Genomic DNA, 112,848 nt, shown 5'->3' with positions numbered 1-112,848 from the left:
GCGGGCAATAGCGCGGCATATGGAATGCCGCGCTTTCATTGCCTGTTGCCCGGTGTCTGAGCTGAGCTGGGCTCCGGCGTGGACCCCAGCTCCGCGCGTTGCCTCGTCGTGGCCTAGAAGCCGGCCGCGAGACCGTCGCGGCGGCTGTCGCTAGCCGCCACGTAGCCGCGCTCCGGCTCGTTGCGATCGAGCTTCCAGATGAACTGGCCGGAGCCGAAGTCCATGTACGGATCGTCGACCGACTTGATCGTGTGGCCGAGCTTCTGCAAGCCCTCGGTGGTCTTCGGATCGAGCGTCGACTCGATATCGACCGTGAAGTCGCGGTTGACCTTCCAGCGCGGCGCATCGCACGCGGCCTGCGGCTGCTGAGCGTAGTCGAGCATGCGCACCACGGTCTGCAGATGGCCTTGCGGCTGCATGTCACCGCCCATCACGCCGAAGCTCATCACCCCTTCCTGCCGGCCGTTCACCTGCTGCGTGAGGAATGCCGGAATGATCGTGTGAAACGGCCGCTTGCCGCCCTCGACGACGTTCGGCGACTTCGGGTCCATCGAGAAGCCGCAGCCGCGGTTCTGCAGCGCGATGCCGCTGTCGGGCACCACGACACCCGAGCCGAAGCCCATGTAGTTCGACTGGATGAAGCTGACCATCATGCCGCTCTCGTCCGCGGCCGACATGTAGATCGTGCCGCCCGCCTTCGGCATGCCGAAGTCGAAGTGGGTGGCGCGCTTCGGGTCGATCAGCTTCGCGCGCGAGCTCAGATACGCGTCGTCGAGCATCTGCTCGGGCGTGACTTCCATCGAGCGCGGATCGGCGACGTAGCGATACAGATCGGCAAACGCGAGCTTCATCGCTTCGATCTGCAGATGCTGCGACTCGACGCTGTCGACCTTCAGCGACTTCACGTCGAACTTTTCGAGGATGCCGAGCGCAACCAGCGCCGCGATGCCCTGGCCGTTCGGCGGAATCTCGTGCACGGTGTAGCCGCGATAGTCCTTGCCGATCGGCTCGACCCAGTCAGCGCGGTAGTTGCGCAGATCGTCGGCGGTCAGCGCGCCGCCACCTGCGCGCGCGAAAGCGGCGATCCGCTCGGCGATCTCGCCTTCGTAGAACGCACGCGGGCCTTGCTCGGCGATGAGGCGCAGCGTCTTCGCGTGACCGGGGAAGCGCACCAGCTCGCTGACCTCGGGCGCACGGCCGCGCGGCATGAAGGTCTGCGCGAAGCCCGGCTGATCCTTCAGCTCCGGCACCGCGGCCGCCCACTTGTACGCGACGATGCTCGCCACTGCGTGACCGCGCTCGGCGATCTGGATGGCCGGCTCCATCAGGTCGGCGAACGGCAGCTTGCCGAACTTCCGGTGCAGCGCTTCCCAGCCGGCGATCACACCCGGCACCGTGACCGCATCCCAGCCGCGCTTCGGCTGCTGCGCGAGGCCGTTTTCCTCACCGTATTTGCGCCTGAAGTAATCGACGTTCCACGCGGCCGGCGCTACGCCCGACGCGTTCAGACCATGCAGCTTCTTGCCGTCCCACACGAGCGCGAACGCGTCGCCACCCAGGCCGCACGACACCGGCTCGACCACCGTGATCGCGGCGGCGGCCGCGATGGCCGCATCGACGGCATTGCCGCCCTTCCACAGCATGCGCAGCCCGGCCTGCGCGGCGAGCGGGTGCGAGGTCGAAACGATATTGCGTGCGAATACGGGCAGACGTTGCGTCGGATACGGGTTTTGCCAGTTGCTGAAGCCAGTCATGTCGAACACTCTCGAAAGCGCGGGCCGGCACGAAAAAGTCGCCGGACATCAGGGGAAAGGTTGTAAAGCAGGTCAATCGCGAAACCCAGGATTGCATCGCGAAGCGCGCCAAAAAACAAATTCATTTATTAAATGAATAAATGCGGAATGCGCCTGAATGAGGGGGATCGAGCAAATCCGGCGTGCTCGCGGCGAATCCAGCGGACTGCGCCAGTTGGCGGACAAGGGGCGCGATGGTCTTACAATAGCCGCAACCGCGTTCGTCGACGGCCGGCCATCGGCCAGCCCGCTTGATGACGGCGACGGACCGCGCCGACACAACAGCCACGACACTCCACACATGACACGAGACCCCCGCCTGACTCTCAACGCCCGGCAACAGGAATTGCTGGAGTGGGTGCAACGCGACGGCTTCGTGACCGTGGACGACCTCGCGAGCCACTTCGACGTCACCCCGCAGACGATCCGCCGGGACGTCAACTGGCTCGCCGATATGAACCTGCTGCGCCGCTATCACGGCGGCGCCAGTCTGCCGACCAGTTCCGAGAACGTTTCCTACACCGCGCGCCAGCGCATGTTCCATGAAGAGAAGCGACGCATCGCAGCGCTGGTGGTCACTCACATTCCGGATCAGGCATCGCTGTTCATCAATCTCGGCACGACCACCGAGGAAGTGGCACGGGCGCTGAACCGTCACCGCGGCTTGCGCGTGATCACGAACAATCTGAACGTCGCGAGCATGATGAGCGGCTACCCGGACTGCGAAGTGCTAGTGACGGGCGGCATCGTGCGGCCGTGGGACAAGGGCATCGTCGGTGAGCTGGCGATCGATTTCATCCGCCAGTTCAAGGTCGATTTCGCGATCATCGGCACGTCGAGCATCGAAACGGACGGTACGCTGCGCGATTTCGACACGCGCGAAGTGCGTGTCGCCGAGGCGATCATCGAGCACGCGCGCACCGTTTTCCTCGCCGCCGATCACTCCAAGTTTGGCCGTCCCGCGCTAGTTCGCCAGGGACATCTGGAGCAGATCGACGCGCTGTTCACCGACGCCGCCCCGCCCGCCGACATGGCCGAAGCGCTGAACGCCGCGAATTGTCAAATCTACATCGCCGGATAATTCCAGGCGTTCTCCGCCATGCTGCGGTGCACGCAAAACCTCGCGTGAAATCAAGAATTTGGCCGCAGGGCCGGACCGCCTATCGCGCCGCCAATTGTCAAATGGAAAATTAACGGGGACCAGGTTGGCGTTTCATCGGTGCTCGCCTACACTCCAGTTCCCCAGCGTACGTTGCGAGTTTCGCACGGCGTCGGTTGTGTGAATCTGTCGTGTAAGCCGTACCTCCCGCCCTGATCTTCAGCGGACCCCCACCCCGGCCCAAGGCCGACTGCAAGGCTGTCCGCCATTTGCTGACATGGAGAGAACGATGCTGAGTCCGCATGAATTCGCCACGTTGTTGCTCGTCAAGGACGCCCCCAACCAGGTCGAAATGGACCGAGAAGAACTCGACGCGTTGCTCGAACGCCAACTGGTGCAACTCGAACGCCTCGCATCGGGCAACGAAGAATGGCGCGTGACGGAAACCGGCGACACCGCATTGCGGGCCATAAAACGTTATTCCTGAATGATCCCTGCAGTTGACAGCGGGCCGCCTTTGCGGCCCTTTATTGTGCGCGTCTCATTTACGCAGTAAATTCACGCGACGGACTTCTCACCCTCGCGCATGCCAAAGACGCTCTCCGCCGACGACATACAGCAGTTTCGCGAAGCGATGCGACGCGTCGCGGAAAACGCGTTCGCTACCCGCGGCGCGCAAGGCGTGACGATGCGCGAGCTGGCGAAGGAGCTCGGCTGCAGCGCGATGACACCGTATCGCTACTTCCGCGACAAGGAAGAGATTCTGGCGATGGTCCGCGCCGCCGCGTTCAACCGCTTCGCCGCGCGCCTCGAAGCGGCCGCGAAAGCGATCCCCGCGACCGCCCCCGCCATCGATCACAGCGCCGTCAGCCGGGCCTATGTCGACTTCGCGCTCGATGAGCCGCACGCCTACCGTTTGATGTTCGATCAGACGCCGCAACAGCAAGGCGCTTACCCTGAACTGGCCGCGGCGTCGCAGCGCGCGTGGCGTCTGCTGGAAGCGCACTTCGAGCGGCTCGTCGAGGCGGGCGTTCTGGAAGGTGATCCGCGTCTGATCGGCTACGCGTACTGGACGAGCCTGCACGGCTTCACGATGCTCGCGCTCGTGAACCAGTTGCCGCCGCCGGCGGCACAACAGGCCGATTCCGCCGGCGACGGCGCACATGAGCCGTCGCGCGAAGCGGTGTTCGCGCAGATCCTGCGCATGTTGTGGCGCGGAGCGTTGTCGCCGCAAAAGTGAACCGGTGCGCCGGGCAGGAGGCGCGAGAGTCGGGCTCGCCAGTCACCCACTGCCGTTTAGCCGCTCCGCAAGGTCGGATCGACAGTCGCCCGCCAGCCGAGCGCTCTTGCGCGCTGCTCGTTGAAGAACTCGACCCACTGGTTGCGCACCTTCGGATCGCTGCTCGTCCCCTCGCTCGCATGGCGCTGCGCGATCGACGCCTGGAACGCGCAGAAGTCGTCGTTCGACAGCCGACCGCGCCGGTTTGCGACATACGCATCGAAGAACGTCTCATAGACGATCTGCGCGTCGTGACCGTAGTCGACGGTTTGCGGCGTGCACATCTTCTGCAACGCCTCGAACGACGTCGCGCCCCTCGTCCCTTCCAGACTCGGCGTGCTCACGCATCCTGCCAGAAGCGCGGCAGCGCCGATCATCAAAAATCCTCGCATTCATCACCTCGAAATGGCTGCTGCCAAGAGTATCGTCCGCGGTCGCGCGTAACGCCACTCCGGCGCCTTTCGGTCCGCGTTCGTTCAAGTCAAGCGAACTTTACTTTTTCGAATATGTTCATTAGAGTTCGAAAACGAACATGATTCGTTCAATTAGCTTTCCAAACCACGTCCCGATTCGATCCAGAGGGCTCAGCAGGTGACGCAACGCACGAAATACGATTTGCTCGTCGTCGGTGGCGGGATCAACGGCGCCGGCATCGCCCGCGACGCGGCCGGCCGTGGTCTGTCAGTGCTGCTGTGCGAGCAGGACGATCTGGCCGCACACACGTCGTCGGCGAGCACCAAGCTGATCCACGGCGGCCTGCGCTACCTCGAGTACCGCGAGTTCGGGCTCGTGCGCAAAGCGCTGCAGGAGCGCGAAACGTTGCTGCGCGCGGCGCCGCACATCATCTGGCCGCTGCGCTTCGTGATGCCGCACCTGCCTGATCTGCGCCCCGCCTGGCTGATCCGCGCGGGTCTGTTCCTGTACGACCATCTGGCTAAACGCGAACTGCTGCCGGGCTCGCGCGGCATCGTGATGAGCCGGCATCCGGCCGGCGCGCCGCTCGTCGAAACGATCGAGCGCGGTTTCGTTTATTCGGACGGCTGGGTCAACGACGCCCGCCTCGTCGTGCTGAACGCGCTCGACGCGCACGAGCGCGGCGCGACGATCCTCACGCGCACGAAGCTGATCGCCGCCGTGCGCGCCGGCGGCGAGTGGCGCGCGCAACTGCAACGCGCGGACGGCGCGACGCTCGACGTGCGCGCCGCCGCGATCGCGAACGCGGCGGGCCCGTGGGTCGGCGAGCTGCTGAAGGGGCCGCTCGGCCGGCCGTCGTCCCATAGCGTGCGGCTCGTCAAGGGCAGCCACATCGTCACGCGGCGCCTGTTCGAACACGACCACGCGTACATCTTCCAGAACCCGGACAAGCGGATCATCTTCGCGATTCCGTATGAGCACGACTACACGCTGATCGGCACGACCGACCTCGAATATCGCGGCGACCCGTCGCAAGTCGCGATCGACGCCAACGAAACGCAGTACCTGTGCGATTCGATCAACCGCTACTTCAGGCAGAAGATCTCGCCCGCCGACGTGCGCTGGAGCTATTCGGGCGTACGCCCGCTGCTGGAGGACGAGAACGCGGACAATCCGTCGGCGGTCACGCGCGACTACTCGCTCGAACTCGACGCGCCCGCGAACGAGGCGCCGCTGCTGTCGGTATTCGGCGGCAAGATCACGACCTTTCGCAAGCTGGCCGAGCAGGCCGTCGATACGCTCACCGATGCGCTGCGCCGCGGCGCACCCGCGTGGACCGCCGACGCGCCGCTGCCGGGCGGCGACATCGCGCAGGCGAACTTCAATCGCTTCCTTGGCGAGTTCTCGCGCGAACATGCGTGGCTGCCGGCATCGCTCGCGCATCGGCTCGCGCGCGCGTATGGCACGCGCGCGAATCGCGTGATCGGCTCGGCGCGCTCGCGCGCCGAACTCGGTCGTGAGTTCGCGCCGGGACTGCACGAAGCCGAGCTGATTTATCTGCGCGATACGGAGTGGGCGCGTACCGCGCAGGACGTGCTGTGGCGGCGCTCGAAGCTCGGCCTGCATGTCGAGCCGGGCACGCTCGAGCAGGTCACGCGCGACATCGACGCGTGGTTCGCGCACGAACCGGCCCCGCAGAGCGCTTAGGCGACGCGGCAGACGCCACCCCGCGAGCAGAGCCGGCCACCCACCGCTGCTTCGGCTGGACGACGCCGGCACGCGCCCTCACACTATGGCGGCCCGCTCACAACAACACGCCGCCCGCATCGCCGGCCAAACGATCCGGCGATCCGTAACATGCATGGAGAAGAGACAATGCAGGATCAGTACGTCCTCGCGCTTGACCAAGGCACAACGAGCTCGCGCGCGATGCTGTTCGACCGGCGCGGCAACGTCGTGTCGACCGCGCAAAAGGAATTCCAGCAGATCTACCCGCAGCCGGGCTGGGTCGAGCACAATCCGCAGGAAATCTGGTCGAGCCAGGCCGGCGTCGCCGCCGAGGCGGTCACGCGAGCCGGCATGAACGGCCCGTCGATCGCGGCGATCGGCATCACGAACCAGCGCGAAACCACGATCGTGTGGGATCGCGAAACCGGCCATCCGATCTACAACGCGATCGTCTGGCAGGACCGCCGCACCGCCGACTTCTGCGACGAACTGAAAGCGCAAGGTCTCGAAGCGAGCGTGCGCGCGAAGACCGGTCTGCCGATCGACTCGTACTTCTCGGCGACCAAAATCCGCTGGATTCTCGACAACGTCGAAGGCGCGCGCGAAAAATCGCGACAGGGCCGGCTCGCGTTCGGCACCGTCGACAGCTGGCTCATGTGGAATTTCACGAAGGGCGCGTTGCACATCACCGACGTAACCAACGCGTCGCGCACGATGCTGTTCAACATCCACACGCTGAAGTGGGACGACGAACTGCTCGCCGCGCTCGATATTCCGCGCAGCATGCTGCCGGAAGTGCGGCCGTCGTCGGAGGTGTACGGACCGACGGTGACCACCGTGTTCGCCTCGAAGATTCCCCTCGCGGGCATCGCCGGCGATCAGCACGCTGCATTGTTCGGCCAGATGTGCACCGAGTCCGGCATGGTCAAGAACACCTACGGCACCGGCTGCTTCCTCGTGATGAACACAGGCACCAAACCGATCGAATCGAAGAACAATCTGGTGACGACGATCGCCTGGCAGATCGGCGATCGTATCGACTACGCGCTCGAAGGCAGCATCTTCATCGCCGGCGCGGTGGTGCAGTGGCTGCGCGACGGCCTCGGCATCATCAAGAACGCGGCCGAAATCGAAACGCTCGCGCGCAGCGTGCGGCATTGCGACGGCGTGTATCTGGTGCCGGCGTTCGCCGGCCTCGGCGCGCCGCACTGGAACGCACGCGCCCGCGGCACGCTGTTCGGCGTCACGCGCGGCACGACCTCCGCGCATATCGCGCGTGCGGCGCTCGATTCGATCGCGTATCAATCGCTCGACGTGCTGAAGGCGATGGAAGCCGACTCGGGCATTCGCATCGGCGAGCTGCGCGTGGATGGCGGCGCCTGCGCGAACAATCTGCTGATGCAGTTCCAGGCCGACATCCTCGGCGTCGACACGGTGCGCCCCCAGGTGTCGGAGACGACCGCGCTCGGCGCGGCCTATCTGGCCGGTCTCGCGGTCGGCTACTGGAAGGACATCGACGAGTTGAAAAGCCAGTGGAAGCTCGAGCATCGCTTCACGCCAGCGCTGCCGCACGCGGAGGTCAGGACCTGCCTCGATGGCTGGCAGCGCGCGATCCGCGCGGCGAAGGCCTGGGCCGATACACCATAAGGCCATAAGTCTGCGGGCGGCAGAACATCGAAAGAACGTGGTCAGAAAGCACGTATGATGACGCTTTTCACCCCGACGAGCGGGCTTGCAACCCGCCGCCCGCGCGCGTTGCGCTTATCGTTTTTCAGGCATGATCGACCACCTCATCTGTGACTGCGACGGCGTGCTCGTCGACAGTGAAGTCATCGCCGATCGCGTGATGTTCGACACGCTGACGGCCACCTTCCCCGGCATCGATTTCGCCCCTGTCATCAAAACCGCGTTCGGCCAGCAAACTTCGCGCTTTCTCGCCGGCCTCGAAAAGCAGTTCGACATCACGCTGCCCGCGAACTTCCTCGATACGATCGAGCACAACGTCGAGCTCGCGCTTGCCGCGTCGCTCGGTCCGATCCACGGTGTGCGCGACGCGCTCCAACGCGTCACACTGCCGGCCGCCGTCGTGTCGAACAGCCGCATGACGCGCGTCAGCGCATCGGTGCGGCGTGCGGGTCTGCAGCAGATTTTCGGCGAGCGCGTGTTCAGCGCCGAGCAGGTCGCGCGGCCGAAACCCTATCCCGATGTCTATCTGTTCGCGGCCACCTCGCTCGGCGTCGAACCGGCGCGCTGCCTCGTCGTCGAGGACAGCGTCTCGGGCCTGAACGCGGCCCGCGCGGCCGGCATGAAGACGATCGCCTTCGTCGGCGCGAGCCATATTCCGGACGGCTATGCGGATGCGCTGCGCGCGATGGGCATCACGCGAATCATCAAGCACATGGATGAACTGCCGGCGCTGATCGACGCGGGCGTGCGCGGTGAGTTCGGCGACGTGCAGTCGTAGCGGCTTCGCGCAACGCCGATAAAAAAGCCGGTTCTTCGTGCGAAGAACCGGCTTTTTGCGTGATGGCACCGCGTACCGCTCGACGGATGATGGCCCGTCAAGCCTCGGCCAACGCACCCTCGCGCACCTGCGCGAGCGTCTCGCGAAACTCGACCAGCTCGGCGATCGTCAGCATCGGCAGATCGTGTTGCGCGGCAAAGCGCTCGACGTCCGCGCCGCGCGTCATCGTGCCATCGGCGTTCATCAGTTCGCACAGCACGCCGGCCGGCTTTAGGCCCGCGAGGATCGCGAGATCGACGGTGCCTTCGGTGTGGCCGCGCCGCGCCAGCACGCCGCCGGGCATCGCGCGCAGCGGGAACACGTGGCCCGGGCGCACGATGTCGGCGGGCTTGGCCGTATCGGCGATCGCCGCGCGGATCGTGGTCACGCGATCCTGCGCGGACACGCCGGTGCTGACGCCTTCACGCGCTTCGATCGACACCGTGAACGCGGTGCCGTGACGGCTTTCGTTGTTGACGGCCATCGGCGGCAGTTCGAGCGCGCGGATCTTGTCGTCGGGCAGGCACAGACACACGATGCCGCTGCATTCACGGATCAGCAGCGCCATCGTTTCGACCGACAGGCGCTCGGCCGCGACGATCAGATCGGCTTCGTTCTCGCGGTCGTGGTCGTCCTGCAGCACCACGGCGCGACCGTCGCGCAGCGCCTGCAAGGCGGCGGCGATACGCGGCGGAACGGCTTCGGTGGCAAGCAGAGGGAGATCGGCGAAGGCATCGTCTGCGATCGTCGACGGAGCGGGAAAAGTAGCAAAGGACATGTTGAAACGCTCATCGCAAAAGTTGGGCGAGAAACGTTTCAGGGCATTGCAAACAGACTGACACGCTGCCGCCTGGCACGCCGCACGAAAGCGGACGATGATCGGCCGCCCAGGCTACGGGCGGCATCGCGGAACGCACATGACTATCTGCACATCTTCTTCCATCCGGACTATGACCGTCGGCTCTGGCTTCTGACCAGATCTGCTGACCCCGCCGCGGTCTGCGCTACTGCGTAGACCACTCGATGCGGGCGCTCGCGGGCTTGCCGGCTCACGCTGTCGCGCTGCCGGCCTACCGCCGGTGGGGAATTGCACCCCGCCCTGAAGACGCACTGATTGCCGGTTTGACCGGCCGGCGAAGCATACAACAGTCGCGCGAGCGCTGCAGCGCGACGAATAAAGACCCTACTGACGGCGTTGGCCCTGCATCGACGCCCTGACCTGCGCCAGAACCTCGAACGCCGTCGATCCTCAACCCGGTACGCCTTCGCGCGCAGCTTCATCGCGTGCGGCGCTCGCGGCCCGCACTTCCCAGCGCGGCGGCGTCTCAGCCCGCAGCGTCACGCGAAACGCGCGTGCCTCGGTGTCGCCGGGATTGCGCAGGCTGTGCGGCTGGTCGGCGTCGAACACGATCGCGTCGCCGGTCGCGAGCAGCTGGCGCTGGTCGTGCACGCTGACTTCGAGCGTGCCGTCGCTGACCACCAGATTCACCGTCGTGCCCGGCGCGCGGCGAATGCCCGCCTCCGTATGCAGCGGCGCGATCCGCAGTTCGTGAAACTCGGCAGCGATCGACTCGTCGTCGGGATACAGCGGGCGCACCGAGTAGCGCCCGTTCGCGCTGACCACGCGGGCCGAACGCTCGGCCGGCAGATGCTCGAAGCCGTTGGTCGCGTGACGCCGCAGGAACGCCGCCACCGACACCTTCAGCGCCGCCGCCACCTTGCACAGCACCTTGATCGACGGCACGCTGCGCGCCGACTCGATCTGCGCGAGCATCGCGCGCGATACGCCGGACGCGCGCGCCAGCGCATCGAGCGAAAGCTGCCGTTCGGCGCGCAGCCGCGCCAGATTCACGCCGACCAGCTGTTCGAGCGCATCGAACGGTTCGGCGGAGCGCGGAGCGGCGTTGGTATCGGCATCGGCCGAAGGATCGCGGACCAGCGCGAGCGGGGAATGCATATTGGCCTCCAGAGCGCCGCCCGGCGGCGCGAGAGCAGTAAGTGGAGGCAAGATAGCATCGGCTTTCGCCGCGCCCAACGAAGTTATCTTCACACTGTTATCAGCATCGCAGAGGCAAGCAACTGACGACTTACGTGCTTTGCGCGAGCGCGCGCGCCGGCGCATCCATCCGCGCCGCGAACCATGTGAGCAGCAGCGCGGCGACGCTGACCGCGGCGGCGACCCAAGGCAAGGTATCGAGCGCGTGACCGTGATTGATCACGAGACCGCCGAGCCACGCACCCGCCGCATTACCGACATTGAACGCACCGATGTTCAGCGTCGACGCGAGATTCGGCGCGGCGGCCGCCTTCTCGACCACGCGCATCTGCAGCGGCGGTACCGTCGCAAACGCCGCGATGCCCCACACGAATACCGTGACCGCGGCGGCCAGCGGCGAATGGCTGGTGCGCGCGAAGAACGCCATCACGACTGCGAGCACGGCGAGGATGCCCATCAGCGACGGCATCAGCGCACGGTCCGCGAGCTTGCCGCCGACCATGTTGCCGACCGTCAGGCCCACGCCGAACAGCACGAGGACCAGCGTCACGCCACGCGGCGAGAAGCCGCTCACCTGCTCGAGGATCGGCGCGATATACGTGAACACGACGAACACGCCGCCGAAGCCGAGCACCGTCATTGCGAGCGCGGTCCACACTTGCGGGTCTTTCAGCACGCGCACTTCGTGGCCGAGGCCGGCCGGCCCGGTGTCGTGGCGGTTCGGCACCAGCGCGCTGATGCCCGCGAGCGACAGCACGCCGAAACCGCTGACGATCCAGAACGCCGCGCGCCAGCCGAACTGCTGGCCGATGAAGGTGCCGAACGGCACGCCGAGCACGTTGGCGAGCGTCAGGCCCGTGAACATCAGCGCGATCGCGCTCGCGCGCTTGTCGGCCGGCACGAGCGAGGCGGCGACCACCGCACCGATGCCGAAGAACGAGCCGTGCGCGAACGAGGTCACGACGCGCGCGATCATCAGCACCGAATAGCTCGGCGCCAGCGCGCACAGCACATTGCCGACGACGAACACACCCATCAGCAGTTGCAGCGCGAATTTGCGCGACATCCTGCTCGTGATCACCGCGAGCAGTGGCGCGCCGACCGCGACGCCAAGCGCATAGCCGCTGACGAGCAGGCCCGCGGACGGAATCGACACGGCCAGATCGCGCGCAACCTCGGGCAACAGGCCCATGATGACGAATTCGGTCGTACCGATCGCGAATGCGCTAATCGCGAGCGCGAGTAATGGAATGGGCATTTTTCTGCTCCGGGAATGAGGTTGGATCAGGACTCGGGCTGGATGGTCTGGCGCGCCGCTGTGACGAATTCGATGACGACGCCCGGCGCGAGCGCGACGAACAACTGCCGCTCCGCCGGTTGCGCGGCGCTCGCCGGCACCTGCGCGGTCTGATAGCCGATGTAGTGCGCGTCGAGCCGCTCGAGCAACGCTTGCCATTCGCCCGCGCTATCGAGCCGAAAGGCGATGTGATCGACGCGCGGCGTGATGCGGCCCACCGCGCCGGAAGCCGGCGCGCCGATCAGATGCACGAGCGGGCGGCCGCTTGCGTACAGCCAGTAGCCGTCGACGGAAAACGACGGGCGCGCGCCGTCGGTAAGCCCGGCGATATCGACGAAGAAACGTCGGGCCGAATCGAGCTCGGCGGTGACGATGGTCGCGTGATCGAGTTGCATGGCTAAGGACAGCAGCGGAGTTTCGACGGGTGCATTGTCGCGGCGCCGCCCCGATTTGATAATTGGCGTAGCATTTGAAGCATTTTCAAATTCCGCTTGAAAGCCAGCGATGGATAACCTCGGCGACATCCGCCTCTTCGTCGAAGCGGCGCAGCAAGGCAGCCTCTCGGCGGCGGGCCGCAAGATGGGTCTGACGCCCGCCGCGGCGAGCGCGCGGCTCGCGAAACTGGAAGCGAGGCTCAAAGCGCGCCTGTTCGAGCGCACCACCCGGCAACTTCGGCTCACCGACGAAGGCCGCCTCTACCTGAACTGCTGCCGCCAGGCGCTGCAATCGCTCGACGACGCCGAAGCCGCGCTGCAAGCGGGCCAGGGCGTCGTGCGCGGCAAGGTGCGGGTGTCGGCGACTTCGGACTTCGGCCGCAATCTGCTGATGCACTGGCTCGACGAATTCAACGCGCTGTACCCGGACGTGACGTTCGCGTTGACGCTGTCCGATGCGCTGGCCAATCTCGTGCAGGAAGACATCGATCTGGCGATCCGCTTCGGCGTGCCGCAGGACAGCTCGCTGGTTGCGCGCCGGCTCGCGCCGAACCGGCGCGTGTTGTGTGCATCGCCGGAATACATCGGGCGTCGCGGCGAGCCGAAAAACCCGCTCGACCTCGCCAATTTCGATTGCATCGTGCTCGGTACCACATCGGGGCCGGCCAGCGAATGGCGCTTCACGCGCGGCGACGAGGTGCAGCACTACAGCGTGCCGTTCGAAGCGGCGCGCGAAACCAATGACGGCGCGGTCGCGCGCGAATGGGCGTTGCGCGGCTACGGCATTGCGATCAAATCGATGTGGGACGTCGAAGCGGACCTGCGCGCCGGCCGCCTGAAGATCCTGCTGCCGGAGTGGCGCTACCCGGACGCGCCGCTGCACGCGCTGTATCACCGCAACCGCTTCATGGCGCCGCGCGTACGCGTGCTGCTCGATTTCCTCGCCGAGCGCTTCGCGCAGGTGTCGGATGAACTGGAACGCCTGTTGGGACTGCCGCCGGACCGGCCAGTGAGCGCCCAGTGAGAGCCCAGTGAGCGCCAAAACCCCCGCAGCGTGAAGGGCTATAATATGCAGTTACGCTGCGAAGACGCGCGCAAGCCGGCCATCACGCGCCGCGCTGCCGCGCGCCGCGGCCTCCTTCACCTTTTTACGACGCCCCCAGGTTAACCACTGCGACCGGCGAAATTCGATGACCAAGAAAGTTTATGTAAAGACCTTTGGCTGCCAGATGAACGAGTACGACTCCGACAAGATGGTCGACGTGCTCGGTGCCGCTGAAGGACTCGTCAAGACCGACACGCCGGAAGATGCCGACGTGATCCTGTTCAATACCTGCTCGGTGCGCGAAAAAGCGCAAGAAAAAGTCTTCTCCGACCTCGGCCGCGTGCGCGAGCTGAAGGACGCGAATCCGAATCTGATCATTGGCGTGGGTGGCTGCGTCGCTAGCCAGGAAGGCGCATCGATCGTGGCGCGCGCGCCGTACGTCGATATCGTGTTCGGTCCGCAAACGCTGCACCGCCTGCCGCAAATGATCGACGAGCGCCGCGCGAGCGGCCGCGCGCAGGTCGATATTTCGTTTCCCGAAATCGAGAAGTTCGATCACCTGCCGCCGGCGCGCGTCGAAGGTCCGAGCGCGTTCGTGTCGATCATGGAAGGCTGCAGCAAGTACTGCAGCTACTGCGTGGTGCCGTACACGCGCGGCGAGGAAGTGTCGCGTCCGCTCGACGACGTGTTGACCGAAATCGCCGGTCTCGCCGACCAGGGCGTGCGCGAAGTCACGCTGCTCGGCCAGAACGTGAACGCTTATCGTGGAAAATTCGGCGGCGCGCTGACCGTGGGCTCGACCGAGATCGCCGACTTTGCGACGCTGATCGAATACGTCGCGGACATCCCCGGCATCGAACGGATTCGCTACACGACGTCGCATCCGAAGGAATTCACGCAGCGCCTGATCGATACCTACGCGAAGGTGCCGAAGCTCGTCAGCCACCTGCATCTGCCGGTACAGCACGGCTCCGACCGCATCCTGATGGCGATGAAGCGCGGCTACACCGTGCTCGAGTACAAGTCCGTGATCCGCAAGCTGCGCGCGATCCGCCCTGATCTGTCGCTATCGACGGACATGATCGTCGGCTTCCCCGGCGAGACCGAGGAAGACTTTGCGAAGATGATGGCGCTCGTCGAAGAGATGAAGTACGACACGAGCTTCTCGTTCATCTACAGCCCGCGCCCCGGTACGCCGGCCGCGAACCTGCACGACGACACGCCGCGCGAGGTGAAGCTCAAACGCCTGCAGCATCTGCAGGCCACGATCGAAGAGAACGTGCAGCGCATCAGCGACGCGATGGTCGGCAAGGTCGAGCGCATTCTGGTCGAGCGCCCGGCGCGCAAGGACCCGAACGAGCTCGCGGGCCGCACCGAGAACAACCGCGTCGTCAATTTCCCGGCGCCGGTCGCGTCGCATGCACGGCTGATCGGCCAGATGGTCGACGTGAAGATCGTGCACGCGTACCCGCACTCGCTGCGCGGCGAACTCGTGATGGTTCACGACGACAGCGCCGCCGTCACGCACTGAGCACACTGAGCGCACTGACCGACATTCTGAGTATCGCAACCGACAGGATCGACTCACCGCCTTGAAGACCACTCAGCAGCATCTGGAATTCACCGCACCGCGCGAAGACAACGCGCGGCTTGCCAACCTCTGCGGACCGCTCGACGAAAATCTGCGGCAGATCGAGCAGGCGCTCGACGTGACCCTGCAGCGCCGTGGCCACCGCATCACGATCCGCGGGCGCGGCGCGAAACTCGCGCTCACCGCGCTCGAAAACTTCTACAACAGCGCACGCGAGCCCTTGTCGGTCGACGACATCCAGCTCGCGCTCGTCGAAGTGCGCCATCCGGCGCGCCATCGTTCGAATGGCAACGGCAATGGCGACGGCGACGGCGACGGCGACGCGCGCTTCGCGGGCAACCCCGATCATCCGTTCGACCAGCCCGCCGATGCGAATGCGAGCGAAGACGATTTCGAGGAATACGGCCCGAAGCTGTACACACGGCGCGCGGATCTGCGCGGCCGCACGCCGGCGCAGCGCGAGTACCTGAAGCAGATCGTGTCGCACGACGTCACCTTCGGCGTCGGCCCGGCCGGCACCGGCAAGACCTACCTCGCGGTGGCCTGCGCGGTCGACGCGCTCGAGCGCGACCAGGTCAAGCGCATCGTGCTGACGCGCCCGGCCGTCGAAGCGGGCGAGCGGCTCGGCTTTTTGCCGGGCGATCTCGCGCAGAAGGTCGATCCGTATCTGCGTCCGCTGTACGACGCGCTGTACGACCTGCTCGGCTTCGACAAAACCGCGAAGATGTTCGAGCGGCAGATGATCGAAATCGCGCCGCTCGCGTACATGCGCGGCCGCACGCTGAATCACGCGTTCATCATTCTCGACGAGGCGCAGAACACCACGCCCGAGCAGATGAAGATGTTCCTCACGCGGATCGGCTTCGGCTCGAAGGCTGTCGTCACCGGCGACACGACCCAGGTCGACCTGCCGCGCGGCCAGAAGAGCGGGCTGATCGAAGCGCAGCAGGTGCTCGGGAACGTGCGCGGCATCGCGCTCACGCGCTTCACGAGTGCGGACGTGGTGCGCCATCCGCTGGTCGCGCGAATTGTGGAGGCGTACGATGCGCATGCGCAGAAGTCGACCGCCGCGGCCGATTCGCGCTAAAGCGATGCGCTTCGCAGCGCGAGGCCCGCGTGGCCTCGCGACCACGCCGCAAAAAACGAATGAGCCACGAACGCCACGCATAGAATCCGCATGAGCCGCACCCCAAAACTAACACTGAGCCTGCAATTCCCCGCGGCCAAAGCCTGGCCGGAACACAAGGCGTTGCTGCCGCGCGCGACGGTGGCAGGCTGGATCAAGGCGGCGCTGTTCGCGGACGGCGAACTGACGGTTCGCTTCGTCGACGCCGAAGAAGGCCGCACGCTGAACCGCACCTATCGCGGCAAGGATTACGCGACCAACGTGCTGACCTTCGCCTATGCCGAATCGGAAGACGACCCGGTGACGGGCGATCTGATTCTGTGCTGCCCGGTGGTCGAGAAGGAAGCCGCCGAGCAGGGCAAACCGCTCGCCGCGCATTACGCGCACCTGCTCGTGCACGGCACGCTGCATGCACAGGGCTACGACCACGAAATCGAAGAAGAAGCCGAGGAAATGGAAGCGATCGAAACCGAAATCCTCGCCCGGCTCGGCTTTCCGGACCCTTATCAATAGACGTCCCCGCCCCTCCTCCAACCGAATCCACCGTGAGCACTCCGTCCCCCGAAGCCGAGATCCCCGTGCGCTGTCCGGACTACCCGCCGGTGCTCGGCGACTCGCGGCTTCTGACGGACGACGAACTGCGCGCGTCGCTCGAATGCACGTTGCGCGGCTGGGACCGCCAGAGCGACCTGTGGCTGTTCGGCTATGGCTCGCTGATCTGGAACCCGGGCCTGCCCACCGTCGAAGCGATGCGCTCGAAGGTGCACGGCTATCACCGCGGCCTCTATCTGTGGTCACGGGTGAATCGCGGCACGCCCGAGCAGCCCGGCCTCGTGCTCGCGCTCGATCGCGGCGGCTCGTGCACCGGCATGGCGTTCCGGCTCGCGGCCGATGGCTCGATGCCGCACCTCGAAGCACTGTGGCGCCGCGAAATGCCGATGGGCTCGTACCGTCCCGCGTGGCTGCCATGCGTACTCGCGGACGGCCGGCGCGTCGACGCGCTCGCCTTCGTGATGCGCCGCGACGTGCCGAGCTACACCGGCAAGCTGCGCGACGACATCATCCAGACCGTGCTGGGCTGCGCGAGCGGCCGCTACGGCACGACTTTCGATTACGTGAGCCGCACCGTGCATGCGCTGCGCGAAAGCGGGATGCCGGACCGCGCGCTCGAAGCGCTGCTCGCGCGCTGCAAGCCGGCCGTGTAATTTCGTCATCTCGGCGAAAACCCCACCCGCGACTTTTTTGCCGGCGAGCGCTTTTGCCCGCGTAATCGGTTAGGATGATTCCACGCTCCGCCTTCGCGGCGCGTCCGTTTCACCTTGGCTTCACTCATCGCCAGGCCCGGCCGGACACGGTTCCGCCATGTGCCTGGTGTATCCTTAACGCTCTGTAACAGCGCGCTCAGTCTCGCCGGGCGCACTACCATGAACGACACGTATCCCAGTCGACGCCATACCGGACGCCATCTCGACAAACCGCAGGAAAAGCGCTCGCTGCTCGAACGCCTGACCGACTTCATCTCGCCCGAACCCGACTCACGGGCCGAACTTCTGGAAATTCTGCAGGACGCGCACGAGCGCAACCTGATCGACGCCGACTCGCTGTCGATGATCGAAGGCGTGTTCCAGGTTTCGGAATTGAGCGCACGCGACATCATGGTGCCGCGCGCGCAAATGGACGCGATCAATATCGCGGACAATCCCGCCGAATTCATCCCCTATGTACTGGAGAAAGCGCATTCGCGCTATCCGGTCTATGAGGGCAATCGCGACAACATCATCGGCGTGCTGCTCGCGAAGGATCTGCTGCGCTACTACGCCGAAGAGGAATTCGACGTGCGCGGCATGCTGCGCCCGGCCGTGTTCATCCCCGAATCGAAGCGGCTGAACGTTCTGCTGCACGACTTTCGCGTGAACCGTAACCACCTCGCGGTGGTCGTCGACGAATACGGCGGCGTCGCGGGCCTGATCACGATCGAAGACGTGCTGGAGCAGATCGTCGGCGACATCGAGGACGAATACGATTTCGACGAGGAAAGCGGCAACATTATCGCGTCGCCGGACGGACGCTTCCGCGTGCGCGCGCTGACCGAAATCGAGCAGTTCAACGACACCTTCGGCACGCATTATTCAGACGAAGAAGTCGACACGATCGGCGGGCTGGTCACGCATCACTTCGGCCGGGTGCCGCATCGCGGCGAGAAGGTCCGCCTCGACGATCTGATCTTCGAGATCCTGCGCGGCGACGCCCGCCAGATCCACATGCTGCTGGTGCGCCGCGACCCGCTTGCGGGCCAGCGTGAACGCGAGTCGCAGCACGTGCAGACCTGAGCCGGCGGCTCGGGCCGATGCACGGCCCGAGCGCCCGCGCGCTGTTATTGCAGGCGCATGTTGTCTACGCGTTTTCCTACTGATTTACCCTTTCAACTTCCGACGCCGACCGCGCAACAATGGCCGACCCGATCACTTCCGACTCGCACCGCGGCGTGAGCGCTGCCGCCCCCGCTCCCACCGACGACGTCACGCGCAGCCGCGCGCTGCCGCGCTGGCACTACCTCGTCGCACTGGCCGCGGGCGCGGCCAATACGCTGTCGTTCGCGCCGACGCCGCATGGCGGCTGGCTGCAACTCGCGATCTTCGTGTTCTTCTTCGCGTGGCTCACGCGCAGCACCGGCTGGAAAAGCGCCGCGCTGACGGGCGGCGCGTTCGGCTTCGGCAACTTCGTGAGCGGGGTCTGGTGGCTGTATGTGAGCATGCACTACTACGGCGGCATGCCGGCGCCACTCGCGGGCACGGCGCTCGTGCTGTTCTCGCTGTATCTCGCCCTCTATCCGGCGCTCGCCGCGGGGATATGGTCGTTCTGCGCGGGCCACGCGCGCAACGGCGCGGCCGACGAGCGCGCGCCATTCTCGCCGACCTGGCACGGTGCACTCGCTTTTGCCAGCGCGTGGGCGATCGGCGAATGGCTGCGCGGCACGGTGTTCACCGGCTTTCCGTGGCTCGCCACCGGTTATGCGCAAGTCGACGGTCCGTTGGCGGGGTTTGCACCGGTGGTCGGCGTGTATGGCGTCGGCTGGATGGTCGCGCTGACGGCCGCATTGATTGTGCAGGCGTTGCTTGCGCTGCTGCCGTCGTGGCGCCCCGGGTCTGCCAATGAATCGCGCGAGCCGGATGCCGCCGCCGCTGGTGACGTCGACAGCCGCGCCGCGCGAGGCCGCGGCACGCGCGTCGCCGCCATCGCGGTGCCAGCCTGCGTCGCCCTCGCGCTGCTCGTGGTCGGCCTGCTGCTGCCGCTCGTGCAGTGGACGACACCCGCCAACGCGCCGCTGACGGTGCGGCTACTGCAAGGCAACGTGAAGCAGGAGATGAAATTCGAGGAAGCTGGCTTGCGCGCGGCGGTCGATGAGTATCTACAGATGATCACGTCGAAGCCGGCAGATCTGATCGTCACGCCGGAAACCGCGATTCCAGTGCTCGCGCAGCAGCTTCCGCCGAACTTCGCAGCCGCGATCCGCCAGTTCTCGGATTCGACCGGCAGCGCGCTGCTGTTCGGCGCGATCGGCGGCACCATCACGCCGGATGGCCGGGTGGTCGACTACACCAACAGTCTGTTCGGCGTGACGCCCGGCTCGCACGAGATTTATCGCTACGACAAGCACCATCTGGTGCCGTTCGGCGAATTCGTGCCGTGGGGCTTCCGCTGGTTCGTGAACCTGATGAACATTCCGCTCGGCGATTTCTTCCGCGGCCCGCCGGTGCAAAAGCCGTTCATGGTGCATAACCAGCCGGTCGCGGTGAACATCTGCTACGAGGACATCTTCGGCGAGGAAATCGCGCGAATGCTGCGCGAGAACGCGACGCCCGCCGGCGTGCTGATCAACTCGACCAACCTGGCCTGGTTCGGCGACACCATCGCGCTCGACCAGCATCTGCAGATCGCGCGCATGCGCTCGCTCGAAACCGGCCGGCCGATGCTGCGCGCAACCAACACCGGCATGACGGCCGCGATCGACGCGAACGGCCGCGTGATCGGGCGCCTGACGCCATACACGGTCGGCTCGCTCGACGTCAACGTGCAAGGCACCGCCGGCAACACGCCTTACGTGATGAGCGGCAACAACACGGTGCTCGCGGTGTCGGTGCTGCTGCTCGCGATCGGTTTCGCGTTCGGACCGGGGATCGCGCGGCGACGCAACGGCAAGCGGTAACGCCGGCCCCGACGTCAAACGAACACCACCCGCATAAAAAAATGCGCCTGACATGCAGGCGCATTTTTTTATGCTCATTCGAGCTTCATCAATCCTTCGGCGCGGTATCGATGAACGACTGCCGCTGCGACAGCTTCTGGAAGTGCTTGTCCAGGTTCGGATGCGATTCGCGCCAGTTCAGTTCCGGCATACGGAAGTCCAGATAGCCGAGCGCACAGCCCATCGCGATGTCGGCCAGCGTGTAGTGATTGCTCGCGCACCACGGCTTGCTGCCGAGTCCCTGCGACATCGCGATCAGCGCTTCGTCGATCTTGCGCTGCTGCCGCGCGACCCACGCGTCCACGCGCTGTTCGGGCGCGCGCTGCGTGCTTTCGAGGCGGATCAGCACGGCCGCGTCGAGCACGCCGTCGGCTAGCGCCTCCCAGCAGCGCACTTCGATGCGCTCGCGCCCCGACGGCGGAATCAGCTTGCCCACCGGCGACAGCGTATCGACGTATTCGCAGATCACCCGCGAATCGAACACGGCCTCGCCGTCTTCCATCACTAGGCACGGCACCTTGCCGAGCGGGTTGAAGGTGTGAATCCGGGTATCCGGCGCCCAGACGTTCTCGGGCACCAGTTCGTAGTCGATCTTCTTGTCGGCGAGCACGATGCGCGCTTTACGCACGTACGGGCTGCCGAGCGAACCGATGAGTTTCATCATGACCTTCTGCCTTTTTCTGAATCCGGCGAAAGTATAAGTGGTCTAAGCCTTTCGCGAACGTGCTGGCGGCATCTTCGCGAACTGCCCGCCGAGCCGCTGTGGACGGATTGCAACATGACGGCGACCGCCGCGCCGTCGGAATCCGCACAAAGCGAGTCGATGTCGCGCGCGGAGAATGGGGCCAGGAGACACGCGGCGCTACAATCGCACGATGAACCAGCCGACCGAACCCACCATCGCCATCGACGTCTACCGCACGCGCCGCGAGCGCGTTCTCGCCGCGCTGCGCGCCGCGGGCGGCGGCGTCGCCATCGTCCCGACCGCGCCGGAAGCGCTGCGCAACCGCGATACTGACTATCCGTACCGCCACGACAGCTACTTCTATTATCTGACCGGCTTCACCGAGCCCGAAGCGCTGCTGGTACTCGACGCCAGCGCCGCGCCCGGCGCGCCCGCGTCGGTGCTGTTCTGCCGCGAGAAAAACGTCGAGCGCGAGACGTGGGAAGGCTTCCGCTTCGGCCCCGACGGTGCGCGCGAAGCATTCGGGCTCGACGCCGCGTTCCCGATCGGCGAACTCGACACGCAGCTGCCGCGCATCATCGCCGACAAGCCGGCGCTGCACTACGCGTTCGGCAGCTCGGCACATCTGGACGAGCAGGTGCGCGGCTGGCTCGACGCGGTGCGCGCGCAAAGCCGCAGCGGCACCGTCGCACCCACGGCCGCGCGCGACCTGCTGCCGTTGCTCGACGAGATGCGGCTCGTCAAGGACGACCACGAGCTCGCGATCATGCGCCGCGCCGGGCAGATTTCGGCGGCCGCGCATCGTCGCGCGATGGCGGTGTGCCGCCCCGGCGTCCGCGAGTACGAACTCGAGGCCGAACTGCTCTATACGTTCCGCAAGTTCGGCGCGCAGGCGCCGGCCTATACGTCGATCGTCGCGGCCGGCGCGAACGCGTGCGTGCTGCACTACCCCGCCGGCAACGCAATCGCGCGCGACGGCGACCTGATCCTGATCGACGCGGCCTGCGAACTCGACGGCTATGCGTCCGACATCACGCGCACGTTCCCGGCGAGCGGCCGTTTCACGCCCGCGCAGCGCGAGCTGTACGACATCGTGCTGGCCGCGCAGCAGGCCGCCGTCGATGCGACGCGCGCCGGCGCGAGCTTCGACGATCCGCACCAGGCCGCGCTGCGCGTGCTGTCGCAGGGGCTGCTGGACACCGGCATCGTGCCGCGCGCGAAGTTCGCGTCGGTCGACGACGTGATCGCCGAGCGTGCCTACGCGCCGTTCTACATGCACCGCACCGGCCACTGGCTCGGCATGGACGTGCACGACTGCGGCGACTACCGCGAGCGCGGCGCGCCGCGCGACGAAGCGGGCGCGCTACCGTGGCGCACGCTGCGCGCGTCGATGACGCTGACGATCGAGCCGGGCTTGTATGTGCGCCCGGCCGAGGGTGTGCCCGAGCGCTACTGGAACATCGGCATCCGCATCGAGGACGACGCGATCGTCACGCCGACCGGCTGTGAGCTGATTACGCGCGACGTGCCGGTCGCCGCCGACGAGATCGAGGCGCTGATGCAGGAAGCGCGAGCGGTTCATCAACAGAGGACCTGATCGGCGATGAACGAAGCATCTCCATCGGCGGTGATCCTGAGGCCCGCCTCCCACCAGCAGGGGTTCGATTTCGATGTGACGATCGTCGGCGCCGGGCCGGTCGGCCTCGCGCTCGCCGGCTGGCTCGCGCGCCGCAGCGTGACGCGCGAGATGAAGATCGCGCTCGTCGACGCGCGCGAGCCGGAAGATTCGATCGCCGATCCGCGCGCGATCGCGGTCTCGCACGGCAGCCGGATGATCCTCGAGCCGCTGCGCTGGCCGGCCGACGCCACCGCGATCGAGCGCATCCACGTGTCGCAGCGCGGTCATTTCGGCCGCACGCTGATCGATCATCACGAGCACGGCCTGCCCGCGCTCGGCTACGTGCTGCGTTACGGCTCGATCGTGCATGGCCTCGCCGACGCCGTGCACGCGACGCCGGTCCACTGGTTCCGCTCGACGTCGGCCGGTGCGCCGGTTCAGGAGCTCGACGGCGTCACGCTGCCGATCGAAACCGCGGGCGTCGCGCGCCAGTTGCGCACGCGGATTCTGGTGAACGCCGAGGGCGGCCTGTTCGGCGACCAGAAGCACGCGAAAAACCCGAGCCGCGCGACGGACGAAGCCGCCGGCGCACGCAGCATCGGTAAAAACGCCGCCGCCTCGCGCGACTACGGCCAGACCGCGCTGGTCGGCACGGTCACCGTGTCCGCACCGCAGCCGCACGTCGCATGGGAGCGCTTCACGTCGCAAGGCCCGATCGCGCTGCTGCCGATGGGCGGCGTGCGCGGCGCCGACTACGCGCTCGTCTGGTGCTGCGCGCCCGACGAAGCCGCGCGCCGCGCGCAGCTCTCCGACGAAGCGTTCCTGCGCGAACTCGATGCCGCGTTCGGCGACCGCATGGGCCGCTTTACGCACATCAAGGGCCGGGCGTCGTTTCCGCTCGGTCTCAACACGATCGACACGCTCGTGAACGGCCACATCGTGGCGATCGGCAATGCGGCGCAGACCTTGCATCCGGTGGCGGGCCAAGGCCTCAACCTGGGTCTGCGAGACGCGCACGCGCTCGCCGATGCGCTGTCGGTCGAGGGCCCGACACCGCTCGCGCTCGCCACTTTCGCGCAGCGCCGCACGCTCGACCGGCGCCTGACGATCGGCTCGACCGACACGCTCGCGCGCCTGTTCACCATCGACTTCGCGCCGCTCGCGGTACTGCGCGGCCTCGCGCTGACCGCGCTCGAATTCGTCCCGCCGGTGAAAACCGCGCTTGCCCGCCAGATGATGTTCGGCCAGCGCCGCTAGGGGCGCAAAACGCCGCGCGGCTCTATGAGCCGCGCGACTTTCATAGAAGATTTAACAAGTTACGAGACCTGGTTCGCGAGTCCCGGCAACCCGTTAACGCTAAAATGGTGGTTTTCCCTCGCATTTCGCGCTGCGCCGGCCGTCACGATTGTCAAATCCTGAGCCGACGTCGGCGCACGCTCACGTCATGCCCACTCTTGGCCCCCACAATCTGCGCAACAACCTGTTCGTCGCCCCGATGGCCGGCGTGACCGACCGGCCGTTCCGCCAGCTCTGCAAACGGCTCGGCGCGGGCTACGCGGTGTCGGAAATGGTCGCGTCGAACGCGCAGTTGTGGAAAAGCGAAAAGACCATGCGCCGCGCCAATCACGAAGGCGAGGTCGAACCGATCGCGGTGCAGATCGCTGGCGCCGACCCGGACATGATGGCCGAGGCCGCCCGCTACAACGTCGCGAACGGCGCACAGATCATCGACGTCAACATGGGCTGCCCGGCCAAGAAGGTTTGCAACGTGGCGGCCGGCTCGGCGCTGCTGCAGAACGAACCGCTCGTGCAGCGCATCGTCGAGGCCGTCGTGAACGCGGTTGGCGTCGGGCCCGACGCGGTACCCGTCACGCTGAAAATCCGCACCGGCTGGAATCGCGAGAACAAAAACGCGCTGAACGTCGCGCGTCTCGCGCAAGCAGCGGGCATTTCGATGCTGACCGTGCACGGCCGCACGCGCGCCGACCTGTACCACGGCGACGCCGAGTACGAAACCATCGCCGCCGTCAAAGCGGCGGTCAACATTCCGGTCGTCGCGAACGGCGACATCACGTCGCCGCAAAAGGCGCGCGAGGTGCTCGCCGCGACCGGCGCGGACGCGATCATGATCGGCCGGGCCGCGCAGGGCCGTCCGTGGCTGTTTCGCGAGATCGAGCATTTCCTGCAGACGGGCGAGCTTCTGCCGCCGCCGCGCATCGACGAAATCCAGCAGGTGATGAACGAGCATCTCGAAGATCACTACGCTTTTTACGGGGAATTTACCGGTGTTCGCACTGCGCGCAAGCACATCGGCTGGTACACTCGCGGCCTTTCCGGCGCCAACCTGTTCCGGCATCGCATGAATACGCTGGACACCACGCGCGAACAACTCCTCGCCGTCAACGAGTACTTTGACGCGCAAAAGGCGATCTCAGACCGCCTCGTCTACGTCGACGAAGCGCCCGGCAACCCCGGGCTCGACAGCCAGGGCGAGGACAACACCGACCGACTAGCAGCATGAGCAAGAACAACATCGAACAATCTGTCCGCGACAGCCTGGATGTGTATTTCCAGGATCTCGACGGCTCCAATCCGCACGACGTCTACGACATGGTCATTTCATGCGTGGAAAAACCCTTGCTCGAAGTGGTGCTCGAGCAGGCCAACGGTAACCAGTCGCTGGCCGCCGAGTATCTCGGCATCAACCGCAATACGCTGCGCAAGAAGCTGCAACAACACGGTTTGCTGTAGCGCGTTGTAGTTTCTCGCGCCCTGCCACGTTTCCCCTTCGGCTTTTCGTCTTCATCATGATCAAGCAAGCGCTCATCTCCGTTTCCGACAAGTCCGGCATCGTCGACTTCGCCAAATCGCTGTCGGACCTCGGCATCAAGATCCTGTCGACCGGCGGCACCGCGAAACTGCTCGCGGACGCGGGCCTGTCCGTCACCGAAGTCGCCGACTACACGGGCTTCCCGGAAATGCTCGACGGGCGCGTGAAAACGCTGCATCCGAAGGTGCACGGCGGCATCCTCGCGCGCCGTGATCTGCCCGAACACATGGCCGCGCTCGAGAAGCACGACATCCCGACCATCGACCTGCTGGTCGTGAACCTGTACCCGTTCGTGCAGACGGTTTCGAAGGAAGAGTGCTCGCTCGAAGACGCGATCGAGAACATCGACATCGGCGGCCCGACGATGCTGCGCTCGGCCGCGAAGAATCATCGTGACGTGACGGTGGTGGTCGACCCGGCCGACTACGCGGTCGTGCTCGACGAAATGCGCGCGAACGGCAACGCGGTGTCGTACAAGACGAACTTCCGTCTCGCGACCAAGGTGTACGCGCATACCGCGCAGTACGACGGCGCGATCACGAACTATCTGACGAGCCTGACCGACGAGTTGCAGCACTCGTCGCGCAACGAGTACCCGGCCACCTTCAACATGGCGTTCAACAAGGTGCAGGACCTGCGCTACGGCGAAAACCCGCACCAGAGCGCGGCGTTCTACCGCGACCTGACCGTGCCGGACGGCGCGCTCGCGAACTACAACCAGTTGCAGGGCAAGGAACTGTCGTACAACAACATCGCCGACTCCGACGCGGCGTGGGAATGCGTGAAGACCTTCGACGTGCCGGCCTGCGTGATCGTCAAGCACGCGAATCCGTGCGGCGTCGCGGTGGGCGCGAACGCGCACGAAGCGTACTCGAAGGCGTTCCAGACCGACCCGACCTCGGCGTTCGGCGGCATCATCGCGTTCAACCGTGAAGTCGACGAAGCGGCCGCGCAAGCCGTCGCGAAGCAGTTCGTCGAAGTGCTGATCGCGCCGTCGTTCAGCGCCGAAGCGCGCCAGGTGTTCGCGGCGAAGCAGAACGTGCGTCTGCTCGAAATCGCGCTGGGCGAAGGCCATAACACGTTCGATCTGAAGCGCGTCGGTGGCGGCCTGCTGGTGCAGTCGCTCGACTCGAGGAACGTGCAGCCGCGCGAGCTGCGCGTCGTCACCAAGCGTCATCCGACGCCGAAGGAAATGGACGATCTGCTGTTCGCATGGCGTGTCGCGAAGTACGTGAAGTCGAACGCGATCGTGTTCTGCGCGAACGGCATGACGCTCGGCGTCGGCGCCGGTCAGATGAGCCGCGTGGACTCGGCGCGTATCGCCAGCATCAAGGCGCAGAACGCCGGCCTGACGCTGGCCGGTTCGGCGGTCGCATCGGACGCGTTCTTCCCGTTCCGCGACGGTCTCGACGTCGTGGTCGCGGCAGGCGCGACCTGCGTGATCCAGCCGGGCGGCTCGGTGCGCGACGACGAAGTGGTCATGGCCGCCGACGAGCACAACATCGCGATGGTGCTGACGGGCGTGCGTCACTTCCGTCATTGATCGGCTGAAGGTCGCTAGCTGAAAAAAGGCCCGGCGGGTTGTCCCACCGGGCCTTTTGTCTTGCAGCGACGCGTTCAATCGTCCGGTTCTTTGCGGGCGTAACCGTCCCGAACCTGCTCATGCTGGCTGATGTACGTGCCCAAACCCTGGCCTCGCCGCGCGAGACGCTTAAGTACCGTGAGATGCTCGGCGCCGACACTTGCCTCTGTGTACCAATACACGGTGCCCGGCCGAAAGCGCACCTTGATGAAATCGTCGCCGATTTCATAGGCGTCGACGCCCGAGTCGCGGCTGAGATTGCGGTAGCGCTCCATTCCAGATCGCCCTCCTCGTGCAAAGCCTTTAGCAGCTTTTATTCCGCTAAGCGTGCTGCCAGCGGTCCGCCGCACGCCGCGTTCGTTGTAGTATCGCAGGCACCTGGTTTTTATCGCTTGTGCGGCACTTCATGAGAATTCTCGGCATCGACCCCGGCCTGCGCGTGACCGGCTTCGGCGTGATCGAACAACACGGCCACACACTGAGCTATATCGCGAGCGGCGTGATCCGCACCGCCGACGCGGATCTGCCGTCGCGCCTCGGCACCATCTTCGCGGGCATCTCGACGCTGATTCGCGAGCACGCGCCGGATCAGGCGGCGATCGAAAAAGTCTTCGTCAACGTCAATCCGCAGTCGACGCTGCTGCTCGGCCAGGCCCGCGGCGCCGCGATCTGCGGGCTCGTCGCGGGCGGCGTGCCGGTCGCCGAATACACCGCGCTGCAGCTTAAGCAGTCGGTGGTCGGCTATGGCCGGGCGACCAAGGAGCAGATGCAGCAGATGGTCGTGCGGCTCTTGAGCCTGTCGGGCGTGCCCGGCACCGACGCCGCCGACGCGCTCGGCATGGCCATCTGCCACGCGCACGGTGGCTCGACGCTGAGCACGCTCGGCGGCATTGCCCCGGCGCTCGCGAAGAAGGGTCTGCGAGTGCGGCGCGGGCGTCTGGTCGGCTAGCGCGACGCGGATACGCGATGACGTTCGCGCCGCCGATCCGCTGCGCTACACTCGCGCATTCCCACCCGACTCTGAAAACTAATCCGCCATGATCGGTCGCATCGCCGGCGTTCTGCTGGAAAAAAACCCGCCGCATCTGCTCGTCGACTGCAACGGCGTCGGCTATGAAGTGGACGTGCCGATGAGCACGTTCTACAACCTGCCGTCGACCGGCGAGCGCATCGTGCTGCTCACGCAGATGATCGTGCGCGAGGACGCGCATCTGCTATACGGCTTCGGCACCGCGCAGGAACGCGCGACCTTCCGCGAGCTGCTGAAGATTTCCGGCATCGGCGCGCGCATGGCGCTCGCGGTGCTGTCCGGCATGAGCGTCGCGGAGCTCGCACAGACCGTCACGATGCAGGACGCCGCGCGCCTCACGCGTGTGCCGGGCATCGGCAAGAAGACCGCCGAGCGGCTGCTGCTCGAACTGAAGGGCAAGCTCGGCGCCGACCTGGGTGCAATGGCGGGCGCCGCGTCGCCATCCGATCACGCGTCGGACATCCTCAATGCGCTGCTCGCGCTCGGCTACTCGGAAAAAGAAGCGCTCGCGGCGATCAAGAACGTGCCGGCCGGCACGGGCGTGTCCGAGGGCATCAAGCTCGCGCTGAAGGCGCTGTCGAAGGGCTGATGCGCGATCCGCGCGCGGTACAATGGACAGATGATCGAAACCGACAAACTCGCCGCCGAGCGCATCATCGCGGCCACGCCCGTGTCGCCGAACGAAGAAGCGTTCGAACGCGCGCTGCGCCCGCGTCAGCTCGACGAATATGTCGGGCAGGAGAAAGTCCGCGGCCAGCTCGAAATCTTCATCGAGGCCGCGAAGCGCCGTTCCGAATCGCTCGACCACGTGTTGCTATTCGGTCCGCCGGGCCTCGGCAAGACCACGCTCGCGCACATCATCGCGCGCGAGATGGGCGTCAATCTGCGGCAAACGTCGGGGCCGGTGCTCGAACGCGCCGGCGACCTCGCCGCGCTGCTCACCAATCTCGAAGCCAACGACGTGTTGTTCATCGACGAAATCCACCGGCTCTCGCCGGTCGTCGAGGAAATCCTCTATCCGGCGCTCGAGGATTATCAGATCGACATCATGATCGGCGAAGGACCGGCCGCGCGCAGCGTGAAGCTCGATCTGCAGCCGTTCACGCTGGTCGGCGCGACCACGCGCGCGGGCATGCTGACCAATCCGCTGCGCGACCGCTTCGGCATCGTCGCGCGACTCGAGTTCTACAACGCCGAGGAGCTTGCGCGCATCGTCACGCGTTCGGCCGCGCTGCTCGGTGCGCAGATCCATCCGGACGGTGCATTTGAAATCGCCCGTCGCGCGCGCGGCACGCCGCGTATCGCGAACCGCCTGCTGCGGCGCGTGCGCGACTTCGCCGAAGTAAAGGCCGACGGCAACATCACCGCGCAGGTGGCCGACGCCGCGCTCAGCATGCTCGACGTCGACGCGGTCGGCTTCGACCTGATGGACCGCAAGCTCCTCGAAGCGATCCTGTACAAGTTCGACGGCGGCCCGGTCGGTGTCGACAATCTCGCGGCGGCAATCGGTGAGGAGCGCGACACGATCGAAGACGTGCTCGAGCCGTATCTGATCCAGCAGGGCTTCCTGCAGCGCACGCCGCGCGGCCGCGTCGCCACGCTGCTCACGTATAGGCACTTCGGGCTGGCCGCGCCGGATTCGTCGAGCGCGCTGCCGGGTCTGTGGAATTCAACGAACTGAGTCACACGACGAGGTCGACCAGGATGTCCGATCAGACCGAGCAACCCGGCCCTTCCAACCGTTCACCCGTCAATCCCGCCGGCGACCCGTCCGGTAATTTCGCGGCGCGCCTCACCCACCGCCTGCGTTCGAAGCTCGCCGCCGGCGTCACGCATCTGACGACCGGTAGCGGACCGGTGCTCGACTACTCATCGCCGCCGGGCGATCCTGGCCTGTTCGGGCCGAACTCCGTGTGCTGGAAAGTCCACGCCGACTTCACGTCGATGATGGCGGGCGGCATCAGCGCGCTGCTGCTGCAAGCGCTGCATCCGCTCGCGCTCGCGGGCGTCTGGGACCACTCGAGTTTTCGCACCGACATCCTGGGCCGGCTGCGTCGCACGGCGACGTTCATCGCCGGAACGACATACGGCAGCAAGAGCGATGCGCTCGCGTTGATCGAGCGCGTGAAGCGCATTCATCTCGACGTGACCGGCGTCGCACCGGACGGCCAGTCGTATCGCGCGAGCGAGCCCGCGCTGCTGACGTGGGTGCACGTCGCGGAAGTGTCGAGCTTCATGACCGCGCATTTGCGCTATGTGAATCCGGTGCTGTCCGTCACCGCGCAGGATCAATACTTCGCGGAAACCGCGCGCATCGCGGAAATGCTCGGCGCCGTCGATATTCCGCGCTCGCGCGCCGAGATCGAGGCCTACCTGCTTGCGATGCGGCCCGCCCTCGTCGCCAGCGAGCGCACGCGCGAAGTCGTCAGGATTCTGATGAACGCGCCCGCACCGAGCTTCGCGATGCGGCCCGCCGGCACGCTGATGCTCAACGCGGGGGTCGATCTGTTGCCCGACTGGGCGCAGACGATGCTCGACCTGAATCGCTACGCGGTGCTGCGTCGAACCTTCGCACGGCCTGGCGTGCGGGTCGTCGCGCCAGTAATCCGCTGGGCGCTGGTCAATGGCGTATCGAAGCGGGCGCGGCGGCGCGCGGCGGCGGCGCGGCGGCAGGATTGATCGCGCCGCGCGAGCCGGGCCATTCTCGGCTTCGGCTTACCGCTTCGACTCCGGTCCCTTCCTGAAACCATCGTCGTCGGCGCTGCCGGCTTCGAGATGCGATACGTCCGCCCACGTCACGATTGTCGCGCGATCGTTCCCGTAATCCACGACGTTCAGGCTGGTGTTCAGCAGCGGGTAATTGCGCGGTGCGTCGAGCGGCATACTGGTTGCAAAGCGGTGCACACAGTCGAGCACGCCGCCATGCGTGACACACACGATGCGCCCACCCGGATGCGCGGCGACGAGCGGTTCGATCGCATGCATGATGCGGTGGTAGAACACGCGTTGCGACTCGCCCTCGGGCGGCGCGAAGCCGGGATCGCGGGTTTGCCACTGCGCGTATTCGTCAGGGAAACGTAGCGCGATCTCGTCGCTGTCATGGCCCTGGAACGCGCCGTACGAGCGCTCGCGCAAGTTCTCACGCGATTGCAGCGGCAAGCCGAGCGCCTCGCCGATCGGCTGCGCGGTCTGCTGCGCGCGCTGCAGGTCGCTCGAGTAGATCGCGTCGAGCCGCGCGCCCTGCTTCGCCTCGGCGGCTAGACGCTGCGCGAGACGTTGCGCCTGCGCGATGCCGGTCGTCGCGAGCGGAATGTCGATGTGGCCTTGAATCCGCTTGATGCGGTTCCAGTCGGTCTCGCCGTGCCGGATGAACAGGATCTGCGTCGTCATGAGAGAGGGGTGCGGTTCGCGGTTGTGTCCAGCGGCTATTGTCGCAAAAAGCGGCGGCGCGGCTCGCATGCCGCGACCGCAGCTCGCACCGTTCGCTCTCTTTTATGCGTTGGTCTGCAACCAGAACGTGACCGGTCCGTCGTTGACGAGCGACACCTGCATGTCCGCGCCGAACTCGCCGGTCTCGACGATCGGATGCTTCGCGCGCGCGGCCGCGACGAAATAGTCGAACAGGCGCTTGCCCTCGTCGGGCGGCGCGGCCGGTGTGAAGCTCGGACGAAGGCCGCTGTTGGTATCGGCTGCGAGCGTGAACTGCGACACCAGCAGCAGGCCGCCCGCGCGTCCTGCGCCGTCGAGATTTTGCACCGACAGGTTCATCTTGCCGGCCGCGTCGCTGAACACGCGGTAGCCGAGCACCTTGGCGAGCAGCTTGTCGGCCACCGCCTCGGTGTCGCCGCGCTCCGCGCAGACGAGCGCGAGCAAGCCGGCGTCGATCGCGCCGGTTACGCGATCGGCGACGCGCACTTCGGCGCGCCGCACACGTTGGATCAGCGCGATCACGCCGTCAGCGTCACGCGTGCGAAGCGGCGCTTGCCGACCTGCACGACGTACTCGCCCGCCTCGACCTTCAGGCCTTTGTCGGACACCGCGGTGCCATCGATCTTCACGCCGCCCTGCTCGATGTTGCGCAGTGCCTCGCTCGTCGACGGCACGAGGTTCGCCTGCTTCAGCAACTGGCCGATCGCAAGCGGTGCGCCCGCGAGCGTGACAGCCGGAATATCGTCGGGCACGCCGCCCTTCGCGCGATGATTGAAGTCCTCGAGCGCGCGCTCGGCATCCGCCTGCGAGTGGAAGCGCGCGACGATTTCCTGGCCGAGCATCACCTTGAAGTCGCGCGGATTACGGCCCGCTTCGGCTTCGCGCTTGAAGCCGGCGATTTCGTCCATCGGACGGAACGACAGCAGCTCGAAGTAACGCCACATCAGCGTGTCGGAGATGCTCATCAGCTTGCCGAACATGTCGGTCGGCTTTTCGCTGATGCCGATGTAGTTGTTCTTCGACTTCGACATCTTCTCGACGCCGTCGAGCCCTTCGAGCAGCGGCATCGTCAGGATGCACTGCTGCTCCTGGCCGTACTGCTTCTGCAGCTCGCGACCGACCAGCAGGTTGAACTTCTGGTCCGTGCCGCCGAGTTCGAGGTCCGCGTTCAGCGCGACCGAGTCGTAGCCCTGCATCAGCGGGTACAGGAACTCGTGGATCGAGATCGGCACGCCGCCCTGGAAGCGCTTCGTGAAGTCCTCGCGCTCGAGAATGCGCGCGACCGTGTAGCGCGACGCGAGCTTGATCATGCCGTCGGCGCCGAGCGGCATCGACCATTCGCTGTTGTAGCGGATCTCGGTCTTGTCGCGATCGAGCACCAGTGCGGCCTGCTCGAAGTAGGTCTTCGCGTTCGACTCGATCTGCTCGCGCGTGAGCGGCGGGCGGGTCGCGTTGCGCCCGGACGGGTCGCCGATCAGCGACGTGAAATCGCCGATCAGAAAAATCACCGTGTGGCCGAGGTCCTGCAGCTGGCGCATCTTGTTCAGCACGACCGTGTGGCCGATGTGGATGTCGGGTGCGGTCGGATCGAGCCCGAGCTTGATGCGCAGCGGCTTGGCCGTCGCCGCGCTGCGCGCGAGCTTTTGCGCGAATTCGTCTTCGATCAGCAGTTCGTCGACGCCGCGCTTGGTCACGGCGAGCGCGTGACGGACTTCGTCGGTGATCGGGAAGGCGGAAGCGGGATTGGGCTGGGTGGACTCGGTGCTCATGCTGGAAACGTGAAGTCGCGAAAAAACAGGATTGTCCCATAGATGCGCGCCGCCGCGCCCACTGACGCGCCCTGCGCGGCCACGCGGCAGGCGATTTCGTTGCCGCTCGCGTCGCTTTCGGCGTTTGCGCCGATAATCTGCTACAACGAATCGCAATGAACATCGACAGGAGCAGCGACGTGGCGCAAGACCCCGCAGACGGCATCTATTTCGGACTGATGTCGGGAACCAGCATGGACGGTGTGGACGGCGTGGCCGTCCGGTTTGCCACGGGGAAACCACCCGAAGTGCTGGCCGAGGCGTTCGTCGGCTTTTCGGCCGGCATCCGCGACGCGCTATTCGCGCTGCAACAGCCGGGGGATAACGAGATCGAGCGCGAGGCGCTCGCCGCCAACGCGCTCGCGACGCGCTATACGGTGTGCTGCCACGATCTGCTGCGCGACAGCCGCGTATCGGCCGACGAGGTCCGCGCGATTGGCGTGCATGGGCAGACCGTGCGGCATCGGCCGGAAAAAGGTTATACGCGGCAGATCAACAACCCGGCGCTGCTCGCGGAGATGTTGCATATCGACGTGGTCGCCGACTTCCGCAGCCGTGACGTCGCGGCGGGCGGCCAGGGCGCGCCGCTCGTGCCCGCTTTTCACGCGACGATTTTCGGCGCGAAGGACGAAACACGCGTCGTCTGCAATCTCGGCGGCATCAGCAACATCACGATCCTGAACGCGACGGGCGGGGTGCGCGGCTTCGACTGCGGCCCGGCGAACGCGCTGCTCGACGCGTGGGCCGAGCGCCATCTCGGCAAGCCATTCGACGAAAACGGTCATTTCGCGGCGAGCGGCCAGGTCGATCGCAAGCTGCTGAACGCGCTACTCGACGAGCCGTTCTTCGCCGAGCAGCCGCCGAAGAGCACCGGCCGCGATCTGTTCAACACCGCATGGCTCGATGCGAAGCTCGAACCGTTCGCCGCGCTCGCACCAGCCGACGTGCAGGCGACGCTCGTCGCGCTGACCGCGGTGACGGTCGCGCGCGAGATCGAGCGGCATGCATCCGACGCGCGGGCTGTGTACGTGTGCGGCGGCGGCGCGCGCAATCCGGAGATCATGAAGGCATTGCAGCAGGCACTCGAAGACAGCGGCGTGAGCGGTGTGCCCGTGCTGACTACCGACGCGCTAGGCGTGCCGCCGAGCCAGGTCGAACCGCTCGCGTTCGCGTGGCTCGCGATGCGCTGCATCGCGCGTCTACCGGGCAGTCTGCCAAGCGTGACGGGGGCGTCCGCGGAGCGGGTGCTGGGCGCGATTTATCCGCGGTGAGGAGAGGTCACAGCGAAGAAGCCCACGCCTTCTCTTGCCGCCGCGCTGCTTTCGCGGCGCGGCGGCAATAAAAAAACGGGGCCGAGGCCCCGTTTTCGCTGTGGCTTGATCAGCCTTTTCGCTCAGACTGAGAACGACGAACCGCAACCGCAGGTCGTGGTCGCGTTCGGGTTCTTGATGACGAACTGCGCGCCGTTGATGTCATCCTTGTAGTCGATCTCTGCGCCGACCAGGTACTGGTAGCTCATCGAGTCGATCAGAAGCTGCACGCCGCTCTTGTTCATCACGGTGTCGTCTTCGTTGATCGCTTCGTCAAACGTGAAGCCGTACTGGAAGCCCGAGCAGCCGCCGCCCTGCACGAACACGCGCAGTTTGAGCTCCGGGTTGCCTTCCTCATCGATCAGTTGCTTGACCTTGTCAGCCGCTGCGTCGGTAAAGACGAAGGGGGCCGGCATCTCGGTCACGGGGGTGTCGGTGACTGCGTTCATTCGAACTCTCCAAAAAGCTTTAGCCGATATTGTAGGGCTGTTCCGGATATCGTGCTGATGCCCACAAAATCAATGGGTTCTTGTTGCAAGGTCGATGCAAGGCGAGCCGTTGCCGCTCGAGCGAACGAGACCTAGTCGCGAACCCCAGTGAACCATAAAAAAAGCCGCCTTCGCACATGGCGTTGGCGGCTTTTTGCTGCAAACCGGCGTGAAGGCCGGTTCGCGCCCGAAACGATTAACGCTTCGAGAACTGCTTGCGGCGACGTGCCTTGTGGAAGCCGACCTTCTTACGTTCGACTTCACGGGCGTCACGGGTAACGAAGCCAGCGTTCGACAGTTGCGGCTTCAGCGTTGCGTCGTAGTCCATCAGAGCGCGGGTGATGCCGTGGCGAACCGCACCGGCTTGACCCGTTTCACCGCCACCGGTCACGTTGACCTTGATGTCGAACGTGGTGCCGTGGTTCGTGAGTTCCAGCGGCTGACGCACGATCATCAGCGACGTTTCGCGGGAGAAGTAGTCGGCGATGGGCTTGCCGTTCACAACGATGTCGCCCTTGCCTGCCTTGATGAACACGCGAGCGACGGCGCTCTTGCGGCGGCCCGTGCCGTAATTCCAGTTACCGATCATGTGGGCTCCCCTTAGATCTCGAGCGCCTTCGGCTGTTGTGCCGAATGCGGATGCGTTGCGTCAGCGTAGACCTTCAGCTTCTTGATCATCGCGTAGCCGAGCGGGCCCTTCGGCAGCATGCCCTTGACCGCCTTCTCGAGCGCGCGGCCCGGGAAGCGTTCCTGCATCTTGCCGAACGTCGTTTCATAGATACCGCCCGGGTAGCCCGAGTGACGGTAGTACTTCTTGTCGGTAACCTTGTTGCCCGTGACCTTCAGCTTGCCTGCGTTGATAACGATGATGAAATCACCGGTGTCGACGTGGGGAGTGAATTCAGGCTTGTGCTTGCCGCGAAGACGGTGTGCCACTTCGCTGGCGACACGCCCGAGAACCTTATCCGTCGCGTCAATCACGTACCATTCGCGCGTCACCTCATGGGCTTTTGCGGAAAACGTCTTCATGATCGATCCAAAAAAATTGCTGCGCCCAGTGTGTTCTTTCCTGCTTGTAGTGTGCGCATCGAGGCGCGTGCAGGCTCTCCCTGGTTCTTCTTCCGCGGGCGCGGATGCGGAAAAGCCCTGAATTATAAAGGAATTTGTAGCCGCAAGTCAAAAGGCGCGATGCGCTCGCCATGGGCGGTCCGAAATCGGGGCAAAACGACGGACAACGGCCGGCGAAAAAAAACCCGAACAAGTGGTTCGGGTTTAATCCACCAAAGGAGGAGGTGGAGGAGACAGCGGAGGTTGCAGAACTGCTGCAACGATGAGTGGATTATAAGAGTCGCCCTTGTGCAACGCAAGAATATTTGCATTGCGAAACGCGCTTTCATAATGCGATAGATTCGGCGCACTGAGAAGGTTTTGCAAAATCCCTTATGGATCAAGCACCAAGGGCAAAACAATTCAAACGGCATCAGACATCCGCTAGAGTAAAACCCCTAAAGCGAGCACGGAATGAGGGAATCGTCCGTCCATTCCGCGCTGCAGCAAGAAAGCAATCAGTGTGCATGGATAGCGGATGCGGTCGGCCTGAGCTAATTGTCAGACACCGGGCTACAATGCCGTCTCGACAAAGCGATGCGCGGTGGGAGTGACAGCATGGAATGCAAAGTAAGCTGGATGGGACAGGACGGGATGGCGTTCGCGGCCGAGACGGGCAGCGGCCATCTGATCGCGATGGACGGCGCACCCGAGGGTGGCGGACGCAACCTCGCACCGCGTCCGATGGAAATGGTGCTGCTCGGCACCGGCGGCTGTACCGCCTACGACGTCGTGATGATCCTGAAGAAGAGCCGCCAGGAGATCGCCGGCTGCTCGGTGACGCTGAAGGCCGAGCGCGCAAGCGAAGATCCGAAAGTGTTCACGAAGATCCACTTCCACTTCACGGTGACGGGCAAGAATCTGAACCCGGCGACCGTCGAGCGCGCGATCAATCTGTCGCACGACAAATACTGCTCGGCGTCGATCATGATCGCGAAGACCGCCGAACTCACGCATTCGTTCGACATCGTGGCGCTCTGAGCGCGATAGGGGCAGCGGCCACGGGCCGCCATCCGCGCCCCAAATGAAAAAGCCGGCGTCCCAACGGACGCCGGCTTTTCTTATTCAGCGGCAAAGCAGGCCGATAAGCCGGATTCTGTGCACGCCCCACGTCCGGAGACGCGACGCGCGTGGCAGCCATTCCTCTAGGCGCGCCATTACTGACGCGCTCAAGCTTCCTACCCGCAGACGAGACGGGGGCCCCGTCCTGCATCGCGAAGATGCGCGCCTGCCTACTTGGAATTGCTCCGGGTGGAGGTTACCGTGCCGGTCTGCCTTGCGACAGCCGCGGTGCGCTCTTACCGCACCGTTTCACCCTTACCTGATCCCGGCTTGCGCCGGGCCATCGGCGGTTTGCTTTCTGTTGCCCTGTTCCGCGTGTCGCCACGGATGGCCGTTAGCCATCACCCTGCCCTGTGGAGTCCGGACTTTCCTCGCCCTCGTTGGCCGAAGCCGCCGAGGCCGCGACTGCCTGGCCTGCTTTGCTGGCGCGGATTTTAACACCGAACGCAAAAGCGCCTAACGCTTGCGCCGCCCCGCTCGGAACACGTTCGTGTCGTCATAGAACGCGGGTGATTCGTTCTCGGGCCACCAGCCCGGAATGCCGAGCACCGGCAGCGGTGCGAACAGGCGGCTGGTCAAAGCGTCGGTGCCGAGCAGCGCGGTGCTGACCGCTTCATCGAGCCATGCGTCGCGCGCCAGGGTGTCCCAGTCGAAATATTCGGCCGGAACGTCGACGATCCACGCATGGCCGGTGCAGCCCTTGAACGGCGCGACCAGCTTTTCGAGCAGCGCATGACCGAAGCAACGTACTTCGCAGTCGCGCCCCCATGCGTCGCGCCGTGCGACGAACAGCGTTTGCCAGTCGAAACCACGTAGCGCGGCGCTCAGCGCAGGATCGGCGCAAGCGAACAGCAGCGCGTTTTCGTCGAACAGGGTCAGCATGTCGCGCACGCCGCCACGCGTCGGGCCGACGCCGAGCACGTCGAGTTCCGCCGACTGGCGCGCGTTCAACGCCGCCTTGATGCGCGGAAACGCGAACCACATGGAGCCGTTGAAGAAGTCGTGCAGATTGTGGCGCGTCGGCACGCAACCGGTCGACGCGATATGCCCCTCGTACGCGGCGCCCGGTGGCAGATCGTCCTGCGCGATAAACGCGAGCCGCTGGCCGCGGCCGGTGGTCTGTTGCATCTGGGCCGCGTCGGCATTCATCGCGGCGAGCAGGTCAGCGTGGCCGGTCAGCGCGGCTTGCTGCCAACGCTCGCCGCGTGCGGCGAATTGCGCGAACCACGGCGTCGACCAGTCGATTGCGGCGAAGCCTGCTGGCACAGGCTCGGGTGCCATGCCGCGTACAGCTTGGGCCGCGGCTTCACGCGCTACCGCGGAGCCGGCGTTCGCCGCCACATCAATATTGGCAGCGCGCTGCCCCGCCTCACGCTCGGGCATTTAACACAGCCTCAAACGAGACGCCAGCCGATCGATTCACCGCCGCGCAGCGGCACGACCGGCGTATCGCCAGCCGGCAGTTCGGCCGGCAGCGTCCATTCCTCGCGACGCAGCGTGACCTTCTCCGTATTGCGCGGCAGACGATAGAAGTCCGGCCCGTGAAAGCTCGCGAAGCCTTCGAGCTTGTCGAGCGCGCCGGCCTTGTCGAATGCCTCGGTGTAGAGCTCGAGCGCGTGCAGCGCGGTGTAGCAGCCCGCGCAGCCGCACGCATGCTCCTTCAGCCCCTTCGGATGCGGCGCGCTGTCGGTGCCGAGGAAGAAACGCGGATCGCCCGAGGTCGCCGCCTCGACCAGCGCGACGCGATGCGTCTCGCGCTTGAGCACCGGCAGGCAGTAGTAATGCGGACGAATGCCACCCTGGAAAATCGCATTGCGGTTGTACAGCAGATGGTGCGCGGTGATGGTAGCGCCCAGCAGCTCCGGCGCGACGCCCGCTTCGCGGACGTAGTCTGCCGCGTCCTTCGTCGTGATGTGCTCGAACACGACCTTCAACGCCGGAAACGCGCGGCGCAGCGGCATCATCACGCGATCGATGAAGACCTTCTCGCGGTCGAACAGATCGATGTCCGAATCCGTCACCTCGCCGTGCACGAGTAGCGGCATGCCTACTTCCTGCATCACTTCCAGTGTCTTCGCGCACTTCATCAGATCGGTGACGCCCGCGTCCGAGTTCGTCGTCGCGCCCGCCGGGTACAGCTTCACGCCGTGCACGAAGCCGCTCTCTCGCGCGCTGCGGATTTCGTCGGGCGGCGTGTTGTCGGTCAGGTACAGCGTCATCAGTGGCTCGAATTTCGCGCCCTCGGGGATCGCGGCGATGATGCGCTCGCGATACGCCTTCGCCATCGCGGTCGTCGTGACCGGCGGCTTCAGGTTCGGCATGATGATCGCGCGGCCGAACTGGCGCGCGGTGTCAGGCAGCACGGCCGCGAGCATCGCGCCGTCGCGCACGTGCAGGTGCCAGTCGTCCGGGCGGACCAGCGTGACGGAATCGGGGGAAACGTTGGAAGCAGTCATGGCAGGAATTCGAGACTTCGCGCGCCTCGCTGATCGACCGGTCAAACCGCGTTATAGCGGCCCAAACACGTGTCAATTTTGCTATTTGGCGTCTACGGCTCGGTGATATGCTTGGAAAATCATCATTGTAACGGCTCGCTCCGTTCACAGGCTCACCCGCAACATGTGCCAACTTCTCGGAATGAACTGCGCCGCGCCGACGGACGTTACCTTTTCCTTCACCGGATTTGCGGCGCGCGGCGGCGTCACCGATCACCACGCCGACGGCTGGGGCATCGCCTTCTTTGAAGACAAAGCCTGCCGCCTGTTCATCGATCATCAATCGTCGGCCACCTCGCCGATCGCCGAGATGGTCAAGCGCTACCCGATCAAATCGAAAAACACGATCGCGCACATCCGCAAGGCGACCCAAGGGCACATCCTGCTCGAAAACTGCCACCCATTCATGCGCGAACTGTGGGGGCGTCACTGGATCTTCGCGCATAACGGCGATCTGCAGGGCTACGCGCCGGAGTTGAACGGCGTGTATCAGCCGGTCGGCACGACCGACAGCGAACTCGCGTTTTGCGCGCTGTTGCAGGGTTTACGCAAGGCTTTCCCGGCCACGCAGCAGCCGCCGCTCGACGAGCTGTTCGGCGCGCTCGAGGCGCTCACGCGTGAAATCACGCAATACGGCGTGTTCAATTTCCTGATGTCGAATGGCCAGGCGCTGTTCGCGCATTGCTCGACGCATCTGCATTACCTCGTGCGTCACTGGCCGTTTTCGACCGCGCATCTGGTCGACGCGGACGTATCGATCGATTTCGCCAAATACACGACGCCCGAAGACCGCGTCGCCGTCATCGCGACCAAGCCGCTGACCGACAACGAAGTGTGGACCGCGTTCAAGCCCGGCGATCTGCTGATGTTCCGGCATGGCGAAGTGATCGGCCAGGCCCATATCCCGGTGCCGAACTCGGTGCTCGAAAAGCTGCGCAATCCGGCGCTCGATGCATCCGCATCGGCGACGACGATCGCGGCGTCGAACGGCGCGCAGCCGGTGGGCACGCACGGAGCCACGCATTCGCCCGACAGCGAACCCGATCTCGAAGCCGCGGATGATGCGGCGGCGTTCGAGTCATAAACCGCTGACGTCGCCCTCAGCCAGGCAACAAAAAGCCGCTCCACCGAGCGGCTTTTTTGATCCCCACGCAAGCCTCGGCAACGAGGCCTGCCCGGCGAATCTCAGTGCAGGATCTTTGCGAGAAAGTCCTTCGCGCGATCCGACTTCGGATTCGCGAAGAAGTCTTCCTTGCGGTCGTCTTCGACGATCAAACCCTTGTCCATAAAGATCACGCGATGCGCGACCTTCTTCGCGAAGCCCATTTCGTGCGTCACGCACATCATCGTCATGCCTTCCTGCGCGAGTTCGACCATCACGTCGAGCACTTCGTTGATCATTTCCGGGTCGAGCGCCGAAGTCGGCTCGTCGAACAGCATTGCGATCGGGTCCATGGACAGCGCTCGCGCAATCGCCACGCGCTGCTGCTGACCACCGGACAGCTGCCCCGGATACTTGTCCGCATGCGCGCGCAGACCGACGCGATCGAGCAGCTTCAGGCCCTTCGCGGTCGCCTCGTCGTTCGAGCGGCCGAGCACCTTGACCTGCGCGAGCGTCAGGTTCTGCACGATCGACAGATGCGGGAACAGCTCGAAGTGCTGGAACACCATGCCGACCTTCGAGCGCAGCTTCGACAGATTGGTTTTCTTGTCGGTCAGCGACTGGCCGTTGATGACGATCTCACCCTTCTGGAACGGCTCGAGGCCGTTCACGGTCTTGATCAGCGTGGACTTGCCCGAGCCGGACGGCCCGCACACCACCACCACTTCGCCCTTTTTGACTTCCGTCGTGCAGTCGGTCAGCACCTGGAAATGGCCGTACCACTTCGAAACATTCTTGATAGAGATCATCTTGCGACCTTTTTCTGAAGACTTTTGACGAGGCTCGACGCGATAACGCAGATCACGAAATAAACCGCACCCGCGAACAGTACCATCTCGACATTCGTGCCGTCACGATCGCCAATATTCGTGGCCGTGCGGAAGAAGTCGGCGAGGCTGATCACGTACACGAGCGATGTATCCTGAAACAGCACGATCCCCTGCGTGAGCAGCAGCGGCACCATCGCGCGAAACGCCTGCGGCAGCACGATCAGACGCATTGCCTGCCCATAGGTCATGCCGAGCGCGAACGCGGCGTTGACCTGACCGCGCGGCACCGCTTGAATGCCGGCGCGAATGATCTCCGAATAGTACGCGGCCTCGAACAGCGAGAACGCGACCATCGCCGAGGCGAGCCGGATGTCGATGTCGGCCGACAGACCGAGCACGCTTTGCAGCACCTGCGGCACGATCAGGAAGAACCACAGCAGCACCATCACGAGCGGGATGGAACGGAACAGCGTCACGTAGCCCTGCGCGAACCATGCGAGCGGTTTGACCGACGACAGTCGAAACATCGCGAGAATGGTGCCCCAGATGATGCCGAACACGATCGCGACGAGCGTGATCTTGAACGTGATGATCGCGCCGGTCCACAGCGTCGGCAGCGCGCCCGGAATACCGCTCCAGTCGAAATGATGCATCACTTGCCTCCGATGTAGCCTGGCAGCCGGGACTTCGCTTCGACCCAGCGCATCAGGAGCATCACGATCACGTTGATCAGCATGTACGCGACCGTGACCGCGATGAACGACTCATAAGTTTGCGACGTATAGTCGACCAGCTGGCGCGCCTGCGCCGACAGATCGAGCAGACCGATCGTCGAGGCAACCGCGGAGTTCTTGAAGATGTTCAGAAACTCGGAGGTGAGCGGCGGCACGATGATCCGGTAGGCGACCGGCAGCAGCACGTAGCGATACGTCTGCCATTGCGTGAAGCCCACCGCGAGACCTGCCGCGCGCTGGCCGCGCGGCAACGCGTTGATGCCCGAGCGCACCTGCTCGCACACGCGCGCGGCGGTGAAGAGGCCCAGACACACGATCGACGCCGAGAAGAACTGCGCGCCCGGCGGCAATTGCTTGAACCAGGTGCCGATCGACACGGGCAGCAACTCCGGTATCACCAGATACCAGATGAAGAACTGCACGATCAGTGGAATGTTACGGAAAATCGCGACGTAGACGGTGCCGACGCCCGACGCCCATTTGTTCGGCACCGTGCGCAGCACACCGAACAGCGAGCCGACGATCAGCGCGATCACCCATGCCGACAGCGACACGGTGACCGTCACCCACAGCCCCGAGAGCAGCCAGCCCAGGTAGGTGGTCGGCTCGCCCGTGGAGACGGGACTCAGCAAAATGCCCCAGTTCCAGTGATATGACATGACCAAGACTCCGGCAAAAAGAAACGGAAGAAGCGCGTGGCCCCTTCCGTTCCGTTCAGCGTTTCGAAAGTGTCGAAAAAGCAGCTAGGGTTTAGTCGATTGCCTTGTCGTTCGGGTTCTTGAACAGCGCACGCATGTCGTCGCTCATCGGGAAGTTCAGGTTCAGGCCCTTCGGCGGGATCGGCGATTCGAACCAGCGCTTGTAGATCGTTTCGCCTTCGCTCGACAATTGGACCTTCGCGATCGCGTCGTCGGCGACCTTCTTGAAGTCGGCGTCGTTCTTGCGCAGCATGCAGCCGTATGCCTCACGCGATTGCGGCGTGCCGACGATCACGAAATCGTTCGGGTTGCTCGACTTGGCGCGCTCGCCGGCGAGCAGCGCGTCGTCCATCATGAACGCGGCGGCACGGCCCGTCGACAGCGTCAGGAACGACTCGCCGTGATCCTTCGCGCTGATGATGTTCATGCCCATGTTCTTGTCCTGGTTCATCTTGCGAAGCAGGCGCTCGGACGTGGTGCCGGCGGTCGTCACGACCGTCTTGCCCTTCAGGTCCGGGAAGTCCTTGATGCCCGAATCTTTCTTGGTCATCAGGCGCGTGCCGATCACGAAGATCGTGTTCGTGAAGGCGGCCTGTTGCTGGCGCTCGAGGTTATTCGTGGTGGAGCCGCACTCGATGTCGACCGTGCCGTTCTGCACGAGCGGAATGCGGTTCTGCGACGTGACCGGCACGAGCTTCACCTTCAGGTTCGGCATGTTCAGCTTCTGCTTGACGGCCTCGACGATCTTCGTCGCGTAATCCTGCGAGTAGCCGATCACGTTCTGCTTGTCGTCGTAATAAGAGAACGGGATCGACGACTCCCGATGGCCCAGCGAAATGACGCCCGTATCCTTGATCTTTTTCAGCGTCCCCGAGTCTTGCGCATGCGCGCCAACCGTAAACAATCCGAGAGTGGCGAGCAACAGCGCAGCTTTTTTAACCTTCATCTTGATCTCCTTGGCAAGAACCGGCGCCAGTGTAACAAAGTAATTTTTCTGAAAGTATTCCTATTAACCATGCTGTTGCGCGCACGCCTCGATGGGCCCGCGGCGCGGTCGCACAGCCGTTTCGCGCATACGAGAAGGCGGGCGGCATCGATAGGATGCCGCCCGCCGGTCAAACACGCCGTCTTGTGGACAGCGCTGATGCACAAAATTTCGGCGGTTTCGCCTCCCGGCCCGGATACCGGGCCGCGTCACCGCCGCTTCCAACAAGATAGGACAGGGTCCATCAGGGATACAAGCCGCGCATCTCGCGCGCTTGCAAAATCCGCTTACACGCGACGATGAACGCCGCCGTCCGCACCGACACGTTCTGCTCGCTCGACACCTGCCACACCGCCGCGAACGCTTCGCGCATCACGCGCTCGAGGCGCTCGTTGATCTCGTCTTCGGTCCAGAAGAAGCTCGAAAAGTCCTGCACCCATTCGAAATATGACACTGTCACACCGCCCGCATTCGCGACCACGTCCGGAATCACGAGGATGCCGCGATCGTGCAGGATGTCGTCCGCCGCCGTGGTGGTCGGGCCGTTCGCGCCCTCGACGATGATCCTGGTCTTGATCTTGCCTGCGTTCTTTTCGGTGATCTGGTTTTCCAGCGCCGCCGGAATCAGGATGTCCGATTCGACGGTCCAGAACTCATCAGCGGTGATCGCGTCGGCTTCAGGGAAACCGCCGACGCCGCCCTTCTTCGCGACGTAATCGAGCAACGCGACCGCATCGATCCCGGTGGACTTGTACACCGAGCCGGTGTGGTCCTGCACCGCGACGACCTTCGCGCCCGCTTCCTGGAACAGACGTGCGGCGATGCCGCCGACGTTGCCGAAGCCCTGCACCGCAATACGCGCGCCTTCGATGTCGAAGCCGATCCGGCGAGCCGCTTCGCAGCCCACCACGAACACGCCGCGGCCCGTCGCCTCGCGGCGGCCGAGCGAGCCGCCGAGCGTGATCGGCTTGCCGGTCACGACGCCGGTGGCCGTCTGCCCCTGATTCATCGAGTACGTGTCCATCATCCACGCCATGATCTGCTCGTTCGTGTTCACGTCCGGCGCGGGGATGTCGGTATTCGGTCCGATGATGATGCCGATCTCGCTCGTGTAGCGGCGCGTCACGCGCTCGAGCTCGCCCCGCGACAGCGTGCGCGGATCGACACGGATACCGCCTTTCGCGCCGCCGTACGGCACGTTCACCGCCGCGTTCTTCACCGACATCCACGCGGACAGCGCCATCACTTCGGAGAGCGTAACGTCCTGGTGATAGCGCACGCCGCCCTTGCCCGGACCGCGCGACACGTTGTGCTGCACGCGATAGCCCTCGAAGTGCGCGACCGTGCCGTTGTCGAGTTCGATGGGCACATCAACGACGAGAATGCGCTTCGGGCGCTTCAGGGTTTCCAGCCAGCGGGACAGCGAACCGAGGTACGGCGCGACGCGGTCGACCTGGCGCAAGTAGTTGCCCCAAGGGCCGAGGTCTTCTTTGTTGAGGTAGGAGGGAACGGACTGCAACGTTGAGGCGGCTTGTGCCGATTCTGCGGCTTGTTGCTGGGATGACATGAACGCTCCGGCGTTTGATCGAGTACGGGCATTGTGGAAAAACGCCGTATTGAAATCCAATGCCGTTTCCTTATCCGGTTATGTCTTTCTTGCATAACGTTCGGAAAGCCGCAAGTTCGTGTCGCCGCGACGCAGGTTCGAGCTCGAGTTTTATGCCGCGTTTCAGGCGGCGCTCCGCCTGAGCTCCTCCGACACCACGTCCCACAACTGACGCACGAGGATCTGGCGCGCGTCGTCGCTTTTCGCGGCGAGCTTGTCGCGGTACAGGCGAATCTCCATGCTGAGCGTCAACTGCCCTTCGGGCGTGCCGCGCATCGCGCGATCGAGGCGGATCAGCCGGCCTTCGGCCACCGCATCTTCGACCGCGCTATGCGGCAGAAACGCGATGCCGTGACCAGCGAGCGCCATCGCCTTGAGCCCCTCGGCCATGTCGGTTTCGTAGAGCCGGTCGAGATACAGGCGCTCCGGCGCGTTTGCAAGAATCACCTCGGTCATGCGCCCGAGGTATGCGTTCGGCGTGTACGACAGATACGGCGCGGGCGCGTCGGCCGAGCCCGGCAGCGTGTGACGCGGACGGCCCGCGCGGGCGGGCGCCGAGAACGGGCTGATCGGCTCGTGGCCGAGCGTCAGCATGTCGTAGCGCGCCGGATCGAGCGCGACCGGGTGGCTCGGATGGTGATAGCCCATCATCAGATCGCAGCCGCCTTCCACCAAGGACAGCGCCGCGTCGTGCACGTTCAGCGCGCGCAGCCGCGTGTGGATCGGGCCCATCTGCGCTTCGATGCGCTGCAGCCAGCGCGGAAAGTAAGTCAGCGACAGCGTGTGCGGGACCGCGAATTCGATCGTCGCCTGCGGCGTCGCCGTATGGCCGCGCAACAGCGCGCGCGCCTCATGGAATTGCGACAGCATCGCGAGCGCCTGCTCGTTGAACACCTGCCCGGCCGCCGTGAGCCGCGTTGGATAAACAGAACGGTCGATCAGTTCCGTGCCGAGCCACGCTTCGAGCGCCTGGATGCGGCGCGAGAAAGCCGGCTGCGTGACGTGGCGCAGTTCGGCCGAGCGGCTGAAACTACGCGTTTCCGCGAGCGAAATGAAGTCTTCGAGCCATTTCAGTTCCATGCGAGTGCGTTTGCCGGCGAGAGGGAAGAAGTCTGCATTCTAGCGGCGCGAGGTGCGGCCGACGCATCCGGACGGGCGCATCGCATCACAGTGGTAAAATCCACGGTTCCCTCCGTTCCCGATCCGCTCGCTGAGCGCTCAGTGCCTTAACCCGCGCCTCAACCTGCGCCTCAACCCGGTCCTCATCATGTCCGACACCCGCCCCGACACCCTGTTCGCGCTGAACGCGCTCTCCCCGCTCGACGGCCGCTATGCCGCCAAAACCGAAGCCCTGCGCGACTGGCTCTCGGAAGCCGCTTTCATGCGCAATCGCGTGACGGTCGAAATCCACTGGCTGATCGCGCTGTCGCGCGCCGGCTTCGCCGAAGTGCCGCGCTTCTCCGACGCATCCGAGCAGTTCCTGCTGCAACTGGCTGAGCGCTTCACCGCGCACGACGCCGCGCGCATCAAGGAAATCGAGCGCGTGACGAACCACGACGTGAAGGCCGTCGAATACTGGCTGAAGGAGTCGGTGAAGGGTCAGGAAGAACTGGAACGCGCGAGCGAGTTCATCCACTTCGCGTGCACGTCCGAAGACATCAACAACACGTCGCACGGTCTGATGCTCGCCGGCGCGCGCGAACACGTGATCCTGCCGGCGCTGCGCTCGGTGCATCAACGCCTCGTCGCGCTCGCGCATGCGCAAGCCGCCCAGCCGATGCTGTCGCGCACGCACGGCCAGCCGGCCAGCCCGACCACGCTCGGCAAAGAAATCGCCAACGTCGCCGCGCGTCTCGCGCGCGCGATCGAGCGCATCGCGAAGGTCGAACTGCTCGGCAAGATGAACGGCGCGGTCGGCAACTTCAACGCGCACCTGTCCGCGTATCCGGAGTTCGACTGGGAAGCGTTCTCGAAAGACGTCGTCGAGAACCGTCTGAAGCTCACGTTCAATCCGTACACGATCCAGATCGAACCGCACGACTACATGGCCGAGCTGTTCGACGCGATCTCGCGCGCGAACACGATCCTGCTGGATCTCGATCGCGACGTGTGGGGCTACATCTCGGTCGGCTACTTCAAACAGCGCACGAAGGCCGGCGAAATCGGCTCATCGACGATGCCGCACAAGGTCAACCCGATCGACTTCGAAAACTCCGAAGGCAACCTCGGCCTCGCGAACGCGACGCTGCGTCACCTCGCCGACAAGCTGCCGGTATCGCGCTGGCAGCGCGACCTGACCGACTCGACGGTGCTGCGCAACATCGGCGTCGCGTTCGGCTACTCGCTGCTCGCGTACGACTCGCTGATCCGCGGCCTCGACAAGCTCGAAGTGAACGCGCAGCGTCTGAACGAAGACCTCGACAACTGCTGGGAAGTGCTGGCCGAGCCAGTGCAAACCGTGATGCGCCGTTACGGCATCGAGAACCCGTACGAGCAGCTGAAGGAGCTCACGCGCGGCAAGGGCATCACGCGCGAGGCGCTGCAGAGCTTCATCGGCGGCCTGGCGATTCCGCAGGACGCGAAGGACCGTCTGCTCGAAATGACGCCCGGCTCGTACATTGGCAAGGCCGTCGAACTGGCGAAGCGGATCGGCTGATCGGCTGGCCCAGCTTCGGCGCATAAAAAAGCCGCTCCGAGGAGCGGCTTTTTTTCGTCCCGCGCTCGAAGCCGGAACGCGGGGGAATCAAAGACTCAGCGCGCTTCGACCTGCCTGAGCGCCTCGTCGACGATCTGTTCCGGCGTCAGATCGATGCTGACCGTGATCGCTTCATCGTCACCCGGCTCCTCGAGCGTATCGAGCTGGCTTTGCAGCAGCGACGGATCGAAGAAGTGCCCGGTGCGATGCCCGAGACGCTCCGCGAGCACCTCGCGCGAACCCTTCAGGTAGACGAAGCACACGTCCTTGTCGCCGGCGCGCAGAATGTCGCGATACGAGCGCTTCAGCGACGAACACGTGAACACCGCCGTCTCGCCCGCCTTCTGCTTTTCCTCGATCGCCGCGCGGATCGTCTTCAGCCACGGCCAGCGGTCTTCGTCGGTGAGCGGAATGCCGTGGTGCATCTTCTCCTTGTTCGCCGCGCTATGGAACGCGTCGCCGTCGGTGAACGTGCAATGCAGACGCGCGGCCAGCATTTCGCCAATCAGAGACTTACCCGCGCCCGACACGCCCATTGCGATCAGAATCATTTGAAACTCCTTACAGGACCGCCGCGAGTGCGAAGGTCAGGGCCAGCCCCATCACCGAAATGATGGTTTCTAGGAGCGACCACGTCTTGAAGGTCTGCACCACCGTCATGCCGAAATATTCCTTGATCAGCCAAAAGCCGCCGTCGTTCACGTGCGAGAAGATCAGCGAGCCCGAGCCGGTTGCGAGCACCATCAGTTCCGGTTTCACCTGCACCGCACCGGCCGCCGCGATCGGCGCGACGATGCCGCAGGCGGTCGTCATCGCAACGGTGGCCGAACCGGTCGCGAGCCGGATCATCGCCGCGACGATCCAGCCGAACAGCAGCGGCGACAGATGCACCGCGGTCGCGACGTTGGTGATTTCCTTCGAAATGCCGCTATCCATCAGCACGCGGCCAAAACCACCGCCTGCGCCGACGATCAGTGTAATACCCGCGATCGGCGCCAGACACTCGCCGCAGAACTTCTGGATCTGCTCGCGGTTAAAGCCGCGGCTCGCGCCGAAGGTCCAGAAGCTGACCAGCACGGCCGTCAGCAGCGCGACGTCGGTGTTGCCGAAGAAGCGCAGCAGATCGTTCGGCAGCGTCTTCGGTTCGAACACCAGGTCGGCCCAGCTGCCGACCAGCATCAGAACCACCGGCAACAGGATCGTGGCCAGCGTGATGCCGAAGCCTGGCAGTTCGCGCTTCGGTGCGTTGGTTGCCACGCCGTTGCCGTTATTCGCGTCGTGACTGAGAAACTGCGCGGCAAGCGGATTTTCCTTCGGCAACTGGATATGGCGGCTCACCAGCAGCGCGAACAGCGGACCGGCGACGATCGCGCAGGGGATGCCGACGATCAGACCATAGGCGATCGTCTTGCCGATATCCGCGTGATAAGCCTGCACGGCGAGCAGCGCGGCCGGGTGCGGCGGGATCAGCCCGTGCACCACGGACAGACCCGCGACCATCGGCAGGCCGACCAGTAGCAGCGATTTGTTGGTGCGCTTGGCGACGTTGAATGCGATCGGAATCAGCAGCACGAAACCGACTTCGAAGAACACCGGCAAGCCGACGATGATCGCGACGACCATCATCGCCCAGTGAATGTGTTTCTCACCGAACCAGTTGATCAGCGTGGTCGCGACGCGCTCGGCGCCGCCCGATTCGGCCATCATCTTGCCGAGCATCGTGCCGAGACCGACGACGATGGCTATGTGCCCGAGCGTGTTGCCGTTACCCGTTTCGAACGATTTGACGATGGTCTGCATCGGCATGCCGGCCACGAGGCCCAGCAGCAACGACACGATGATCAGAACGAGAAACGGATAGACCTTCAGGCGCGTGATCATGAAGATCAGCAACGCGATCGCGATTAACGCGTAGACCAGCAACATGCTTCCGTGGGCAGATTCCATGAAGCCCCTCCTTTGGTTTATTGGTTTCAGAGTGCGGATGCGGCCGGCACTTCGTCTCACGGCAACCTGCGCGATGCCTGAAAACCCGGCTGGCCGCGCGGACGCTGAATTTTACTGTTTGTTTCAAAAACGCGCGCAAATCCAGCACGCATATCAAGCAAAAAAAGAGTCTCGGCGCGACAGCCTGATGCGGCTGTATCGACGAGACTCCTGTGCCCGGTTTAGCTAACCGATGCGCTGTCGTTTTGCGGGCTTAGTGCGCGGGCGCCGCCAACTGGCTCGCGGCGCGCGCGAGGCGCGTCACCTCATCCCAGTTCTGCGCGGCGAGTGCGGCCTTCGGCGTGAGCCACGAACCGCCGACGCAGACCACGTTCGGCAGCGACAGAAAGTGCGGTGCGCTTTCCGGCGTGATGCCGCCAGTCGGGCAGAACTTCAGCGCCGGGAACGGACCGTGGAACGCCTGCAGCATGGGCACGCCGCCGGCCTGCTGCGCGGGGAAGAACTTGACGATCTCGTAGCCGAGCTCGAGCGCGAGGATGATGTCCGACGGCGTCATCACGCCGGGCAGCAACGGCAGACCCACATCCTGCGCGGCCTGGTGCATGTCCTTGGTCAGACCCGGCGACACGCCGAACTGCGCGCCGGCCGTCTTCGCTTGCGCGCAATGCTCGGGCTTCGTGATCGTGCCGACACCGACCACGATGTCGTCGGCGAGCTCGCACGCACGCTCGATCGCGCCGAGGCCCGCCGGCGTGCGCAGCGTGATTTCGAGCACCTTCACGCCGCCCGCGTGCAACGCGCGCGACACGTGTTCGCCCTGTTCGACCGTGTCGAACGCGAGCACCGGAATCACCGGGCCGAGGCGCACGATATCGCTTACTGTTTTCGACGTCATAGTCAGACTCCTTGTTTCTGCAGCGCCGCACCGGCTTGCGCGGTGCTCGTGTGATGGTCGCTGGGTTGATGGGCGTGCTTGTCGCCATGCTTGTGGTGGCTGCCGTGACCGTGCTGGCCGTCAAGCGCGCCGCCCTCGCCGATCAGCTTGCCGAACACCGACGCGCCCTGCTCCGCCGGCGCCGCCGCCGCACGGAACACGCCGAACAGCTCGCGGCCGAAGCCGGCTTCGTTGTCTGCCTGATGAAGCGGCTCGGCGTTCGGACGCGCGGCCCATTCGGCTGCGTCGATCTCGATGTCGAGCACGCCCGCTTCCGCGTCGATGACCAGCGTGTCGCCCGTGCGGACCTTGCCGAGCGGGCCTTGCAGCAACGCTTCCGGCGACACATGAATGACCGCCGGCACTTTGCCCGACGCGCCCGACATACGGCCGTCGGTCACTAGCGCGACATGGAAACCCTGATCCTGCAACACACCGAGCAGCGGCGTCAAACGATGCAATTCGGGCATGCCGTTTGCACGGGCGCCCTGGAAGCGCACCACCGCGATGAAGTCGCGCTTGAGCTCGCCCTTGTCGAACGCTTCCTGCACCGCTTCCTGCGAATCGAACACGATTGCCGGCGCCTTCACCTTGCGATGCTGCGCCGCGACCGCCGAGATCTTGATCACGCCGCGGCCGAGCTTGCCCTGCATAAGACGCAGGCCGCCGTCAGGCTGGAACGGCTCCTGGATGCCGCGCAGCACCGCGGTATCCGCGCTCGCCTCGACGCCCGCGACCCATTGCAGCTTGCCGTCGAGCAGCTTGGGCTCCTCGGTGTAGCGCTTCAGGCCCTTGCCCGCGACCGTGTTCACATCTTCATGCAGCAGCCCCCCTTCGAGCAGATTGCGCATGAGGAACGCAACGCCGCCCGCCGCGTGGAAGTGGTTCACGTCGGCCTTGCCGTTCGGATAGATCTTCGCGAGCAGCGGCACCGCCTGCGACAGCGTGTCGAAGTCGTCCCAGTCGATCACGATGCCGGCCGCACGCGCGATCGCGACGAGGTGCAGCGTGTGATTGGTCGAGCCGCCGGTTGCCAGCAGCGCGACGATGCCGTTGACGATCGCCTTCTCGTCGATCACATGGCCGATCGGCATGTAGTGGCCGCGCTCGACCGTCAGATCGAGCACGCGGCGCGCGGCCTGCGCGGTCAGCGCGTCGCGCAGCGGCGTGTGCGGATGCACGAAGGCCGAGCCCGGCAGATGCAGGCCCATCACTTCCATCAGCATCTGGTTGCTGTTCGCGGTGCCGTAGAACGTGCAGGTGCCGTGGCTGTGATACGCGGCCGCTTCCGCTTCGAGCAGCGCGTCGCGGCCGCACTGGCCGGTCGCGAACTGCTGGCGCGTCTTGGCTTTGTCGTCGTTGGACAGGCCGCTCGTCATCGGACCGGCCGGCACGAAGATGGTCGGCAAATGGCCGAATTGCAGCGCGCCGATCAGCAGGCCCGGCACGATCTTGTCGCAGATGCCGAGGCATAGCGCCGCGTCGAACATGTTGTGGGTGAGCGCGACGGCCGTGCTCATCGCGATCACTTCGCGCGAGAACAGCGACAGCTCCATGCCCGCGTTGCCCTGCGTGATGCCGTCGCACATCGCCGGCACGCCGCCCGCGAATTGCGCGACGCCGCCGTTTTCGCGCGCTGCCTGTTTGATGATGTCCGGGTAGTTTTTGTACGGCGCGTGCGCCGACAACATCTCGTTGTAGGACGACACGATGCCGATGTTCGGCTCGCGGATCTGCTTGATCACGAGCTTGTCGTTGCCTTCGAGACCGGCGAAACCGTGGGCGAGGTTCGCGCACGACAACGCGCCGCGTGCCGGGAAGCGCCCCTGCGCATGCTGGATGCGGGCCAAATACGCTTCACGCGTGGGCTTGCTGCGCTCGATCACGCGTTGCGTGACCTTCAACAATTGCGAATGCGGGGAAACCATCGGAGCTCCTTCGTCGCTGGCGGCAGGCGCACGCATGACACCAGGCGGTATCGCGGGGTTGTGATATCGAACCACGCCATATTAGTAGAAAAACTACACGATCGCAATTAAGAACGCTGTTGCGGTGCCGCATCGAACGACTCGCCAAGTCGCCCTATCGGCGGCGCCTTAGCGCTTTACAGCCGAAACCCAGGGAATACACTTACTCACCAATATGTAGTTTTTGTACCTAGTTTTGTGCGCCAACGACCAATCGGATATAGTCCACACGTTCTTCAGCATAGTGCGAGTTTTCCGATGATGCTGTCCCAAGTGGAACAGATGCGTGATCAGCTGCGCCCGTCCGAGCGCAAGCTGGCCGATTATGTGATCGAGGCGCCGCGCGAGGTGCTCGATCTGTCGATGACCGAGGTCGCCGCGCGCGCGGGCGTGAGTCAGCCGACGATCGCGCGCTTCTGTCACGCGCTCGGTTTTTCCGGCTTTCGCGAATTCAAGATCCGGCTCGCGCAGGGCATCGCGAGCGAAGTGCCTGCCGTCTATCGCGACGTGCGGCCCGACGAGCCGACACCGGGCGTCGCCGCGAAGGTGCTCGACCGGACCATCGGTGCGCTGATTCAGGTGCGCAACAATCTGTCTTCGGATAGCGTCGCGGCGGCGATCGACATGCTCGCGCAGGCGAAGCGCATCGAGTTCTATGGCGCGGGCGGCTCCGGCATCGCCGCGCTCGACGTGCAGCACAAGTTTTTCCGGCTCGGCATGCCGAGCGTCGCGTATTCGGACCCGCATACGTTTCTGATGTCAGCCGCGCTGCTCGGGCCGGGTGACGTGGTCGTCGCGATTTCCAACACGGGCCGCACGCGCGACATCATCGATGCCGCGAGGGCCGCGCTGAACGCGGGCGCGAAGGTGATCGCGATCACGCACGGCAACTCGCCGCTCGCGCGGCTCGCGACCGTGGGACTCTTCGCGAACGTCGACGAAGACACCGACATCTTTTCGCCGATGACCTCGCGCGTGTCGCATCTGGCGATCGGCGACATTCTGGCGGTCGGTGTCGCGCTGAGCCGCGGGCCCGAACTGGTGGAAAAGCTCGCGCAGACGAAGGAAGTGATACACCGGCGGCGGGTGGACTCGCAGGGGTAATCCGCTCCGATAAGAAACGCAAAAGGGCGGTGTGCCATTCGACCGGCACACCGCCCTTTGTCTTTTCCAGCGCCCTGCTTAACGCCGTCAGCCGCTCAGAACGGCTTGATCACCACCAGCGCGACCGCCGCAAGCATACCGAGCACCGGCAGCTCGTTGAACATCCGATACCACTTGTCCGAGCGGCGATTCTGGCCGCGTTCGAACGTGCGGAGCAGCACGCCGCAATACGCGTGATAGATGACGAGCAGCACGACCACGCCGACCTTCGCGTGAATCCAGCCCTGCCCGCTGCCGATGCCGATCACGAGCCACAACCACAAGCCGCACGCGATCGCGGGCACCGCGATAAAGCTCATGAAGCGGAACAGCTTGCGCGCCATCAGCAGAAGACGCGCGGTCGCGGCGGGTTCCGTTTCCATCGCCAGATTGACGAAGATGCGCGGCAGATAGAACAGGCCGGCAAACCAGGAGGCAATCAACACGATGTGAAACGTCTTTACCCAAAGCATCGGCGGGGGTCCTTGTGGTCCTTGTTGTTGTGTTCGTTGTGGCGGTGCTTCGATTCGTGCTTATTGACGACCTTCGCCGTGCCCGAGCACGACGTACTTCAGCGACGTCAGCCCGTCCAGTCCGACCGGGCCGCGCGCGTGCAGCTTGTCGTTCGAGATGCCGATCTCGGCGCCGAGACCGAACTCGAAGCCGTCCGCGAAACGCGTCGACGCGTTGACCATCACGCTCGCCGAATCCACTTCGCGCAGAAAGCGCATCGCGCGGTCGTGGTCTTCGGTAACGATCGCGTCGGTGTGCTGCGAGCTGTAGGTATTGATGTGATCGATCGCCGCGTCGATGCCGTCGACCACCTTGATCGCGAGCACCGGCGCCAGATATTCGGTGCGCCAGTCTTCCTCGGTCGCGTCGACGAGCGGGCCGACGCCCGCATCGGCCAGCACAGCGCGCGCCGCCGCGTCGACGCGCAGCTCGACGTCCTTGCCGCGATACAGCTTGCCCAGCGGCGGCAGCACTTCGGCTGCGATGCCGCGCGCGACCAGCAGCGTTTCCATCGTGTTGCAGGTGCCGTAGCGGTGCGTCTTCGCGTTGTCGCAGACGTTGAGCGCCTTCGCCAGGTCCGCGCGATCGTCGACATAGACGTGGCAGATGCCGTCGAGGTGCTTGATCATCGGCACGCGCGCTTCGTTCATCAGACGCTCGATCAGGCTCTTGCCGCCGCGCGGCACGATCACGTCGACGTATTCGGTCATCGTAATCAGCTTGCCGACCGCCGCGCGGTCCGACGTCGCGACCACCTGCACCGCGTCTTGCGGCAAGCCGGCCGCTTCGAGCCCCTCGCCGATCAGCCTGGCGAGCGCGGTATTGCATTCGAGCGCTTCGGAGCCGCCGCGCAAAATGGTCGCGTTGCCGGACTTCAGGCACAGCGCGGCCGCGTCGATCGTCACGTTCGGGCGCGATTCGTAGATGATGCCGATCACCCCGAGCGGCACACGCATCTGGCCGACCTGGATGCCGCTCGGCCGATACTTCAGATTGCTGATTTCACCGATCGGATCGGCCAGCGCCGCGACCTGGCGCAGGCCTTCGACCATCGTCTTCAGCGCCTTGTCGGACAGCGTCAGACGGTCGATGAACGCAGCGTCGTGGCCCTTGCCGCGGGCGCGCTCGAGGTCGCGGGCGTTGGCGGCCTTCAGCAGATCGGCATCGCGCTCGATCGCCTCGGCAACGGCCGCAAGCGCCGCATTCTTCGCGGCGGTCGACGCCCGCGCCATCGCGCGCGAAGCCTGGCGAGCGCGTTGGCCGAGGTCGGTCATGTACTGGTCGATATCCATGGTCATTCTCGTGATGCCCCGCACGTTGACGTGCGGTGGTCGGGCAAGATTAGCGAAAGATCAAACGATTGTAAGTCGGGTGCCTGGGCTTTGCTCGCGAGGGGCAGCGGGTGCGCTGTGCGGTCGCGGGTTTGCCGTTGCGTTGTGTTGAGCCCGTGGCATGGGAAACACGGTGCTCTGCATGTGACGCGATTGACGGTTGCTGTGCGATTGCAATCGCCGCCGAAGCTCGCCCGCGCCCAGTTGCTCAGCCTGGCCGCCGCGCTGGCGCCGCAGTCGGCGCCCGAGGTCGCGGCGGCGTCACTGGCGGCACCGCCGACGGTTTTGGCGCGGCCACCGTCATCGCGAGTTCGAACAGGCCGTCCCACGGATCGGGCGGCGGATCGTTGCGATGATTGCCCGGCGTGCCGCCCGACAAGCCCTTGACCTGCCGATCGAGCCTCGCCGCCAGCGCGAGCGCCTTCTCGAGCGCCGCTTCGCTGACACGCGACAGCGCCGGCCCGATCAGCCGTTCGCGCGGACCCCACACGCGGTTCTCGCGCGTGAGCACCGCGAGAGGCTTGCCGGCTGCGACGCCGCGCTTGATCCGCAACAGCGTACGCACTTCCTCGACGACGGCCCACAGCACGAGCACCGCCGCCTCTCCTTCACCGCGCAGGCCGTCGAGCATGCGCGCGAGACGGCCGACGTCGCCCGCGAGCATCGCCTCGTTGAGCTTGAAGACGTCGTAGCGCGCGACGTTGAGCACCGCGTCCTGCACCTGATCGAAGCTCAGCGAGCCGCTCGGATACAGCAGCCCGAGCTTCTGGATTTCCTGATGCGCGGCGAGCAGATTGCCCTCGACGCGCTCGGCGATGAAAGCGAGCGCGCGCCGCCCTTCTTCGCCGGCTGCGACGCGCTGGCCTTGAGCCGCGAGCCGCTGCCCGACCCAGTTCGGCAGTTGCGCGCGCTCGACCGGATCGATCTTCAGCGCGACACCCGCATCGGCGAGCGCGGTGAACCATGCTGACTTCTGCGTGGCCGCATCGAGACGGGGCAGCGTGATCATGGTCAGCACGTCGTCGTTGACGGTGGATGCTAGCGCCTTCAGCGCATCCGCGCCTTCCTTGCCCGGCTTGCCCGACGGAATGCGCAACTCGACCAGTTGACGGTCGCCGAACAGCGACATCGACTGGCTCGCGCCGAGCAGCGAGCTCCAGTCGAAATAGCGCTCGGCCGTGAACACCGAGCGGTCAGTGAAGCCTGCCGCGCGCGCGGCCGCCCGGATGCGGTCGCACGCTTCCTGCGCGAGCAGATGCTCGTCGCCGTACACGACGTACAGTCCGGCGAGGCCGCGGGCGAGATGCGCTTCGAGCGCGTCAGGTCGCAGTTGCATGGCTGGCGGTTGACGGGATGGATGAGATTCGACGCATCGCTAACGGCGCGATGCTCACAGCGGCGGCGGCGGCAGCGGCGCGCGCGGCGCGATGGCCGGCACGGCCTCGGCCGGCGTCGGATGCAGCGAGCGCACCACGCCGAGACGGCGGATCAGCTGATCGACCGCGTCGTTCTCCATGTCGGCGAACAGGATGTCGGACTCGGCGGCCTTCGCTTGCGAGAACTGGTCGCTATAGGTCATCGCGCGGTTCAGCGCGATCACGCTGCCCGGAATCAGCACGGTGCCGTCCTTGCCGGTCAGCGTGTAGGTCATCTGCAGATTCAGCTGATACTCGGCGACGACGCCCAGCGAATTCAGCGTCAGCGTGCTGAGGTTGCGGTTCTGCGTGATTTGCAGGATCGCGTCGGCATTGGCGACCGAGTTGACCACCACGGTGTCGCTGCCGCCCTGCACGATGCGGGTGAAGCGCGCCATGGCCGCGGGCGAGCCGCCCGACACATAGAGGCGCTTGAACGCGAAGTCCTGCTGGCCGCGCAGCTTGAAGCCGCAGGCCGACAACATCATTACGCTGCAAGCGAGCGTCAAAAACGATCTGCGAGTCACATTCGCTCCCGGTTCGCAGTGGATTCGCGGTGCCGAGGAACGCCACCGTGCGGGCGGCGCCCCATCTGCCGGATGAGGGCCCGGAACGTCAAACGACCACGTTCACGAGACGGCCCGGCACCACGATGATCTTCTTCGGCGCCTTGCCTTCGCTGAACTTCGCGACCATTTCGTGCGCGGTCGCTTGCTGCTCGATCGCGTCGCGCGATGCATCCTTCGCGACCGTGATCGCGCCGCGCACCTTGCCGTTCACCTGCAGCACGAGTTCGATCTCGGCCTGTTCGAGCGCCTTCTCGTCGACCTTCGGCCACGGTGCGTCGAGCAGCGGGCCGAATTCGTCGGCGTAGCCGAGCTCCTGCCACAGCTGGAACGTCAGGTGCGGCACGACCGGGTACAGCACGCGCAGCATCACGCCGTAGGTCTCACGCAGCACGGCCGTCTGCGCGCCCTTCGCGCCGTCGAGCGCGTTGAGCATCTTCATCGCGGCCGATACCACCGTGTTGTACTGCAGACGCTGATAGTCGAAATCGGCCTGCTTCAGCACGCTGTAGATCTCACGACGCAGCACCTTGTCGGCATCGTTAAGTTGCGTGGTGTCCAACTGGCCACCCGTGCGCAGCGCGGCTTCGTTCGTGTAGCCGAAGTTCCAAACGCGGCGCAGGAAGCGGCTCGCGCCTTCGACGCCCGAACCCGACCACTCGAGTTGCTGCTCGGGCGGAGCCGCGAACATCACGAACAGGCGCGCGGTGTCCGCGCCGTGCTGATCGATCAGCATCTGCGGGTCGACGCCGTTGTTCTTCGACTTCGACATCTTCTCGACACCGCCGAGCACGACCGGCTGGCCGTCCGCGTTCAGCACCGCGCCGACCGGGCGGCCCTTGTCGTCGAACGACACGGTCACGTCCGCCGGGTTGTACCAGGTCTTCTTGCCCGCGTCGTTTTCGCGGTAATAGGTTTCGTTGAGTACCATGCCCTGCGTGAGCAGGTTCTTCGCCGGTTCGCCGAATTTCACAAGACCGAGGTCGCGCATCACCTTCGCCCAGAAACGCGAGTACAGCAGGTGCAGGATCGCGTGCTCGATACCGCCGATGTACTGATCCATCGGCGCCCAGTAGTCGGTGCGCTCATCGACCATCGTCTTCGCATCCGGCGACGCGTAGCGGTAGAAGTACCACGACGAGTCGACGAAGGTGTCCATCGTGTCGGTTTCGCGCTTCGCCGCGCCGCCGCAGCTCGGGCACGTGCAATTCAGGAACGCTTCGGACTTCGCGAGCGGATTGCCCGTGCCGTCCGGCACGAGGTCTTCCGGCAGCACGACCGGCAGGTCTTTTTCCGGCACCGGCACGTCGCCGCACTTTGGGCAGTGGATGATCGGAATCGGCGTGCCCCAGTAACGCTGGCGCGACACGCCCCAGTCACGCAGACGCCACGTGATCTGCTTGTCGCCGAGGCCGAGCTCCTTCAGATCGGCGGCGATGCGGTCCACCGCTTCGTCGTACGCGAGGCCGTCGTACTTGCCGCTGTTCACCAGCGTGCCGGTCTTCTCGCCGTACCATTCCTGCCACGCTTCGGTCGAGAACTCCTTGCCTTCGACCGCCACTACCTGTTTGACCGGCAGACCGTACTTCTTCACGAACGCGAAGTCGCGCTCGTCGTGCGCCGGCACGCCCATCACCGCGCCTTCGCCATAGGTCATCAGCACGTAGTTGCCGATCCACACCTCGACCTGCTCGTGCGTCAGCGGATGCGTGACGTAGAAGCCGGTAGCCATGCCCTTCTTTTCCATCGTCGCGACGTCGGCTTCGGCGACGCCGCCGCGCTTGCATTCGTCGATGAACGCCTGCAGTTCGGGCTTGTCTTGCGCAAGGCGCGTGGCGAGCGGATGCTCGGCGGCGATCGCGCAGAACGTCACGCCCATGATCGTGTCGGCGCGCGTCGTGAACACGCGCAGCAGCTTCTGCTCACCGTCGATTTCGTACGGGAAGCCGAAGTTCACGCCGAAGCTCTTGCCGATCCAGTTCTGCTGCATGATCTTCACGCGCTCGGGCCAGCCGAGGCCGTCGAGATCGTTCAGCAGCTCATCCGCGTACTGCGTGATGCGCATGTAGTACATCGGGATTTCGCGCTTTTCGACGAGCGCGCCCGAGCGCCAGCCGCGCCCGTCGATCACCTGCTCGTTCGCGAGCACGGTCTGGTCGACCGGGTCCCAGTTCACGGTGCCGGTTTTCTTGTACGCGATGCCCTTTTCCAGCATCTTCAGGAACAGCCACTGGTTCCATTTGTAGTAGTCGGGGCTGCAGGTCGCGACTTCGCGCGACCAGTCGATCGCGAGACCCATCGACTGCATCTGCTTCTTCATGTAAGCGATGTTGTCGTAGGTCCACTGCGCGGGGGGCACGTTGTTGGCCATCGCGGCGTTTTCCGCCGGCATGCCGAACGCGTCCCAACCCATCGGCATCAGCACGTTGTAGCCGTTCATCCGCAGATAGCGGTACATCACATCGTTGATCGTGTAATTGCGCACGTGCCCCATGTGCAGCTTGCCCGACGGATACGGCAGCATCGAGACGCAGTAGAACTTGGGCTTGTCGGTGGTTTCCGTCGTCTTGTAGGCGTCGATGGCGCGCCATTGCCCTTGCGCGGCGGCTTCGACGTCGGAGGGAACGTATTTTTCGTGCATGGTGTGATGGGATCGCTAGGTTCGGTGCTTTCGCACCGGCCCGGTGCTCTGCAGAATGTCGTTGCGTCGTTTCCCCTTTGACGGGGAAAGGGCTGATTATACCGTTCGCGGACGGGTGCGCCGCTACGCGCGGCATGGTGCGGGGCGGGGTACGCCGGATTCGTCGACGCGGTGCGCGCCCGGCGGCGCCCGGTGATGCTCAGTGCTGCGCGGCGGGCGGCGGCGGGTCCGTCACGAAGCCGATCCGCTCGAGCCCCGCTTGCTGCGCGGCGCCCATCACCTGCGCGATCACTTCGTAGCGCGTCGAGCGCTCCGCGCGCAGCTGGATGTCCGGCTGGTCCGCCTGCTTGCCGGCCTCGGCGAACTGCATGCGCATCTGCGCGAGCGTGATCGGCTTGCCGTTCCAGTAGAGCTTGCCGGCGCCGTCGATCGACAGCGAGATGGTCTGCGGGGTCTGGCGCGCGGGCGCCGCCGCGACCTTCGGCAGATCGAGCCGGATCGCGTGCGAGAACAGCGGCGCGGTAATGATGAAAATCACCAGCAGCACCAGCATCACGTCGATCAGCGGCGTCATGTTGATCTCGGCCATCGGCGCGGCCGTCTGCTTCTTCTCGAGTCCGCCGAATGCCATGTCGCCTCCTTGCGTCTGAGTTTGGTCCTGCGATGGGCGGTGTGTCGTGTGGGGTAGGTCGCGATTTATCGGGCCCGCCGCACGCCAGGCGTCAGCGGTGTGCCTCGTGCGCCGCCTGCTGCGCGCGCGGCGGCGTCGCCGCGTGCTCGGGCGAGCACACGTACGCGTGCAAATCGTGCGCGAATCCGTCCAGGTCCTCGGTCAATTGCCGCACGAGGCGGCCCAGCACGTTGTAGCCGAGCACCGCCGGAATCGCGACCACGAGACCGAAAGCGGTCATGATCAGCGCCTCGCCGACCGGTCCCGCGACGTTCTCGATCTGCGCCTGCCCGCTCGCCGCGATGCTGCCGAGCGCGTGATAGATGCCCCACACGGTGCCGAGCAGACCGACGAACGGCGCGGTGCTACCGACCGACGCCAGCAGCACCTGACCGAACTCGAGCCGCCGCTGCGACGCGTTGAGCGCCTGGCGCAGCGCGCGCAGCACCCGTTCGCTGCGCTCGACGCGCGCGAGCAGCGCACAGGGAATGTCGACCTCGGCCGCATGGAGCGCCGCTTCGGCGAGCGGCGCGAACACGCGCTCGCGGTCGGTGCGGCGCAGGATGGCGACGCCTTCGGCGAGCGTCGGCGCCTGCCAGAAGCGCGCGATCGCCCGCGAGGACTGGCGTTTCGCGCGCGTCAGAATCCAGCTCTTGACGATCAGAAAACACCAGCTCGCAATCGACATGGCCAGCAGTACGTAGGCGACCGCAAGCGTGATCGCGTCGCTCGTTTGCAGGTAATGAATGATGCCGCTGCTGGCTGCCATCTGACCTCGCCTTCGGAAAGTGACTTCGGGAGGGCGCGCTCGGGATGCGCTGCCCCGCCTATGCGCAACGAACTTCGCTCAACGCAGGCCGAGCACGTCCTGCATATCGAAGAAGCCGTTGTCGTGGCCTTCGAGGAAGCGTACAGCACGAAGCGCGCCTTGTGCATACGACAGGCGGCTCGCCGATTTGTGCGTGATCTCGATGCGCTCGCCGATGCCCGCGAACAGCACCGTATGATCGCCGACGATATCGCCGCCGCGAATCGCCGAGAAGCCGATCGTCGACGGATCGCGCTCGCCGGTCACGCCTTCGCGGCCGTAGACCGCGCAGTCGTCGAGATTGCGGCCGAGCGCGCCCGCGATCACTTCGCCCATCGTCAGAGCGGTGCCGGACGGCGCATCGACCTTGTGACGATGATGCGCCTCGATGATCTCGATGTCGTAGCCGGTCGAGAAGTGCCGCGCCGCGTATTCGAGCAGCTTCAGCGTGACGTTCACACCGACGCTCATGTTCGACGCGAACACGATCCCGATCTTTTCCGCCGCCGCGCGCAGTTGCGCTTTTTGCGCGTTGTCGAAGCCGGTCGTGCCGATCACCATTTTCACGCCGTGGCGCTGCGCGGCTTCGAGATGCGCGAGCGTCGCGTCCGGGCGCGTGAAGTCGATCAGGTGGTCGGATTCGGCAAAGACGCGCTCGATATCGTCGGACAGCAGCACGCCGGTCTGTTTGCCGAGAAACGCGCCGGCGTCCTGGCCAAGCTGCGCCGCGCCCGTGCGGCACAGCGCGCCGGAGAGCGTCGCGTCGGCATCGTTGAGGACGGTTTCGATCAGCATGCGGCCCATACGGCCCGATGCGCCTGCAATGGCAATTTTCATGACGATGAGGATTCGGAAAGAGTCAACCGGGATGGAGCCCGGCGAATGCACCGACCAGTGTGCCGGGGAATGCGCCCGGTCGATATAGGGACAAGCGGCGACAGGCGGCACGATCTTGCGGCGAGGTCGGTCGGCTCGCTGCTGAAGCCAACGCGCGCGGCCAACCGGGACGGCTCGCTCAGGTGACTGACTGATACGGCCCGCTGCGGCGCCCCACTGCCGCGGCGCACTGCGGCACCAGGTTCATGCGGCCCAAGCGGCGCATTTCCGGCCTCGCCTGACGCCGGACAAACACACACCTGGCGGGCGCTGCACATGTGGCGCGCAGCCCGCCTCACAACACCGACAAGCGGATCAGTTGCTCGTTCCGGACGTCGACGGCGAACCGTTCGGCGTCGAGCTGTCGCCGCTTTGCGAGCCCGTCGGGCCGACCGGGTTGCTCTCGTTTTCCGGCGCCGGCGGCGGCGGACGTTTGAACTGGAACTGCGGCTGGCCGCCGGCCGTCGGGCCTTGCGTCGGGATCCCGCCGGCGCCAGCTCTCGGCACGGCCGAACGGACGGACGGCGTGCGGCTCGGCGTCGACACCGCGCTGGTCGCGCGATTGGCCGCCTGGGCGGCTTCCGCGTTGGCGTCCATGGACGGCGTGGCGGCCTGCTGGGCGCCTTCGACCGACGGCGAGCGCGTCGTATCCACCGTGGCCGGCGCCGCGGCGGCAGCGGCCGCGCTTGCGGCGGCTGCATCGCTGGCGGCCACGGCCGCGCTCGCAGCGGCCGGCGGCGTCGCGGTCGAGCGACGGCCACCGCGGTCGCCGTCGATTTCGGCCAGCAATTCGAGATTGGTCGGCAGATCCTCGCCACCCGTCCAGTGGGTCACGGTGTCGCCCGAGAAGAACACGACGAAGTCGCGTTGCTGAACGATCGAGGTGTTGCCGCGCTTGAAATAGAACGTGTAATCCCAGCGATCCGCGTGGAACATGTCGGTCAACAGCGGTGTGCCGAGCACTTGACGCACCTGTGCGCGCGTCATGCCGACCTTCATCTGGCCGGCCATTTCCTGCGACACGAAGTTACCTTGCACGACCGTAATCCGATACGGCGTAATGCTTTGGGCAACGCGCTGGGTCAGGCTGTCGTACGTGGAACATCCGGCAAGAACCGCGACAGTCGCGACAGCGATCAAGGTACCCCGCATGCGGCTCCCCCGGTAAATCAATTGAGATTTAGAAATCATTTCACTCACCGTGCGGGCCCGCTTGCGGGCCGCGCTCATTCCATCGAAAATGACCAGAACGGCAAAACACATTACTATGAGAGCCCAGCATTGTACTCTAGGGATCCCTTGTCATGACCAATCCAACCGATCTCAAGAATATCGGGCTCAAGGCGACCCTTCCGCGCCTCAAAATTCTTGAGATTTTCCAACACAGCCCGGTACGTCATTTAACCGCCGAAGACGTGTACCGCAACCTCCTGCACGAGGAACTCGATATCGGTCTCGCCACCGTGTATCGCGTGCTGACGCAATTCGAGCAGGCCGGCCTGCTCTCGCGCAGCAATTTCGAATCGGGCAAGGCGGTGTTCGAACTGAACGAGGGGACGCACCACGATCACCTCGTGTGCCTCGATTGCGGGCTCGTGGAAGAGTTTTTCGACCCCGAAATCGAAAGTCGTCAGCAGTCCATCGCCAAGGCACGCGGCTTCAAGCTGCAGGAGCACGCGCTCGCACTGTATGGGGCGTGCACGAAGGAAAATTGCCCGCATCGTAAGCACTGATGCGTGGCGGGCCGCGTGCGAGTACGCGGCCTGGCAAGTCAGAAGAAAGACCCGGCCGATGAGAATCGGTCGGGTCTTTTTTGTTCAGCGGCGGCAAATACGGCTATCCGGCTAGTTCCACGCTCGGCTCGAAGGCGAGCCGCCACGGCTCGGCCAACTGCAATTCGTCGCAATTCGGCGCGTCGCCGCCACGATCGACGACGATGAACTCGCTGACCTGATCCAACGCGAGCAGCGGATGGTGCCAAACCCCTTTCGCGTAATTGACGCCCTGCCACGCGTCGGTCCAGAACGCGCGCATCCGCGTGGCGTCGAACTCGCCGGCCGGCGCGACCACCACCAGATAGCGGCCCGCGCGTAAGGGAATGAAAGCCTGGCTGCCGAGCGGATGCCGCTCCATCATCGTGATCTCGACGGGCAGCGCGCGCGGCTGCGCGCGAAACAGATTGACGAGCGGCCGGCCGCCCTGCTCCGCCACGTCGACGCGCGCGAGGTCGTGATAGCGCTCGGTCGTACCGCCATTGATCGGAAAGTGACGCGCGCCGTCGAGTTCGATCACATCGCCGAACAGCGCGAAGGCCGCGCGCGTCAGGCGTTCCATCTGCAGGATCTTCATGCGTGCCGCTCCCTGATGTTGCGTGCGTTAAGCGATCTCGCCCCACAGACGCAGGCGTGACACGCCGCCGTCCGGGAAGATGTTGAAGCGCACGTGCGTGACCGGCCCGAGCGCGGCGAGGTCGTCCGTGAACGTGTGCACGTGATCCATTTGCAGTCTCTGTTCGCCGAGCAGCACCGGCCAGAACATCGCCTGCGTGACGAGGGAATCGTCGGTGCCGCCCGTCACCGATGCCGCCTGCAGCGAGCAGCGGTCCGGGAAGTTGCCCTTGAAGTGCGCCGTGTCCACTTCGATCCTGCGAATCACGCCTGGCCGTGCGAGCGCGACGATCGCCCAGTCGTTGCCCGGCTCGCGACGGCGCCGGGTTTCCCAGCCGTCGCCCATGTTCACGCCACGGCCCGGCATCAGCATCTGCGAGGCCGGCCCGAAATGCTGGTTGTTCGCGGCGACGAGGTACGCGCCGTTCTCGATCGCGGCGAGATCGAGCAGCGTGCCGCGCTCGACGCGGCTCCAGTCCCGCTGCGGCTGCCCGTACACGCGCAGTCGCGCGAGCCCGCCGTCCGGGTATAGATTCACGCGCAGATGGGTGACCGGGCGCGCGTCTTTCACTTCGACGTAGTGATGCTGGTTGCCCTGTAGCGTCGTCGCCGGCACGAGCGGCTGCCAGTCGGCGTGCTCTGGCGGCACGTCAGCGTCGCTGTGGCAGGCATCGATCGACGCCGCCGGCGGGAAATTGCCGGTGAAGTGGCTCGTGTCGAGATCGACGCCATGCACGACGCCCGGCCGCGCGAGACGGATCACGCAATGGTCGTGGCCGTTCGTGCGCTTGCGGCGCGTCTCCCAGCCGTCCATCCACTTGCCGTGGTCGTCGTATTTGCCGGGGATGAACACCGCCGGCTGCGGCTCGAGCATGCGCTCTTTCGGTGCGAAGAATTCGTCGCTGGCGAACAGCGCCTTCGCGCCGAGGCGCGGATCGGCGAGGTTCATATAGCGGCGCGTGAAGGCGGGAGCGTTCGGGTCGAGGATCGGGTTGGCCATGATGTCGGTCAGTGTCGAAGAGGTCAGAAACGGCCGGCGGCGCCACGGGGCCGCCGGTTTGCGAAAAAACTGTCTAGGTACGGTTCCGGTCGGTCTGGTCAGACCAGGGCGGGCGCGCCGCCGTCAGAGTGCCGCCGCGTGTTCGCCAGCGCCCGGCTCGGCGAGTGTGTCGTCGACGGCCGGCACGTAGCGCAGTGCCGCGTCGCGATTCAGCACGCGGTGTGCGCGCGCCTTGTCGATATCGTTTTCCCATACGGCGACCACCACCGTCGCGACGCAGTTGCCGATCAGATTGGTCAGCGCACGGGCGATGCCGACGAACCAGTCGACCGGCAGAATCAGCACGAGACCGAGCACCGGAATCGCGGGAATCGCGGACAGCGTCGCCGCGAGAATCACGATCGCCGAGCCCGGAATGCCGTGCGCGCCCTTCGACGTCACCAGCGACACCAGCACGACGACGATCAGGTCGTGGACGGACAGCGGGGTATTGGTCGCCTGCGCGATGAACAGCACCGCGAGCGTCAGATAGATCGAGAAGCCGTCGAGGTTGAACGAGTAGCCGGTCGGAATCACGAGACCGACCGTCGAATCCTTGACGCCCATCCATTCGAGCTTGCGCATGATCTGCGGCAGCACGGCGTCGGACGACGCGGTGCCGAGCACGATCGACAGTTCTTCGCGCAGATAGCGGATCAGCTTGAAGATGCTGAAGCCGGCGAGCCGCATCACCGCGCCGAGCACGAGCACGACGAACACCACGCAGCTCGCGTAGAACACCAGCACGAGCATGCCGAGCTGCTTGAGCGACTCGACGCCGTAGGTGCCGGTCGTGAACGCGATCGCGCCGAGCACGCCGAGCGGCGCGAGCTTGATGATGAAGCCCATCACGCGGAAGAACACCTGCGACAGTTCATCGATCAACCCGCTCACGCGTTGCGCGCGCTTGCCGAGCAGCGACAGCGCCGAGCCGAACAGCACCGAGAACACGAGGATCTGCAGGATGTCGCCGGTCGCGAACGCGTTGATCGCCGTGTCGGGGATGATTTTCAGCAGGAAGCCCGCGGTGTCCTTCAGGCTCTTCGCGTGCTCGGTATAGGTCGTGAGCGACGCCGCATCGAGCGAACTCAGGTTCACGTTCATGCCGGCGCCCGGACGCGTCACGTAAGCGAGCACCGCGCCGATCACGAGCGCGATCGTCGTCATCGCCTCGAAGTAGATCACCGACTTCAAGCCGACGCGGCCGACCTTGCGTAAATCGCCCGCGTGCGCCATGCCGCTCACCACCACGCAGAACACGATCGGTCCGATCACCATCTTGATCAGCTTCAGAAAGCCGTCGCCGAGCGGCCGCAAGGACTGCGCGAAATGCGGAAACACGGCACCGAGCACGATGCCGACCACGAGCGCTATCACGACCCGGCCAAATAGCGAATTGAAGAATTTCAACACGGCTTCCTCCTGCGGATGGTTGTCTCGGTCACTTCTGTTCAGACTGGTCCGACCAGTACTGTTATGGCGAATGGTAGGAAGCCGATATAGTCCCGTCAAGGACTGATCGAGCAGTGTTTACCCGTTATTTTTTCGGCGATTTCGGGTCGGATTCAGGATGCGCGACGCCGTGCGGCGCGCCGTTTCCGACCGCGTATTAGAATTGCGGTCAGACCACGCCACCAAGTGAGCTTTTATGAAAAACGTCCCGCACACCGTCACTGACGCGGCCATCGCGACCATCCGCGAGCGCATCGAAGCGGGCGTCTATCCGGTGGGCAGCCTGCTGCCGGCGCAGCGCCAGCTATCCGATGAACTGTCGATCAGCCGAGCGTCATTGCGCGAAGCGCTCTCCACGCTCGAAGCGCTCGGCCTGCTGGTGATCCGCCCCGGCAAGGGCGTGTACGTGGAAAGCGCGCAGGCGAAAACCGCTCAGGCGTGGCGTTTCGCCGAGCAGTCGTCGCTGCCCGACACGTATCAGATGCGCTACGCGCTCGAAGGCTTCGTTGCGCGCATGGCGGTGCTCGCGGTCACCAACGACGACCTCGCGTGGCTCGAGGAAAACGTCACCGCGATGCAAAGCGCGCTCGCCTGCGAGGAACTCGACGAAGCGGCGCGGCTCGACTACGCGTTCCATATGCGCATCGTCAGTATCGCGGGCAATGCGGCGATCGAGTCGATCCTGCGCAGCAGCGCCGAGATCATGAAGGAAAGCCAGCGCATGCCGTTCTACCGGCGCGAGCGGGTGCTGTCCACCTACACCGAGCATCGCGCGATACTCGACGCGCTGAAGGCCCGCGATTCGCTCGCGGCCGGCAAGGCGATCGAGACGCACATCGCGAACGCCGCGCAGCGCGCGGGCGTCTATTTCCCGACGCCGTAGCCGCCGCGCCGATACCGCAGACGACAAAAAGCCGCTCCGAGAAGCGGCTTTCTCATGCAGCGTGAAACCGGCAGCTTACTTCGCGTTCGCGAGCGCCACAGCCGTGTCCAGCATGCGGTTCGAGAAGCCCCACTCATTGTCGTACCAGCTCGACACCTTCACGAGACGGCCCGACACCTTGGTCAGCGTCGAGTCGAACGTCGACGAAGCCGGGTTGTGGTTGTAGTCGATCGACACGAGCGGTGCGTCGTTGTAACCGAGAACGCCCTTCAGCGAGCCTTCCGATGCTTCCTTCATGATCGCGTTGACTTCCTCGACCGTCGTGTCGCGCGCGGCGATGAACGACAGGTCGACGACCGAAACGTTGATCGTCGGGACGCGGATTGCATAGCCGTCCAGCTTGCCGTTCAGTTCCGGCAGCACGAGGCCGACCGCCGATGCAGCACCGGTCTTGGTCGGGATCTGGCTATGCGTAGCCGAACGCGCGCGGCGCAGGTCTTCATGGTACACGTCGGTCAGAACCTGGTCGTTCGTGTACGCGTGGATCGTCGTCATCAGGCCATTCACGAGACCGATCTTGTCGTTCAGCGGCTTGACCAGCGGCGCGAGGCAGTTGGTCGTGCACGATGCGTTCGAGATGACCGTGTCCGATGCCTTCAGCACGTTGTGGTTCACGCCGTAGACGACGGTCGCGTCGACGTCCTTGCCGCCCGGCGCCGAGATGATGACCTTCTTCGCTCCGCCCTTGATGTGCGCGCTGGCCTTTTCCTTGGTCGTGAAAAAGCCCGTGCACTCCATCACGACGTCGACGCCCAGCTCGCCCCACGGCAGTTCGGCCGGGTTGCGGTTCGCCAGCACGCGGATCTTGTCGCCGTTCACGACGAGGTAGTCGCCGTCCACCGACACCTGGCCCGGGAACTTGCCGTGCGCGGTGTCGTACTGCGTCAGGTGGGCGTTGGTCTTCGCATCGCCCAGATCGTTGATGGCGACGATTTCGATATCGTGCTTCTTGCCGTTTTCATAGAAGGCGCGCAGGGTATTGCGGCCGATCCGGCCGTAGCCGTTGATTGCGACGCGAATCGTCATGATTTATCTCCTGATGGCTAAAAAATCCGTTTATGTTCGCCTGGTCGGACATCCGGTTCGGTGCGTTGCCCCGCGCATCCACGGGCACGACGGCAACGCGACGCAACCATCAGCCGAGAGCGGCCTTGACCGTCGCCACCACGTGCTCGACGGTGAAACCGAAATGCTTGAACAGCACACCTGCCGGGGCCGACTCGCCGAACGTGTCGATGCCGACCACGCCGCCTTCCAGACCCACGTACTTGCGCCAGAAATCCGACACGCCCGCTTCGATCGCGACGCGGCGCACGCCATGCGGCAGCACGCGTTCGCGGTACTCGGCGTCCTGCTTGTCGAACACCGTTGTCGACGGCATCGACACGACGCGTGCGGCAATGCCTTCGCGCGCGAGCGGCTCGACGGCCTTCATCGCCAGTTCGACTTCCGAGCCCGTCGCGATCAGGATGATCTTACGCGCGACGATCTCTTCCTCCCAGTCGCGCAGCACGTAGCCGCCCTTCTCGATGTTGGCGATCTGCGCGTCGGTGCGCTCGTTGAACTGCAGGTTCTGACGGCTGAAGATCAGGCACGACGGACCTTCATGCTCGATCGCATGGGTCCAGGCCACCGCGGTTTCGACCGTATCGGCCGGGCGCCACGTTTGCAGATTCGGAATCAGGCGCAGGCTCGCGACGTGTTCGATCGACTGGTGGGTCGGGCCGTCTTCGCCGAGACCGATCGAGTCGTGCGTGAACACGAAGATCGACTGCGACTTCATCAGCGCGGCGACGCGCAGCGCGTTGCGGCTGTAGTCCGAGAACGTCAGGAACGTGCCGCCGAATGCCTTGTAGCCGCCATGCAGCGCGACGCCGTTGATCGCGGCGCTCATGCCGAATTCGCGCACGCCGTAGTTCACGTAGTTGCCGGCGGCACGGCCTTCGGCATTCACGCGCACCGGCTTCGCGGCTTTCCAGTTGGTCAGGTTCGAGCCGGTCAGGTCGGCGGAACCGCCGAGCAGTTCGGGCAGCACGGCCGACAGACCTTCGATGGCCTGCTGCGACGCCTTACGCGTCGCGACGGTCTCAGCGCGTTCGTTCGCGCCCGCGATGATCGCTTTCGCCTTGTCTTTCCAGTCGGCCGGCAGCTGCTTCGCGCTGCGGCGCTTGAACTCGGCGGCTTCCTGCGGATACTTGGCCGCGTAGGCGGCGAACGCCTTGTCCCACTCGGATTCAAGGCGCGCGCCCGCGTCCTTCGCATCCCATGCCGCGTAGACTTCCTGCGGGATCACGAACGGCTCCCACTTCCAGCCGATCGCTTCGCGCGTTGCCGCGATTTCCTTGTCGCCGAGCGGCGCGCCGTGCGAGTCGTGCGAGCCCGCCTTGGTCGGCGCGCCTTCACCGATCACGGTCTTGCAGCAGATCAGCGTCGGCTTGTCCGACTGCTTCGCCTGTCTGATCGCCGCGTCGACCGCGTCGACGTCATGGCCGACCACGTTCGGGATCACGTTCCAGCCGTACGCTTCGAAGCGCTTCGGCGTGTCGTCGTGGAACCAGTGCACCACTTCGCCGTCGATCGAGATGCCGTTGTCGTCGTAGAACGCGATCAGCTTGTTCAGCTTGAGCACGCCCGCGAGCGAGCAGGCTTCGTGCGAGATGCCTTCCATCAGGCAGCCGTCGCCGACGAACACGTACGTGTGGTGGTCGACGATCTTCGCGTCGGGCTTGTTGAATTCTGTGGCGAGCAGCGACTCCGCGAGCGCCATGCCGACCGCGTTCGCGAGACCCTGGCCGAGCGGGCCGGTGGTCGTCTCGACGCCCGGCGTGATGCCGTATTCCGGATGACCCGGCGTCTTCGAATGGAGCTGGCGGAAGTTCTTCAGCTCTTCCATCGGCAGGTCGTAGCCGGTCAAATGCAGCAGCGAGTACAGCAGCATCGAGCCGTGACCGTTCGACAGCACGAAGCGGTCGCGATCGGCCCATTGCGGGTTCTTCGGGTTATGGCGCAGATGACGCGACCACAGGGCAACGCCGATTTCGGCCATGCCCATCGGCATGCCCGGGTGGCCGGAGTTCGCCTTTTGAACGGCGTCCATGGACAACGCGCGGATCGCGTTAGCCATCAGGGAAGTGGGTGCGGGAGACGGGGTCGTCATGTCGAGTCCGGAGACAGAGTCAGAAAGCGGAGCGCGCTTGAGGCCCGGAAGCTCGGCGGCCAGTTCGCTACGGCGCACGATGCGGCGCCAGGAGACGCGAAACGGGCAGAGCAAGCGGACAAGGCTGAAAGCGTCACATTCTAGCAGAAGGTTAACCCCTACCCGGCCGGAAACCCGCCCGGCCGCGCGGTTCAACGCACTCCGCCCGGCGGCGGCATTCACGATCCGAGCAGCTGTTTTGCCCACGCTGCCGATCGAGCCCGTCCGCCGTGGACGCCCCGTTATTGTTCCAGCCTTGTGCCGGCGCCGTCTACGGATTTCCTCATGCGCGGCTCGGTCCGCTCGATGCCCGGATGTCTAGCGAGCTCCGCTACGGCCCGACCGATTCGCACGCTCGCCGAACGTCCCGCCGCATACCGCATCGATTCGCTGCGTCATGACGAACCAGCGGTGCACGCGGGGCAACTCTCGGCAGCGCGAACGGCGCGCGATAAACTGAGTCCGACGACGAAACCATCCATTTGAAGCGTGGACACCTGGAGCGAACCGGTTCGAGCGAAGCCGGCATGCCGCGCCGGAGCGAAACCCGCAACAGTGGCCACGCTGCCCCACGAGATCCGGAGAACTCCATGACCGCCCCTCGCCCCGCCGGTGTGCCCTGGCTGACCCCCTATCTGACGGTGCGCGACGCGCGCGCGTCGACGGCGTTTTTTTCGGCGGCGTTCGGCTTCGACGTGCGCGACAGCGTGCAGGACGATGGCGTCGTCATGCACGTCGAGATGACCTATCAAGGCCAATTGATCGTGATGTTCGCGCCCGAAGGCGCGTTCGGCTCGACCGCGAAGACGCCGAAGAGCGCGGGCACGATCGCGCCGCAATCGTTCTATGTCTATGTCGAGGACGTCGATGCCGTGTATGCTCGCGCGCTCGCGGCCGGCGCCAAGTCGCTGAGCGAGCCGCAGGACCAGTTCTGGGGCGACCGCTTTGCGCAGGTCGAAGACATCGACGGCTATCGCTGGGCGCTCGCCCGCCACCTTTCCTGAATCCGAGAGTCTTTCGTCGATGCCCCGTTTTTTTGTTGATGCGCTGCTTTATCCCGATGACGTGATCGCATTGCCCGACGACGTCGTGCGCCACGTGGCCGTGCTGCGTCTGCAGCCTGGCGACTCGTTGGTGCTGTTCAACGGCCAGGGCGGCGAATACGGCGCCGAACTCGTCGAGGTCGAGCGTCGTTCGGCTCGCGTGAAAATTGGCGAATTTCGCGCGGTGGAGGTCGAGCCGCCGTATCGGCTGACGCTCGCCCAAGGCATTGCAGGCGGCGACAAGATGGACTGGTTGATCGAGAAGGCGGTCGAACTCGGCGCCTCTGGCTTCGTGCCGCTCGCGACCGCGCGCAGCGTCGTGCGCCTGACCGGCGAGCGGGCACAGCGGCGGCAGCAGCACTGGCAGGGTGTGGTGCGGGCGTCGTGCGAACAGTGCGGGCGTAATCGGCTGCCAGACGTGATGCCGGTGTGTGAGATTGGCGCGTGGCTCGATACCCTCGCGCGCGAGCCGGCGCCCGACGAGTTGCGCCTGCTGCTGTCGCCGCGCGCGAGCATCGGCTTTGCGGCGCTGCCGGACGCGCCGCCGCCGGGTGGCGTGACGCTGCTGATCGGCCCCGAAGGCGGCCTTTCCGCCGACGAGGAAACTGCCGCCATTGAACAGGGCTTTACCGCAGTCGGCTTGGGCCCGCGTGTGCTGCGCACGGAAACCGCGGGGATCGCGGTGCTTGCCGCGCTTGCGGCGCGCTGGGGTGGTTGGTAAGCGGGAGCTTCCACAAGCAGCGCCGCAAAAAACAACGGCCCGCTAATTAGCGGGCCTTTGCCGTTTATACCGCGACGTTAACTGCCAGGTCCAAGCAGAAACGCCTGAACAGGCGAACATTCTACGAGCCTCAGGCGAACGAGTAAAACACCCGGAACGCGACCTTGCGCTCGGCCCAGAATTCGGCCGCTTCACGGAACACGTCGAGCAGCGTTTCGCGCCCTTCCTTGTCGAATTTCTGCGCGATCGGCAGGTGTTCGAGCACGATTACGAAGCCAGGCTGCGCGCCGGCCTTGTGCACGAGGTCGGTCAGGCAATCGTAGAGCGCGTCGTAATTCTTGCCGAAATGCTTGGGAAACAGAAACGACGTCGCGATCGTCTCGAGCACTTCCTGCTTCGAGGCGGCGTTCGCGCAATACGCATACAGAAAGTGCTGGCCAAGGTGGTTGGCCTCGTCGGCGAGATCCTGCACGCGGAACGCGCGGATCGACTGCACGATGTTCGGCCGCACCGTCCTGAAAAGGCTCATGGGCTCTTCGTTCGATGAAACCACCGTGCCAGCCTCGCTTTGGTTGTCGCGACCCTGCTCGTCGGCGCGCATCTTCATGACGCGTTGGAACAAATTGCCGTCGCCGGCCGCGAAAAGATCCGTCGCGACTCCGGAATCGTGCGCGTAGATGTTGTCGCTCATGCCGTTCATCCCAATGTCATTCAACAATACGGTTAAAACTGGTGTAATGGTCGTCCGAGTAATAACAATTGTCGGTTCGCTGTAGCGGACCTCCGCAGACGATGCGGCGCGCCCCGCGATTACGCGCGTGAGGCGTGGGGACGGTGTATTCGTGGTAATAGCCGCGCCGATGAGCGGGCAGCACCCGTTCGTAGTTGCCGAATACGATGCCGTCCTTCTGATACGGGTAAGGCCCGCCGGCAGCAATGAGGTTCAACGTATCGACCGCCTCGCGCGGCAATTGCGCCAGCGCGATGGTGCCTACCTGCGCTTCCGCCACAGCTGGCGCCGAATAGTCTCGCGCCAGCGCCTCGGGCGCCGAACTTGACAACGCGCAGAGCGCGGCAGCACCGATCAGCACGCCTTTCATGCGCAACCAGTTGCGTGCCATGTATCAGGTTTCCCCGCTGTCAGACCACGAGTTTGACGACCATGAAAGTCGTAAGGGTATCGCTAATAGCCTTTGGAATCAACGTTCGACGGCCCGACGACACCCCGCCTCGCCGCGCGGATAGCCGGCCGTCGGGGCTTTGACGACTTTTGACAGAATGTTTAGCGCGATCAGGCTAAACTGAGCTCAATCGTGATCGAACGCAGCGCAAGCGGTGCAGGCTGCCGGTGGCCGAGGCGCTCGATTGCGGTTGTTAGAGCCTGGAACCACTCAGCCGAAAGGCTGTGTCATTGCCATTTTTCGGGGTGGCGATCCCCAGCTTGCCCTGAAGGCGTGCCCATTGCGGGCACGCCGTTTTTTTCAGGGCGCGCCGGTTGGAGAACCGGCGCCGGGCCTGTCGCGGCCCGGTCACGATGTGCGCTTAGCGGGTTGCGCTGACGTCCGCAACCAGCAGCGCCGCCATGTTGACGATCCGGCGCACCGTCGCCGACGGCGTCAGCACGTGCACCGGCTTGGCCGCGCCGAGCAGGATCGGGCCAATCGCGATGTTGTTGCCGGCCGCCGTCTTCAGCAGGTTGTACGCAATGTTGGCCGCATCGATGTTCGGCAGCACCAGCAGGTTCGCGTCGCCTTCGAGCGTCGAATCGGGCAGCACTTCGCGGCGCAGGTTGGAGTCGAGCGCGACATCGCCGTGCATTTCGCCGTCAATCTGCATCTCCGGCGCGCGTTCACGCAGGATCTCGAGCGTATCGCGCATCTTCTGCGCGCTCGGCGCGTTGCTCGAACCGAAGTTCGAATGCGACACCAGCGCGACCTTCGGCTCGATACCAAAGCGACGCACTTCCTCGGCCGCCATGATCGTGATCTCGGCCAGTTCCTCCGGCGTCGGATCGACATTCACGTGCGTATCGACGAGAAAAATCTGCCGGTTCGGCAACACCAGCCCATTCATCGCCGCATACACCTTCGCGCCCGGCTTCTTGCCGATCACCTGGTCGATGAAGTGGATATGGCGGTGCGTCGTGCTGACCGTGCCGCAGATCATGCCGTCCGCCTCGCCTTTCCTGACCATCATCGAACCGATCAGCGTGGTGCGGCGGCGCATCTCGAGCTTGGCCATCTGCGTGGTGATGCCCTTGCGCGACATCATCTTCGCGTATTCCTGCCAGAACTCACGGTAACGTTCGTCGTGATCGGTGTTGACGACCGTGTAATCCTGCCCGGCGACGAGACGCAGGCCATAACGAGCGATCCGCTGTTCGATCACGGCCGGCCGGCCGATCAGAATCGGCTTGGCGAGCTTTTCGTCGACGACGATCTGAATCGCGCGAAGTACACGTTCCTCTTCGCCTTCCGCGAACACGATGCGCTTCTTCTCCGGCTCGACGCTGCGCGCGAGCTGGAAGATCGGCTTCATCGTCGTGCCGCTGTGGTAGACGAATTGCTGCAGATGCTGCGCGTACGCGTCCATATCCTCGATCGGACGCTCGGCGACGCCACAGTCCATCGCGGCCTTCGCCACTGCAGGGGCGACCTTCACTATCAGACGCGGATCGAAGGGCTTCGGAATCAGGTATTCCGGTCCGAACGACAGATCCTGGATGCCATACGCGGTCGCGACGATGTCGCTCTGTTCCTGGCGCGCCAGTTCGGCGATCGCGTTGACGGCGGCGATTTCCATTTCGCGCGTGACCGTCGTCGCGCCCGCGTCCAGTGCCCCGCGGAACAGGAACGGGAACACCAGCACGTTGTTGACCTGGTTCGGGTAGTCGGTGCGGCCCGTGCACAGCACCGCGTCCGGACGCACTTCGAGCGCGAGTTCCGGCAGGATTTCCGGCGTCGGGTTCGCGAGCGCGAGGATCAGCGGCTTGGCGGCCATCTTCTTGACCATGTCCTGCTTGAGCACGCCGCCAGCCGACAGGCCGAGGAACACGTCCGCGCCGTCGATCACCTCGGCGAGCGAGCGCGCGCTGGTTTCACGCGCGAAACGCTCCTTGTCCGGGTCCATCAGTTCGGTACGGCCCTTGTAGACGACGCCCGCGAGGTCGGTCACGGTGATGTTTTCGAGCGGCAGGCCGAGGTCGACCAGCAGGTCCAGACAGGCGAGCGCCGCCGCGCCAGCGCCGGACGAGACCAGCTTCACTTCCTTGATGTCCTTGCCGACGACCTTCAGGCCGTTGGTGACCGCCGCCGCGACGACGATCGCGGTGCCGTGCTGGTCGTCATGGAAGACCGGAATCTTCATGCGCTTGCGGCATTCGCGTTCGACGATGAAGCAGTCCGGCGCCTTGATGTCTTCGAGGTTGATGCCGCCGAAGGTCGGCTCGAGCGCGGCGATCACGTCGACCAGCTTGTGCGGATCGGTCTCGTTGATCTCGATATCGAACACGTCGATGCCGGCGAACTTCTTGAACAGGACGGCCTTGCCTTCCATGACCGGCTTCGACGCGAGCGGGCCGATGTTGCCGAGACCCAGCACCGCGGTACCGTTCGTGACGACGCCGACGAGGTTGCTGCGCGCGGTGAAGCGCGCGGCGTTCAGCGGGCTCTCGACGATTTCCTCGCACGCAAATGCGACGCCAGGCGAATATGCCAACGCGAGGTCGCGCTGGTTGATCATCTGCTTGGTCGGGGCGATCGCGATCTTGCCGGGAGTCGGAAACTCGTGGTAATCGAGGGCTGCTTCGCGGAGTTTGGTATTGACGGGATTCGACATAAGGCGGGCTTCGGAGGGCAGATTAGAATAGACGTTCGACGGCATTGTAGCCCCAATTGCCCACGCAATTCCTTCAATACGGGTACAACTGCCGCGACTGAAACAGCGTGAAAGCGCGTTGCCCGTTGCACCGCTCGCCCGTTGCTTGCGACCGGGCATTACGCTCGAATCTCCTGACCTGCGCTATTTCTCCACTCGTTCTCCGCTCATCGCCCGCCATCATGCTTTCCGAGTTTTCGCTGATCGACCGCTTCTTCGCCCGCCGCGCCGCCCAAGCGCGGCCCTCCACTACCGAAGGCGGCACGCTCGGCATCGGCGACGACTGCGCGTTGCTGGCACCGCCTGCCGGCGAAATGCTGGCGATCTCGACGGACATGCTGGTGGAAGGCCGTCACTTCTTCGCCGATATCGATCCCGAAGCGCTCGGTCACAAGGCGCTCGCGGTCAACCTGTCGGACCTCGCGGCGATGGGCGCGCAGCCGCAGGCATTCACGCTCGCCTTCGCGCTGCCGCAGGCCGACGAAGCGTGGCTATCCGGATTCAGCGAAGGCCTGTTCGCGCTGGCCGAGCGCTACGGCTGCGAGCTGATCGGCGGCGATACGACCGGCGGGCCGCTCAATCTGTGCATTACCGTGTTCGGCAGCGTGCCGCCGCAAACAGCATTGCGCCGCGATGCCGCGCAACCCGGTGACGACATCTGGATTTCCGGCACGCTCGGCGACGCGCGCGCCGGCCTCGGCGTGCAGCGGGGCGAATGGTCCGCCGATCCGAACGACGCCGCGACGTTCCGCCAGGCACTCGAACGCCCCGAGCCGCGCATTGCGCTCGGCCTCGCGCTGCGCGGCATCGCACACGCGGCGCTCGACCTGTCGGACGGACTCGCCGGCGATCTGCTGCATATCCTGGAGCGCTCGTCGGTGAGTGCAAGCGTCGACGTCGACGCGGTGCCGCGCTCGGCCGCGTTGCGCCGACTGCCACCCGACGTCCAGCAGCGCTGCACGCTAGCCGGTGGCGACGACTACGAGCTGTGCTTCACCGCGCCCGCTGCCGCGCGCGCCGCGGTCGAGGCCGCCGCGCACAAGGCCGCTGTGCCGGTCACTCGCATCGGTACAATAAGCGCACTGGAGGCGGCCACCGACCGCCCGGCCATCGCGTGGCGCAACGCCGCCGGCGCGCCGCTCACTCTGACGCTGCAAGGTTTCGATCACTTTCATGCAGAATGACCCCCCGCTCGGCCCCGCCGACGACTTCCTCGGCAGCGAGCCGCCGCAAGCACCAGAACCGCGCGCGCCGAAGCCCGCTCAGCCACGCCGCGCGACCGCGCGCTTCATGCTGTCGCATCCAGTCCACATCCTGTCGCTCGGCTTCGGCAGCGGGCTGTCGCCCGTCGCGCCGGGGACGATCGGCACGCTGTTCGGATGGGCGTCCTTCGCGGTACTGAGCCGCTATCTGACCGTTATCGAATGGGGCGTGCTGATCGGCGTCGGCTTTCTCGCCGGCATCGCGCTGTGCGGCTTTACCGCGAAGCGGCTTGGCGTCGAGGATCCGTCGGCGGTAGTGTGGGATGAAATCGTCGCGTTCTGGCTCGTGCTGCTGATGGTCACGCCTGCCACGCTCGCCGCTCAGGTTTGGGCATTCGTGATCTTCCGCTTCTTCGACATGGTGAAGCCGCCGCCGATCGGCTACTTCGACCGTCGGCTGAAAGGCGGCTTTGGCATCATGTTCGACGACCTGATCGCCGCGTTCTTTACGTTGCTCGTGATTGCACTGTGGCGGATGTCGGTTTGAGCGCTGCCCGAATGCTACCTGAGCACCGTTCGGCTCTTCTGGTCGCCACCCGGCCCCTGCCGTTCGCCGCGCCTCACGGCCGGCTTCGTTTTCCGGATTGACTGACGCCATGCCTACCGATTCCGTCGTTCACCAGCTTGCGATCCGCGTGAGCAACCGTCTGCGCGACGAGCGCCTGATGCTCGTGACCGCCGAGTCCTGCACGGGCGGCATGGTCGCGACCGCGATCACCGACATCTCCGGCAGCAGCGGCTGGTTCGAACGCGGCTTCGTCACGTATTCGAACCAGGCGAAGAGCGAAATGATCGGCGTGCCGGCCGACCTGATCGAAAAGCACGGCGCGGTCAGCGAACCGGTCGCCCGGGCGATGGCTGAAGGCGCGCTGCGCAACAGCCGCGCGCAGGTGTCGCTGTCGATCACGGGCGTCGCTGGGCCCGGTGGCGGCACCGAAACCAAGCCGGTCGGCATGGTGTCGTTCGGCTGGACCAATCGGCTGCATACGTCGGTGGAAACGAAGATTTTCAAGGGCGATCGCGAGCAGATCCGCGTGCAGGCCGCGGCGCACGCGCTGCGCGGCCTGCTGGCGCTACTCGACGAACGCGAGCATTGAGCGGCGTCTAACTGTCACTGAGGAGGCGGACAATGCCGGATTCGCGCGCGATCGCAGATGAACTGATCCGCCGCTTCGACCTGAAGCCCCATCCCGAAGGCGGCTTTTTCGCGGAGACCTATCGCTCCGCCGCGCGCGTGCTGCGCGCCGGCGACGCAAGCGAGACTGAGAACACCCGTGCGGCATCGACCGCGATCTATTACATGCTGTGCGACGGCGCGCATTCGGCGTGGCATCGGATCCGATCCGACGAAGTCTGGCATTTCTACGCCGGCGAGCCGCTGCTGGTCCATGTGCTCGATGAAGGCGAGGCCGACGGTGCGCTCGTCACGCACCGGCTCGGCAATCCGCTCACGCATCCCGATATGGTGTATCAGGCCGTCGTGCCCGCCGGTATGTGGTTCGCGGCCGAGTGCGCCGATCCGGCGTCGTTCGCGCTGGTCGGCTGCACGGTCGCGCCGGGTTTCGAATTCAGCGAGTTCGAACTCGCGGAGGTCGATGCGCTGAAGGCGCGGCATCCGCGCCATGCGGAGTTGATCGGGCGACTGGGACCGGCGCGCTGACGCGCCGCTCCTCGATTCAACGAAACGCGTTGATCCGGTCGCGGGTGTCCTTCGCTGCCTGCGCGGCCGCTTGCGCGAAGTCGTCGCCCTTGCCCGCGTAGATGATCGCGCGCGAAGAGTTGATCAGCATGCCGGTGCCGTTCGCGGTACGTCCGGCGCTCACGGTGGCCTGCACGTCGCCGCCTTGCGCACCAATGCCCGGAATCAGCAGCGGCATGTCGCCGACGATCCCGCGCACCACTTCGATTTCCTTCGGAAACGTCGCGCCGACCACGAGCCCCAGTTGGCCGCTCGCATTCCACTTCTGCGCGGCCAGTTGCGCGACGACCTGGTACAGCGGCCGGCCGCCCGTCTCGAGAAACTGCAAGTCCGAGCCGCCCGCGTTCGACGTGCGGCACAGCACGATCACGCCCTTGCCCGCGTGCTCGAGATACGGCTCGATCGAATCGAAACCCATGTACGGATTGACCGTCACCGCGTCGGCCTGGTAGCGCTCGAACGCCTCGCGCGCGTACTGCTCGGCGGTGCTGCCGATATCGCCGCGCTTGGCGTCGAGAATCACCGGCAGGCCCGGATGGTTCGCGTGAATGTGAGCGATCAGCTGCTCGAGCTGGTCTTCCGCGCGATGCGCGGCGAAGTAAGCGATCTGCGGCTTGAACGACGACGCATACGACGCGGTTGCATCGACGATCGTGCGGCAGAACTCGAAGATCGCGTCGGCGCGGCCCGCGAGCGCGCCCGGAAATTTGCTGGGCTCGGGATCAAGCCCAACGCACAGCAGCGAGTTCGTGCGCTGCCAGGCGTCGTTGAGTGTCTGGATGAAATTGGACATGGTGAGTCTCGCGGCGAGCCGGTAATCGGAGGAGGCGCGTATTTTACCCGTCCGACGATCGCCATCCGTCGATGGCGGTCAGCGCGCGGCCCGCACCTCATTGACTGTGGCTACTGCCTGCGCCGCGCGCCACGTGCACCCGGCATCGAGCGCAGGCCAGTCCGCTCGACCGTGAAGCGGAACGTGCGCGTCAACCGCTCGCCGCGCTTGAGCAGCGTCATGCCGTTTTCGCTCGCGCCGCCGGCCAGGTTCATCGCATTGATCGGATGATCGACCGGCTCGAAGCAGAAGAAGTCTTCCCCGGGCGGTGTGTACAGCACGTAGTAGTCGGTATCGGCGGCGATGTTCAGCGACAGCCGGCGCTTCGGCCACACCACCGCCGCCTGGCCGCTCCAGCCGGTGAACGCGTGATTGACGATCGTCTCCGGCAGCGGATACGCGACGCCGAACTGCCACGCGGGCGGCGCCGGCACGTGACGCACCGGCAGCCAGTCGTCGCCCGACAGCCACAGGCCGCCGGCCGCCGCCGACAGCTCGGTGTCCTCATCGCGCACGAAGAACGGATGCACGCCGAGCCCGAACGGCAGCGTCTCGCGGCCGGTGTTTTCGATTTCGAGCGCGACGATGAGCGTCGGGCCGTCAAGCGTATAGGTTTGCGTCGCGCGGAACGCGTACGGCTTGCCGTCGCTGCGGTCGAGCGCGAGGCGCACGTGCTCGCGGCCCGTGTCGAGCACCTGCCATTGCGCGAGCCAGCCGTCGCCGTGAATCGGCAGCGGTTCATCGGCGCGGTTGCGCGGCACCTCGACGCGCCGCCCGCCCACGCTGAAATGACCGCCGCCGATGCGGTTCGAGTACGGCAACAGCGGATAGCAGGCAAGCTGGTTCGGTTCCGTATCGACACCGACTTCACTGCAGCGCCGGAAGATCGGCGTCAGCGCGCCGTCGTCGCGCCAGTCGAAGCGGGTCACGCCGCCGCCGAGCGTCGGCGCGACATCGAGACGCAATTGCGAGTTGGCGAGCGTGATGCACGCGACATCGCCGGCACTGCCTTCGCCGAGCGCGACCGCCGATGTGCTCGGGCCCGCCAGCACCGGATTGGCCGCCGCGGCAAGTCGCGAGCGTCGCGTTTGAGAGGTTGGGGATGAGGCTGAAACGAGATTCGCAACAGTCATATCTGGCTCCATCGAGAGGCGTGGGACGTTGCCGTCAGGATTGACGGGAGTTGCGGGCGATTTTTTATGAGCAATTCGCCTCGAGTCCGAACTGCATGCTGCCGATTCGTTGCCGGCCGGTCGCGGGCGTATCGCTAGCAGACCGAAACTGCTACATCGACTTCTGCTTCACCTTCAGGATCGCGGCCCCGGCGCGCGGCCGGGGCTGCGTCATTCTGCGCTAGATCGGCGCGCCCTGGAACAGCGGTTCCGCAACACCGCGCCGTGCGAGCGTCGCGACGAACAGGTCGCCCGCGAGCGTATCGGCCGCGCGCGCCGTCGCATCGAGTTCGGCGTAGGCGCTCGTGATGTACAGCGTGTCGAGCGCCTTCTCGCCCTGGGTGCTGCCCGCGGCCTCGCCGAGCGCGGCACCGCCGATCGCGACGCAGCTCGGCTGCGTGGTCGGCACGTCGATGCGCTCGGTTTCCACACCATCGGGACCGTAGCGCACCACGCGCGCGCCGCCCCACTGCGCGTTCCACAGGCCGCCGTCGCTGTCGACGGTCGAGCCGTCGGGGATGCCGTTCGCATCGGTTAGACGCGTGAACACGCGATCGTTCGCGATGCTGCCGTCCGCGCGATAGTCGCACGCGCGGATTTCACGCGTCGGCGAATCGCAGTAGTACATCGTCGCGCCGTCGGGACTGAATGCGATGCTGTTCGAAATTGCCGGCGCTGGCAACGGTAAGCGTTCGAGCGATAGATCGTGATTCAACCGATAAAAGCCGGCGACCCTCTGCCGTTGCCCGCTTTCGTCCTTAGTGCCGAACACGAAGCGCCCTTGCCGATCGCAGCGGCCATCGTTCACGCGCGTGTTCATGCCGGGTTCGACGTCGACGATCCGCTGCGTAGTGCCGGTCTGCAGATCGAAAAACGCGAGATGCGATGCGAGCCCGAGCAGCACGTAGCGCGGGTTTTCGCACAGCGCGAAGGTGGCGAGCCGCTCGGGCATGTCGAACGAATCGCTGCTGCCGTCGGCCGGATCGTAGCGCCACAGCCGCGCGCCCTCGATATCGGTCCAGTAGAAACGGCCGCTGCGGGCGCACCAGGTCGCGCCTTCGCCGAGTTCGCACTGCGCGTCGAGCAGCAGCGTGGCCCGCTGCACGCGCGGGTTGCCGCTCACGCCCAGCCTCCGTCCACGACGATGTCCTGCGCGGTGATCATGCGGCTGTCGTCGGCGGCGAGGAACAGCGCCATGCGCGCGAGGTCGGCCGGCATCAGCTCGGCGTCGATGCACTGGCCTTCCTTGATCTGCCGGCGGCCGTTGTCGTCGAGCCACAGGCGCAGCTGCTTCTCGGTCATCACCCAGCCCGGCACCAGCGTGTTGACGCGGATATTGAAGTGGCCGAGGTCGCGCGCGAGCCCGCGCGTGAGCCCCTGCACCGCCGACTTCGACATCACGTACACCGGATAGCCGCCGTTCTTCAGCATCCAGCTGATCGAGCCGAGGTTGATGATCGAGCCGCTGCGCGCGGCCTTCATGTCCTCCATCACGGCCTGCGCCGCGAAGAACTGGTGGCGGATATTGACGGCGATGCCCGCGTCGAACGACTCGCGCGTGACGTCGGCAATCTGATGGCGCTTGTCGTTCGCCGCGTTGTTGATCAGCACCTGGATCGGACCCAGCGCCGCCTTCACATCGGCGATCGCTTTTTGCAGCGCGTCGACATCGGTCAGGTCGCAGGGGAGAAACAGCGGCTTGTGCTTCGAATCGCCGAGCTGGTCGGCGAGGGCTTCGCCGGCGCTCGCGTCGATATCGAAGAACGCGACGCGCGCGCCCTGCGCCGCGAAGTGCTCGACGAACGATGCGCCGATGCCGGTCGCGCCGCCCGTGATCAGCACCGTACGGTCGACGAGGCTCGGATAGCGCGCGTACGCGGTGTCAGCGAGACTGACGTTTGCATTGGCCGGAGACGACATCGTTCGATTCCTTTATGAGCTTGGGATGGGGTGAAAGCGACTCAGTCGCGCGAGCCGCGGTTCTTCAACTGGTCGAGCAACACGGCCGCGAGCAGGATCGCGCCGCGCACCAGGTACTGGTAGAACGCGTCGATGTTCAACAGGTTCATCACGTTCTCGACCGTGCCCATGATCAGCACGCCGATCACGACGCCCGAGATCGTCGCGCGGCCGCCCAGCAGCGACACGCCGCCGAGCACGCACGCGGAGATCACGTTCAGCTCGAAGCCTTCGGCGGCATTCGGCTGACCCGACGTGATACGCGACGCGAGAATCACGCCGGCGAGCGCGGTGACGGCGCCCTGGATCAGGAAGATGTAGACGCGCGTGCGCTCGACGTTGATACCGGCGAGCCGCGACGCTTCCGGATTACCGCCGATCGCGAGCGTATTGCGGCCGTACACGGTCTGGTTCAGCATCACGCCGAACACGATGAAGCAGATCAGCGTGACCCAGATCGGCAGCGACACGCCGAAGAACGTCAGGCCGCCCAATGCGATGAAGGTATCCGACGACACGCCGACCGCCTGACCATGCGACACGATGAAACCGAGGCCGCGGACGATTTCCATCGTCGCGAGCGTGGTAATCAGCGCGTTGATGCGCAGATAAGCGATCACCGCGCCGTTGACGAAACCGATCACCGCGCCCGCCGCGACCGCCGCGATGATCGCGATGACCGTGCTGTTGGTCGCGTTGAGCACCATCGCGCACAGCACGCCGGCGAATGCGACGGTCGAGCCGACCGACAGGTCGAAGTCGCGCGACGCGAGGCAGAACATCATCGTGCACGCGACCATGCCGATCTGCGAGATCGACAGAGCGAGGCCGAGCATGTTCTCGATCGAGAAGAAATGATCGACGGTCAGCGACATCGTGACGAACATCACGATGAAAATCACGATCAGGCTGTACTCGGTGATCTGCTGCCACCACTTGGCCTTGTCGCTGGTCTGCGGAATCAGCGCGTCGGCCGCGCTCTTGGCGGCCTGCTGCGCGAGGTTTTCTCTGGCTTGCATGTTCAATACTCCTCCCCGTTCCCCACGGGTTGCGGACTCTCGTCCGGATAAGGTTCAGGCCGCGCGCGAGCCGCTCTGGTTGGCTGCGTTGGCGTTCGTGTTCGAGTCACCAGGTAGCGCGGTCGAGCTTTGCGGCAGCGCGAGGCTCAGCACCGACTGCTCGGTCGCATCCTTGCGCGCGAGCTCGCCGGAAATGCGGCCCTGGCGCATCACGACGATCCGGTCGGACACGCCGAGCACTTCGGGCAATTCCGACGAAATCATCACGATCGCGCAGCCGCGCTCCGCGAGCTGATAGATCACGTTATAGATCTCGTGCTTCGCGCCGACGTCGATGCCGCGCGTCGGTTCGTCGAGAATCACGACCTTCAGATCTGGCTCGGCGAGCCAGCGCGACAGAATCGCCTTCTGCTGGTTGCCGCCCGACAGGAAGCGGATCTTCTGCCGGCGATGCGGCGTCTTGATCTTCAGCAGCTTGATGAAACGGTCCGCCGTCTGCGCCTCTTTCTTGCGATCGAGAAACACGCCCGCGCGCAGATAGTGACGGCGGCAGCTGATGTTGATGTTCTCCGCGACGCTCGCCATCGCGACGATGCCTTCTTCCTTGCGATCCTCGGGGCACAGCACGATGCCGTGTTTGATCGCCTCGCCCGCGCTGCGCACCTTGATCGGCTTGCCGTCGAGCACGAGTTCGCCGCCCTTGCGATGCTCGGCGCCGTACACCAGATGCATCAGCTCGCTGCGGCCCGCGCCGACGAGTCCGAAGAAGCCGACGATTTCGCCGCGCCGCACCTCGAAGCTGGCCGGCTGCGCGAGCGGATGACCTTCGATCGCCTTCGCCGCGAAGCGCACTTCGCCGAGCGGCCGCGCCGTATAGCTATAGATGTCCGAAATTTCGCGCCCGACCATCTCGCTCACGATCGTGTCGCGCGATACGCCTTCGAGCGTCGGATGCGACGCGACCTTGCGGCCGTCGCGGAAGATCGTGCACGCGTCGCACAGCTCGTAGATCTCGTCCATCCGATGCGAGATGTAGATCATCGCGCGGTTGTCGGCGCGCAGATCGCGCACCAGCTTGAACAGCACCTCGGTCTCGCGATGCGACAGCGAACTGGTCGGCTCGTCGAGCGCGATCACGCGCGCATTGCGCATCAGCGCCTTGCAGATTTCGACCATCTGCCGCTGCGCGATCGACAGCTTGCGCAGTTTCGCGTTCGGATCGAGCGCGACGCCCATCGCTTCGAGCCGCTCGCGCACGAAGCGCTTCGCCTCGCGCTTGTCGACCCAGCCGAGCGCATTGGGCAGCTGGCCGAGCAGCAGATTTTCCGCGACCGTGAGGTCGGGCACGTACTGCAGTTCCTGGTGAATCACCGCGATGCCGGCACCGATCGACGCGGCCGCGCTCGGAAAGCGCACCTCCTTGCCGTCGATCATCATGCGGCCCGAATCGGGCTGATACTCGCCGCCGAGAATTTTCAGCAGCGTCGATTTTCCCGCGCCGTTTTCGCCCATCAGGCCGTGCACCTGGCCGACGTTGACGTCGAAGGACACACCGTCGAGCGCACGCACGCCTGGAAAAACCTTGCCGATATTGTCAAAACGTAGCGTCGCTGACACTTCGCCTCCTCATCCCTCATGTAGACCGTACGCGCGCCGCCCTCCGCAACAGGCGGAGAAAGCGGCGCGCCGGCGGTGTACTTCATGTCACCGCAAGACCCGCGATTACTTCGACGCGAGGCCCATCTTCTCGCGCACTTCGCCGACGTTGTCGCGCGTCGCCAGCATGCCGGTCGTCAGCGTGAGCAGCGGCGGCTCCTTGCCCTGGGTGATCCACGAGTACATCAGTTCCGAGGTTTCCTCGCCGTGGCGCTTCGGGCTGATGATCACGGTGCCGAAGAAGCCCGTCGGCTGCGGCTTCTTGAACTCGTTCAGCGCGGATTCCGAACCGCCGATGCCGATACCGATCATGTTGTCGGCCTTGAAGCCACGGCCTTCCGCCGCGCGCACCGCGCCGAGCACGCCTTCGTCGTTCAGCGCGTAAGCGACCCAGTGCTTGAACTGCGGGTTCTTGGTCAGCGCGATGTTGGCGGCATTGAAAGCGTTTTCCGTGTCGGTCTTCGCTTGCGGCGCGGTGATCACGTTCGCTTTCGGGAAGCCCGCGGCGACCAGCGCGTCGGTCGCGCCGGTGGTGCGGTCATGCGCGGTCGGCAGCTGTTCATAGGTCACGTCGATCGCGCCGACGTCCTTCATGTCCCAGCCGCGCTTCTTGATTTCAGCCGCGATGCCGTCGCCGACCTGCTTGCCGATGTTATACGCCGAGATGCCCATGTGCGGCACCGCTTCGATCGGCTTGCCCGCGCCGTCGACGAGGCGGTCGTCGACCGTCATCATCTTCAAGCCGTCGGCTTTCGCCTTCGCGACGATGCCCGGCCCGAGCTTGACGTCGGGCGTGCAGATCACGAAGCCCTGCGCCTTCTGCGCGGCGAGGTTATCGATTGCGCTCATCACCTTCTCGCCCGACGGCGCGCCGATCTTCACGAGCGTGAAGCCCTTCTCCTTGGCGGCGATCTCGGCGAACTTCCATTCGTCCTGGAACCACGGCTCTTCCGGCTGCTTCACGAGGAAGCCGATCTTGACCGTATCGGCAGCCTGTACGACCGGCGCGTTGAAGAGCACACCCGTCGCCGCCGCTGCCAGCGTGAGGAAAATTCTGCGTTTCATGATGCGTGTCTCCTGACTAATTGATAACGAGAAGGTAATCGGCCGCGTCTTCTAATACCGGTCCTGACACACGCGGCCAGCGCGTCGTCCGGTGTTCTGTGCGTCTCTTCGCGATGCGAATTCAGTCGTGATACAGCGCCGAGCGGCCGCCATCGACGGTGATGCAGCTCGCGTTGATGAACGGCGCCTCGTCCGATGCGAGGAACACCGCGGTCATCGCCACTTCCTCCGGGCGCCCGATGCGCTTCATCGGCTGCAGATCGAGCGTCGCCTGCTGCGCGGCGGCCGGATCGGGCTGCTCGTTCCACCAGTCGTGCGTCAGCTGCGTCTCGATGTAGCCCGGTGCGATCGCGTTCACGCGCACGTTGCACGGCGCGTACTCGATGCCGAGCGCGCGCGTGAGGCCGATCACGCCATGCTTCGCGACCGGATACGGGAAGCAGCCCGGAATGATCTTGAACGCGTGGGTCGACGCGATATTCACGATGCTGCCCGCGCCGCGTTCGACCATCCCCGGCAGCACCGCGCGACAGCCATTCCACACGCCGTCGAGATCGACCGCGAAGCAGCGCCGCCAGTCGGCGTCCGTCATCGTCAGCGGATCGCAAAACACGTTGATGCCCGCGTTGTTGACGAGGATGTCGAGCGCACCGAACGCGCGCTCGCCTTCGCTCACCGCATGCCGCAGCGACGCGGGTTGGGTCACGTCGGTCTGCACCGCGAGCACGCGCGCGCCTGCGCCGACTTCCGCCTCGATCCGCGCCGCCGTGCGCTGCGCCGTGTCGAGATCGAGTTCCGCCAGCACGACCGCCGCGCCCTCGCGCGCGAATGCGAGCGCGATCGCCGCGCCGATGCCGCGCCCGGCGCCGGTCACTAGAGCGGCTTTGCCGGCGAGCCGGTTCATTTCTTCGCTCCTGCGCGAGCGATCCGCAGACCGTTGATGAACGCCTTCGCATGCGACGCGGTCACCGCCGCGCTCTGGCCCGGCTTGTAGAGCGCCGAGCCGAGGCCGAAACCGTTGGCGCCGGCGCTCAGGAACGGCCCCATGTTGTCCGGGTTGATGCCCCCGACCGGCACGAGCGGCACCTGCGCGGCGATCACCGCGCGCCATGCCTTGACGACCTGGCAGCCGAGTTGCTCGGCGGGGAACATCTTCAGCACGTCCGCGCCGTTCTTCAGCGCGATGAACGCTTCGGTCGGCGTCGCGACGCCGGGCGCGCAGGCGAGGCCGCGCGCCTTCGCGGCGATCACGACATCCGGATCGCTGTGCGGCATCACGATGAGTTCGCCGCCCGCCGACTTCACGTCGTCGACGTACAGCGGATGCAGCACCGTGCCCGCGCCGACGATCGCGTCGGCCGGCAGCACCTTGCGGATCGCGGAGATGCTGTCGAACGGCTGCGGCGAATTGAGCGGTACTTCGACGATGCGAAAACCCGCTTCGTACAGCGCTTGACCGTGATCGGCCGCGTCGGCGGGCGTGACGCCACGCATGATCGCGATCAGCGGACAGACTTCGAACGCGGCGATCAGACCCGCGTGCGGCATGTAGGGTCCGGGCAGATTGATATGTGGTTGCATGTCGGTTCCTTGTTTCGTGAGCGTCGTAAAGGCTCTGCCGCCGGTCAGCCCGCTCGCGCCGCCTGCGCGGACGGCTGCACGAGCCCCGCTGCTACCGCAACGCGCCACAGGCCGCGTTCGGTCGCGTGTCTGACCGGTTCCGCGCGCAGACAGCCGAATTGCGCGAGCGCGAGGCGGTAGCGCTCGCATAGCGCGTCGTTGCCGATCAGCCGCAGACTCTGCTGCGCGAGCGAGCTGCCTTGCTGAGCGAGCACCGCTTCGAGGCCGGCGAGTTCGTGTCCGATCAGCAGGCCCGACAGATAGTCGGGCTGAGCGTCGCTCGACAGCGCGCCGGTCAAGCCGAGCGTGCGCGTGCTGAACACGGTCGCGAGCACGCCCGCCTGACCTTTCTCGCGCGCGATGTTCACACCGCGCAAAAATGCTTCGGTATCCGGCCGATCGGGCGTGACCATCGTACGGCCGAGAATCGTGTGCTCGCGCAGCGCGGCGAATACCTCGCCAGTCATGAAGGTGTGAAAACGCTCGATGCGCTCCGCCTGCACGACCGCCCATTTCGCGTGCGTGCCGGGCAGGCCGATCAGTGAGCGAGCGTTGCTGTCGACGGCGCTCGTGCCTTGCGCGCCGTTCGCATCCGCGCTGAGCGCGCCGAAAATCTGCGTCTCCTCGCCGCGCATCACGTTCGGCAATTCGCCGCGTTGCAGCACGCCCGGCACGATATGCAGCGTCGCGCCGCGCGCGGTCTGCACCCGGACGATGCCGGCCACCAGCGCATCGGCGTTCGCGGGCGTCTCGACATACGGCGCTTCGAGCCAGCCCTGCGCGCTGCCCACCATCCCCGCCGCGATCACCGGCACGCCGCGCCCATGCTCGAGCCACGCGCCGCAGGCGTCGTCGAACGCCGCGTCGAAGCCGCCCTCGGCCGCGCTGCGCGGCAGATTCATAATGCCGGCCGACGATGCGCGCGTCGCCAGCACGCGACCGTGCACGTCGAACAGATACGCGCGCAGCGACGTCGTGCCCCAGTCGAGCGCGATCAGCGCGGCATGCGTGAAATCGACGGCGGCGGTATCCGTGCCATCGGTCGCGTCCGGCTGCACGCCCGATGTGGGCCCGGCGGGCGCCTGGTGGTTCGCCAGCGTGGCGGTGCCCGCTTGTTTCATCGCTTGATCCTGCGCGTGGCCGGTTGCGGTGCGCGCCAACCGAGTTCTTCCGAAATCGCGCGCGCCTCGCGCTGCACGACCGGAATCAGTTCGTCCATCCGTTCGAGCGGCATATACGGAATCGTGCTCGCCACCGACAACGCCGCGACGATCGCGCCCGACGCATCGCGCACCGGCGCCGCGACGCAACGGATCGACGCTTCGTTCTCTTCGAGATCGAACGTGTAGCCGCCGGCCGCGTAGTTCGTCATGCGCTGCAGGAAGGTCGGCGCGTCGGGGCGGTTGTCGGGCTTGAAGCTGACGCCCGCGAGCGCGCGGCGCGACGCCTCGAACAGCGACTGCCATGCGTCCGGCGCGAGGTCGAGCATCATCGCCTTGCCGATGCCGGTCGACGCGAGCGGCATCCGATGGCCGACCCGCGAGCGCATTTCGAGGCCGCGCGTGCCGGGGATCTTGTCGATGTACAGCACGTCGTCGCCGTCGCGCACGCCGAGGTGGATCGTGTCGAGCGTCTGCTCGGCCAGCGACTGCAGGTGCGGACGCGCGACGGCCGTCAGCGGCATCTGTTCGAGCGCGATGGTGCCGAGCTCGATCAGCTTCGGCCCGAGCAGATAGCCGCCCTGCACCTGGCGCAGATAGCGCGCCTGCACGAGGCTGCTGACCAGTCGATGCGTGGTGCTGCGGGTGGTGCCGAGCGCGGCGCCGAAGCTGCGCAGATCGCGCACGCCGGCCGCCGCCGCCTCGAGAATCGCGAGGCCGCGCAACAGTGTCTGTGTGCCGGCCTGCTGCGGCGTGATTTCCAGCAGCGTGACCGGCAGCCCGAGTCCGTCGACGGTCGCCGCGCGCTGCACCGGGCGCGACGCCCTTGCGGTTGCGGACGCACTGGCGGCGACATTGGCGGTGACGGCTGAAGCCTCGCGCGGCGCGGGATTCGCGGCGCGGTCCGGCGCGCCGTTCGACCCCGGCGCCGCCTCGGTCGGGCTAGCCCCGTGAGTAGGCATCGCTTTGTTCATGGCGATTCGCTTTCGGATGGTTTCTGCGCTTAGCGCGCGGGGCCGGAGAACAGGGCGGGAACGCGTGCGGCGCCGCGCTCGCGCGGCTGCTGTGGTTGGCTGCCAGACATGTTGGCCTCGTCTCCGGTTTTTTTGTGTCGCGGTTCGCTGTTTCAGCGCGCTGGAGCGCCTACTTGCGATGCATGTTGGCTTGGATTGTAGGGCGACTTTTGAGAATCACCAATATGTGAATGTTGAGTCCAGATAGTGAGATTTTAGTTGGCAATCAGCTGTTTAGCGGAACGCAGCGCCTCCGCGAAAAGACGCAAAAAAGCCCGCGCGAGGCGGGCTTCGGAACTGAAAACCAGGGGATCGACAGCCCTTTTCAATCCGGCAATTCGGCCGCGCCCATCCGCCGCGCGATGACTCGCGCGCGTTGCGTGAGATACGCCGAATTCCTGTGTTCATCGAAATACTTGGGGCGCGGCAGCATCACCGCGAGCCGCGCCGACTGCGCGGCCGTGAGCTTGCTCGCCGAGGTCTTGAAGTAGTACTGCGCGGCCGCCTCGGCGCCGTACACGCCGTTGCCCCATTCGACCGAGTTCAGATAGATCTCGAAGATGCGCTGCTTGTCCATCAGCGTTTCGAGCATCCACGTGATGATCAGCTCCTGGCCCTTGCGGATATAGCTTTTCTCGCGCGACAGGAACAGGTTGCGCGCAAGCTGCTGCGAGATCGTCGAGCCGCCGCGCACGATCCGGCCTTGCGCCTTGTTGCGCTCCCATGCCTGCAGCATCGCGTCGGTTTCGTAGCCTTTGTTGTTGACGAAGTTCGCGTCTTCGGACGCGATGATCGCGCGCTTCAGGTTGCGCGAAATCTGCTCGTACGGCACCCACGTGCGCTGCACCGACAGATCCGGCCGGTCCTGCGACAGACGCCACGCGTCCGATCGCATGAACGCGGTCGAGCGCGGATTGACGACGTTCCAGATCGCGATCTGCGCGAAGTAGTACGCCTGCGTCGCGAGCCAGGCGATGACCACGACCGCGATCAGCCAGGCGAGCCAGCGCAGCGGGCCGGCCTGGCCGCGCGAACCGTTGGCGCGCCGCGTCGCTGTCATGGTGCGTGCTATCCGCGCGCTGACGTTATGCGGGCGACGGCGCCGTCAGCAGCGCGCGCAACTCGGCGAGCACCGGCGCGCCGTCGGGGCGCACACCGCGCCACACATAGAACGATTCGGCGGCCTGCTCGACCAGCATGCCGAGGCCATCGGCGCCGCGCGCGCCGAGCTTCGCCGCGTGCTGCATGAAGACGGTCGGATGCGCGCTGTACATCATGTCGTAAGCGAGCGTGCCGTTGCCGAACGCGCGGTCGTCGCACTCGGGCAGCGACGCATCGAGGCTGCCTGCGGTCGCGTTGACGATCACGTCGTACTGCCCCGCTTCGATCGCCCGGGCGCTGCCGCCGCTCAGACGGCAGTGCGCGTCGCCGGCAGCCTGAGCGAACTGGTCGACCAGCGCCTCGGCCTTCTGTGCCGTGCGGTTGACGATAGTCAGCGTATGCGGCGCGCGGTCGAGCATCGGCAGCACCACACCGCGCGCGGCCCCGCCCGCGCCGAGCAGCAGGATGCGCGCGCCTTTCAGCGACACACCGAGATTCACCTCGATGTCGCGCACGAGGCCGAAGCCATCCGTGTTGTCGCCGTAGATGCCGTCGGCGTCGACCCTCAGCGTGTTTACCGCGCCGGCCGCCGCGGCGCGAGGCGACAGCGTGTTCGCGAACGCATGCGCGTCGAGCTTGAACGGCACCGTCACGTTCAGGCCGCGCCCGCCCGCTTCGATGAACGCGCGCACGTGCGGCACGAACGCGTCGACCGGCGCGAGCAGAGCGCCGTACTCGACCGGCTCGCCGGTTTGCGCGGCGAAGCGGCCGTGGATGAACGGCGACTTGCTATGTCCGACCGGATTGCCGATGACCGCGTAGCGGTCGCGCGTTGGGTTGCCGCTCATCGTCCCGGCTCCGTGATGTGTTGGTCGTTGTCGGCGGTGTTCGATGCGGCGTTGCCGTTGCCGTTGCCGCTTGCCGCGGATTCGTCGGCGCCGGGGTTGTCGTTCGGATTGCCGCCGTCGGCTTCGGCTTGCGCCTCCGCTTCGCTTTCGGCGCTGTCGTCCGCTGCGTCGAGCAACTCTTCGTCGCCCTCGTCCTCGCCTTCTTCGGCTTCGGCGCCGCTCGTTACAGTCGGCGCATCGAGCACGTGCAACAGACGCACCGACGCTTCGATCGTCAGTTCATCGATCGACATCACTTCCAGCTGCAAACGCGTGCCGCGCGCATGCACGCCGAGACCCGGCACGTGCAGCAGGAGCGGAATTTCCTCGAGACGCACGAGATCGCCCTTCACGACCGACGCGACCACCTGCTTGCGGTTTTCCTGCGTGAGCCAGCGCAGACACCAGAAGTACTCCATGCGGCGCTGGTAGTCGGCGTACGCGGTGTAGGTGTCGTCGAAGCCCTGCACGACCGCGAACAGATCGGCGTCCTTCGGCTTGAACGGCGCGGCGAGCTTCGCGGTCACGCCATGCTGCACGCACGCGATCAGCTGCCACTGGTTCACGAGGTCGACGTAGCGGCGCAGCGGCGACGTGCTCCACGCGTATTGCGAGACCCCGAGCCCTTCGTGCGGCGCCGCGTTGGTCTGCATGCGCGTGCGCTTCGGGCCGCTTGGCGCGCCGAACGCGCGCTGCGTGCGATAGATGCCCGGCACGCCGTGATCATGCAGGAACGCGCCCCACGACGAGTTCGCGAGAATCGCCAGCTCGGCGACGATCGTGTCGAGCGGCGAGCCGCGCCGGCGCGGCGTGATCGTGATGTGCTCGCCGTCGACGTAGAAATTGAAGTCGGTATTGCGCTGCACTTCACGGCGCAGGCCGTAGCCGGCGCGCGCGGTCTGGCGCTTTTCGAACAGTGCTTGCGCGAACGGCCACAGCACGGCGATATCGTCCTTGTGCGGATACTCGCCGGTGCCCTCGGCGAGCGCCTGCTCGGTGACGACTTCGTCGAGCGTGTTGTGACGCAGGTTGTTCTTCACGAACACGCGCTCGGCGCGCGTTTCGCTCGCGACGATCTCCTGCGTCTCGCGATTGACGATCACATACAGCGACAGCGCCGGCCGATATCCGCCCTCGGCGAGCGTGAAGGTGTCGACGACGCTGTCGGGCAGCATCGTGATCTTGTCGCCGGGCATGTAGACCGTCGACAAACGAGCACGCGCGATCGCATCGACGTCGTCGCCGCGCTGAATGCCGAGCGCCGGCGCGGCGATGTGCACGCCGATCCGCACGCGGCCGTCGGCCAGATGCTCGACCGAGAATGCGTCGTCGATTTCGGTCGTGGTGATGTCGTCGATCGAGAACGCTTCGACGTCGGCCTGCGGCAGATCGTCGGGCACGTTCGCGGCCGCAACGGTCGGGAAGCCGGTGCCGTGCGGAAAGTACTCGGACAGGAATTTCGCTTCGTGCAGCGCGCGCGGCGACGCTATCGCGCCGCATTCGAGCATCAGCCGCGCCTGCGAGATGCCGCGCGCGGCCGCGGCGCCCTCGAGCGCCTTGTACTCGATCGTGTTCTTGTCGGGCTTAGTCAGGAGCGCGAGGCCCTTGCCGCCCGCGAACGTTTCCGGCAGACGGCCTGCCTTCAGTTCTTCCTCGTACTGCGCCTGCACGAGCGCCTGCTGGCGCTTGCGCTCGAGGCCCGCGAGCGCCATCTTCAGCTGCTCTTGCGGCGCGCGCTGGTACATGCCGCGGCCCTTGCGGCGGAAGTACACCGGCGAGCCGTGCATGCGCAGCACCAGCGCCGCTCGCTCGATCGCGCCGAAGCTCGCGCCGAAGTACTCGGCGCCCAGCGTCGCGAACGGGAATTCATCGTCCGGCGCGCATTCCCACAGGAAGTCCAGATCGATCTCCTGCGCCAACGTGTCGGCCTGCTGCATCAGTTCGGCCGCGGTGGGCTTTTCGAACTCGATCAGCACGTCTTTCGCGCGCACCTTCGCGCGCCGGCCGCCCGGCAACTCGACCTGAAACGCGTCACCCTGACGCGACAGCACGCTGCCGGCCTTGAAACTGCCCGATTCCTCGAAGAAAACGTTCACTCAATACTCTCGTTCTGACTTGCATCTGCCGGCGCGCCCGACGCCCTGTGGCGATCGATCACTGCATGAGCGGCACGGCAACCTGTTCGTGATAGTGAATCCGCGGCGCGCACTGCGCGTGCCAGCGGGTTGAATCTTGCGACCAGCGGTGGCGGTCGGTGTGTCTTTCCGGCCGATGTCCTTGCGGGGATCGGTGCCGCCGCCCTTGCGCGCCGTCAGGCCGCCGCGCGTGGCGCCGGCGGCTCGACGTGTTCGCCGTCGCAGAAGGCCAGCACGTCGTCGAGATACTGCGCGAACTCGCTGATCGCGTGGTCGCTGCCTTCGATCAGCGTGGTGCGCGCGCCCGGATAGTGCGCGAGCATTTCGCGATAGTCGAGCACTTCGTCGCCGGTGGCTGCCATCAAATAATAGCGTTCGGGCCGCGTGATCGACGCCACGCCGAGCGCGCGCAATTCATCCAGATGATGCGGCTCGACGACGATGCTGCCGCCGCCATGCCACAACGGCTGCTCGCCGAGATACGCGCTCAGGTCGCGCTGCGGCACGACCGCCGGATTCAGCAGCACGGCCGACCAGCCGTGCTTCTCGGCCAGATGGGTGGCGAAGTAGCCGCCGAGCGAACTGCCGATCACCGTCACCTGCCGTGCATCGCCGTTCGCACGTGCGGCGGCGACCAGCGATTCGGCAAGCGCCACGGTTTCGAACGGCGACACCGGCAGCATCGGGCAACACCACTCGTCGGCGCGGCCGAGTTCTGCCAGACGCGTCGCGAGCAGACGCGCCTTGAACGAATTCGGCGACGAACGGAAACCGTGCAGGTAGAGAATCACGACGCGCCTCGCGTCGAAAGACCGTCGAGCAGCTTCTGATGTACGCCGCCGAAGCCGCCATTGCTCATCACCAGAATCTGGTCGCCGGGACGCGCGGCGTGGACTACCGCCTTCACGAGCGCGTCGAGGTTGTCGAAGGCCTGCGCCTTGCCGTCGAGCGGCGCGAGCGCTTCGCCGAGGTTCCAGCCGAGCGCGTCGCGCCCGCTCGGCGCACCGTAGCCGAACACGAGGTCGGCGTCCGCGAGGCTTGCCGGCAGTTGCGCTTTCATCACGCCGAGCTTCATCGTGTTCGAGCGCGGTTCGAGCACCGCGAGAATTCGCGTGTTGTCGCGGCCGACCCGCGCACGCAGCCCGGCCACCGTCGTCTCGATCGCGGTGGGGTGATGCGCGAAGTCGTCATATACGGTCACGCCGTCGACGCTGCCGCGCACTTCCATGCGGCGCTTCACGTTGCGGAAGCTCGACAGCGATTTCGCGGCCTGCGCGGGCGGCACGCCGACGTGGCGCGCGGCGGCGATCGCGGCGAGCGCGTTCATGCGGTTATGTTCGCCCTGCACCTGCCAGTCGACCACGCCGACGCGCTCGCCGCTGTGATAGACGGCAAAGCGTTCGTCGACGGGCACGCCCTGCTCCGCCGGCTGGATCTCCCAGCCACCCTGCACCCCGAAGCGCTCGACCTCGCTCCAGCAGCCGCGCGTCAGCACGCGCTCGAGCGCGTCCTCGCGGCCGTTCGTGACGACGCGGCCAAGGCGCGGCACTGTACGGATCAAATGGTGGAACTGCGTTTCGATCGCGGCGAGATCAGGGAAGATGTCGGCGTGATCGAATTCGAGATTGTTCAGCACCGCCGTTTTCGGGCGGTAATGGACGAACTTCGAGCGTTTATCGAAGAATGCGGTGTCGTATTCGTCGGCTTCGATCACGAAGAAGCTCGAATCGGTGAGCCGCGCCGACACGCCGAAGTTCAGCGGCACGCCGCCGATCAGAAAGCCCGGATTCAGGCCCGCGTCTTCGAGCAGCCAGGTCAGCATCGAGCTCGTGGTGGTCTTGCCGTGCGTGCCGGCCACGGCCAGCACCCATTTGCCGTTCAGCACGTGCTCGCCGAGCCACTGCGGACCGGACACGTACGGCAGGCCGCGATCCAGAATCGCTTCCATCAGCGGATTGCCGCGCGTGACCACGTTGCCGATCACGAACAGATCCGCGTTCAGGCCGTTCAGCTGTTCCGCGTCGTAGCCCTCGATCAGACGGATGCCTTGCGCCTCGAGCTGCGTGCTCATCGGCGGATAGACGCCGGCGTCGCAGCCGGTCACCGTGTGGCCCGCATTGCGCGCGAGCACCGCGAGTCCGCCCATGAAGGTGCCGCAGATGCCGAGGATGTGGATATGCATAAGCCTGTCGTGCCGTGGGGGCGTTTTTTGCGAGGGATGGGAGGCCGCAGGACGGCCGGAACGACCGTCTGCAAAGGACGCCTATTGTAACCGACACGGCGCGCGCCGCCCCTGCGGGCCACGCCCGGCGCCGCCCCGTCCGGGCCGCCTAGCCGCGTCGCCAGGCCCGATCTAGTATGATGCAGGGATGGTCCGCAAATCACATTTCGATCCGCAACGCGTGCGCGAGGAAATCGCGATCGCGGCTGCGCGCATGATTGCCGAAGACGGTCTGGACTACGCCAGCGCGAAGCGCAAGGCGGCCCGGCAGGTCGTCGGCGAAACCCGTATTGCCGGCGAATGGCTGCCGGACAACGACCAGATCGAAGAAGAAATCCGCGAATATCAATCGCTGTTCCAGGGCGACAGCCAGCCGGCGCTCTTGCGGCGGCTGCGTGTGATCGCGGTCGACTGGATGGAGCGGCTCACGCCGTTCAATCCGTATCTGACGGGCGCGGTACTCGGCGGCACGGCCGGCGAGCATTCGGACGTGCATCTGCAGGTCTTTTGCGACAACCCGAAGGAAGTCGCGATCTACATGCTCAATGCGAACATCCAGTACGACGTGTCGGAAACGCGCCATTTCGCGGGACGTGGCTATGTGGAGACGCTGAGCTTTCTGTGGCGTCCCGCGGACGACCGCAACGCCGAGCCGGTCGGCATCCATGTAGCGCTGTACGAAACCGACGACCTGCGCGGCGCGGTGCGCGCCGACGCACGCGGCCGCACGGCGCGGGCGAACCTGCAGGCGGTACAGGCGCTGCTCGACGGCGACCAGGTGCCATCCTTCACCAATTGATCAGACAGAGCGGAGCACGATGAACACAAGACGTATGCTGGCGGGCGTGGCCGTTGCGCTGCTCGCCGCGGGCGGCGGTGTGCTGGCCAATCACTGGCTCAATCGCGGCGCCGACGTCGCGTACGCGGCGCAGGGTGGGTCACAGCCTGATACCCCCGCGAGTCCCGTCCAGCAGCTGTGGAGTGCGCCGGTCACGAATGTCGACGGCAAGCCGCAGTCGCTGAGCATGCTCAAGGGCCACCCTATCGTCGTCAACTTCTGGGCGTCGTGGTGTGGCCCGTGCGTCGAGGAAATGCCTGAGCTGTCGCAGATCCAGCGCGAATACGCGAAGAAAGGCATCCAGTTCGTCGGTCTCGGCGTCGACTCGGAAAAAAACATCCAGACCTTCCTGCAGAAGGTCAAGGTCGCGTACCCGATCTACGTGACCGGTTTCGGCGGCGCCGACCTCGCGCGCGCGTTCGGCAACAATGCGGGCGGCTTGCCGTTTACCGTCGTGATCGACGCAAAAGGCAACATCCGCTCGACAAAATTGGGCCAGATCGACCCCGCGGCCCTGCGTCAGACGCTCGACACGCTATAAATTTCCCGATTTCTGACCCTGCGCTTGTTGGCGCCCGCTTGCGTGCAGAACGAGCGAAAATGCGCGGATAATCCCCGATTTTGAGTGAAGTTCGGCTCACGGCTGTGCGGCGGCCCGCCCCGGCCGCCCCCGCGTACGCGCGCGAAACTAGACAAGTTTCTCTAATCAGCGCTAAAGTGCGCGCAATTCCACGGAAAAAGAAGCGACCATGACGCGCCTGCTGGTACTGCACGGACCCAACCTCAACCTTCTCGGCACCCGGGAACCCGAGGTCTACGGTCGCGTGACCCTGCCGCAGATCGATCAGGCGCTGGCGGACCGTGCAGCCGATGCGGGCGTCGAACTCGCATCGTTCCAGAGCAATCACGAAGGCGCGCTGGTCGACCGCATTCAGGCGGCCCGCACCGAGCAAACCGATTTCATCCTGATCAATCCCGCCGCGTACACGCACACGAGCGTGGCCATTCGGGACGCACTAGCGGGGGTCGGCATCCCGTTCGTCGAGGTTCATCAGTCGAACGTGCATCGCCGGGAACCGTTCAGGCATCACTCGTATTTCTCCGACCAGGCAGAGGGCGTGATTTGCGGCCTCGGCTGGAAGGGGTATCTGTACGCGCTCGAATTCGCGCTCGACCGGCTCGCCGCCGGCTCGTCGCGCGGCTGAATCCAAACACGTCCAATTTGAGCCGGCTACTGCACCTTTGCACACGCCGGCACACTACGCATTGAAAGGGGCACCCTGATGGATCTACGTAAACTCAAAACTCTGATCGACCTCGTCTCGGAGTCCGGTATTTCCGAACTCGAAGTGACCGAGGGCGAAGGCAAGGTCCGCATCGTCAAGAATGCGCCGCCGGTTTACGTCCAACCGTCCGCCTCGTACGCCGCACCGCAATTCCCGCAAGCCGCGCCGGCAGCAGTCGAAGCGCCGGCCGCCGCGAACGCTCCGGCCACGCCGGCCGCCGCCGCGCCGCAAGGTCACGTCGTCACCTCGCCGATGGTCGGCACGTTCTACCGCGCGCCGTCGCCGGGTGCCGATCCGTTCGTGCAGGTTGGCGACACGGTCAAGGAAGGCCAGACCATCTGCATCATCGAAGCGATGAAGCTGCTCAACGAGATCGAAGCGGACAAGTCGGGCGTGGTCAAGGAAATCCTCGTCGAAAACGGCCAGGCGGTCGAGTACGGCCAACCGCTGTTCGTGGTCGGCTAACGCGGCACGCACCATTCGCCGCCCGCGCGCCGCTCGTCCCGAGGCGCGCGACCGATCCTCTGCGGCAGCCGGCGTCGTGACCGACCCGGCGCCCATTGATGAGTCGAAAACCCGCTATGTTTGAAAAAATCCTCATTGCCAATCGCGGCGAGATCGCGCTTCGTATCCAGCGCGCCTGCCGCGAGCTCGGCGTCAAGACGGTCGTCGTCTACTCGGAAGCCGACAAGGAAGCCAAGTACGTGAAGCTCGCCGACGAGGCGGTCTGCATCGGCCCGGCCCCGTCGAATCTGAGCTATCTGAACATGCCCGCGCTGATCAGCGCGGCCGAAGTGACCGACGCCGAAGCGATCCACCCCGGCTACGGCTTCCTGTCGGAGAACGCCGACTTCGCCGAGCGCGTCGAGCAGTCCGGCTTCACCTTCATCGGCCCGCGTCCGGAAACGATCCGCATGATGGGCGACAAGGTCACGGCCAAGCAGACCATGATCAAGACCGGCGTGCCTTGCGTGCCCGGTTCGGAAGGCGCACTGCCGGACGATCCGAAGGAGATCGTGAAGATTGCCCGCCAGATCGGCTATCCGGTCATCATCAAGGCAGCGGGCGGTGGCGGCGGCCGCGGCATGCGCGTGGTCCATACGGAAGCGGCGCTCGTCAACGCGGTCAACATGACCCGCGAGGAAGCCGGCCGCGCGTTCGGCAACCCGCAGGTCTACATGGAGAAATTCCTCGAGAACCCGCGGCACATCGAAATCCAGGTGCTCGCCGACTCGTTCAAGAATGCCGTGTGGCTCGGCGAGCGCGACTGCTCGATGCAACGCCGTCACCAGAAAGTGATCGAGGAAGCGCCGGCGCCGGGCATCGCGCGCCGTCTGATCGACCGGATCGGCGATCGTTGCGCGGATGCGTGCAAGAAGATGGGCTATCTCGGCGCGGGCACCTTCGAGTTCCTGTACGAAAACGGCGAGTTCTACTTCATCGAGATGAACACGCGCGTGCAGGTCGAGCATCCGGTGACCGAACTGATCACCGGTGTCGACATCGTGCAGGAACAGATCCGCATCGCGGCCGGCGAGAAGCTCGCGTTCCGTCAGCGCGACATCCAGTTCCGCGGCCATGCGATCGAATGCCGGATCAACGCCGAAGATCCGTTCAAGTTCACGCCGTCGCCGGGACGCCTGACGTCGTGGCATATGCCGGGCGGCCCCGGCATCCGCGTCGATTCGCACGCCTACAATGGTTATTTCGTGCCGCCGAACTATGATTCGATGATCGGCAAGCTGATTGCTTACGGCGCCACGCGCGAACAGGCGATCAGCCGGATGCGTATCGCGTTGTCGGAAATGGTGGTCGAAGGCATTCAGACCAACATCCCGCTGCACCGCGAGCTGATGCTCGACGCGAAGTTCGTCGAAGGCGGCACCAGCATCCATTACCTCGAAAACCGGCTGGCCGCGCGTCAGCAGGTCGCGGAAGAAGCGTAAGTCATGAGTTATCGGGAACTGGTCGCCGAACTGGCGCGCGAGCACGCGGAGGAGTTCTCCGACGCGCTGCTCGAGCTGGGCGCGCTGTCCGTGTCGGTTGAAGATGCCGACGCCGACACGCCCGACGAGCAGCCGCTGTTCGGCGAGCCCGGTCTCACGCCGGATCGCACGGCATGGCAGCATTCGCGCGTGATCGCCCTGCTCGCGCCGGAGCACGATCCGGCCGTGCTGCTGACCGCCGCGGCCAACGAAATCGGACTCGATGCCGCGCCGGCCTATACCGTGCGCGAGGTCGAGGAGCAGGACTGGGTGCGGCTCACGCAGTCGCAGTTCGATCCGATTCAGATCGGCGAGCGCATCTGGGTGGTGCCGTCGTGGCACGATGCGCCGGACCCTGACGCGCTCGTGCTCGAACTCGATCCGGGCCTCGCGTTCGGCACCGGCAGCCACCCCACCACGCGCCTATGCATGGAGTGGATCGAACATGCGATCAAGCCCGGCCAGTCCGTGCTCGACTACGGCTGCGGCTCGGGCATCCTCGCGATTCTCGCGAAGAAGTGCGGCGCCGATCCGGTGATCGGCATCGACATCGATCCGCAGGCGGTCGAATCGGCGCGTCACAATAGCGAGCGCAACCACGCCGACGTCACCTATGGCCTGCCCGATGCCTGCCCGGCCGGCGAATTCGACGTGGTGGTCGCGAACATTCTGTCGAATCCGCTGAAGCTGATGGCGTCGATGTTGTCGTCGAAGGTGAAGCCGGGCGGCCGCATCGCACTGTCGGGGATTCTCGCGCGCCAGGCCGACGAAGTCGCGCAGGTCTACGCCCGCTGGATCGACATCAGCGTGTGGCGCGAACATGAAGGTTGGGTGTGCCTCGCCGGAACGCGCCGCGAAAGCAATTAGAATAAGGCATATTGTCAACCTAACGGCCTCTGGCTCAACGGCTCGATATGCACCTGGCGACGCGTTGCCCCTTCTGCGAAACTGTTTTCCGTCTGCAACCGGCGCAGCTTGCACAGCGCCGCGGCCTCGTGCGGTGCGGGCATTGTCAGGAAGTCTTCGACGCATCGAGCAGTCTGTTCGACGTCTCCGAAGGCGGCGATTTTTCGAACGCCAAACCGGTTGCCGCCGCGGCGGCGATCGAAGCGCTGTCGGGAGTGCGGCAACCAGGCTCGGATTTCAGCAGCGACGCATGGGCCCCGAGCGCGCTGGCTCCGGAACAGGACTCCACCAGCATTTCCCGCAGCACGCTCGACTCCCGTTTGCGCGACCACGCGAGCAGCGTGCCGCTCGCGCCGCTGTCGCTCGGCGGCACCGAGCACGCAACCGTCACGTCGGGCACGCCGCGTCAGGCGACCGAACCTGAACTGCGCGCTGGCGCTTCCCCGGCGCCGCTCTCCCCGGACGATGAGCCGACGCTGGCCGACGCGCCGCTCGAACCGTTCGCCTATCCCGCTGACGACGCGGTCGATGAACCGCCTGTCGCCCCGCCCTCCGCGCCTGCTGCCCCACCGCGAGTCGACAACGAAGCGCCACGCGTCTGGCACAAGGTCGAACGCCCCGAGCCGTCCATGCTCGACGAACCCGCGCGGCGTGAGCCGGCAAACCTTCATGGCATGCGCGACAACGAACCGCACTTCGGCGCGGCCGGCGTAGGTGCGGCCGGCGTAGGTGCGGCCGGCTTCGGCGCCGCCGCAGGCGCTGCCGGCGCCGGTGGTCCCGGCGGCCCGCGCCCGCCGGGAGGCCCGGCGCCCGCCCCATCGAGCGGCGAGCCGTTCTCGGTCAATCCTCCGATCAGCGCTGGCGACGATCCGTTTCCGGTTATGCGCGAAACCCGCCCGGTGGACGCCGGTCGCGTCGGCTGGATCGTCGCCGGCGTGGTGCTCGCCGCGCTGCTCGTCATTGCGCTGCTCGCGCAACTCGCGTGGTGGCAACGCGAGACCATCATGGTCAACGTGCCGCGCTCGCAGATCCTGTATGCGCAAGCCTGCGCGCATCTCGGCTGTCAGCTGACGCCGCCGCACGACATCGAAGGCTTGCTGGTCGAGCCCTCCGATCTGCGGCAGATCGACGGCCCGCACAAGCTCGAACTGAAGATGCCGCTGCACAACCGCCTGAACATCGCGCTCGCCTACCCGGCGATCGAACTCACGCTGCTCGACGATCAGAACAACGTCGCGGTGCGGCGCGTGCTATGGCCGCAGGATTACGTGCCACCGGGCACCGTGATCGCGGCCGGCCTGCCCGCGCACGCGACACAGACGATGATCGTGCACCTCGACACCGGCACCGCGATCGCCTCCAATTTCCGCGTACAGATCTTTTATCCGTAACGCACCCTCGCGCGCCCGCTCCCGAGCGGGCGCATCATTGTCGTCACTGACGCCCTTTTCGGAGCACAACACATGAGTCAAGTCACGCTGGGTGGCAACCCGATCGAAGTAAGCGGCACTTTCCCGTCGGTCGGCCAGCAGGCCGCCGCGTTCTCGCTGGTCGGCCGCGACCTGAAGCCGCTGACGCTCGCCGACTTCGCCGGCAAGCGCAAGGTGCTCAACATCGTCCCGAGTCTCGACACGCCGACCTGCGCAACGTCGACGCGCAAGTTCAACGAAGCCGCCGCGAAGCTCAGCAACACGGCAGTGATTGTGGTGTCGGGCGACCTGCCGTTCGCGGCGTCGCGCTTCTGCACGACCGAGGGCATCGAGAACGTGGTGACCGCGTCGACGTTCCGCGGCCACGAGTTCGCGCAAGCGTACGGCGTCGATGTGACGAGCGGTCCGCTGACCGGCCTGACCGCGCGCGCGGTCGTCGTGCTGGACGAGAACGACAAGGTCTTGCACGCCGAGCTGGTCGGCGAGATCAAGAACGAACCGAACTACGACGCAGCGCTCGCCGCGCTGAAGTAAGCCCTCTCGCTCGCGAACGACGGCGCCGCGCCTCGCGTGGCGCCGTCGGCGCGGCGCGTCTGTCTTCCTATCCCACCGTTTTCATACAGGAACGCTCGCCTTGGCTACGCTCATCTGCGGCTCGCTCGCGTACGACAACATCATGACCTTCGAAGGCCGCTTTCGGGAGCACATCCTGCCGGAGCAGGTCCACATCCTGAACGTAAGCTTTCTCGTGCCGACCATGCGTCGCGAGTTCGGCGGTTGCGCGGGCAACATCGCGTATGCGCTGAATCTGCTCGGCGGCGACGCGCGCATCATGGGCGCGATCGGCGCCGTCGACGCGCAGCTTTATCTGGACCGGCTCGCGGAGCTCGGCCTGTCGACGGAAAACGTGCTCGTCGTGCCCGACACCTACTCGGCGCAGGCGATGATCACGACCGACCTCGAGAACAACCAGATCACCGCGTTCCATCCGGGCGCGATGATGCAGTCGCATCAGAACCGCGCCGACGAAGTGAAGGGCTTGACGCTCGGCATCGTCGCGCCGGACGGCTATGACGGCATGGTTCAACACTCCGAGCAGCTGGCCGCCGCAGGCGTGCCGTTCATCTTCGATCCGGGCCAGGGCTTGCCGCTGTTCGACGGCGAGACGCTGCGGCGCGTCATTGAACTTGCTACCTATGTAGCGGTCAACGATTACGAAGCCGCGCTGGTGAGCAATAAGACCGGCTGGTCGATCGAGCAGATCGCCAGCAAGGTCGATGCGCTGATCATCACGCTCGGCGAAAAGGGTGCTCAGATCCATCACGGCGGCGCTATCGAAGAAATCCCGGCGGTCAAGGCCAGGCGGGTGCTCGATCCCACCGGTTGCGGCGACGCATTTCGCGGCGGCTTGCTCTACGGTATCGAGAAGGGCCTCGGTTGGGCAACCACCGGCCGTCTCGCCAGCCTGATGGGCGCACTGAAGATCGAGCATCAGGGCCCGCAAAACTACGCGCCCAGCCGGGCGGAAATCAACGAGCGGTTCAAGCAGGCCTTCGGATACGACCTGCACTGATATCGCGTGCTATGGGAGTTTGGGAATGAGAACCTCGAGTCGCCTGATCGTCGCCACCTTGATCGCCGGTTCGCTGGCCATGTCGGGGTGTGCGGTCAACAGCAGCTCTCCCGACGTTTTCACCGCTTCGCAGGCGCAGCGTGAACAGACGGTGCGCATGGCCACGGTGGAAAGCGTGCGCGCGGTCCGAATCAGCACGAACGAAGGTCAGCCGATCGGCATAGGCGCACTCGGCGGCGCGGCGCTCGGCGCGCTCGCTGGCACTGCGTTCGGCGGCGGACGTGGCCAGGTCGCGACGGGTATCGTCGGCGGCATCGGCGGTGCGGTCGCCGGCAATGCGATCGAAAACCGTGTGGCGATGCGCGACGGCATCGAAATCACCGTGCGGCTCGACAACGGCGACATGCGCGCCATCACCCAAACTGCCACCGGCGAAATCTTCCGCGCCGGCGATCGCGTGAGGCTGCTGTCGAGTGGCGGCGTCACGCGCGTCACGCACTAAGCGCAGTTCCCCTCCCGCGCGGCCGCGCGTAGTTCAGCGCCGCGACGACGACATCACACGCATGCGCCCTCCCGGGTCCATGCGTGTTTTTCTTTCCGGGCGACGGGCAAAAAAAACCCGCCACCGGCACACCGGTAACGGGACATTGACCGGGTGGCGCTCGCAACAGCTCGAGCACGACCCGGTCATCCGACACATCGTGCGATGTGTCGACGTACTGCTACAGCTACTGCTTACGGACGGCTGCCCGTCGGGAACGGCCATGCCGCTGCTGGGTTCAGCGCGGTCTTCACCGTCGCCGCCGGTGCGCTCGAGACAGCAGGCGCAGCGGGAGCAGGCGCGGCCTTCTTGGCGACAGCCTTCTTCGCAGGGGCAGCCTTCTTCGCAGGTGCAGCGGCCTTCTTCGCGGCAGCCTTCTTGGCAGGTGCAGCTTTCTTGGCTGCAGCCTTTTTCGCAGGCGCGGCCTTCTTGGCAGCGGTCTTCTTCGCCGCGGTCTTCTTCGCCGGTGCTGCTTTCTTCGCTGCGGTCTTCTTCGCCGGTGCCGCCTTCTTCGCTGCGACCTTCTTCGCTGCGACCTTCTTCACCGCGGCTTTCTTCGCCGGTGCTGCCTTCTTCGCCGCGACCTTCTTGGCTGCAACCTTCTTCGCCGCGACCTTCTTCACTGCGGCTTTCTTCGCCGGTGCTGCCTTCTTCGCCGCGACCTTCTTCGCTGCAACCTTCTTCGCTGCGACCTTCTTCACTGCGACCTTCTTCGCGGCGACCTTCTTGGCCGGAGCAGCCTTCTTAGCCGGAGCAGCCTTCTTTGCTGCGGTCTTCTTTGCTGCGGTCTTCTTGGCCGCGGCTTTCTTTGCAGTTGCCATCATTTTCTCCTTCAGGTTTTCAGATGAGGTCAGTTCAAACTACACCCTTCGTCAAAACCCGCTTCCCGCGGACGCTTCTCAGGGCGCGCGCTACGAAGCGGGCTATTCATCGGCGTACGCAGGTGCAACGCGCTTACGCTAATGAATGCGGTAAGGCGCGCCGTGCCCCAAGGCACCGCGCGCCAAATCTGGTCGGCGTCGCGAGGCGACGCCGGCAATTGCTTGATCGGGCCGCCGGCAACGACGCCAGCGGCTTTTTCCGGGGGGAAGTTTGCCCATCCCACTGAAGGGTCCGCAAAGTGCCTGTCATGTTTGTGGGCCGTCAAGGCACCGGGCACGCTTTGCATCAGGCCGTTCTGCTCCTAACCCGGGGCGCCGCGGCCACAGGCGGCGGCATCCCCATCAATGAAACCATCCGCGACGCGAATCCCGGCTTACTCCCAGGACAGCGCACCGCCAGTCTGATATTCGATCACTCGCGTCTCGAAGAAATTGCGTTCCTTCTTCAGGTCGATCATCTCGCTCATCCACGGGAACGGGTTTTCCTCGTTCGGGTACAGCGGATCGAGACCGATCTGCTGGCAACGGCGGTTGCAGATGAAGCGCAGATAGCTCTTGAACATCGACGCGTTCAGGCCGAGCACGCCGCGCGGCATCGTGTCTTCGGCGTAGCGGTATTCGAGCTCAACCGCCTGCTGGAAGATCGCGCGAATTTCGGCGCGGAACTCAGCCGTCCACAGGTGCGGGTTTTCGAGTTTGATCTGGTTGATCAGGTCGATGCCGAAGTTGCAGTGCATCGACTCGTCGCGCAGGATGTACTGGTACTGCTCCGCCGCGCCGGTCATCTTGTTCTGGCGTCCGAGCGCCAGGATTTGCGTAAAGCCGACGTAGAAGAACAGGCCTTCCATCACACAGGCGAACACGATCAGCGAGCGCAGCAGCGTCTGGTCTGCTTCGAGCGTACCGGTCTTGAAGGCCGGGTCGGTCAGCACGTGGATGTACGGAATCAGGAATTCGTCTTTCGCGCGGATCGACGGGACCTCGTGATACGCGTTGAAGATTTCGCCCTCGTCGAGACCGAGCGACTCGACGATGTACTGGTAAGCGTGCGTGTGGATCGCCTCTTCGAACGCCTGACGCAGCAGGAACTGGCGGCATTCGGGCGCCGTGATGTGGCGGTAGGTGCCCAGCACGATGTTGTTGGCGGCGAGCGAGTCGGCCGTCACGAAGAAGCCCAGGTTGCGCTTGACGATGCGACGCTCGTCTTCGGTCAGCCCGTTCGGGTCTTTCCACAGGGCGATGTCGCGCGACATGTTCACTTCCTGCGGCATCCAGTGGTTGGCGCAACCCGCCAGATACTTTTCCCAGGCCCACTTGTACTTGAACGGCACCAGCTGGTTGACGTCAGTCTGGCCGTTGATGATGCGCTTGTCGGCGACATTGACGCGCGCTTCGGAAGCGGCCGCCGCGTTGGCAGCATGAGCGACGGGAGCAACAGCGATGTCGTTCGCGAAGACTTCTTGAGCGGAGGGAGCATGAGGAGCGGAACGCGTTCCGATTTGCGAACCCACAACCGACCCCGCAGCGTTGCGCAACACGTTCGGTTGCGTCGCGCTCGAGGGAGTTACGGCAGTGATCTCGTCATCCCAGTTGAGCATAAATGTCACCATCAATTTAGAACGGTTTGTACCATCTTTTCACGAGCGATAAAAGAGCTCACTCGCGAAAATTCCTGTTTTCGATTCGCGTTGCTACGTTCATACAACACTTTGTTCGACATGCTGCGTGTGACTCATGCAGTCACGCATCGAGTGACGCGTGATGATCGCGTGTTGAACATGTGTTGCCGAGGTCCTTCGCGAGCTCGAAGAGCAACGTTTCGACACGACGTTTCGTTGCTCTATCTATGTGTATTGCGCAGTGCGTTCGCGGCATCCGCCGACCGATCGATGGACCGGTCGATGCCGCGCGAATCGCTCATCGCGAGAGTCGGCGGTGAGCCGCGTTGAGCATGTTGCGTCAGCGTTGGCGGTTGAGGTGCGATGCCATGTCGAGCGATCGTCTGGTGTTGCCAACTGCTGTGTTGCTTCGCTGCATCGACGAGCGGTGAGACTTCGATTCTGCTCACCGCTCATCGCCCTGCTTCCACTTCATCAATGGGGCGCGTCGCTCGCCGCCTGCGGGTCATCACCTACGACCCTCGTGTGCAGTTAGCAAGCATCGCTCCCGCTGCTTGCCTCTCGTTACTGGCAAGCCTCGCACTCGTCGAAGCCAGGATCGCCCGGACGCATCATGCAGACCGGACCATCCGCTTCGGGTGCCGCTTCGACTGTGACCGCGGCAGTCGCTGCCGCTGCCCGGAAGCCGCCGCTCACGCCATCCGCCACACCACCCGTCGAGCCGCCCACACCGAAGCCGCCTGCGCCGCCCGAGCCGTCATGCCCCGAGCTCACCGCGTTCAGCGCGCCGTGCGCGACCGTCGACTTCTCGACGTGCGTCGCCGCCATCGTGCGGAGATAGTAGGTGGTCTTCAGACCGCGCAGCCATGCGAGCTTGTAGATCTCGTCGAGCTTCTTGCCCGATGCGCCCGCCATGTAGATGTTCAGCGACTGCGCCTGGTCGATCCACTTCTGACGACGCGAGGCCGACTCGACGAGCCACACCGGATCGACTTCGAACGCGGTCGCATAGATCGCGCGCAGGTCGGCCGGGATGCGGTCGATGCGCGACAGCGTGCCGTCGAAGTACTTCAGGTCGGCGACCATCACTTCGTCCCACAGGCCGCGCGCTTTCAGGTCGCGCACCAGGTAGTCGTTGACCACCGTGAACTCGCCCGACAGGTTCGACTTCACGTACAGGTTCTGATAGGTCGGCTCGATGCACGCCGACACGCCGATGATGTTCGAGATCGTCGCGGTCGGCGCGATCGCGACACAGTTCGAGTTGCGCATGCCGTAGGTCGCGATGCGCGAGCGCAGCGCCGGCCAGTCCATCGACTCGCTCGAATCGACCTCGACATAACCGCCGCGCGCTTCGGCGAGCAGCGCCACCGAGTCTTGCGGGAGGATGCCGCGATCCCACAGCGAGCCGCGGTAGCTCGAGTAGCGGCCGCGCTCTTCGGCGAGCTCGGTCGATGCGTAGTACGCGTAGTAGCAGACCGCTTCCATCGAGCGATCGGCGAACTCGACCGCTTCGGGCGACGCGTACGGCGTACGCAGCACGTGCAGGCAGTCCTGGAAGCCCATGATGCCGAGGCCGACCGGACGGTGCTTCAGGTTCGAGTTGCGCGCCTTGGCGACCGCGTAGTAGTTGATGTCGATCACGTTGTCGAGCATGCGCATCGCGACGCTGATCGTGCGCTTGAGCTTGTCGTGGTCGAGCGCCACCGTGCCGTCGGCCTGTTCCTTCAGGTGCGCGACGAGGTTCACCGAGCCGAGGTTACAGACGGCGATTTCGGCGTCGCTCGTGTTCAGCGTGATTTCCGTGCACAGGTTCGACGAGTGGACGACGCCGACGTGCTGCTGCGGCGAGCGCACGTTGCACGGGTCCTTGAACGTGATCCACGGATGGCCGGTTTCGAACAGCATGCCGAGCATCTTGCGCCACAACTGCGCCGCCGGAAGCTTCTTGAACAGCTTGATCTCGCCACGCGCGACCTTGTCTTCGTAAGCCGTGTAAGCCGCTTCGAATTCGGCGCCGAACTTGTCGTGCAGATCCGGGCAGGTGGACGGCGAGAACAGCGTCCAGTCGCCGCCTTCCATCACGCGCTTCATGAACAGGTCGGGAATCCAGTTCGCGGTGTTCATATCGTGCGTGCGACGACGGTCGTCGCCGGTGTTCTTGCGCAGCTCCAGGAATTCCTCGATGTCGAGGTGCCACGACTCTAGGTACGCGCACACCGCGCCCTTGCGCTTGCCGCCCTGGTTCACCGCGACCGCCGTGTCGTTGACGACCTTCAGGAACGGCACCACGCCCTGCGACTTGCCGTTGGTACCCTTGATGTGCGAGCCGAGCGCGCGCACACGCGTCCAGTCGTTGCCGAGACCGCCGGCGAACTTCGACAGCAGCGCGTTTTCCTTCAGCGCTTCGTAGATGCCGTCGAGGTCGTCGTCGACCGTGGTCAGGTAGCACGACGACAGCTGCGAGCGGCGCGTACCCGAGTTGAACAGCGTCGGCGTCGAGCTCATGAAGTCGAAGCTCGACAGCACGTTGTAGAACTCGATCGCGCGCGCTTCGCGGTCGATCTCGTTCAGCGACAAACCCATTGCGACACGCATAAAGAATGCCTGCGGCATTTCGATACGCACGTTGTCGTGATGCAGGAAGTAGCGGTCGTACAGCGTCTGCAGACCGAGGTAGCCGAACTGCAGGTCACGGTTCGCGTCCAGCGCGGCGCCCAGACGCTTCAGGTCGAACTGCAGCAGCTTGTCGTCGAGCAGCTCGGCTTGCACGCCGCGCTTGATGAACTGCGGGAAGTACTCGGCGTAGCGCTCGCCCATCTCGGCTTGCGTGACTTCTTCTTCGAGGATCTCGCGGCGGATCGTGTGCAGCAGG

The 112,848-nt window shown here is 65.2% G+C and carries 108 protein-coding genes, 1 other RNA gene and 1 riboswitch (1 of these 110 cut by a window edge); of the genes, 45 read left to right on the top strand and 64 right to left on the bottom strand.

Going from position 1 to position 112,848, the window contains the following annotated elements; all coding sequences use genetic code 11:
- Window positions 1-113: 113 nt before the first annotated feature.
- Window positions 114-1,754, bottom strand: coding sequence for a gamma-glutamyltransferase (ggt, locus tag VSR82_RS27325; protein WP_429457960.1), 1,641 nt, complete (start codon window positions 1,752-1,754; stop codon window positions 114-116).
- A 340-nt stretch (window positions 1,755-2,094) separates the two neighbouring features.
- Between ggt and VSR82_RS27320 the strand changes: the two genes are divergently transcribed.
- The 3 genes from VSR82_RS27320 (at window position 2,095) to VSR82_RS27310 (ending at window position 4,132) form a co-directional block, all read left to right on the top strand.
- Window positions 2,095-2,874, top strand: coding sequence for a DeoR/GlpR family DNA-binding transcription regulator (locus VSR82_RS27320; protein ID WP_498858243.1), 780 nt, complete (start codon window positions 2,095-2,097; stop codon window positions 2,872-2,874).
- 307 nt (window positions 2,875-3,181) lie between these two features.
- Window positions 3,182-3,379, top strand: coding sequence for a hypothetical protein (locus VSR82_RS27315; RefSeq protein ID WP_013090475.1), 198 nt, complete (start codon window positions 3,182-3,184; stop codon window positions 3,377-3,379).
- A 99-nt stretch (window positions 3,380-3,478) separates the two neighbouring features.
- Window positions 3,479-4,132 carry a TetR/AcrR family transcriptional regulator gene (locus VSR82_RS27310; protein ID WP_368584001.1) on the top strand — a complete coding sequence of 218 codons (654 nt, stop codon included), beginning with the start codon at window positions 3,479-3,481 and terminating at the stop codon, window positions 4,130-4,132.
- Window positions 4,133-4,188: 56 nt separating this feature from the next.
- Here VSR82_RS27310 and VSR82_RS27305 read toward each other — a convergent pair whose 3' ends face one another.
- Window positions 4,189-4,548, bottom strand: a complete 360-nt coding sequence (locus tag VSR82_RS27305; protein WP_368584002.1) for a hypothetical protein — start codon at window positions 4,546-4,548, stop codon at window positions 4,189-4,191.
- A gap of 214 nt (window positions 4,549-4,762) precedes the next feature.
- On the opposite strand from VSR82_RS27305, the gene glpD reads away from it, so the two are divergent.
- The 3 genes from glpD to VSR82_RS27290 all read left to right on the top strand — a co-directional run bounded on the left by glpD (window position 4,763) and on the right by VSR82_RS27290 (window position 8,777).
- The gene (glpD, locus tag VSR82_RS27300; RefSeq protein ID WP_429457956.1) at window positions 4,763-6,292 is read left to right on the top strand and encodes a glycerol-3-phosphate dehydrogenase; all 1,530 of its coding nucleotides are present in this window, start codon (window positions 4,763-4,765) and stop codon (window positions 6,290-6,292) included.
- 168 nt (window positions 6,293-6,460) lie between these two features.
- Window positions 6,461-7,960: a glycerol kinase GlpK gene (glpK, locus tag VSR82_RS27295; RefSeq protein ID WP_410848590.1), complete on the top strand. Its 1,500-nt coding sequence runs from the start codon at window positions 6,461-6,463 to the stop codon at window positions 7,958-7,960.
- Between the two features lie 130 nt (window positions 7,961-8,090).
- Window positions 8,091-8,777: an HAD family hydrolase gene (locus VSR82_RS27290; RefSeq protein ID WP_176105100.1), complete on the top strand. Its 687-nt coding sequence runs from the start codon at window positions 8,091-8,093 to the stop codon at window positions 8,775-8,777.
- Between the two features lie 97 nt (window positions 8,778-8,874).
- Here VSR82_RS27290 and ribB read toward each other — a convergent pair whose 3' ends face one another.
- From ribB to VSR82_RS27270, 4 genes are all read right to left on the bottom strand, one after another.
- Window positions 8,875-9,594, bottom strand: coding sequence for a 3,4-dihydroxy-2-butanone-4-phosphate synthase (gene ribB, locus VSR82_RS27285; RefSeq protein ID WP_429457953.1), 720 nt, complete (start codon window positions 9,592-9,594; stop codon window positions 8,875-8,877).
- Between the two features lie 149 nt (window positions 9,595-9,743).
- Window positions 9,744-9,927: riboswitch (FMN riboswitch) on the bottom strand.
- Window positions 9,928-10,065: 138 nt separating this feature from the next.
- A complete protein-coding gene (locus VSR82_RS27280; protein ID WP_368584006.1) occupies window positions 10,066-10,773 on the bottom strand; it encodes a helix-turn-helix domain-containing protein in 708 nt (235 codons plus the stop codon).
- Window positions 10,774-10,903: 130 nt separating this feature from the next.
- Window positions 10,904-12,070: an MFS transporter gene (locus tag VSR82_RS27275; RefSeq protein ID WP_410848592.1), complete on the bottom strand. Its 1,167-nt coding sequence runs from the start codon at window positions 12,068-12,070 to the stop codon at window positions 10,904-10,906.
- Between the two features lie 26 nt (window positions 12,071-12,096).
- Window positions 12,097-12,504, bottom strand: a complete 408-nt coding sequence (locus tag VSR82_RS27270; RefSeq protein WP_368584008.1) for a VOC family protein — start codon at window positions 12,502-12,504, stop codon at window positions 12,097-12,099.
- 109 nt (window positions 12,505-12,613) lie between these two features.
- Here VSR82_RS27270 and VSR82_RS27265 point away from each other — a divergent pair, with 109 nt between their 5' ends.
- The 7 genes from VSR82_RS27265 to lnt all read left to right on the top strand — a co-directional run bounded on the left by VSR82_RS27265 (window position 12,614) and on the right by lnt (window position 20,512).
- Window positions 12,614-13,567: a LysR family transcriptional regulator gene (locus VSR82_RS27265; protein WP_368584009.1), complete on the top strand. Its 954-nt coding sequence runs from the start codon at window positions 12,614-12,616 to the stop codon at window positions 13,565-13,567.
- Window positions 13,568-13,733: 166 nt separating this feature from the next.
- On the top strand, window positions 13,734-15,119 hold the full coding sequence (gene miaB, locus VSR82_RS27260; RefSeq protein ID WP_410848594.1) for a tRNA (N6-isopentenyl adenosine(37)-C2)-methylthiotransferase MiaB: 1,386 nt from the start codon (window positions 13,734-13,736) through the stop codon (window positions 15,117-15,119).
- 61 nt (window positions 15,120-15,180) lie between these two features.
- Window positions 15,181-16,266 (top strand): PhoH family protein, encoded by a 1,086-nt coding sequence (locus tag VSR82_RS27255; protein ID WP_498858242.1) that lies wholly within the window; start codon window positions 15,181-15,183, stop codon window positions 16,264-16,266.
- Window positions 16,267-16,356: 90 nt separating this feature from the next.
- Window positions 16,357-16,818, top strand: a complete 462-nt coding sequence (ybeY, locus tag VSR82_RS27250; protein WP_368584012.1) for an rRNA maturation RNase YbeY — start codon at window positions 16,357-16,359, stop codon at window positions 16,816-16,818.
- Window positions 16,819-16,850: 32 nt separating this feature from the next.
- The gene (locus VSR82_RS27245) at window positions 16,851-17,510 is read left to right on the top strand and encodes a gamma-glutamylcyclotransferase (RefSeq protein ID WP_368584013.1); all 660 of its coding nucleotides are present in this window, start codon (window positions 16,851-16,853) and stop codon (window positions 17,508-17,510) included.
- A 219-nt stretch (window positions 17,511-17,729) separates the two neighbouring features.
- Window positions 17,730-18,635 carry a CorC family transporter gene (locus VSR82_RS27240; protein WP_176105093.1) on the top strand — a complete coding sequence of 302 codons (906 nt, stop codon included), beginning with the start codon at window positions 17,730-17,732 and terminating at the stop codon, window positions 18,633-18,635.
- Window positions 18,636-18,754: 119 nt separating this feature from the next.
- Window positions 18,755-20,512 carry an apolipoprotein N-acyltransferase gene (gene lnt, locus VSR82_RS27235; protein ID WP_429457944.1) on the top strand — a complete coding sequence of 586 codons (1,758 nt, stop codon included), beginning with the start codon at window positions 18,755-18,757 and terminating at the stop codon, window positions 20,510-20,512.
- 88 nt (window positions 20,513-20,600) lie between these two features.
- Here the strand turns inward: lnt and VSR82_RS27230 are convergent, their stop codons facing one another.
- On the bottom strand, window positions 20,601-21,215 hold the full coding sequence (locus VSR82_RS27230) for a glutathione S-transferase N-terminal domain-containing protein (RefSeq protein WP_368584015.1): 615 nt from the start codon (window positions 21,213-21,215) through the stop codon (window positions 20,601-20,603).
- A gap of 211 nt (window positions 21,216-21,426) precedes the next feature.
- Between VSR82_RS27230 and VSR82_RS27225 the strand changes: the two genes are divergently transcribed.
- From VSR82_RS27225 to purH, 5 genes are all read left to right on the top strand, one after another.
- Window positions 21,427-22,833 carry an aminopeptidase P N-terminal domain-containing protein gene (locus tag VSR82_RS27225; RefSeq protein ID WP_429457940.1) on the top strand — a complete coding sequence of 469 codons (1,407 nt, stop codon included), beginning with the start codon at window positions 21,427-21,429 and terminating at the stop codon, window positions 22,831-22,833.
- A gap of 6 nt (window positions 22,834-22,839) precedes the next feature.
- Window positions 22,840-24,111, top strand: a complete 1,272-nt coding sequence (locus VSR82_RS27220; protein ID WP_429457937.1) for a UbiH/UbiF/VisC/COQ6 family ubiquinone biosynthesis hydroxylase — start codon at window positions 22,840-22,842, stop codon at window positions 24,109-24,111.
- A 187-nt stretch (window positions 24,112-24,298) separates the two neighbouring features.
- Window positions 24,299-25,375 (top strand): tRNA dihydrouridine synthase DusB, encoded by a 1,077-nt coding sequence (dusB, locus tag VSR82_RS27215; RefSeq protein WP_498858241.1) that lies wholly within the window; start codon window positions 24,299-24,301, stop codon window positions 25,373-25,375.
- Window positions 25,372-25,605: a Fis family transcriptional regulator gene (locus VSR82_RS27210; protein ID WP_013090496.1), complete on the top strand. Its 234-nt coding sequence runs from the start codon at window positions 25,372-25,374 to the stop codon at window positions 25,603-25,605. The genes dusB and VSR82_RS27210 overlap by 4 nt, the downstream gene beginning before the upstream one ends.
- A gap of 56 nt (window positions 25,606-25,661) precedes the next feature.
- Entirely contained in the window at window positions 25,662-27,227 is a 1,566-nt protein-coding gene (gene purH / locus VSR82_RS27205) for a bifunctional phosphoribosylaminoimidazolecarboxamide formyltransferase/IMP cyclohydrolase (protein ID WP_368584019.1), read from the top strand.
- Between the two features lie 74 nt (window positions 27,228-27,301).
- On the opposite strand, the gene VSR82_RS27200 is transcribed toward purH, so the two are convergent.
- Entirely contained in the window at window positions 27,302-27,541 is a 240-nt protein-coding gene (locus tag VSR82_RS27200; RefSeq protein ID WP_410848602.1) for a hypothetical protein, read from the bottom strand.
- A 131-nt stretch (window positions 27,542-27,672) separates the two neighbouring features.
- Here VSR82_RS27200 and ruvC point away from each other — a divergent pair, with 131 nt between their 5' ends.
- The 4 genes from ruvC to VSR82_RS27180 all read left to right on the top strand — a co-directional run bounded on the left by ruvC (window position 27,673) and on the right by VSR82_RS27180 (window position 30,975).
- Complete coding sequence (ruvC, locus tag VSR82_RS27195; RefSeq protein ID WP_410848603.1) at window positions 27,673-28,215, top strand: crossover junction endodeoxyribonuclease RuvC; 543 nt, start codon at window positions 27,673-27,675, stop codon at window positions 28,213-28,215.
- Window positions 28,216-28,303: 88 nt separating this feature from the next.
- Complete coding sequence (gene ruvA / locus VSR82_RS27190; protein WP_018421776.1) at window positions 28,304-28,885, top strand: Holliday junction branch migration protein RuvA; 582 nt, start codon at window positions 28,304-28,306, stop codon at window positions 28,883-28,885.
- A gap of 30 nt (window positions 28,886-28,915) precedes the next feature.
- The gene (gene ruvB, locus VSR82_RS27185; protein ID WP_013090500.1) at window positions 28,916-29,977 is read left to right on the top strand and encodes a Holliday junction branch migration DNA helicase RuvB; all 1,062 of its coding nucleotides are present in this window, start codon (window positions 28,916-28,918) and stop codon (window positions 29,975-29,977) included.
- 23 nt (window positions 29,978-30,000) lie between these two features.
- Window positions 30,001-30,975 carry an oxygenase MpaB family protein gene (locus VSR82_RS27180; RefSeq protein WP_368584022.1) on the top strand — a complete coding sequence of 325 codons (975 nt, stop codon included), beginning with the start codon at window positions 30,001-30,003 and terminating at the stop codon, window positions 30,973-30,975.
- A 36-nt stretch (window positions 30,976-31,011) separates the two neighbouring features.
- Here VSR82_RS27180 and VSR82_RS27175 read toward each other — a convergent pair whose 3' ends face one another.
- The 3 genes from VSR82_RS27175 to tyrS all read right to left on the bottom strand — a co-directional run bounded on the left by VSR82_RS27175 (window position 31,012) and on the right by tyrS (window position 33,494).
- Window positions 31,012-31,686, bottom strand: a complete 675-nt coding sequence (locus tag VSR82_RS27175; RefSeq protein ID WP_368584023.1) for a histidine phosphatase family protein — start codon at window positions 31,684-31,686, stop codon at window positions 31,012-31,014.
- A 102-nt stretch (window positions 31,687-31,788) separates the two neighbouring features.
- Window positions 31,789-32,247, bottom strand: a complete 459-nt coding sequence (gene dtd / locus VSR82_RS27170; protein WP_429457931.1) for a D-aminoacyl-tRNA deacylase — start codon at window positions 32,245-32,247, stop codon at window positions 31,789-31,791.
- Entirely contained in the window at window positions 32,244-33,494 is a 1,251-nt protein-coding gene (gene tyrS, locus VSR82_RS27165; RefSeq protein ID WP_176121817.1) for a tyrosine--tRNA ligase, read from the bottom strand. The genes dtd and tyrS overlap by 4 nt, the downstream gene beginning before the upstream one ends.
- 179 nt (window positions 33,495-33,673) lie before the next feature.
- On the opposite strand from tyrS, the gene VSR82_RS27160 reads away from it, so the two are divergent.
- Window positions 33,674-34,804 carry an anhydro-N-acetylmuramic acid kinase gene (locus VSR82_RS27160; protein ID WP_429461831.1) on the top strand — a complete coding sequence of 377 codons (1,131 nt, stop codon included), beginning with the start codon at window positions 33,674-33,676 and terminating at the stop codon, window positions 34,802-34,804.
- Window positions 34,805-34,926: 122 nt separating this feature from the next.
- On the opposite strand, the gene erpA is transcribed toward VSR82_RS27160, so the two are convergent.
- The 3 genes from erpA to rplM all read right to left on the bottom strand — a co-directional run bounded on the left by erpA (window position 34,927) and on the right by rplM (window position 36,360).
- Window positions 34,927-35,292: an iron-sulfur cluster insertion protein ErpA gene (erpA, locus tag VSR82_RS27155; protein WP_013090506.1), complete on the bottom strand. Its 366-nt coding sequence runs from the start codon at window positions 35,290-35,292 to the stop codon at window positions 34,927-34,929.
- Between the two features lie 235 nt (window positions 35,293-35,527).
- Window positions 35,528-35,920 (bottom strand): 30S ribosomal protein S9, encoded by a 393-nt coding sequence (gene rpsI, locus VSR82_RS27150; RefSeq protein ID WP_013090507.1) that lies wholly within the window; start codon window positions 35,918-35,920, stop codon window positions 35,528-35,530.
- Between the two features lie 11 nt (window positions 35,921-35,931).
- Window positions 35,932-36,360: a 50S ribosomal protein L13 gene (gene rplM / locus VSR82_RS27145; RefSeq protein ID WP_013090508.1), complete on the bottom strand. Its 429-nt coding sequence runs from the start codon at window positions 36,358-36,360 to the stop codon at window positions 35,932-35,934.
- A 636-nt stretch (window positions 36,361-36,996) separates the two neighbouring features.
- Between rplM and VSR82_RS27140 the strand changes: the two genes are divergently transcribed.
- Complete coding sequence (locus VSR82_RS27140) at window positions 36,997-37,419, top strand: OsmC family protein (RefSeq protein WP_429457929.1); 423 nt, start codon at window positions 36,997-36,999, stop codon at window positions 37,417-37,419.
- 88 nt (window positions 37,420-37,507) lie between these two features.
- On the opposite strand, the gene rnpB is transcribed toward VSR82_RS27140, so the two are convergent.
- The 3 genes from rnpB to pyrC form a co-directional block, all read right to left on the bottom strand.
- An RNA gene (gene rnpB / locus VSR82_RS27135) (RNase P RNA component class A) lies at window positions 37,508-37,921 on the bottom strand.
- Between the two features lie 35 nt (window positions 37,922-37,956).
- Window positions 37,957-38,883 (bottom strand): DUF3025 domain-containing protein, encoded by a 927-nt coding sequence (locus tag VSR82_RS27130; RefSeq protein ID WP_368584025.1) that lies wholly within the window; start codon window positions 38,881-38,883, stop codon window positions 37,957-37,959.
- Between the two features lie 11 nt (window positions 38,884-38,894).
- Entirely contained in the window at window positions 38,895-39,956 is a 1,062-nt protein-coding gene (gene pyrC / locus VSR82_RS27125; protein ID WP_368584026.1) for a dihydroorotase, read from the bottom strand.
- Between the two features lie 163 nt (window positions 39,957-40,119).
- Here pyrC and VSR82_RS27120 point away from each other — a divergent pair, with 163 nt between their 5' ends.
- The gene (locus tag VSR82_RS27120) at window positions 40,120-41,079 is read left to right on the top strand and encodes a class II glutamine amidotransferase (protein WP_429457926.1); all 960 of its coding nucleotides are present in this window, start codon (window positions 40,120-40,122) and stop codon (window positions 41,077-41,079) included.
- Between the two features lie 101 nt (window positions 41,080-41,180).
- Here VSR82_RS27120 and VSR82_RS27115 read toward each other — a convergent pair whose 3' ends face one another.
- The 6 genes from VSR82_RS27115 to VSR82_RS27090 form a co-directional block, all read right to left on the bottom strand.
- The gene (locus tag VSR82_RS27115; RefSeq protein ID WP_176105077.1) at window positions 41,181-41,906 is read right to left on the bottom strand and encodes an amino acid ABC transporter ATP-binding protein; all 726 of its coding nucleotides are present in this window, start codon (window positions 41,904-41,906) and stop codon (window positions 41,181-41,183) included.
- Window positions 41,903-42,580 carry a glutamate/aspartate ABC transporter permease GltK gene (gltK, locus tag VSR82_RS27110; protein ID WP_176380894.1) on the bottom strand — a complete coding sequence of 226 codons (678 nt, stop codon included), beginning with the start codon at window positions 42,578-42,580 and terminating at the stop codon, window positions 41,903-41,905. The genes VSR82_RS27115 and gltK overlap by 4 nt, the downstream gene beginning before the upstream one ends.
- Window positions 42,580-43,320 (bottom strand): amino acid ABC transporter permease, encoded by a 741-nt coding sequence (locus tag VSR82_RS27105; RefSeq protein ID WP_368584028.1) that lies wholly within the window; start codon window positions 43,318-43,320, stop codon window positions 42,580-42,582. The genes gltK and VSR82_RS27105 overlap by 1 nt, the downstream gene beginning before the upstream one ends.
- Window positions 43,321-43,411: 91 nt before the next feature.
- Window positions 43,412-44,305 (bottom strand): glutamate/aspartate ABC transporter substrate-binding protein, encoded by an 894-nt coding sequence (locus tag VSR82_RS27100; RefSeq protein WP_368584029.1) that lies wholly within the window; start codon window positions 44,303-44,305, stop codon window positions 43,412-43,414.
- Window positions 44,306-44,588: 283 nt separating this feature from the next.
- Window positions 44,589-45,911: a Glu/Leu/Phe/Val family dehydrogenase gene (locus tag VSR82_RS27095; protein WP_176121823.1), complete on the bottom strand. Its 1,323-nt coding sequence runs from the start codon at window positions 45,909-45,911 to the stop codon at window positions 44,589-44,591.
- A gap of 162 nt (window positions 45,912-46,073) precedes the next feature.
- Window positions 46,074-47,030: a LysR family transcriptional regulator gene (locus VSR82_RS27090; RefSeq protein ID WP_368584030.1), complete on the bottom strand. Its 957-nt coding sequence runs from the start codon at window positions 47,028-47,030 to the stop codon at window positions 46,074-46,076.
- A 187-nt stretch (window positions 47,031-47,217) separates the two neighbouring features.
- On the opposite strand from VSR82_RS27090, the gene purB reads away from it, so the two are divergent.
- Window positions 47,218-48,606 (top strand): adenylosuccinate lyase, encoded by a 1,389-nt coding sequence (purB, locus tag VSR82_RS27085; RefSeq protein WP_368584031.1) that lies wholly within the window; start codon window positions 47,218-47,220, stop codon window positions 48,604-48,606.
- A gap of 95 nt (window positions 48,607-48,701) precedes the next feature.
- On the opposite strand, the gene VSR82_RS27080 is transcribed toward purB, so the two are convergent.
- The 4 genes from VSR82_RS27080 to edd all read right to left on the bottom strand — a co-directional run bounded on the left by VSR82_RS27080 (window position 48,702) and on the right by edd (window position 53,454).
- On the bottom strand, window positions 48,702-49,196 hold the full coding sequence (locus tag VSR82_RS27080; RefSeq protein WP_368584032.1) for a gluconokinase: 495 nt from the start codon (window positions 49,194-49,196) through the stop codon (window positions 48,702-48,704).
- Between the two features lie 10 nt (window positions 49,197-49,206).
- Entirely contained in the window at window positions 49,207-50,592 is a 1,386-nt protein-coding gene (locus tag VSR82_RS27075) for a GntP family permease (protein ID WP_368584033.1), read from the bottom strand.
- Window positions 50,593-50,845: 253 nt separating this feature from the next.
- Window positions 50,846-51,487 (bottom strand): bifunctional 4-hydroxy-2-oxoglutarate aldolase/2-dehydro-3-deoxy-phosphogluconate aldolase, encoded by a 642-nt coding sequence (eda, locus tag VSR82_RS27070; protein ID WP_429457921.1) that lies wholly within the window; start codon window positions 51,485-51,487, stop codon window positions 50,846-50,848.
- A 2-nt stretch (window positions 51,488-51,489) separates the two neighbouring features.
- Complete coding sequence (gene edd / locus VSR82_RS27065) at window positions 51,490-53,454, bottom strand: phosphogluconate dehydratase (protein ID WP_498858240.1); 1,965 nt, start codon at window positions 53,452-53,454, stop codon at window positions 51,490-51,492.
- Between the two features lie 297 nt (window positions 53,455-53,751).
- Here edd and VSR82_RS27060 point away from each other — a divergent pair, with 297 nt between their 5' ends.
- Window positions 53,752-54,597 (top strand): MurR/RpiR family transcriptional regulator, encoded by an 846-nt coding sequence (locus VSR82_RS27060; RefSeq protein WP_410848609.1) that lies wholly within the window; start codon window positions 53,752-53,754, stop codon window positions 54,595-54,597.
- Between the two features lie 95 nt (window positions 54,598-54,692).
- Here VSR82_RS27060 and VSR82_RS27055 read toward each other — a convergent pair whose 3' ends face one another.
- The 9 genes from VSR82_RS27055 to VSR82_RS27015 all read right to left on the bottom strand — a co-directional run bounded on the left by VSR82_RS27055 (window position 54,693) and on the right by VSR82_RS27015 (window position 64,608).
- Window positions 54,693-55,109: a CopD family protein gene (locus tag VSR82_RS27055; RefSeq protein WP_368584037.1), complete on the bottom strand. Its 417-nt coding sequence runs from the start codon at window positions 55,107-55,109 to the stop codon at window positions 54,693-54,695.
- A 60-nt stretch (window positions 55,110-55,169) separates the two neighbouring features.
- Window positions 55,170-56,441, bottom strand: coding sequence for a glutamate-5-semialdehyde dehydrogenase (locus tag VSR82_RS27050; protein WP_429457916.1), 1,272 nt, complete (start codon window positions 56,439-56,441; stop codon window positions 55,170-55,172).
- A 247-nt stretch (window positions 56,442-56,688) separates the two neighbouring features.
- A complete protein-coding gene (gene holA / locus VSR82_RS27045; protein ID WP_429457914.1) occupies window positions 56,689-57,816 on the bottom strand; it encodes a DNA polymerase III subunit delta in 1,128 nt (375 codons plus the stop codon).
- 54 nt (window positions 57,817-57,870) lie between these two features.
- Window positions 57,871-58,422: an LPS-assembly lipoprotein LptE gene (locus VSR82_RS27040; protein WP_429457912.1), complete on the bottom strand. Its 552-nt coding sequence runs from the start codon at window positions 58,420-58,422 to the stop codon at window positions 57,871-57,873.
- Between the two features lie 88 nt (window positions 58,423-58,510).
- Window positions 58,511-61,102 carry a leucine--tRNA ligase gene (gene leuS / locus VSR82_RS27035; protein WP_429457910.1) on the bottom strand — a complete coding sequence of 864 codons (2,592 nt, stop codon included), beginning with the start codon at window positions 61,100-61,102 and terminating at the stop codon, window positions 58,511-58,513.
- A 199-nt stretch (window positions 61,103-61,301) separates the two neighbouring features.
- A complete protein-coding gene (locus VSR82_RS27030; RefSeq protein ID WP_368584042.1) occupies window positions 61,302-61,733 on the bottom strand; it encodes an ExbD/TolR family protein in 432 nt (143 codons plus the stop codon).
- Between the two features lie 91 nt (window positions 61,734-61,824).
- Window positions 61,825-62,541 (bottom strand): MotA/TolQ/ExbB proton channel family protein, encoded by a 717-nt coding sequence (locus VSR82_RS27025; RefSeq protein ID WP_429457908.1) that lies wholly within the window; start codon window positions 62,539-62,541, stop codon window positions 61,825-61,827.
- Window positions 62,542-62,619: 78 nt separating this feature from the next.
- Window positions 62,620-63,417, bottom strand: a complete 798-nt coding sequence (gene dapB, locus VSR82_RS27020; RefSeq protein WP_498858239.1) for a 4-hydroxy-tetrahydrodipicolinate reductase — start codon at window positions 63,415-63,417, stop codon at window positions 62,620-62,622.
- 354 nt (window positions 63,418-63,771) lie between these two features.
- Window positions 63,772-64,608, bottom strand: coding sequence for an outer membrane protein assembly factor BamE (locus tag VSR82_RS27015; RefSeq protein WP_410842478.1), 837 nt, complete (start codon window positions 64,606-64,608; stop codon window positions 63,772-63,774).
- Window positions 64,609-64,760: 152 nt separating this feature from the next.
- Here VSR82_RS27015 and fur point away from each other — a divergent pair, with 152 nt between their 5' ends.
- The gene (gene fur / locus VSR82_RS27010) at window positions 64,761-65,189 is read left to right on the top strand and encodes a ferric iron uptake transcriptional regulator (RefSeq protein ID WP_027198845.1); all 429 of its coding nucleotides are present in this window, start codon (window positions 64,761-64,763) and stop codon (window positions 65,187-65,189) included.
- Between the two features lie 103 nt (window positions 65,190-65,292).
- On the opposite strand, the gene VSR82_RS27005 is transcribed toward fur, so the two are convergent.
- From VSR82_RS27005 to VSR82_RS26995, 3 genes are all read right to left on the bottom strand, one after another.
- A complete protein-coding gene (locus tag VSR82_RS27005; protein WP_368584046.1) occupies window positions 65,293-65,805 on the bottom strand; it encodes an ureidoglycolate lyase in 513 nt (170 codons plus the stop codon).
- Window positions 65,806-65,832: 27 nt separating this feature from the next.
- A complete protein-coding gene (gene alc / locus VSR82_RS27000; RefSeq protein ID WP_429457903.1) occupies window positions 65,833-66,843 on the bottom strand; it encodes an allantoicase in 1,011 nt (336 codons plus the stop codon).
- A 123-nt stretch (window positions 66,844-66,966) separates the two neighbouring features.
- Window positions 66,967-68,295, bottom strand: a complete 1,329-nt coding sequence (locus VSR82_RS26995; protein ID WP_410848617.1) for a C4-dicarboxylate transporter DctA — start codon at window positions 68,293-68,295, stop codon at window positions 66,967-66,969.
- A 235-nt stretch (window positions 68,296-68,530) separates the two neighbouring features.
- Between VSR82_RS26995 and VSR82_RS26990 the strand changes: the two genes are divergently transcribed.
- Window positions 68,531-69,217, top strand: a complete 687-nt coding sequence (locus tag VSR82_RS26990) for a FadR/GntR family transcriptional regulator (RefSeq protein ID WP_176380908.1) — start codon at window positions 68,531-68,533, stop codon at window positions 69,215-69,217.
- Window positions 69,218-69,292: 75 nt separating this feature from the next.
- On the opposite strand, the gene gap is transcribed toward VSR82_RS26990, so the two are convergent.
- Together gap and tkt are read right to left on the bottom strand one after the other, a co-directional pair.
- A complete protein-coding gene (gene gap / locus VSR82_RS26985; RefSeq protein WP_013090539.1) occupies window positions 69,293-70,303 on the bottom strand; it encodes a type I glyceraldehyde-3-phosphate dehydrogenase in 1,011 nt (336 codons plus the stop codon).
- 109 nt (window positions 70,304-70,412) lie between these two features.
- Window positions 70,413-72,434: a transketolase gene (tkt, locus tag VSR82_RS26980; RefSeq protein WP_498858238.1), complete on the bottom strand. Its 2,022-nt coding sequence runs from the start codon at window positions 72,432-72,434 to the stop codon at window positions 70,413-70,415.
- A 629-nt stretch (window positions 72,435-73,063) separates the two neighbouring features.
- On the opposite strand from tkt, the gene VSR82_RS26975 reads away from it, so the two are divergent.
- Complete coding sequence (locus VSR82_RS26975; RefSeq protein ID WP_008923880.1) at window positions 73,064-73,477, top strand: VOC family protein; 414 nt, start codon at window positions 73,064-73,066, stop codon at window positions 73,475-73,477.
- Between the two features lie 19 nt (window positions 73,478-73,496).
- Window positions 73,497-74,237: a 16S rRNA (uracil(1498)-N(3))-methyltransferase gene (locus VSR82_RS26970; protein WP_429457898.1), complete on the top strand. Its 741-nt coding sequence runs from the start codon at window positions 73,497-73,499 to the stop codon at window positions 74,235-74,237.
- Window positions 74,238-74,367: 130 nt separating this feature from the next.
- Here the strand turns inward: VSR82_RS26970 and VSR82_RS26965 are convergent, their stop codons facing one another.
- From VSR82_RS26965 to VSR82_RS26955, 3 genes are all read right to left on the bottom strand, one after another.
- Window positions 74,368-74,928 carry a barstar family protein gene (locus tag VSR82_RS26965; RefSeq protein WP_013090542.1) on the bottom strand — a complete coding sequence of 187 codons (561 nt, stop codon included), beginning with the start codon at window positions 74,926-74,928 and terminating at the stop codon, window positions 74,368-74,370.
- Between the two features lie 16 nt (window positions 74,929-74,944).
- On the bottom strand, window positions 74,945-75,358 hold the full coding sequence (locus VSR82_RS26960; RefSeq protein WP_368584051.1) for a ribonuclease: 414 nt from the start codon (window positions 75,356-75,358) through the stop codon (window positions 74,945-74,947).
- 421 nt (window positions 75,359-75,779) lie between these two features.
- Complete coding sequence (locus VSR82_RS26955) at window positions 75,780-78,119, bottom strand: NADP-dependent malic enzyme (RefSeq protein WP_410848620.1); 2,340 nt, start codon at window positions 78,117-78,119, stop codon at window positions 75,780-75,782.
- 176 nt (window positions 78,120-78,295) lie between these two features.
- Here VSR82_RS26955 and thiL point away from each other — a divergent pair, with 176 nt between their 5' ends.
- The 4 genes from thiL to VSR82_RS26935 all read left to right on the top strand — a co-directional run bounded on the left by thiL (window position 78,296) and on the right by VSR82_RS26935 (window position 81,035).
- A complete protein-coding gene (thiL, locus tag VSR82_RS26950; RefSeq protein ID WP_429457895.1) occupies window positions 78,296-79,297 on the top strand; it encodes a thiamine-phosphate kinase in 1,002 nt (333 codons plus the stop codon).
- The gene (locus VSR82_RS26945; protein WP_368584054.1) at window positions 79,287-79,862 is read left to right on the top strand and encodes a phosphatidylglycerophosphatase A family protein; all 576 of its coding nucleotides are present in this window, start codon (window positions 79,287-79,289) and stop codon (window positions 79,860-79,862) included. The genes thiL and VSR82_RS26945 overlap by 11 nt, the downstream gene beginning before the upstream one ends.
- Window positions 79,863-79,971: 109 nt before the next feature.
- Window positions 79,972-80,472, top strand: coding sequence for a CinA family protein (locus VSR82_RS26940; protein ID WP_013090547.1), 501 nt, complete (start codon window positions 79,972-79,974; stop codon window positions 80,470-80,472).
- 32 nt (window positions 80,473-80,504) lie between these two features.
- Complete coding sequence (locus tag VSR82_RS26935; protein ID WP_429457893.1) at window positions 80,505-81,035, top strand: cupin domain-containing protein; 531 nt, start codon at window positions 80,505-80,507, stop codon at window positions 81,033-81,035.
- Between the two features lie 16 nt (window positions 81,036-81,051).
- On the opposite strand, the gene pyrF is transcribed toward VSR82_RS26935, so the two are convergent.
- The 16 genes from pyrF to mpl form a co-directional block, all read right to left on the bottom strand.
- Entirely contained in the window at window positions 81,052-81,867 is an 816-nt protein-coding gene (pyrF, locus tag VSR82_RS26930) for an orotidine-5'-phosphate decarboxylase (RefSeq protein ID WP_368584056.1), read from the bottom strand.
- Window positions 81,868-81,977: 110 nt separating this feature from the next.
- Window positions 81,978-83,039, bottom strand: coding sequence for an aldose 1-epimerase (locus VSR82_RS26925; protein WP_429457891.1), 1,062 nt, complete (start codon window positions 83,037-83,039; stop codon window positions 81,978-81,980).
- Between the two features lie 220 nt (window positions 83,040-83,259).
- Entirely contained in the window at window positions 83,260-84,201 is a 942-nt protein-coding gene (locus tag VSR82_RS26920) for an SMP-30/gluconolactonase/LRE family protein (protein WP_410848624.1), read from the bottom strand.
- Window positions 84,198-84,998 carry an SDR family NAD(P)-dependent oxidoreductase gene (locus VSR82_RS26915; RefSeq protein ID WP_368584059.1) on the bottom strand — a complete coding sequence of 267 codons (801 nt, stop codon included), beginning with the start codon at window positions 84,996-84,998 and terminating at the stop codon, window positions 84,198-84,200. The genes VSR82_RS26920 and VSR82_RS26915 overlap by 4 nt, the downstream gene beginning before the upstream one ends.
- A gap of 41 nt (window positions 84,999-85,039) precedes the next feature.
- Window positions 85,040-86,056: an L-arabinose ABC transporter permease AraH gene (gene araH, locus VSR82_RS26910; RefSeq protein ID WP_368584060.1), complete on the bottom strand. Its 1,017-nt coding sequence runs from the start codon at window positions 86,054-86,056 to the stop codon at window positions 85,040-85,042.
- 54 nt (window positions 86,057-86,110) lie between these two features.
- Window positions 86,111-87,673 (bottom strand): L-arabinose ABC transporter ATP-binding protein AraG, encoded by a 1,563-nt coding sequence (araG, locus tag VSR82_RS26905; protein WP_429457886.1) that lies wholly within the window; start codon window positions 87,671-87,673, stop codon window positions 86,111-86,113.
- 105 nt (window positions 87,674-87,778) lie between these two features.
- A complete protein-coding gene (locus VSR82_RS26900; protein ID WP_368584062.1) occupies window positions 87,779-88,777 on the bottom strand; it encodes an arabinose ABC transporter substrate-binding protein in 999 nt (332 codons plus the stop codon).
- 121 nt (window positions 88,778-88,898) lie between these two features.
- Window positions 88,899-89,681 carry an SDR family oxidoreductase gene (locus VSR82_RS26895; protein ID WP_176365584.1) on the bottom strand — a complete coding sequence of 261 codons (783 nt, stop codon included), beginning with the start codon at window positions 89,679-89,681 and terminating at the stop codon, window positions 88,899-88,901.
- The gene (locus VSR82_RS26890; protein ID WP_368584064.1) at window positions 89,678-90,358 is read right to left on the bottom strand and encodes a 2-dehydro-3-deoxy-6-phosphogalactonate aldolase; all 681 of its coding nucleotides are present in this window, start codon (window positions 90,356-90,358) and stop codon (window positions 89,678-89,680) included. Before VSR82_RS26890 ends, VSR82_RS26895 begins: the two co-directional genes overlap by 4 nt.
- A gap of 44 nt (window positions 90,359-90,402) precedes the next feature.
- On the bottom strand, window positions 90,403-91,518 hold the full coding sequence (locus VSR82_RS26885; RefSeq protein WP_429457883.1) for a 2-dehydro-3-deoxygalactonokinase: 1,116 nt from the start codon (window positions 91,516-91,518) through the stop codon (window positions 90,403-90,405).
- On the bottom strand, window positions 91,515-92,531 hold the full coding sequence (locus VSR82_RS26880) for an IclR family transcriptional regulator (protein ID WP_368584066.1): 1,017 nt from the start codon (window positions 92,529-92,531) through the stop codon (window positions 91,515-91,517). The genes VSR82_RS26885 and VSR82_RS26880 overlap by 4 nt, the downstream gene beginning before the upstream one ends.
- Window positions 92,532-92,895: 364 nt before the next feature.
- Entirely contained in the window at window positions 92,896-93,630 is a 735-nt protein-coding gene (gene mtgA, locus VSR82_RS26875) for a monofunctional biosynthetic peptidoglycan transglycosylase (protein ID WP_368584067.1), read from the bottom strand.
- Between the two features lie 25 nt (window positions 93,631-93,655).
- Complete coding sequence (gene aroE, locus VSR82_RS26870) at window positions 93,656-94,519, bottom strand: shikimate dehydrogenase (RefSeq protein WP_429457881.1); 864 nt, start codon at window positions 94,517-94,519, stop codon at window positions 93,656-93,658.
- Window positions 94,516-96,654 (bottom strand): ribonuclease catalytic domain-containing protein, encoded by a 2,139-nt coding sequence (locus tag VSR82_RS26865; protein WP_429457879.1) that lies wholly within the window; start codon window positions 96,652-96,654, stop codon window positions 94,516-94,518. The genes aroE and VSR82_RS26865 overlap by 4 nt, the downstream gene beginning before the upstream one ends.
- A gap of 215 nt (window positions 96,655-96,869) precedes the next feature.
- Window positions 96,870-97,484, bottom strand: coding sequence for a YqiA/YcfP family alpha/beta fold hydrolase (locus VSR82_RS26860; RefSeq protein WP_498858237.1), 615 nt, complete (start codon window positions 97,482-97,484; stop codon window positions 96,870-96,872).
- Window positions 97,481-98,875 (bottom strand): UDP-N-acetylmuramate:L-alanyl-gamma-D-glutamyl-meso-diaminopimelate ligase, encoded by a 1,395-nt coding sequence (gene mpl, locus VSR82_RS26855; protein ID WP_410848633.1) that lies wholly within the window; start codon window positions 98,873-98,875, stop codon window positions 97,481-97,483. Before mpl ends, VSR82_RS26860 begins: the two co-directional genes overlap by 4 nt.
- A 187-nt stretch (window positions 98,876-99,062) precedes the next feature.
- On the opposite strand from mpl, the gene VSR82_RS26850 reads away from it, so the two are divergent.
- The 10 genes from VSR82_RS26850 (at window position 99,063) to VSR82_RS26805 (ending at window position 107,434) form a co-directional block, all read left to right on the top strand.
- Window positions 99,063-99,713: a UDP-N-acetylmuramate--alanine ligase gene (locus VSR82_RS26850; protein WP_368587622.1), complete on the top strand. Its 651-nt coding sequence runs from the start codon at window positions 99,063-99,065 to the stop codon at window positions 99,711-99,713.
- Between the two features lie 19 nt (window positions 99,714-99,732).
- Window positions 99,733-100,293: a TlpA family protein disulfide reductase gene (locus VSR82_RS26845; protein ID WP_429457874.1), complete on the top strand. Its 561-nt coding sequence runs from the start codon at window positions 99,733-99,735 to the stop codon at window positions 100,291-100,293.
- Between the two features lie 208 nt (window positions 100,294-100,501).
- Entirely contained in the window at window positions 100,502-100,957 is a 456-nt protein-coding gene (gene aroQ / locus VSR82_RS26840; RefSeq protein ID WP_498858236.1) for a type II 3-dehydroquinate dehydratase, read from the top strand.
- 78 nt (window positions 100,958-101,035) lie between these two features.
- Entirely contained in the window at window positions 101,036-101,503 is a 468-nt protein-coding gene (gene accB, locus VSR82_RS26835; RefSeq protein ID WP_176121879.1) for an acetyl-CoA carboxylase biotin carboxyl carrier protein, read from the top strand.
- A 116-nt stretch (window positions 101,504-101,619) separates the two neighbouring features.
- Window positions 101,620-102,984 (top strand): acetyl-CoA carboxylase biotin carboxylase subunit, encoded by a 1,365-nt coding sequence (gene accC, locus VSR82_RS26830; RefSeq protein WP_013090569.1) that lies wholly within the window; start codon window positions 101,620-101,622, stop codon window positions 102,982-102,984.
- A gap of 3 nt (window positions 102,985-102,987) precedes the next feature.
- A complete protein-coding gene (prmA, locus tag VSR82_RS26825; RefSeq protein ID WP_368587625.1) occupies window positions 102,988-103,890 on the top strand; it encodes a 50S ribosomal protein L11 methyltransferase in 903 nt (300 codons plus the stop codon).
- 47 nt (window positions 103,891-103,937) lie between these two features.
- Window positions 103,938-105,320, top strand: coding sequence for a zinc-ribbon and DUF3426 domain-containing protein (locus VSR82_RS26820; RefSeq protein ID WP_429457870.1), 1,383 nt, complete (start codon window positions 103,938-103,940; stop codon window positions 105,318-105,320).
- Window positions 105,321-105,392: 72 nt separating this feature from the next.
- Window positions 105,393-105,893, top strand: a complete 501-nt coding sequence (gene tpx, locus VSR82_RS26815; protein WP_176380931.1) for a thiol peroxidase — start codon at window positions 105,393-105,395, stop codon at window positions 105,891-105,893.
- A 100-nt stretch (window positions 105,894-105,993) separates the two neighbouring features.
- Complete coding sequence (locus VSR82_RS26810; protein WP_368587627.1) at window positions 105,994-106,932, top strand: carbohydrate kinase family protein; 939 nt, start codon at window positions 105,994-105,996, stop codon at window positions 106,930-106,932.
- Window positions 106,933-106,957: 25 nt separating this feature from the next.
- Window positions 106,958-107,434 carry an outer membrane lipoprotein gene (locus VSR82_RS26805; protein WP_013090574.1) on the top strand — a complete coding sequence of 159 codons (477 nt, stop codon included), beginning with the start codon at window positions 106,958-106,960 and terminating at the stop codon, window positions 107,432-107,434.
- A 233-nt stretch (window positions 107,435-107,667) separates the two neighbouring features.
- Here the strand turns inward: VSR82_RS26805 and VSR82_RS26800 are convergent, their stop codons facing one another.
- From VSR82_RS26800 to VSR82_RS26785, 4 genes are all read right to left on the bottom strand, one after another.
- Entirely contained in the window at window positions 107,668-108,294 is a 627-nt protein-coding gene (locus VSR82_RS26800; RefSeq protein WP_410848638.1) for a histone H1-like DNA-binding protein, read from the bottom strand.
- A 29-nt stretch (window positions 108,295-108,323) separates the two neighbouring features.
- Complete coding sequence (locus tag VSR82_RS26795) at window positions 108,324-108,641, bottom strand: hypothetical protein (protein ID WP_176380933.1); 318 nt, start codon at window positions 108,639-108,641, stop codon at window positions 108,324-108,326.
- A gap of 87 nt (window positions 108,642-108,728) precedes the next feature.
- Window positions 108,729-109,952: a ribonucleotide-diphosphate reductase subunit beta gene (locus VSR82_RS26790; RefSeq protein ID WP_176105010.1), complete on the bottom strand. Its 1,224-nt coding sequence runs from the start codon at window positions 109,950-109,952 to the stop codon at window positions 108,729-108,731.
- 585 nt (window positions 109,953-110,537) lie between these two features.
- Window positions 110,538-112,848 carry the 3' portion of a ribonucleoside-diphosphate reductase subunit alpha gene (locus VSR82_RS26785; RefSeq protein WP_429457863.1) on the bottom strand. The gene runs 689 nt beyond the window's last position, so 2,311 of the gene's 3,000 nt are visible here — the last part of the coding sequence; the start codon falls outside the window, past its right edge; the stop codon is at window positions 110,538-110,540.

Origin of the sequence: Burkholderia sp. JPY481, from assembly GCF_038900515.1 — a bacterium.
Lineage (GTDB): Bacteria > Pseudomonadota > Gammaproteobacteria > Burkholderiales > Burkholderiaceae > Paraburkholderia > Paraburkholderia youngii.
Note: the sequence above shows the minus strand (reverse complement) of the source record. Positions and strands in the feature narration are given on the sequence as shown.

Coding starts and splice junctions, on each gene's coding strand:
- VSR82_RS27105 (WP_368584028.1), bottom strand. CDS start 43,320: ATGTCATATCACTGGAACTGGGGCATTTTGCTGAGTCCCGTCTCCACG.
- aroE (WP_429457881.1), bottom strand. CDS start 94,519: ATGAGCGGCAACCCAACGCGCGACCGCTACGCGGTCATCGGCAATCCG.
- holA (WP_429457914.1), bottom strand. CDS start 57,816: ATGCAACTGCGACCTGACGCGCTCGAAGCGCATCTCGCCCGCGGCCTC.
- accB (WP_176121879.1), top strand. CDS start 101,036: ATGGATCTACGTAAACTCAAAACTCTGATCGACCTCGTCTCGGAGTCC.
- VSR82_RS27265 (WP_368584009.1), top strand. CDS start 12,614: ATGGATAACCTCGGCGACATCCGCCTCTTCGTCGAAGCGGCGCAGCAA.
- purB (WP_368584031.1), top strand. CDS start 47,218: ATGTCCGACACCCGCCCCGACACCCTGTTCGCGCTGAACGCGCTCTCC.
- VSR82_RS27305 (WP_368584002.1), bottom strand. CDS start 4,548: ATGATCGGCGCTGCCGCGCTTCTGGCAGGATGCGTGAGCACGCCGAGT.
- ruvC (WP_410848603.1), top strand. CDS start 27,673: ATGAGAATTCTCGGCATCGACCCCGGCCTGCGCGTGACCGGCTTCGGC.
- VSR82_RS27230 (WP_368584015.1), bottom strand. CDS start 21,215: ATGATGAAACTCATCGGTTCGCTCGGCAGCCCGTACGTGCGTAAAGCG.
- VSR82_RS26970 (WP_429457898.1), top strand. CDS start 73,497: ATGCCCCGTTTTTTTGTTGATGCGCTGCTTTATCCCGATGACGTGATC.
- leuS (WP_429457910.1), bottom strand. CDS start 61,102: ATGCACGAAAAATACGTTCCCTCCGACGTCGAAGCCGCCGCGCAAGGG.
- miaB (WP_410848594.1), top strand. CDS start 13,734: ATGACCAAGAAAGTTTATGTAAAGACCTTTGGCTGCCAGATGAACGAG.
- VSR82_RS26935 (WP_429457893.1), top strand. CDS start 80,505: ATGCCGGATTCGCGCGCGATCGCAGATGAACTGATCCGCCGCTTCGAC.
- VSR82_RS26850 (WP_368587622.1), top strand. CDS start 99,063: ATGGTCCGCAAATCACATTTCGATCCGCAACGCGTGCGCGAGGAAATC.
- thiL (WP_429457895.1), top strand. CDS start 78,296: ATGCTTTCCGAGTTTTCGCTGATCGACCGCTTCTTCGCCCGCCGCGCC.
- VSR82_RS27280 (WP_368584006.1), bottom strand. CDS start 10,773: ATGCATTCCCCGCTCGCGCTGGTCCGCGATCCTTCGGCCGATGCCGAT.
- VSR82_RS27120 (WP_429457926.1), top strand. CDS start 40,120: ATGTGCCAACTTCTCGGAATGAACTGCGCCGCGCCGACGGACGTTACC.
- VSR82_RS26900 (WP_368584062.1), bottom strand. CDS start 88,777: ATGAAACGCAGAATTTTCCTCACGCTGGCAGCGGCGGCGACGGGTGTG.
- VSR82_RS26795 (WP_176380933.1), bottom strand. CDS start 108,641: ATGCAAAGCGTGCCCGGTGCCTTGACGGCCCACAAACATGACAGGCAC.
- VSR82_RS26965 (WP_013090542.1), bottom strand. CDS start 74,928: ATGAGCGACAACATCTACGCGCACGATTCCGGAGTCGCGACGGATCTT.
- dapB (WP_498858239.1), bottom strand. CDS start 63,417: ATGAAAATTGCCATTGCAGGCGCATCGGGCCGTATGGGCCGCATGCTG.
- VSR82_RS27320 (WP_498858243.1), top strand. CDS start 2,095: ATGACACGAGACCCCCGCCTGACTCTCAACGCCCGGCAACAGGAATTG.
- VSR82_RS27290 (WP_176105100.1), top strand. CDS start 8,091: ATGATCGACCACCTCATCTGTGACTGCGACGGCGTGCTCGTCGACAGT.
- tyrS (WP_176121817.1), bottom strand. CDS start 33,494: ATGAGCACCGAGTCCACCCAGCCCAATCCCGCTTCCGCCTTCCCGATC.
- lnt (WP_429457944.1), top strand. CDS start 18,755: ATGGCCGACCCGATCACTTCCGACTCGCACCGCGGCGTGAGCGCTGCC.
- VSR82_RS26960 (WP_368584051.1), bottom strand. CDS start 75,358: ATGGCACGCAACTGGTTGCGCATGAAAGGCGTGCTGATCGGTGCTGCC.
- VSR82_RS26925 (WP_429457891.1), bottom strand. CDS start 83,039: ATGACTGTTGCGAATCTCGTTTCAGCCTCATCCCCAACCTCTCAAACG.
- fur (WP_027198845.1), top strand. CDS start 64,761: ATGACCAATCCAACCGATCTCAAGAATATCGGGCTCAAGGCGACCCTT.
- pyrF (WP_368584056.1), bottom strand. CDS start 81,867: ATGTCCAATTTCATCCAGACACTCAACGACGCCTGGCAGCGCACGAAC.
- VSR82_RS26890 (WP_368584064.1), bottom strand. CDS start 90,358: ATGCAACCACATATCAATCTGCCCGGACCCTACATGCCGCACGCGGGT.
- VSR82_RS27080 (WP_368584032.1), bottom strand. CDS start 49,196: ATGATTCTGATCGCAATGGGCGTGTCGGGCGCGGGTAAGTCTCTGATT.
- VSR82_RS27130 (WP_368584025.1), bottom strand. CDS start 38,883: ATGCCCGAGCGTGAGGCGGGGCAGCGCGCTGCCAATATTGATGTGGCG.
- VSR82_RS27200 (WP_410848602.1), bottom strand. CDS start 27,541: ATGGAGCGCTACCGCAATCTCAGCCGCGACTCGGGCGTCGACGCCTAT.
- VSR82_RS27275 (WP_410848592.1), bottom strand. CDS start 12,070: ATGCCCATTCCATTACTCGCGCTCGCGATTAGCGCATTCGCGATCGGT.
- eda (WP_429457921.1), bottom strand. CDS start 51,487: ATGACGTCGAAAACAGTAAGCGATATCGTGCGCCTCGGCCCGGTGATT.
- VSR82_RS27005 (WP_368584046.1), bottom strand. CDS start 65,805: ATGAAGATCCTGCAGATGGAACGCCTGACGCGCGCGGCCTTCGCGCTG.
- accC (WP_013090569.1), top strand. CDS start 101,620: ATGTTTGAAAAAATCCTCATTGCCAATCGCGGCGAGATCGCGCTTCGT.
- VSR82_RS27090 (WP_368584030.1), bottom strand. CDS start 47,030: ATGGAACTGAAATGGCTCGAAGACTTCATTTCGCTCGCGGAAACGCGT.
- VSR82_RS27210 (WP_013090496.1), top strand. CDS start 25,372: ATGAGCAAGAACAACATCGAACAATCTGTCCGCGACAGCCTGGATGTG.
- VSR82_RS27100 (WP_368584029.1), bottom strand. CDS start 44,305: ATGAAGGTTAAAAAAGCTGCGCTGTTGCTCGCCACTCTCGGATTGTTT.
- VSR82_RS27075 (WP_368584033.1), bottom strand. CDS start 50,592: ATGGAATCTGCCCACGGAAGCATGTTGCTGGTCTACGCGTTAATCGCG.
- VSR82_RS26945 (WP_368584054.1), top strand. CDS start 79,287: ATGCAGAATGACCCCCCGCTCGGCCCCGCCGACGACTTCCTCGGCAGC.
- VSR82_RS26880 (WP_368584066.1), bottom strand. CDS start 92,531: ATGAACAAAGCGATGCCTACTCACGGGGCTAGCCCGACCGAGGCGGCG.
- VSR82_RS27175 (WP_368584023.1), bottom strand. CDS start 31,686: ATGACGACGCAGATCCTGTTCATCCGGCACGGCGAGACCGACTGGAAC.
- VSR82_RS27050 (WP_429457916.1), bottom strand. CDS start 56,441: ATGGATATCGACCAGTACATGACCGACCTCGGCCAACGCGCTCGCCAG.
- VSR82_RS26955 (WP_410848620.1), bottom strand. CDS start 78,119: ATGCCGTCGAACGTCTATTCTAATCTGCCCTCCGAAGCCCGCCTTATG.
- VSR82_RS27115 (WP_176105077.1), bottom strand. CDS start 41,906: ATGATCTCTATCAAGAATGTTTCGAAGTGGTACGGCCATTTCCAGGTG.
- purH (WP_368584019.1), top strand. CDS start 25,662: ATGATCAAGCAAGCGCTCATCTCCGTTTCCGACAAGTCCGGCATCGTC.
- ruvB (WP_013090500.1), top strand. CDS start 28,916: ATGATCGAAACCGACAAACTCGCCGCCGAGCGCATCATCGCGGCCACG.
- VSR82_RS26915 (WP_368584059.1), bottom strand. CDS start 84,998: ATGTCGTCTCCGGCCAATGCAAACGTCAGTCTCGCTGACACCGCGTAC.
- ybeY (WP_368584012.1), top strand. CDS start 16,357: ATGAGCCGCACCCCAAAACTAACACTGAGCCTGCAATTCCCCGCGGCC.
- VSR82_RS27015 (WP_410842478.1), bottom strand. CDS start 64,608: ATGCGGGGTACCTTGATCGCTGTCGCGACTGTCGCGGTTCTTGCCGGA.
- VSR82_RS27310 (WP_368584001.1), top strand. CDS start 3,479: ATGCCAAAGACGCTCTCCGCCGACGACATACAGCAGTTTCGCGAAGCG.
- VSR82_RS27270 (WP_368584008.1), bottom strand. CDS start 12,504: ATGCAACTCGATCACGCGACCATCGTCACCGCCGAGCTCGATTCGGCC.
- VSR82_RS26895 (WP_176365584.1), bottom strand. CDS start 89,681: ATGAACCGGCTCGCCGGCAAAGCCGCTCTAGTGACCGGCGCCGGGCGC.
- prmA (WP_368587625.1), top strand. CDS start 102,988: ATGAGTTATCGGGAACTGGTCGCCGAACTGGCGCGCGAGCACGCGGAG.
- VSR82_RS26975 (WP_008923880.1), top strand. CDS start 73,064: ATGACCGCCCCTCGCCCCGCCGGTGTGCCCTGGCTGACCCCCTATCTG.
- VSR82_RS26990 (WP_176380908.1), top strand. CDS start 68,531: ATGAAAAACGTCCCGCACACCGTCACTGACGCGGCCATCGCGACCATC.
- ruvA (WP_018421776.1), top strand. CDS start 28,304: ATGATCGGTCGCATCGCCGGCGTTCTGCTGGAAAAAAACCCGCCGCAT.
- VSR82_RS26885 (WP_429457883.1), bottom strand. CDS start 91,518: ATGAAACAAGCGGGCACCGCCACGCTGGCGAACCACCAGGCGCCCGCC.
- mtgA (WP_368584067.1), bottom strand. CDS start 93,630: ATGACAGCGACGCGGCGCGCCAACGGTTCGCGCGGCCAGGCCGGCCCG.
- VSR82_RS27055 (WP_368584037.1), bottom strand. CDS start 55,109: ATGCTTTGGGTAAAGACGTTTCACATCGTGTTGATTGCCTCCTGGTTT.
- mpl (WP_410848633.1), bottom strand. CDS start 98,875: ATGCATATCCACATCCTCGGCATCTGCGGCACCTTCATGGGCGGACTC.
- VSR82_RS27220 (WP_429457937.1), top strand. CDS start 22,840: ATGAACGAAGCATCTCCATCGGCGGTGATCCTGAGGCCCGCCTCCCAC.
- ribB (WP_429457953.1), bottom strand. CDS start 9,594: ATGTCCTTTGCTACTTTTCCCGCTCCGTCGACGATCGCAGACGATGCC.
- tkt (WP_498858238.1), bottom strand. CDS start 72,434: ATGACGACCCCGTCTCCCGCACCCACTTCCCTGATGGCTAACGCGATC.
- VSR82_RS26805 (WP_013090574.1), top strand. CDS start 106,958: ATGAGAACCTCGAGTCGCCTGATCGTCGCCACCTTGATCGCCGGTTCG.
- ggt (WP_429457960.1), bottom strand. CDS start 1,754: ATGACTGGCTTCAGCAACTGGCAAAACCCGTATCCGACGCAACGTCTG.
- pyrC (WP_368584026.1), bottom strand. CDS start 39,956: ATGACTGCTTCCAACGTTTCCCCCGATTCCGTCACGCTGGTCCGCCCG.
- VSR82_RS26790 (WP_176105010.1), bottom strand. CDS start 109,952: ATGCTCAACTGGGATGACGAGATCACTGCCGTAACTCCCTCGAGCGCG.
- rpsI (WP_013090507.1), bottom strand. CDS start 35,920: ATGATCGGTAACTGGAATTACGGCACGGGCCGCCGCAAGAGCGCCGTC.
- VSR82_RS26940 (WP_013090547.1), top strand. CDS start 79,972: ATGCCTACCGATTCCGTCGTTCACCAGCTTGCGATCCGCGTGAGCAAC.
- araH (WP_368584060.1), bottom strand. CDS start 86,056: ATGCAAGCCAGAGAAAACCTCGCGCAGCAGGCCGCCAAGAGCGCGGCC.
- tpx (WP_176380931.1), top strand. CDS start 105,393: ATGAGTCAAGTCACGCTGGGTGGCAACCCGATCGAAGTAAGCGGCACT.
- VSR82_RS27030 (WP_368584042.1), bottom strand. CDS start 61,733: ATGGCATTCGGCGGACTCGAGAAGAAGCAGACGGCCGCGCCGATGGCC.
- VSR82_RS27140 (WP_429457929.1), top strand. CDS start 36,997: ATGGAATGCAAAGTAAGCTGGATGGGACAGGACGGGATGGCGTTCGCG.
- VSR82_RS26845 (WP_429457874.1), top strand. CDS start 99,733: ATGAACACAAGACGTATGCTGGCGGGCGTGGCCGTTGCGCTGCTCGCC.
- VSR82_RS27060 (WP_410848609.1), top strand. CDS start 53,752: ATGATGCTGTCCCAAGTGGAACAGATGCGTGATCAGCTGCGCCCGTCC.
- VSR82_RS26800 (WP_410848638.1), bottom strand. CDS start 108,294: ATGGCAACTGCAAAGAAAGCCGCGGCCAAGAAGACCGCAGCAAAGAAG.
- edd (WP_498858240.1), bottom strand. CDS start 53,454: ATGGTTTCCCCGCATTCGCAATTGTTGAAGGTCACGCAACGCGTGATC.
- VSR82_RS27225 (WP_429457940.1), top strand. CDS start 21,427: ATGAACCAGCCGACCGAACCCACCATCGCCATCGACGTCTACCGCACG.
- glpK (WP_410848590.1), top strand. CDS start 6,461: ATGCAGGATCAGTACGTCCTCGCGCTTGACCAAGGCACAACGAGCTCG.
- erpA (WP_013090506.1), bottom strand. CDS start 35,292: ATGAACGCAGTCACCGACACCCCCGTGACCGAGATGCCGGCCCCCTTC.
- VSR82_RS27315 (WP_013090475.1), top strand. CDS start 3,182: ATGCTGAGTCCGCATGAATTCGCCACGTTGTTGCTCGTCAAGGACGCC.
- VSR82_RS27180 (WP_368584022.1), top strand. CDS start 30,001: ATGTCCGATCAGACCGAGCAACCCGGCCCTTCCAACCGTTCACCCGTC.
- rplM (WP_013090508.1), bottom strand. CDS start 36,360: ATGAAGACGTTTTCCGCAAAAGCCCATGAGGTGACGCGCGAATGGTAC.
- gap (WP_013090539.1), bottom strand. CDS start 70,303: ATGACGATTCGCGTCGCAATCAACGGCTACGGCCGGATCGGCCGCAAT.
- VSR82_RS27025 (WP_429457908.1), bottom strand. CDS start 62,541: ATGGCAGCCAGCAGCGGCATCATTCATTACCTGCAAACGAGCGACGCG.
- gltK (WP_176380894.1), bottom strand. CDS start 42,580: ATGCATCATTTCGACTGGAGCGGTATTCCGGGCGCGCTGCCGACGCTG.
- VSR82_RS27095 (WP_176121823.1), bottom strand. CDS start 45,911: ATGTCATCCCAGCAACAAGCCGCAGAATCGGCACAAGCCGCCTCAACG.
- dusB (WP_498858241.1), top strand. CDS start 24,299: ATGCCCACTCTTGGCCCCCACAATCTGCGCAACAACCTGTTCGTCGCC.
- VSR82_RS26820 (WP_429457870.1), top strand. CDS start 103,938: ATGCACCTGGCGACGCGTTGCCCCTTCTGCGAAACTGTTTTCCGTCTG.
- VSR82_RS27240 (WP_176105093.1), top strand. CDS start 17,730: ATGAACGACACGTATCCCAGTCGACGCCATACCGGACGCCATCTCGAC.
- alc (WP_429457903.1), bottom strand. CDS start 66,843: ATGGCCAACCCGATCCTCGACCCGAACGCTCCCGCCTTCACGCGCCGC.
- aroQ (WP_498858236.1), top strand. CDS start 100,502: ATGACGCGCCTGCTGGTACTGCACGGACCCAACCTCAACCTTCTCGGC.